Annotated in this window: 89 protein-coding genes, 3 tRNA genes, 1 pseudogene and 1 riboswitch; of the genes and pseudogenes, 13 read left to right on the plus strand and 80 right to left on the minus strand. The window is 43.3% G+C overall.

Going from position 1 to position 95,796, the window contains the following annotated elements:
* Positions 1-113 precede the first annotated feature (113 nt).
* Positions 114-917 carry a BUD32 family EKC/KEOPS complex subunit gene (locus AB840_RS02780; RefSeq protein ID WP_234984815.1) on the plus strand — a complete coding sequence of 268 codons (804 nt, stop codon included), beginning with the start codon at positions 114-116 and terminating at the stop codon, positions 915-917.
* Between the two features lie 91 nt (positions 918-1,008).
* On the opposite strand, the gene radC is transcribed toward AB840_RS02780, so the two are convergent.
* The 4 genes from radC to AB840_RS02800 all read right to left on the minus strand — a co-directional run bounded on the left by radC (position 1,009) and on the right by AB840_RS02800 (position 4,510).
* Entirely contained in the window at positions 1,009-1,698 is a 690-nt protein-coding gene (gene radC / locus AB840_RS02785; RefSeq protein WP_048513315.1) for a RadC family protein, read from the minus strand.
* Complete coding sequence (locus tag AB840_RS02790; protein ID WP_048513316.1) at positions 1,695-2,255, minus strand: Maf family protein; 561 nt, start codon at positions 2,253-2,255, stop codon at positions 1,695-1,697. Before AB840_RS02790 ends, radC begins: the two co-directional genes overlap by 4 nt.
* 12 nt (positions 2,256-2,267) lie before the next feature.
* Positions 2,268-2,540, minus strand: a complete 273-nt coding sequence (locus tag AB840_RS02795) for a DUF4321 domain-containing protein (protein WP_048513317.1) — start codon at positions 2,538-2,540, stop codon at positions 2,268-2,270.
* Positions 2,541-2,827: 287 nt separating this feature from the next.
* Entirely contained in the window at positions 2,828-4,510 is a 1,683-nt protein-coding gene (locus AB840_RS02800) for a glutamine--tRNA ligase/YqeY domain fusion protein (protein ID WP_048513318.1), read from the minus strand.
* A gap of 148 nt (positions 4,511-4,658) precedes the next feature.
* Here AB840_RS02800 and AB840_RS02805 point away from each other — a divergent pair, with 148 nt between their 5' ends.
* Positions 4,659-5,561 carry a fumarylacetoacetate hydrolase family protein gene (locus tag AB840_RS02805; protein ID WP_048513319.1) on the plus strand — a complete coding sequence of 301 codons (903 nt, stop codon included), beginning with the start codon at positions 4,659-4,661 and terminating at the stop codon, positions 5,559-5,561.
* A gap of 399 nt (positions 5,562-5,960) precedes the next feature.
* Here the strand turns inward: AB840_RS02805 and AB840_RS02810 are convergent, their stop codons facing one another.
* The 10 genes from AB840_RS02810 to AB840_RS02855 form a co-directional block, all read right to left on the minus strand.
* The gene (locus AB840_RS02810; RefSeq protein ID WP_048513320.1) at positions 5,961-7,352 is read right to left on the minus strand and encodes an amino acid permease; all 1,392 of its coding nucleotides are present in this window, start codon (positions 7,350-7,352) and stop codon (positions 5,961-5,963) included.
* A 113-nt stretch (positions 7,353-7,465) separates the two neighbouring features.
* On the minus strand, positions 7,466-8,803 hold the full coding sequence (gene brnQ, locus AB840_RS02815; protein WP_048513321.1) for a branched-chain amino acid transport system II carrier protein: 1,338 nt from the start codon (positions 8,801-8,803) through the stop codon (positions 7,466-7,468).
* A gap of 443 nt (positions 8,804-9,246) precedes the next feature.
* On the minus strand, positions 9,247-10,317 hold the full coding sequence (cobD, locus tag AB840_RS02820) for a threonine-phosphate decarboxylase CobD (RefSeq protein WP_048513322.1): 1,071 nt from the start codon (positions 10,315-10,317) through the stop codon (positions 9,247-9,249).
* Between the two features lie 2 nt (positions 10,318-10,319).
* Complete coding sequence (locus AB840_RS02825) at positions 10,320-11,180, minus strand: GHMP family kinase ATP-binding protein (RefSeq protein ID WP_053078127.1); 861 nt, start codon at positions 11,178-11,180, stop codon at positions 10,320-10,322.
* Entirely contained in the window at positions 11,171-12,130 is a 960-nt protein-coding gene (gene cbiB, locus AB840_RS02830) for an adenosylcobinamide-phosphate synthase CbiB (RefSeq protein ID WP_048513323.1), read from the minus strand. The genes AB840_RS02825 and cbiB overlap by 10 nt, the downstream gene beginning before the upstream one ends.
* Positions 12,127-13,659: a cobyric acid synthase gene (locus AB840_RS02835; RefSeq protein ID WP_048513324.1), complete on the minus strand. Its 1,533-nt coding sequence runs from the start codon at positions 13,657-13,659 to the stop codon at positions 12,127-12,129. The genes cbiB and AB840_RS02835 overlap by 4 nt, the downstream gene beginning before the upstream one ends.
* 234 nt (positions 13,660-13,893) lie before the next feature.
* A complete protein-coding gene (locus AB840_RS02840) occupies positions 13,894-15,636 on the minus strand; it encodes an L-lactate permease (RefSeq protein WP_048513325.1) in 1,743 nt (580 codons plus the stop codon).
* Positions 15,637-16,003: 367 nt separating this feature from the next.
* Positions 16,004-16,080, minus strand: a tRNA-Arg gene (locus tag AB840_RS02845).
* A 10-nt stretch (positions 16,081-16,090) separates the two neighbouring features.
* Positions 16,091-16,164: transfer RNA gene (locus AB840_RS02850), tRNA-Gly, on the minus strand.
* A 9-nt stretch (positions 16,165-16,173) separates the two neighbouring features.
* Positions 16,174-16,250, minus strand: a tRNA-Pro gene (locus AB840_RS02855).
* 287 nt (positions 16,251-16,537) lie between these two features.
* Here AB840_RS02855 and AB840_RS02860 point away from each other — a divergent pair.
* A complete protein-coding gene (locus AB840_RS02860; protein ID WP_048513326.1) occupies positions 16,538-17,794 on the plus strand; it encodes an Nramp family divalent metal transporter in 1,257 nt (418 codons plus the stop codon).
* 54 nt (positions 17,795-17,848) lie between these two features.
* Here AB840_RS02860 and htpX read toward each other — a convergent pair whose 3' ends face one another.
* From htpX to AB840_RS02900, 8 genes are all read right to left on the minus strand, one after another.
* Complete coding sequence (gene htpX / locus AB840_RS02865; RefSeq protein WP_048513327.1) at positions 17,849-18,703, minus strand: zinc metalloprotease HtpX; 855 nt, start codon at positions 18,701-18,703, stop codon at positions 17,849-17,851.
* 114 nt (positions 18,704-18,817) lie between these two features.
* Complete coding sequence (locus AB840_RS02870) at positions 18,818-19,381, minus strand: hypothetical protein (RefSeq protein WP_053078128.1); 564 nt, start codon at positions 19,379-19,381, stop codon at positions 18,818-18,820.
* A gap of 18 nt (positions 19,382-19,399) precedes the next feature.
* The gene (locus AB840_RS02875; RefSeq protein ID WP_048513328.1) at positions 19,400-20,026 is read right to left on the minus strand and encodes a site-2 protease family protein; all 627 of its coding nucleotides are present in this window, start codon (positions 20,024-20,026) and stop codon (positions 19,400-19,402) included.
* A 167-nt stretch (positions 20,027-20,193) separates the two neighbouring features.
* Positions 20,194-21,372 (minus strand): M20 metallopeptidase family protein, encoded by a 1,179-nt coding sequence (locus AB840_RS02880; protein WP_048513329.1) that lies wholly within the window; start codon positions 21,370-21,372, stop codon positions 20,194-20,196.
* A gap of 185 nt (positions 21,373-21,557) precedes the next feature.
* Positions 21,558-22,415 (minus strand): MurR/RpiR family transcriptional regulator, encoded by an 858-nt coding sequence (locus AB840_RS02885; RefSeq protein WP_048513330.1) that lies wholly within the window; start codon positions 22,413-22,415, stop codon positions 21,558-21,560.
* Positions 22,416-22,444: 29 nt separating this feature from the next.
* On the minus strand, positions 22,445-23,764 hold the full coding sequence (locus AB840_RS02890; protein WP_048513331.1) for a gluconate:H+ symporter: 1,320 nt from the start codon (positions 23,762-23,764) through the stop codon (positions 22,445-22,447).
* 19 nt (positions 23,765-23,783) lie between these two features.
* Positions 23,784-25,199: a decarboxylating NADP(+)-dependent phosphogluconate dehydrogenase gene (gene gnd / locus AB840_RS02895; protein WP_048513332.1), complete on the minus strand. Its 1,416-nt coding sequence runs from the start codon at positions 25,197-25,199 to the stop codon at positions 23,784-23,786.
* 54 nt (positions 25,200-25,253) lie between these two features.
* Positions 25,254-26,801 carry a gluconokinase gene (locus AB840_RS02900; RefSeq protein ID WP_048513333.1) on the minus strand — a complete coding sequence of 516 codons (1,548 nt, stop codon included), beginning with the start codon at positions 26,799-26,801 and terminating at the stop codon, positions 25,254-25,256.
* A gap of 232 nt (positions 26,802-27,033) precedes the next feature.
* On the opposite strand from AB840_RS02900, the gene AB840_RS02905 reads away from it, so the two are divergent.
* On the plus strand, positions 27,034-27,597 hold the full coding sequence (locus tag AB840_RS02905) for a flavodoxin family protein (RefSeq protein ID WP_048513334.1): 564 nt from the start codon (positions 27,034-27,036) through the stop codon (positions 27,595-27,597).
* Between the two features lie 114 nt (positions 27,598-27,711).
* Here the strand turns inward: AB840_RS02905 and AB840_RS02910 are convergent, their stop codons facing one another.
* The 13 genes from AB840_RS02910 to AB840_RS02970 form a co-directional block, all read right to left on the minus strand.
* Positions 27,712-28,431: an amino acid ABC transporter ATP-binding protein gene (locus tag AB840_RS02910; RefSeq protein ID WP_048513335.1), complete on the minus strand. Its 720-nt coding sequence runs from the start codon at positions 28,429-28,431 to the stop codon at positions 27,712-27,714.
* The gene (locus tag AB840_RS02915; protein ID WP_048513336.1) at positions 28,418-29,083 is read right to left on the minus strand and encodes an amino acid ABC transporter permease; all 666 of its coding nucleotides are present in this window, start codon (positions 29,081-29,083) and stop codon (positions 28,418-28,420) included. Before AB840_RS02915 ends, AB840_RS02910 begins: the two co-directional genes overlap by 14 nt.
* 133 nt (positions 29,084-29,216) lie before the next feature.
* A complete protein-coding gene (gene pfkA, locus AB840_RS02920; protein WP_048513337.1) occupies positions 29,217-30,179 on the minus strand; it encodes a 6-phosphofructokinase in 963 nt (320 codons plus the stop codon).
* The gene (locus AB840_RS02925) at positions 30,176-30,733 is read right to left on the minus strand and encodes a shikimate kinase (RefSeq protein WP_048513338.1); all 558 of its coding nucleotides are present in this window, start codon (positions 30,731-30,733) and stop codon (positions 30,176-30,178) included. Before AB840_RS02925 ends, pfkA begins: the two co-directional genes overlap by 4 nt.
* A 230-nt stretch (positions 30,734-30,963) precedes the next feature.
* Positions 30,964-31,401 (minus strand): flavodoxin family protein, encoded by a 438-nt coding sequence (locus AB840_RS02930; protein ID WP_048513339.1) that lies wholly within the window; start codon positions 31,399-31,401, stop codon positions 30,964-30,966.
* 253 nt (positions 31,402-31,654) lie between these two features.
* Entirely contained in the window at positions 31,655-32,149 is a 495-nt protein-coding gene (locus AB840_RS02935) for an HMA2 domain-containing protein (RefSeq protein ID WP_048513340.1), read from the minus strand.
* A gap of 187 nt (positions 32,150-32,336) precedes the next feature.
* On the minus strand, positions 32,337-32,750 hold the full coding sequence (locus AB840_RS16695) for an ATP-binding cassette domain-containing protein (protein ID WP_330218267.1): 414 nt from the start codon (positions 32,748-32,750) through the stop codon (positions 32,337-32,339).
* Positions 32,660-33,583, minus strand: a complete 924-nt coding sequence (locus tag AB840_RS17725) for an ABC transporter ATP-binding protein (RefSeq protein WP_048513342.1) — start codon at positions 33,581-33,583, stop codon at positions 32,660-32,662. Before AB840_RS17725 ends, AB840_RS16695 begins: the two co-directional genes overlap by 91 nt.
* 17 nt (positions 33,584-33,600) lie before the next feature.
* Positions 33,601-34,545, minus strand: a complete 945-nt coding sequence (locus AB840_RS02950; protein WP_048513343.1) for a ChaN family lipoprotein — start codon at positions 34,543-34,545, stop codon at positions 33,601-33,603.
* The gene (locus tag AB840_RS02955; protein WP_048513344.1) at positions 34,533-36,683 is read right to left on the minus strand and encodes a TonB-dependent receptor plug domain-containing protein; all 2,151 of its coding nucleotides are present in this window, start codon (positions 36,681-36,683) and stop codon (positions 34,533-34,535) included. Before AB840_RS02955 ends, AB840_RS02950 begins: the two co-directional genes overlap by 13 nt.
* 95 nt (positions 36,684-36,778) lie before the next feature.
* Positions 36,779-37,567, minus strand: a complete 789-nt coding sequence (locus AB840_RS02960; RefSeq protein WP_048513345.1) for an ABC transporter ATP-binding protein — start codon at positions 37,565-37,567, stop codon at positions 36,779-36,781.
* Positions 37,564-38,574: a FecCD family ABC transporter permease gene (locus AB840_RS02965; protein ID WP_048513346.1), complete on the minus strand. Its 1,011-nt coding sequence runs from the start codon at positions 38,572-38,574 to the stop codon at positions 37,564-37,566. Before AB840_RS02965 ends, AB840_RS02960 begins: the two co-directional genes overlap by 4 nt.
* The gene (locus AB840_RS02970) at positions 38,574-39,539 is read right to left on the minus strand and encodes an ABC transporter substrate-binding protein (protein WP_048513347.1); all 966 of its coding nucleotides are present in this window, start codon (positions 39,537-39,539) and stop codon (positions 38,574-38,576) included. The genes AB840_RS02965 and AB840_RS02970 overlap by 1 nt, the downstream gene beginning before the upstream one ends.
* 312 nt (positions 39,540-39,851) lie before the next feature.
* Between AB840_RS02970 and AB840_RS02975 the strand changes: the two genes are divergently transcribed.
* Positions 39,852-40,283, plus strand: coding sequence for a YbjN domain-containing protein (locus tag AB840_RS02975; protein WP_048513348.1), 432 nt, complete (start codon positions 39,852-39,854; stop codon positions 40,281-40,283).
* 247 nt (positions 40,284-40,530) lie between these two features.
* On the opposite strand, the gene AB840_RS02980 is transcribed toward AB840_RS02975, so the two are convergent.
* From AB840_RS02980 to AB840_RS03075, 20 genes are all read right to left on the minus strand, one after another.
* Positions 40,531-41,469 (minus strand): helix-turn-helix domain-containing protein, encoded by a 939-nt coding sequence (locus AB840_RS02980; RefSeq protein WP_053078129.1) that lies wholly within the window; start codon positions 41,467-41,469, stop codon positions 40,531-40,533.
* A gap of 27 nt (positions 41,470-41,496) precedes the next feature.
* Complete coding sequence (locus AB840_RS02985; protein ID WP_048513350.1) at positions 41,497-42,324, minus strand: pyridoxamine 5'-phosphate oxidase family protein; 828 nt, start codon at positions 42,322-42,324, stop codon at positions 41,497-41,499.
* Between the two features lie 814 nt (positions 42,325-43,138).
* Complete coding sequence (locus tag AB840_RS02990) at positions 43,139-45,148, minus strand: TonB-dependent receptor plug domain-containing protein (RefSeq protein ID WP_048513351.1); 2,010 nt, start codon at positions 45,146-45,148, stop codon at positions 43,139-43,141.
* A 335-nt stretch (positions 45,149-45,483) separates the two neighbouring features.
* The gene (gene hutW / locus AB840_RS02995; RefSeq protein WP_048513352.1) at positions 45,484-47,037 is read right to left on the minus strand and encodes a heme anaerobic degradation radical SAM methyltransferase ChuW/HutW; all 1,554 of its coding nucleotides are present in this window, start codon (positions 47,035-47,037) and stop codon (positions 45,484-45,486) included.
* 20 nt (positions 47,038-47,057) lie between these two features.
* A complete protein-coding gene (locus AB840_RS03000; protein ID WP_048513353.1) occupies positions 47,058-47,582 on the minus strand; it encodes a flavodoxin family protein in 525 nt (174 codons plus the stop codon).
* 181 nt (positions 47,583-47,763) lie between these two features.
* A complete protein-coding gene (locus AB840_RS03005) occupies positions 47,764-48,582 on the minus strand; it encodes a TonB family protein (RefSeq protein WP_048513395.1) in 819 nt (272 codons plus the stop codon).
* Between the two features lie 5 nt (positions 48,583-48,587).
* A complete protein-coding gene (locus AB840_RS03010) occupies positions 48,588-48,992 on the minus strand; it encodes an ExbD/TolR family protein (RefSeq protein ID WP_048513354.1) in 405 nt (134 codons plus the stop codon).
* 14 nt (positions 48,993-49,006) lie between these two features.
* Complete coding sequence (locus tag AB840_RS03015) at positions 49,007-49,618, minus strand: MotA/TolQ/ExbB proton channel family protein (protein ID WP_048513355.1); 612 nt, start codon at positions 49,616-49,618, stop codon at positions 49,007-49,009.
* A 362-nt stretch (positions 49,619-49,980) separates the two neighbouring features.
* On the minus strand, positions 49,981-50,451 hold the full coding sequence (locus AB840_RS03020) for a hypothetical protein (protein ID WP_143745033.1): 471 nt from the start codon (positions 50,449-50,451) through the stop codon (positions 49,981-49,983).
* Positions 50,423-50,956, minus strand: coding sequence for a hypothetical protein (locus AB840_RS03025; protein ID WP_048513357.1), 534 nt, complete (start codon positions 50,954-50,956; stop codon positions 50,423-50,425). The genes AB840_RS03020 and AB840_RS03025 overlap by 29 nt, the downstream gene beginning before the upstream one ends.
* 15 nt (positions 50,957-50,971) lie before the next feature.
* Positions 50,972-51,757 carry a hypothetical protein gene (locus AB840_RS03030; RefSeq protein ID WP_048513358.1) on the minus strand — a complete coding sequence of 262 codons (786 nt, stop codon included), beginning with the start codon at positions 51,755-51,757 and terminating at the stop codon, positions 50,972-50,974.
* A gap of 12 nt (positions 51,758-51,769) precedes the next feature.
* On the minus strand, positions 51,770-52,213 hold the full coding sequence (locus AB840_RS03035) for a hypothetical protein (protein ID WP_048513359.1): 444 nt from the start codon (positions 52,211-52,213) through the stop codon (positions 51,770-51,772).
* Positions 52,210-52,758: a hypothetical protein gene (locus AB840_RS03040; RefSeq protein WP_143742657.1), complete on the minus strand. Its 549-nt coding sequence runs from the start codon at positions 52,756-52,758 to the stop codon at positions 52,210-52,212. The genes AB840_RS03035 and AB840_RS03040 overlap by 4 nt, the downstream gene beginning before the upstream one ends.
* Positions 52,706-53,017 carry a hypothetical protein gene (locus tag AB840_RS03045; protein WP_048513361.1) on the minus strand — a complete coding sequence of 104 codons (312 nt, stop codon included), beginning with the start codon at positions 53,015-53,017 and terminating at the stop codon, positions 52,706-52,708. The genes AB840_RS03040 and AB840_RS03045 overlap by 53 nt, the downstream gene beginning before the upstream one ends.
* 31 nt (positions 53,018-53,048) lie before the next feature.
* On the minus strand, positions 53,049-53,483 hold the full coding sequence (locus AB840_RS03050; protein ID WP_048513362.1) for a pilus assembly FimT family protein: 435 nt from the start codon (positions 53,481-53,483) through the stop codon (positions 53,049-53,051).
* The gene (locus AB840_RS03055) at positions 53,480-53,959 is read right to left on the minus strand and encodes a prepilin peptidase (RefSeq protein ID WP_048513363.1); all 480 of its coding nucleotides are present in this window, start codon (positions 53,957-53,959) and stop codon (positions 53,480-53,482) included. Before AB840_RS03055 ends, AB840_RS03050 begins: the two co-directional genes overlap by 4 nt.
* Positions 53,960-53,971: 12 nt before the next feature.
* Positions 53,972-54,376 (minus strand): competence type IV pilus major pilin ComGC, encoded by a 405-nt coding sequence (locus tag AB840_RS03060; protein WP_234984814.1) that lies wholly within the window; start codon positions 54,374-54,376, stop codon positions 53,972-53,974.
* Positions 54,377-54,409: 33 nt separating this feature from the next.
* On the minus strand, positions 54,410-55,612 hold the full coding sequence (locus tag AB840_RS03065) for a type II secretion system F family protein (RefSeq protein ID WP_048513364.1): 1,203 nt from the start codon (positions 55,610-55,612) through the stop codon (positions 54,410-54,412).
* On the minus strand, positions 55,609-56,571 hold the full coding sequence (locus tag AB840_RS03070) for a type IV pilus twitching motility protein PilT (RefSeq protein ID WP_048513365.1): 963 nt from the start codon (positions 56,569-56,571) through the stop codon (positions 55,609-55,611). Before AB840_RS03070 ends, AB840_RS03065 begins: the two co-directional genes overlap by 4 nt.
* An 8-nt stretch (positions 56,572-56,579) precedes the next feature.
* Positions 56,580-57,728, minus strand: coding sequence for a GspE/PulE family protein (locus AB840_RS03075; RefSeq protein ID WP_234984813.1), 1,149 nt, complete (start codon positions 57,726-57,728; stop codon positions 56,580-56,582).
* A 246-nt stretch (positions 57,729-57,974) separates the two neighbouring features.
* Here AB840_RS03075 and AB840_RS03080 point away from each other — a divergent pair, with 246 nt between their 5' ends.
* Positions 57,975-60,602 carry a 3'-5' exonuclease gene (locus AB840_RS03080; protein WP_048513366.1) on the plus strand — a complete coding sequence of 876 codons (2,628 nt, stop codon included), beginning with the start codon at positions 57,975-57,977 and terminating at the stop codon, positions 60,600-60,602.
* 5 nt (positions 60,603-60,607) lie between these two features.
* Here the strand turns inward: AB840_RS03080 and AB840_RS03085 are convergent, their stop codons facing one another.
* The 5 genes from AB840_RS03085 to AB840_RS03105 all read right to left on the minus strand — a co-directional run bounded on the left by AB840_RS03085 (position 60,608) and on the right by AB840_RS03105 (position 64,346).
* Positions 60,608-61,180, minus strand: a complete 573-nt coding sequence (locus AB840_RS03085) for a chromate transporter (RefSeq protein ID WP_048513367.1) — start codon at positions 61,178-61,180, stop codon at positions 60,608-60,610.
* 11 nt (positions 61,181-61,191) lie between these two features.
* On the minus strand, positions 61,192-61,773 hold the full coding sequence (locus AB840_RS03090) for a chromate transporter (protein ID WP_048513368.1): 582 nt from the start codon (positions 61,771-61,773) through the stop codon (positions 61,192-61,194).
* A 65-nt stretch (positions 61,774-61,838) separates the two neighbouring features.
* The gene (locus AB840_RS03095) at positions 61,839-62,057 is read right to left on the minus strand and encodes a twin-arginine translocase TatA/TatE family subunit (protein ID WP_048513369.1); all 219 of its coding nucleotides are present in this window, start codon (positions 62,055-62,057) and stop codon (positions 61,839-61,841) included.
* A gap of 116 nt (positions 62,058-62,173) precedes the next feature.
* The gene (locus AB840_RS03100) at positions 62,174-62,866 is read right to left on the minus strand and encodes a response regulator transcription factor (RefSeq protein WP_048513370.1); all 693 of its coding nucleotides are present in this window, start codon (positions 62,864-62,866) and stop codon (positions 62,174-62,176) included.
* Positions 62,844-64,346 carry a sensor histidine kinase gene (locus AB840_RS03105; RefSeq protein ID WP_048513371.1) on the minus strand — a complete coding sequence of 501 codons (1,503 nt, stop codon included), beginning with the start codon at positions 64,344-64,346 and terminating at the stop codon, positions 62,844-62,846. Before AB840_RS03105 ends, AB840_RS03100 begins: the two co-directional genes overlap by 23 nt.
* A 394-nt stretch (positions 64,347-64,740) precedes the next feature.
* Positions 64,741-64,838, plus strand: a riboswitch (SAM riboswitch).
* Positions 64,839-64,942: 104 nt separating this feature from the next.
* Between AB840_RS03105 and AB840_RS03110 the strand changes: the two genes are divergently transcribed.
* The 4 genes from AB840_RS03110 (at position 64,943) to AB840_RS03125 (ending at position 69,182) form a co-directional block, all read left to right on the plus strand.
* Positions 64,943-65,986 (plus strand): methionine ABC transporter ATP-binding protein, encoded by a 1,044-nt coding sequence (locus AB840_RS03110; protein WP_048513398.1) that lies wholly within the window; start codon positions 64,943-64,945, stop codon positions 65,984-65,986.
* Complete coding sequence (locus AB840_RS03115) at positions 65,967-66,620, plus strand: methionine ABC transporter permease (RefSeq protein ID WP_048513372.1); 654 nt, start codon at positions 65,967-65,969, stop codon at positions 66,618-66,620. The genes AB840_RS03110 and AB840_RS03115 overlap by 20 nt, the downstream gene beginning before the upstream one ends.
* 20 nt (positions 66,621-66,640) lie before the next feature.
* Entirely contained in the window at positions 66,641-67,465 is an 825-nt protein-coding gene (locus AB840_RS03120) for a MetQ/NlpA family ABC transporter substrate-binding protein (RefSeq protein WP_048513373.1), read from the plus strand.
* A gap of 160 nt (positions 67,466-67,625) precedes the next feature.
* Complete coding sequence (locus AB840_RS03125) at positions 67,626-69,182, plus strand: nitrite/sulfite reductase (protein ID WP_048513374.1); 1,557 nt, start codon at positions 67,626-67,628, stop codon at positions 69,180-69,182.
* A 53-nt stretch (positions 69,183-69,235) separates the two neighbouring features.
* Here AB840_RS03125 and AB840_RS03130 read toward each other — a convergent pair whose 3' ends face one another.
* The 5 genes from AB840_RS03130 to AB840_RS03145 all read right to left on the minus strand — a co-directional run bounded on the left by AB840_RS03130 (position 69,236) and on the right by AB840_RS03145 (position 72,538).
* The gene (locus tag AB840_RS03130; RefSeq protein ID WP_048513375.1) at positions 69,236-69,658 is read right to left on the minus strand and encodes a DUF2000 domain-containing protein; all 423 of its coding nucleotides are present in this window, start codon (positions 69,656-69,658) and stop codon (positions 69,236-69,238) included.
* Between the two features lie 13 nt (positions 69,659-69,671).
* The gene (locus AB840_RS17510; RefSeq protein WP_200809876.1) at positions 69,672-69,980 is read right to left on the minus strand and encodes a helix-turn-helix domain-containing protein; all 309 of its coding nucleotides are present in this window, start codon (positions 69,978-69,980) and stop codon (positions 69,672-69,674) included.
* Positions 69,943-70,497 carry an AraC family ligand binding domain-containing protein gene (locus AB840_RS03135; protein ID WP_200809875.1) on the minus strand — a complete coding sequence of 185 codons (555 nt, stop codon included), beginning with the start codon at positions 70,495-70,497 and terminating at the stop codon, positions 69,943-69,945. The genes AB840_RS17510 and AB840_RS03135 overlap by 38 nt, the downstream gene beginning before the upstream one ends.
* 141 nt (positions 70,498-70,638) lie before the next feature.
* A complete protein-coding gene (locus AB840_RS03140) occupies positions 70,639-71,040 on the minus strand; it encodes a CGGC domain-containing protein (protein WP_048513376.1) in 402 nt (133 codons plus the stop codon).
* Between the two features lie 160 nt (positions 71,041-71,200).
* Entirely contained in the window at positions 71,201-72,538 is a 1,338-nt protein-coding gene (locus AB840_RS03145; protein ID WP_048513377.1) for an MATE family efflux transporter, read from the minus strand.
* Between the two features lie 283 nt (positions 72,539-72,821).
* Here AB840_RS03145 and AB840_RS03150 point away from each other — a divergent pair, with 283 nt between their 5' ends.
* Positions 72,822-73,322 carry a transposase gene (locus tag AB840_RS03150; protein ID WP_048513378.1) on the plus strand — a complete coding sequence of 167 codons (501 nt, stop codon included), beginning with the start codon at positions 72,822-72,824 and terminating at the stop codon, positions 73,320-73,322.
* A 231-nt stretch (positions 73,323-73,553) separates the two neighbouring features.
* Here AB840_RS03150 and recO read toward each other — a convergent pair whose 3' ends face one another.
* From recO to AB840_RS03190, 8 genes are all read right to left on the minus strand, one after another.
* Complete coding sequence (gene recO, locus AB840_RS03155; protein ID WP_048513379.1) at positions 73,554-74,306, minus strand: DNA repair protein RecO; 753 nt, start codon at positions 74,304-74,306, stop codon at positions 73,554-73,556.
* Complete coding sequence (locus tag AB840_RS03160; RefSeq protein ID WP_048513380.1) at positions 74,290-75,636, minus strand: hemolysin family protein; 1,347 nt, start codon at positions 75,634-75,636, stop codon at positions 74,290-74,292. Before AB840_RS03160 ends, recO begins: the two co-directional genes overlap by 17 nt.
* A gap of 12 nt (positions 75,637-75,648) precedes the next feature.
* Entirely contained in the window at positions 75,649-76,560 is a 912-nt protein-coding gene (era, locus tag AB840_RS03165) for a GTPase Era (RefSeq protein WP_048513381.1), read from the minus strand.
* Positions 76,561-76,601: 41 nt separating this feature from the next.
* Entirely contained in the window at positions 76,602-76,997 is a 396-nt protein-coding gene (locus AB840_RS03170) for a cytidine deaminase (protein ID WP_048513382.1), read from the minus strand.
* Positions 76,994-77,479: an rRNA maturation RNase YbeY gene (gene ybeY, locus AB840_RS03175; protein ID WP_048513383.1), complete on the minus strand. Its 486-nt coding sequence runs from the start codon at positions 77,477-77,479 to the stop codon at positions 76,994-76,996. The genes AB840_RS03170 and ybeY overlap by 4 nt, the downstream gene beginning before the upstream one ends.
* Positions 77,480-77,494: 15 nt before the next feature.
* On the minus strand, positions 77,495-78,451 hold the full coding sequence (locus tag AB840_RS03180; RefSeq protein ID WP_048513384.1) for a PhoH family protein: 957 nt from the start codon (positions 78,449-78,451) through the stop codon (positions 77,495-77,497).
* A 22-nt stretch (positions 78,452-78,473) separates the two neighbouring features.
* A complete protein-coding gene (gene mnmL / locus AB840_RS03185) occupies positions 78,474-79,427 on the minus strand; it encodes a tRNA modification radical SAM protein MnmL/YtqA (RefSeq protein WP_048513399.1) in 954 nt (317 codons plus the stop codon).
* Between the two features lie 77 nt (positions 79,428-79,504).
* Positions 79,505-81,319: a B12-binding domain-containing radical SAM protein gene (locus AB840_RS03190; RefSeq protein ID WP_072061738.1), complete on the minus strand. Its 1,815-nt coding sequence runs from the start codon at positions 81,317-81,319 to the stop codon at positions 79,505-79,507.
* Positions 81,320-81,482: 163 nt separating this feature from the next.
* On the opposite strand from AB840_RS03190, the gene nadE reads away from it, so the two are divergent.
* On the plus strand, positions 81,483-83,384 hold the full coding sequence (nadE, locus tag AB840_RS03195; protein WP_048513385.1) for an NAD(+) synthase: 1,902 nt from the start codon (positions 81,483-81,485) through the stop codon (positions 83,382-83,384).
* Positions 83,385-83,613: 229 nt separating this feature from the next.
* Here nadE and AB840_RS03200 read toward each other — a convergent pair whose 3' ends face one another.
* The 7 genes from AB840_RS03200 to AB840_RS03230 form a co-directional block, all read right to left on the minus strand.
* Positions 83,614-86,742 carry an efflux RND transporter permease subunit gene (locus tag AB840_RS03200; protein WP_048513386.1) on the minus strand — a complete coding sequence of 1,043 codons (3,129 nt, stop codon included), beginning with the start codon at positions 86,740-86,742 and terminating at the stop codon, positions 83,614-83,616.
* Positions 86,743-86,753: 11 nt separating this feature from the next.
* Complete coding sequence (locus AB840_RS03205) at positions 86,754-87,911, minus strand: efflux RND transporter periplasmic adaptor subunit (protein WP_048513387.1); 1,158 nt, start codon at positions 87,909-87,911, stop codon at positions 86,754-86,756.
* Complete coding sequence (locus AB840_RS03210) at positions 87,895-88,491, minus strand: TetR/AcrR family transcriptional regulator (RefSeq protein ID WP_048513388.1); 597 nt, start codon at positions 88,489-88,491, stop codon at positions 87,895-87,897. Before AB840_RS03210 ends, AB840_RS03205 begins: the two co-directional genes overlap by 17 nt.
* 276 nt (positions 88,492-88,767) lie before the next feature.
* Positions 88,768-89,229, minus strand: coding sequence for a NanQ anomerase/TabA/YiaL family protein (locus AB840_RS03215; protein ID WP_048513389.1), 462 nt, complete (start codon positions 89,227-89,229; stop codon positions 88,768-88,770).
* A 56-nt stretch (positions 89,230-89,285) separates the two neighbouring features.
* The gene (gene ftsY, locus AB840_RS03220) at positions 89,286-90,230 is read right to left on the minus strand and encodes a signal recognition particle-docking protein FtsY (protein WP_048513390.1); all 945 of its coding nucleotides are present in this window, start codon (positions 90,228-90,230) and stop codon (positions 89,286-89,288) included.
* A 2-nt stretch (positions 90,231-90,232) separates the two neighbouring features.
* Positions 90,233-93,787, minus strand: a complete 3,555-nt coding sequence (smc, locus tag AB840_RS03225) for a chromosome segregation protein SMC (protein WP_048513391.1) — start codon at positions 93,785-93,787, stop codon at positions 90,233-90,235.
* Positions 93,788-93,817: 30 nt separating this feature from the next.
* Positions 93,818-94,504 (minus strand): DUF554 domain-containing protein, encoded by a 687-nt coding sequence (locus tag AB840_RS03230; RefSeq protein ID WP_048513392.1) that lies wholly within the window; start codon positions 94,502-94,504, stop codon positions 93,818-93,820.
* Between the two features lie 294 nt (positions 94,505-94,798).
* Between AB840_RS03230 and AB840_RS03235 the strand changes: the two are divergent.
* Positions 94,799-95,548, plus strand: a pseudogene (locus AB840_RS03235) (magnesium transporter CorA family protein); the annotation flags it as partial.
* Positions 95,549-95,796 lie beyond the last annotated feature (248 nt).

The following is a 95,796-nucleotide window of genomic DNA, read 5'->3' on the forward strand; positions in this document are numbered from 1 at the left end:
TTTAAATATAATATCTCAAAATATTCGTTCTCTCACAAGTAAAAAAAGTAATGCTGCTTATCATTTGATATTTAATGATAATAATAGTATATATATATTAAAAATTATATATATTGATTTTTCTAGTTTTTTTTGTTATAACATATTTTATAATTAGATTTTACTGTTTTTTTACACTTTTAAAAGAGGTGTCATTCTTGATTGATACAGTCCTTCAAATATTAGCAGAAAAAAAAATAAATGCCTGTCCTAATCAGCGTATTATTCCCATAGAATATGACGAAAAAGCTTACTATATTAAGAGAAAAATTTCTAATGGCCGTAATGCACTGATCAAACAAAATACAGCCGCCTCCTTTTGGTGTGAAGCTTATAAAATAATGATGGTAAATCAATATTTTCCGCTGGCTCCGCATATTATTTTCATGAGTGATGATTATTTTATCATGGATGCTGCGGGAAAGACGCTTCAACATATTGCTAAGGAACCGGAATATACCTTCATTCGCAATAATGCATTTGCTAAAGCAGGGGAAGCGCTGGCCTTACTGCATTCGACAGGTCTTCATCATGGCAGGCCAGCCTTGCACGATATTGCATATAAAAGGGAAACAAATACAATTACTTTGCTGGATTGGGAAAATGAAAGGCATTTTTTTTCAGTGGACATGAAAGCTTTAGATATTTTCCTTTTTATTCATAGCTGCTTTCGCGAAGAATGGAGTACTACACAGTTAATTGATATTGCAGTCACCGCCTACCTTTCCGTAAAAGGAAGTGCTGAACAAATAATGAATGTCAAACAATTTGTCCGGCATCATGCAATTTTATTTCAGTTATGCAGAGAACTGGCATCTTTTGGATGGATAAATGTGACTGCGGTTAACTGGACAAGAAATTATATAGAAAAAATTTGATTTTATCTTATTTTGCTAAATAAAACAGTAGGCAGATCTTGAAGGGATCTGCCTACTGTTCACCACATGTATAAATTAAAGAAATCTTTTATTATAAATAACCTCGCTCACATAAACTGACAAAGGTGCCGTCACCAATAATAATATGATCTAAAACAGGAATGTCCATTACTCTTCCTGCTTCAGCAATATTCTGTGTCACCAAAATATCATCTTTGCTGGGCTCTGGATTCCCGCTGGGATGATTATGAATCAATACAATAGCCGCTGCATTATACCGAATCGCAAAACGAAACACATCCCGTGCCTTAGCCAAACTGGCATTCAAAGTGCCAATCGTCAATGTTTGATACGTAATCAGCTGATTTTTAGTTGATAAGTATACCGCAGCAAATCGCTCCTGCGGTAAAAAGCGCATATCCTCCATAACATATTCAGCAATGGCTTCCGGCGTACTAAAATCAGGTGCTCGCTGTTTGACACGCTGTCGTGCAATGCGCCGCCCCAGCTCAATAGCCGCACAAACAGTTACGGCTTTATCCCTTCCCACACCATGAATACAGCAAAGATCATTAACAGAGGATTCACTAAGATAGTAAATATTTTCTCCAGGAAGAGATCGAATCATACTTCTGGATATGTCCAACACCGAGTGTCCTTTGATTCCTGTCCGCAGCAAAATAGCCAATAAATCTTGGTCAGTAACGGACTGAGGGCCATGACAAAGAAATTTTTCTCTAGGTTTTTCACACATAGCCAGTCTGTGGATATCTATACTCATACATCCACCTTTGCTTTGCGCAGCATTTTGCACACCTGTGACAAGGGCAGGCCCACTACATTAGTATAGGAACCATTTATTTTATCAACAAAAGCAGCTGCACGGCCTTGTATGCCGTAAGCACCGGCTTTATCCAAAGGTTCTCCGCTGGCGACATACTGAGCGATTTCTGAATCCGTCAAATGTCGGAACCACACCTTTGTTTCGACGACTCTGGAATGAATTTCCCCATCTCGCACCAGTGCAACACCAGTATACACAACATGTTTACGATCAGACAAGGTATGAAGCATTACGGAGGCCTCTTTCGTATTACGAGGTTTGCCAAGTATAGCACCATCTACAGCTACAATCGTATCTGCACCCAATATCCACTGCCCAGGATATATTGAAGCCACATCACAAGCTTTACCAACAGCTTGAGCCTGGACAAATTTTACAGGATCTTTCTTTTTAGGAGAATCTTCCTTATAAGAACTCGGATTCACCATATACGCAATGCCAATCTGTGTCAGCAGTTCCCGCCGACGTGGTGAGCCGGAAGCTAAAATCAGCAAATATAAAACCTCCTATCCAATATGACGAAAAACAAATAATGCTATTAAAATGCCAATAATACTTAAAAGATTGGGGGCAAACCGAATGCCAAATTTTATTTCCATTATATATAGATTTAAATCTACGTTTTGAATATTAAAAATTTCATAGTGCTGTGAAAATACAGGCAGCAGATTGCCAAAACTTACACCTGACAATATATCTCCCAATATACCGCCTAATAAGCCTCCCACAACTAAAAACAATATAAACAGTAAGACTCCATGAGTCCCTACGGTTCTCATAAATAAAAATGCCTCCTCTTACTATACTATCTACAAAATTCATTATACCGTTTTCATAAAATAGCCGCAACCATAAAACCTATAGGAACAGATTTTTTCATCTAATTTTAAGAATATCTAAACCGCACGGTTAAATTTTAATCTAATTTTAATAAAAGTGCCCTCAGGCCATCGGTATCACATAAAACAAGGCTGCAGAAAAGATTGATCACCTATTTCCACAGCCCTCCGATGTATTCATCAGATTACAAAGCCTTACTCTTCTGTTAAAAGACAGCACTAGCAATCTATTTGTTTTTCTGCATTTTAGCCCATGTATCACGAAGACCAACAATACGATTAACTACCATATGAGTTGCGGATGTATCTGCATCCAGAACAAAGTAGCCTTGTCGCAGAAATTGAAACTTATCCCCAGGATGATACTGCAAAATATAAGCTTCTGCCTTGCTATGATATACATCCAAGCTATGCGGATTAATCTGTGCCAGAAAATCGCCGTTGTCGGTTTCTTCTTCCCCATTGGATTTAAGAAGATAATCATATATACGAGTTTCAACATCCACCGCATCTGCCGCGTTTACCCAATGCAGCGTTCCCTTGACTTTACGGTTCGCGTTAATGCCGCTGCCGCTTTTGCTTTCCGGATCATAGGTGCAGTGCAATTCAACAATCACGCCATCCGCATCTTTAATTACCTCTTCACACTTAATAATATATGCATATTTTAAGCGTACTTCCTTGCCTGGAGAGAGACGGAAAAATTTTTTTACAGGTATTTCCATAAAATCATTTCGTTCAATATAAATTGTCCTGCTGAACGTCATCTCCCGAGTACCCATAGCTTCGTTTTCCTGATTATTTTCTGCTGTCATTGTTTCGGTCTGTCCAACTGGATAATTCATAATAACAACTTTGATGGGGTCAATAACAGTCATAATACGCGGTGCCTTCATTTTTAAATCTTCACGAATACAGTATTCTAATAAAGAAATATCGACAGTGCTATCTGCCTTCGCCACTCCAATACGATCACAAAAATCACGAATTGCTTCAGGAGTATAGCCGCGGCGCCGAATACCTGCAATAGTAGGCATTCGCGGATCATCCCAGCCACTGACAATACCTTTTTCGACAAGTACTCGCAGTTTCCGTTTACTCATGACCATATTAGTTACATTCAGGCGGGCAAATTCAATCTGCCGTGGAATCTGACCGTCTGCATCCTCCCAGTTTTCAAGGCACCAATTATACAGCGGTCTGTGATCTTCAAATTCAAGAGTGCAAATAGAATGCGTAATCCGTTCTATCGCATCAGAAACAGGATGTGCAAAATCATACATAGGATAAATGCACCATTTTGTCCCTGTCCGATGATGGGGAGCGTGCACAATCCGATAAATCACGGGATCACGCATATTAATATTCGGACTTGCCATATCAATTTTGGCACGCAGAACCTTTTCACCATCTGCATACTTACCATCTTTCATTTCCTCAAACAATTTTAGATTCTCTTCGACACTGCGGTTCCGGCAGGGGCTTTCTTTGCCAGGTTTGCTGAAATTACCGCGGTATTCACGGATTTCATCGCTTGTTAAATCATCAACATATGCTTTCCCCAAACAAATCAATTTTATGGCATAGGTATAAATCTTATCAAAATAATCCGATGTGTAAAATAGCCGGTCATCCCATGTAAATCCCAACCATTGTACATCTTCCTTAATAGAATTAACATATTCCACATTTTCTTTTGAAGGATTGGTATCATCAAATCTGAGATTGGTCAGTCCCCCATATTTTTGGGCAATACCAAAATTGAGACAAATAGATTTTGCATGACCAATATGCAGGTATCCATTAGGTTCTGGCGGAAACCGGGTATGTACTCTTTTTTCGTATGTATTTGATTCATTGTCTTCATCGATGATATTTTCAATAAAATTTTTCGTGATTTCGTTATCCATCAAAGACTCTCCCCTTTGTATATGATATTTTATTTTAGCATAAAACAGCGCTATACACTAGCAATCCCTGTGATTTTACTGATATTTCTTCTATCCCGCCTTTTTAATATGCTATAATAAACACAATATATAAAAAGGAGACGATACAATGCTGATAAAAAAACTACTTACTTTTGAAGATGTGGGCCTTGCCCAGTGGGGCGTCCTTACGGAAGATGAAACAGGTGTATACAGTGCGATTGCGTTAGAAGAAGCTTTTTTCACACCACTTCCAGAAACACTGTTGGACTTTATTCGACAAGGCAATGATGGGCTTTTAGCCTTATCAGACGCACTGGAGCAAAATGAAAAAACAGCTGCCGTTGCGGCAAAACCGCTCAACACCATTCGTATTATGGCTCCGATTCCACAAGTTGAAAGAAATGTGTTCTGTATCGGTAAAAATTATGCCGAACATATTGCTGAATTTGACAAAACACAGAAACCAGACCTCCCAAAATATCCGCTTATTTTCACCAAGGCCACTACAGCTGTCATCGGTCCTGAAGATGCTATCAATTCTCACACTCATGTAACCAGCGAACTGGATTATGAAGGAGAACTGGCAGTTATAATCGGCAAAGAAGGTTCCGACATTCCTATCAGTGAAGCAATGGATTATGTATATGGCTTTACAATTCTCAACGACGTCACCGCTCGTGACCTGCAACGAAACCATGGGCAATGGTTTCATGGCAAAAGTCTTGATACCTTTTGCCCCATGGGACCGTACCTTTTGATGCGGGATGCTTCTCCCGACACCTTCGATGTAACTACTAAAGTCAACAATGAAGTACGCCAAGACGCATCGACAGGTGAATTTATTTTTACTATTCCGCAATTGATCCAATGTCTTTCTCAAGGAACAACACTATTGCCAGGTGATATTATTGCCACCGGCACACCGTCTGGAGTTGGCGTTGGCTTTAATCCTCCTCGGTACCTCCATAAGGGGGACACTATAGAAATCACAATTTCTGATATTGGTACACTAAAAAACATTGTAAAATAGTAGCGTCCTTACCATGTTATAACCTATGACTGCAGTCCCATCAGACATTTTGTCAACCGGTGCTGCAGTTTTTTATTTTTTCCTATAATTAACGCGATATATTTCCATTCCTGTTTATACTATACTAAAATTAAGAAAAAACTGATAGCTGCTTTTTAGGTATCGGTACTCCAACACATTCAATACTCTCAACGAGTATACTCCCTGTCATGATTTTTAAATGTTTCCATATTAAACTAAACATATGACTGACAAAGCTAATCACAAGGAATATTCTCAGATAAGACGAATAGATATTGGCTAAAACCAGATACGCATAAAATATGCAGCCTCCCGTCAGGGATACTGCATATCTCCCCTATATAATCATACATTCATTATGTTGCCAAAGCCATTCTATCACGACACATTATTATCATTATTCATAATGCTATGTTTATTTCCATATGCCAGATAGATAAATAAACCTAAAATAGACCAGCCTGAAAATAATGCCAGTGTATGCCACGAAAGCTGAAAAAATACAAAAGCACAGAAAATAAAACCTAAGGGTGCGATAATATGAACGGCAGGGCATCTGAATCCCCGCGGTTTATCCGGATACATGCGCCGCAATACCAAAATACCAACACAAGAACATAAAAAGGCAAAAATGGTTCCGGCGCTGCAGGTTTCAGCAACAATTTGTATTGGTGTAAAACCGGTAATGCAAGCCACAAGGCAACCCACCAAAATCTGAATGATATACGGTGTATGAAATTTAGGATGCACCTTGTAAAACCCCATAGGAATCAGTCCATCACGGCTCATAGAATATAGCGCCCGACTTTGTGCAAAAAGCATTCCCAGTACAACCGTCGATAATCCGCAAAGTGCCCCGGTACCGACCAGAGCCGATCCCAAATGAAGACCAATATATTCAAGCACATAAGCTGCCGGCGCCGCCGTATTCAACATAGTATACGGTACTACACCGGTCATGACAGCACAGACAGCAATATACAAAACGGTACAGATAAATAATGCCGAAATAATGCCAATAGGCATGTCCCGTTTAGGATTTTTTGTTTCCTCTGCCGCCGTTGACAACGCATCAAATCCCAGATAGGCAAAAAACAAAACAGCTGTCCCAGCAGCAACACCATGATATCCATACGGTAAAAAAGGAGTCCAGTTAATGGGATCAATATGCGGCGCTGCCAGAAATAAAAAGATAAAAATGGTCCCGATTTTAATATATACCAAAATATTATTAATACGGGCACTTTCACGTACACCAATCACTAACAACGCAGTAGCCAGCAATACGATAATAACAGCCGGTAAATTTACAATTCCGCCTTCGGCTGGCACGGAAGTCAGTGCCTTAGGCAAATCAATACCACAAGCATGCAGAATTCCAACAAAATAAGCAGACCAGCCGCCTGCGACAGCACTAGCACCGACAGAATATTCCAGAATAAGACTCCAGCCCACCCACCAGCCAAAAATCTCCCCCAGCGAAGCGTAGGCATACGTATAAGAACTGCCGGATACAGGTAAAAACGACGCCAGTTCAGAATAGGCCAAACAAACAAACGTACATGTTACAGCAGCTAGAACAAACGAAAGCATAAGTCCGGGACCTGCATATTTAGCAGCTCCGATACCCGTCAAAACAAAGATCCCTGTGCCGATAATAATGCCCAACCCCATAAGTGTGATATCAAAGGCCCCCAAGGCTTTTGTCAGTTTCTTTTCCTGTGTATGCCGCATCAAATCGTCAAAAGATTTACGACGCAAAATACTCATATGGCTCATCTCCTTTTAAAAGCCTCCTAAAAAAATATTATAGCTCTTCTTTATGCTCAAAATAATACGTATGAGAATACTCCAGGGAACATTCTCATACGCTTTTAACGTTGCTATGCGTCAGCGCCAGAAGAAGATGTTACAACAGATTTCCAAATCATTCCGATAATAAATCCGGCCAGAGCAAAACATATCCAACCCATTCCTAACGGATGGAGCGGTACCATCGTATTGAAAAAGGTATCAATGCCGCCGAGCGAAATTTTGGCAGTCTGCGTCCCGTTTACCAGCGCCGTAATCATTGTAAGTCCAATCGTCCAGGCATATACGCACTGCCGCCCGTCAAACACCTTATGCAAAAATGTCAAAATGACAAGGACAACAACAATGGGATAAATAAACATCAATACCGGAATAGCCGCAACAATAATCGTCTTTAATCCAAACATAGCTACACCAAATGAAAACACGGAGAATATAGCAACCCAAGCTTTATAGCCTACGCCGCCCACAAGACCATGAAAATAAGAAGCACAAGAGGTAATCAGCCCGATACTGGTGGACAAGCAGGCCAACAATACAATAATCGCCAATATAATAGCACCTACATTACCAAACAGGATCATAGCGCTTTTTGAAAGAACGGGAGCGCCGGTACTCTGAATACCAAAAGCCATGACACTGTCCGCGCCGATTTTGGCAATAAAAACATACACAAAAGCCAAACAGCCTACGGCAATAATCCCGGCTTTAAAAACTTCGTTTGTAATCTCTTTCGGCGTAGTGGCACCATCTTCAACAACAAATTCAATAACTAAAATGGCAAATACAAGCGATGCAATCGCATCCATTGTACCATATCCATCCAAAAATCCCTGCACCGCAGCCAAAGATGCAGTTGCATAAGCCGCCGTGGGAGCCTGTGGCACGCCAAGCGGTGTAATAAATGATTTGACAATCAGTACTAAAATAACAATCAGCAATGTTGGTGTCAAAATTTTACCGATTCTATCCACCAATTTTTGAGGGCTTGCAGATAACCAATACGAAATGACAAAAAATACAATCATAAAGCCTACCATGATCATCGTATTATCACCATCTCCCAAAAAAGGATGTACAGCAATTTCATAGGAAACGCTGCCTGTTCGGGGTGTAGCAAAACAGGGTCCAATAGTCAAATATGACACAACTGTAAAAAATAAGCCAAATTTAGGATGAACGCGGCTTGCCAACTCCTGTAGATTTTTACAGCCGGAATACCCGATAGCTAAAACCCCGGCCAAAGGAAGTCCTACACCTGTGAAAATAAAGCCAAATACAGCCCACCATACATTTTCTCCTGCGTTTTGTCCCATGGAAGCCGGAAAAATCAGATTCCCTGCCCCAAAGAACAGTGCAAACAACATTAATCCAATCGCAATCGTCCTATTACCTTTTTTCTCCTCCATATCATTTCCTCCCATCGTTTTGATTCTTTCCAAAAAATAATAATGAATATACGCTTCATAAATTAAATAATTTAATTTATGACTTTATTGTATCATAAAAAGTATTAAAAATCATTATATGTACTTAGATTTAATTTTATTCTAATAATGGTTTAATTTACTTTTAATAAATCTGTGAAATTAAGAACAATATAAAAGGTACTGTAACAAAAAAATGAAGATAATTTCCTTATTTTTGTTACAGTACCCTTTGTTGCCTTACTTCCTTCTGTTTTTTTTACGTATATTATTTTATATCTAACGAAGCGAATCTTCTCTTGACACAAATATAGGTATCCGTCTATTCATCATATAGCACAATGTTTCTGGCGCTCACTATATTGTTGAATGCAGCATAGCTGACTAGGTTATTACGCTCCGGTCCTCCCTGTCAACTATTACTATTACAGTATCTTTTTTAATGCCGCTATAAGTAATTCATTTTCCTGATGCAGCCGTACCGCAACTCGCATATAATATGAATTTAATCCTGGATAATTAGCGCATGTCCGAATCAGAATCCCTTCACACCGAAGCATTCCCTCAATATCATTCGAAGTATATCCGGATTTTTCTATATTCATCAGTAAAAAATTTGCTGATGATGGAAATATCTGCACTCCATGCAACGTTCTAAACGCATTATACAGCCACTTTTTTTCAGCAGCAATAAACAGACACGTATGTTCTTGATACGTCCTATCTGCCAACGCGGCCACCCCTGCATATTGTGCAAGTACATTTACATTCCAGACATCTTTATGCTTTTCCATCATCTGCACATTTTCTGTTGACGCAACAGCAAACCCCAATCGCAGACCAGGCAATGCATAAAACTTAGTCAGTGAAGAAAGAACAACTAAATTAGGATATTTTCCCGCCAATTTCTTGATAGAATATGCGTCTGCGTCACATTGAAAATCCAGAAAAGACTCATCAACAAGAATAATTGTTTTCTGAGACGCGGCCACACGAACTAATCGCTCTATTTCAGCGGCTGGCAGCAGCCGGCCAGTTGGATTGTTCGGATTACCGAGGATAATGCAATCTGTACGGCCACAAGCCGCAGCTAATTCATCCCAGGGAACCGCAAATGCGGCGGCAGCCTGCAAATATAAAAAATCTACACGAGCTCCAGCTGCTCTGGCAGCTCTTTCATATTCGCTGAAAGAAGGACTGGGAATCAAAACACGACCGGGCCGAAAACAATGAAAAAAGACATACAATAACTCTGTTGCGCCGTTTCCCAAGATAATATCATGATAAGGAACGGCGTAATAAAGAGCAAGTGCTTCCTTCAAATCCCGGCCTTGTGGATCTGGATAATGTACAATACACGATATATGGCTGATAATCGTATCGCGCACACAGGAAGACAAACCAAGTGGGTTTATATTAGCACTAAAATCTATCCACCCTCTTTTTCCTGACAGCGGTATATAAATATTCCCGCCATGTTCAAATTTTTGTTGCATCACTATCTCCTATATTCTACCGTCCAGCCACCGCTTATCAAAGAAACTGTTCTCATATACTGAATCGGCAATATATTGGCATTTATTAACCGTACGCGATCTTCTATACGCGCTGTATCCATATCTCCCGGAAATAAGACGCCCAGTACGGTCCCGCTGTGCGCCACATTTACTCCAAGTCCGCCCCATTCAGGAAGCTTCTGAATCAACGATTTTAATCCATCTTTAAAAAGAATACATTGATTGGCCTGGGCGCTCCACGTCGCAGCATATCCGACTGCTTCTGCAGTATACGTTTTATCCAGCAATCGCAGCGCCGCATCAATGCGACGGTCCTGCCGCGGTGCCAATCGATCTTTAGCAGCATGAAAAGCGACAGTATCAACATAGCCTCCGGTGTCAAAAACAGCAATTTTCAAAGGCGGCGGCGGGCCATATGCACGAAGAATCTGTCCCGTATGATAATTAATAGAAACAATACCCTGACAAAACACCCCATCCGTCGGGTCCTCCAGCGCAGCCAGTCTGCCAATTTCATCCTCACTGAGACATTTTCCAAAAACGGCGGCCGTCGCAATAATAACAGCCGCCGCATCTGCACTGCTGGAGGCCATACCTTTTCCCTGTGGAAGCTCTGATTGTATAGTCAGTCCAAAAGGAAATTCCGTTTCTCCTATATATGATAGTGTCCGCTGCAGCACACGACGGGCTTTACTGCCGACATTAAAAAATCCCCTCAATTTATCATTGACCACAGCAGCAGCATACAAATCAACAGGACAAGTAATGAGAAACGGCATTCCCTGCATATATCCCTGTACCAATTCGCCGCATGATCCTGGTACGCGAACGATCAGTTCCATAATCCAACCACTCCAAGACGGTAAAAAGCTGTCAAAATAACGGCCAAAACAGTTACGGTATACATAAGGTAAATACACTGCATAATATGATACGGTACTAATGAAAAAAAAGCCTCTCCCATATATGCTCGAAAGGTTTTGCGTCCAAAATAGGAATTATATCCACCCAGCCGGATTCCCAATGCCCCGGCGGCAGTTGCTTCAGCATAGCCGCCGTTTGGGCTGGGATGCTTTACGGCATCACGGCGCATAGTGTGCCATGCCAGACGCCAATCATACTGCAGCAAAAAGGCGGCTGCAATAAAAAGGAGAGCCCCCATACGGGCGGGAATATAATTAAATATATCGTCAACACGGGCTGCAAAGCGCCCAAAATAGATATATCGATCATTTTTATATGCAATCATTGAATCCAACGTATTCACCGCTCGATAAACAACTGCCAGCGGGAGTCCGCCTATCGCAAAAAAGAAAAGCGGAGATAAAATGCCATCTACTGTGTTTTCTGCAATGGTTTCTACAGTTGCCCGTGTAATTTCTGCTTCGTTAAGTTGTTCCGTATCGCGGCCCACAATTTGTCCCACCTTGCTGCGAGCAGTTTCCACCTGATGTTGCCGCAAACATTTATAAATTTCCCAGCCGGCTTGAGCCAAACTGCGCGGACATATCATCAATGATAATATCAAAGCCTGCACGAACCAGGATAAATATGAATTCTGAAGATAACCCAGGCCAACTAAAGCAACACAAATAAGGTCATAGGTTAGAACCAAAACCACCATAACAAGAATAGCCCCCAACGTAAATTGAATGCCCTTCGATGCTTCTGGACTATAAAAAAAAACTTCCAATCGAGCTATGAGCTTTCCTATCAGAGCCACTGGATGAAATGAAACATGCGGATCTCCTATCAGCATATCCAATAAAAATGCCAGTAATGGTGTAATCATACAATTCCTCGTTCCATAATCTGCCGCAATGCCTTCATATCCAAGTGAGTCCGCACTACATCAGCCAAACGATCATAGTTTTTCTGTTTCTCTGCAGAAAAATCACGGGATAGAGAGCGCGGTTCCATTCCCTTTTTTAACCGCAGGCAATTCAAAATAGCGCGACGAAAATTGTTGTTATCAAAAATCCCATGAATATAGGTTCCCCATACCAATCCATCGGCACGCGCCGTACTACTGATGTCGCGGCAGATATTGCCAACGTGTTTTGTAACGGCAATCGGATGACGCTCTTCTGCATTGTTGCAAACAGTATGCCCCATATGAATTTCATAACCCTGTAATGTATTATCTGTAATAATCTGACCTAAAAAGGGGAGTTCGGTACAAATTGCCATGACCTGAGAAGTCATTTTTTCTTTTGCAAAAGTCGTGGTAAGGCTCAACAAACCCAATCCATTAACACGGCTTAAAGAAGACTCTGTATGGTCCGGATCGCATATTTCTCCACCCAGCATCTGATAACCGCCGCAAATTCCCACTACGGGACGTCCCATGGTAACATGCTCTGCAATAGCCTTTCCCAAGCCACTTTTATTTAACCAAATCATATCTTCCATCGTATTTTTACTGCCTGGCAGCAAAATTAAATCTGGTTGTCCCAATTCATCGATCTGATTTACATAATAAAGAGACACATCAGGTTCCTGAGCCAGACTATCAAAATCAGTAAAATTAGAAATTTTGGGAACCTGAATTACCGCCAACTTTAATGCGGCACTCCGCACATCACCTTTTTTTTCTTCCAATGATACCGAATCTTCATCATCAATTCCCAAATGATCGATAAACGGAATAATACCTAAAACAGGTTTTCCCGTCTTTTGTTCCAAAAAACGGACAGCCGGTGCCAAAAGAGTCTCATCACCACGAAATTTATTAATAACCAATCCCTTGACCAGCGCCCGTTCTGTTTCATCCAAAAGGTCCAGCGTCCCTACCAATGCGGCCAGCGATCCACCACGATCAATATCAGCAATAAGCAATACCGGAGACTTGGCATATTTAGCAACCCGCATATTTACAATATCATGCTCTTTTAAATTAATTTCTGCCGGACTGCCCGCTCCCTCAATAACAATAACCTCAAACTCTTTATCCAAGCGGGCTAACGCACTTTTCGCTGCTGAAAACGCGGTCAAAGAATATCCTTTATGATAGTCTTTGGCCGACATATTTCCTACCGACCGGCCATCAATGATGACTTGAGAACAGCAATCTCCTGTCGGCTTTAATAAAACCGGGTTCATATCAGCCTGAGGATCCATTCCTGCTGCTTCTGCCTGGGCAACCTGAGCCCTGCCCATTTCTTTACCGTCTTTTGTAACATATGAATTGAGCGCCATATTCTGTGCCTTAAACGGTACAACCCGCCGCCTCTCCTGAAAAAAAATACGACATAAAGCCGTTGCAATAATGCTTTTTCCCACATGAGAACTCGTCCCCTGCAGCATAATATATTTTGCCACGCAGTACCCTCTCCCTTTCGCGTGTATACATTTAATTTATTATTCATTATAAGCATATCTTCTTTATTTCGTCAAATAAAAAACGTCTCATCCTATCATAACAACGTATACACAGATTTACTTCGAAAAAAACAGCCCTTATATAAACTTCTCCACGCTTAACAGAAAAGCTTAAATATGAGCTGTCCTTTATCTACAAATGTTGTCAAATTCACCCAATGACAATGCCATAGATCAGTTTGCCTGTTTCACCGGCTTAAATATAATCGAAAAAATGATGCATATAATAGCTGTCCCAATCAAAAATACCGCACCGGTACTGTATAATGCAGACGAATTCACCTGCGTCGCCGTCCCTGTATTACTGATACTCGGAATCAGGAAATAAAGCGGCCCTGAAATCATATATACATAAACACTGACAATGCTTAGCAAAATAATCGAATGCTTCATCGAAAACTTATACAGTTCTCCCTCCTGTCCAACAATATTAGTAACCGCAGCCGCAATGGCAATTGATTGTGGTGAAATCATTTTCCCCAGTCCGCCACCAGCCAGGTTAGCTCCTAATCCCAATAAGCCTGATGAACCAATCGCTTCAAATGCGGTGGTCTGTAATTTCCCAAACAAAGCATTAGCGGACGTATCCGAGCCCGTTACAAAGGTACCTATCCAACCGATAATAGATGCAAACAGAGGGAACAATGCCCCACTCGTTGCTACAAAGTATCCCATAGTTGTGATCATACCAGAATTATTGCCTACATATGCATATCCTAACACGGAACCAATAACTACAAAAGTCCATTTCAATTGCTTGCAGGAATTTAAAAAAACCGTCCATGCCGTGTTTCGTGATACGCGTAACACAAAGCAGGAAATAATTGCGGACAATAGAATCGCAGTTCCTGCTGCCGATAACCAATTAAAATTAAACAGCATCGGTATGGCTTGATGTGTCGTTCCACTGATAACCGCATTATGAATAATCGGGACCGGAAATGCCACAGACACAGTATTTAACAAAGCCAATACACTTTTTATACCCCAATCAGCAATCATGATAATTAAGATAATAAAAGGACTCCAAGCACGGATAACATCCTTTGTTTTTAACTTTTCTTTATGCTCCTCAATAGGCACATCATTGTCAAAGCGGAAAATGTGTGCCGGTTTCCAGACTTTTAAAAATAAAGTCATGCAGACCAAGCAGGCAATGGATGCTGTAATATCCGGCAGCACCGGTCCTAAATAATAGCACGTAACACCTAATACAATAGCAAAGGAGGCAGAACAAATGCAAATAGCCGGAAGTATCTCAAAAACACCTTTAATGCCTGACATAACAATAACAATATAAAATGGAATAATAATTCCAATCAATGGCAATACCCAAGCCAGCATCTTAGCAATCGTATTCCCATCCAACCCTGTAACCTGTGCCGCCACCAATACGGGAATCCCCAGTCCGCCAAAAGCAACAGGCGCCGTATTGGCCAATAAAGCAAGACAAGCCGCATACCGAGCCCGAAAGCCCAGACCAACCAGCATCGCTGCGGTAATAGCCACCGGCGTCCCAAAACCGGCAGCGCCTTCAAGAAAAGCACCAAAACAAAAACAAATCAGCAATACTTGAAGCCTGCGGTCATCTGTAATAGAAGAAATCGATTTTTTTATCACTTCAAATTGCCCGGTTTCTACCGTCAAATTATACAAAAACGTAGCCGCAAGAACAATCCAGCCGATAGGGAAAAATCCGTACACAAATCCATGAATTGCTGATACAACAGCTAAATCAACCGGCATATGATACACCAGTACTGCCAGAATAATGGCCAGTACCGCGGTCATCAATCCTGCCCAATATCCCTTTACTTTGAGTACAACCAGTACTACGAAGAAAAAAACAATAGGAATAAACGCAATGAATGCAGATAATGTCAAACTCCCCATTGGATCAAATACCTGAGTATACATAACACACACCTCCTAATATAAAGTTATCTGAGATGAAAATATTCCAGCACACATATCGTTCCATTCGTAAAGCATTTTGCACTATCCGCACGTATTAAAAAAAAATATCAGGCGATAGAATGCATTTCATTTATATGCTAAAAAATATACAGTAATTTGTCAATTAAAATTTATAATGAATAATATAGGCCGATTATAATGAATATACCTTGCACCTTCTATAAGGATTGGACAGTATACAAAAAAACAGGATATCTCAAATCAGACATCCTGTTTATTCTAAACATTTTTTACTATTTTTTTGTATCTTACACAGCAGTGTTTAAAAAAACGGATTCTCACCATGTGCAGAATCCGCATAATTCCTTGGTGACCCAGTAGGGATTCGAACCCTAGACCCACAGCTTAGAAGGCTGTTGCTCTATCCAACTGAGCTACTGAGTCATAAAACAAATGGAGCGGGTGATGGGAATCGAACCCACGTAACCAGCTTGGAAGGCTGGCGCTCTACCATTGAGCTACACCCGCATGTCGTAGTGGTCGGAGCAGCAGGATTCGAACCTGCGACCCCCTGGTCCCAAGCCAGGTGCGCTACCAAACTGCGCTATGCCCCGCCAACAAAGAATATTATACCGTGAATAGAAGTGTCTGTCAAATGTTTTTTTACAAATAATATATATACGTGTATTATTTCGCAAATAAAAACGGTCCTTTCTATTTCCAAAAGTAATCTTATCATACGCTGCATCGCAACACTATATCAGCTCCTCCTTCTATATTCGTTTTCCGCCATAAAAATAATACGTAAATTACCTATTCCTTACAAATGATTGTTGTGTATCATAACCATACGTGCTACCATATAAATTAAGATTTTAATATCAGAATACGAGGTGTCTTTATGGATTTTAAAGAATATAGTCAACAGCATACCACAAGCAGTCGTGCCCGCGAGTTTCTTCGCTATATCGGTCCGGGAATTTTAATTACAGTTGGCTTTATTGATCCGGGAAACTGGGCATCCAATCTGGCTGCCGGAGCCGAATTTGGATATTTGCTCCTTTGGATGGTGACCTTATCAACAATTATGCTTATTCTTTTGCAGCACAACGCGGCTCATCTGGGCATTGTTACCGGCTTATGTCTCTCCGAAGCAGCCACAAAACATTTACCCGCATGGCTTTCTAAACCCGTTCTAGCTTCTGCCATGCTGGCCTCAATTGCAACAGCTTTAGCTGAAATTTTAGGCGGAGCCATCGCCTTAAATATTTTATTCCAGCTTCCTCTGCTAGCAGGTTCTTTTATAACCGCCGGCTTATGTGCATTTTTGCTGCGCACCAATTCATACCACAAAACAGAAAAAATTATTATCGGCTTTGTTTCCATTATTGGCTTTTCTTTTTTGTTTGAACTGAGTATTGTTCCCGTCGAATGGGGAAAAGCAATGGCCGGATGGGTAACGCCTTCTTTTCCTGATGGATCAATGGTTATTATCATGAGCGTTCTCGGTGCTGTCGTCATGCCGCATAACCTTTTCCTTCACTCGGAAATTATCCAGTCCCGGCAATGGAATTTAGAAAATGAATCCGTCATAAAAAGACAACTGAATTTTGAATTTTTAGATACACTTTTCTCCATGATCATTGGATGGGCCATTAACAGTTCTATGATTATCATTGCTGCCGCCGTATTCTTCACTCACCAGGTTGAAGTAACGGACTTATCACAAGCTACAGAATTATTGCGTCCTCTTCTGGGCAGCGGCGCCGCAATTCTTTTTGCCATCGCACTGTTGGTCTCTGGCATCTCATCTACGGCTACTTGCGGCATTGCCAGCGGCAGTATTTTTTCCGGTATGTTCGGTGAGGATTATAATATTAAAGATTATCATTCCTGGCACGGTGTTCTTATTTCATATATTATTGCGCTTATTTTAATTGCTTTCATCAGTGATCCTTTTATGGGGTTGGTATATTCTCAAATGCTTCTTAGTGTGCAGCTGCCAATTACTATCGCATTATTGGTTTATCTGACTTCCTCCAGGCGTGTAATGGGAAAATTTGTGAATACGCTGCCCATGAAGGTCGTTTTGATCCTGATTGGGGTCATCGTAGGGGTACTGAACCTTGCGCTCCTCTGGCAGGCCTTAACAACATAATATCGGTGTTAAAAAAAACGATCCGGCCTGCTATCCAGGTCAGATCGTTTTTTTTTAACCATGTAATTCTTGATCCAGCGCCTGTAATCGCTGAATACGTTTTTCTGTCGGTGGGTGGGTGCTGAATAAATTCATCAGCCCTCCCTTAATACCTGCGAAAGGATTAATAATACACATATGTGCCGTCGATTTCGTAGCCCCAGGCATCACTTCATGATGGGCATAATTATCAATCTTAGCAAGTGCTCGGGCCAACGCCAATGGATCATCAATCATACGTCCGCCCTCATCATCAGCCATGTATTCACGTGTCCGCGAAATAGCAAACTGAATCAAGGCCGCCGCAATAGGAGCAATAATAATGGTCGCAATAAGAGCAATGGGATTACTCCCTTCATTGTCATCATTGCTATGTCCAAAAATAGCTGCCCACTGGGCAATATTTGCAATCATGGAAATTACACTGGCAAAACAAGCTACAATAGTGCTGATAAGAATATCCCGATGCATAATATGAGACATTTCATGTGCCAAAACACCACGAATCTCATCATCATCCAACAAGTCTAAAATTCCTTCTGTTGCAGCTACAGCTGCATGCGATGGGCTCCGTCCCGTGGCAAAAGCATTCGGTACCTCGGTGGGAATGATATATACTTTTGGCATGGGTAATTCTGCACGTTCTGCTAAATCAGCTACAATTCGATACAGCCGACTGGAAGAATCCACTTCCTGAGCGCGATACATACGTAAGACAATCGAATCGCTGAACCAATAAGAGAAGAAATTCATTCCCAACGCAATGACGAGCATGACCACAACACCGGTTCGACCGCCAAAAGATCCACCTATAGCCATCATGATGACTGCAAGGAGCGTCATCAAAAATACGGTTTTTATACTATTCATGTTACTCTCCTCAACTTTCAAGTCATAATACAAAGGTCAAAAGGTTTAACCTTTTATATTATAATTATATATGAGAACGAGGATTATGTCAACGGGACATACATATATATAAGTTTAACCTAACACATGATTATTATACCGCCGGATAAGTACGACGTACTGTCCGTCTTCATCTTTTTGCTCTGTATAAGATACAGCAATAGTCACATCATTCTGAACCCATGTAACCGAAGAACTGCTCTGCCGCTGAGGGAAATTTTCCATATTTGAATAAATGGTTGCCATAAGACGGGTATAAATATCCTTAGCCGTTTTTTTATCTGCTGTTTTAAAATAACTATCAAAAGCCAGTACTTTTCCGGATGCCGAAGGATTAGCCGTGAAAATTTGAATGCCTTCTGTTACAGGTATTGAATTTTTTACAGTCGAACGTTCCGCTCTTTCCTGATAGGATATTGAACTGCCATAAAATTTCCAATCTGGCAGTAATGCGAAATTAGCGCCAAAATCGGCTCTGGGCATTCCTAAATAAACGGTATTATATGCGGTCAGCGGACTGGCAGCAATTTCATCCACAGATTTATTGTAGTCAAATGAAGCAAAAGCAGCCATGCCCATCTCCAGCGTCATCACTATAGCCGTCAATGCTGTTAATATATATCCGTATGTACGTTTCATACTGTTTGCCCCCTTTGCCTATAAAAAAGGCAGTAATATCATACTAAAAAAGCCAAAAACCAATCGTTGAAGCGGAATCAAAATATATGTAAAAAACGGAGTCGCCATAAGAACAATCAAAATAAGAAAACTGTATCGTTCCAGGCTCGCTAATTTATAATTCCATTCAGTCGGCAGGAAACACATTAATACCCTCGATCCATCCAGCGGCGGCAGCGGAATCATATTAAAAATAGCAAAATTGACATTGTACAGCACTATCAAATTAAGAACCTCAGGCAAAGCGGTCGTGCCAAACAAATGCAGCTTCATCAAACAAATTTGAATAACCAGAGCAATAAAAGCCGCAATCAAATTAGCCGCCGGTCCTGCCAAAGAAACACAAATTTCCCCCTTGCGCCAATTCCTGAAATTATTAGGATTAACCATCACCGGTTTGGCCCAGCCAAATTGTGCTACCAGCAGCATCAGCATGCCAATAGGATCAATATGTGAAATAGGGTTAAATGTAAGCCGGCCGGAAAGCCGGGGAGTGTCATCTCCCATATAGTCCGCAATAAGAGCATGCGCGTATTCGTGAATGACCAGGGCAATGAGTAATCCCGGAATACCGGCTACTATATTTAGAAAATTTAAGTTAAACATATATATCCTCCATTAAATGTATATGATAAGAATATAATATAGGAACCACCAAAAGTCAACGTGCATTCTGAAAGGCATTAACAATTTACATAATTTTTTCGTAACTCAGCCTGTCAGTCATAAAAAAATTGAGTCTGCCCGCGCAGACTCAATAAAATAACTTGTATCTAACGGTTTGCTTTCAGCCAATCAATGGCGGTCTGCGCATATACGCCGGAACCTCCGGATAAAACAGCCTCATCAATAGTAAAATGATTGCTGTGATTAGGATATACTGCATCGACAGCCGGATTATACGTCCCTACAAACATAAAACTGCCCGGCTTTTTTTCTTGATAAAAGGAAAAATCTTCACTGCCCATGACCCGTTCATACTCATATACAGCAGCAGACCCTAAAACCTTGGCGGCGGCTTCCCTGACAATCCGAGTGCAGGCAGAATCATTGACAGTAGGTGGTACAACATGGACATATTCCATTTCCGCAGCCGCTCCATACGCCTGTGCGGTAGACTGTATAATTTGATTCATTTTATCTTCCAGCTTCTTCCCCACTTTTTTGTCGAAATATCTTGTCGTTCCTTCCAGTACAGCCTCACCACCCACGATATTCCAACGATCGCCGCCTTTAAAGGTACCAATAGTCAAAACAGCTGTATCAATCGCATTCAGCTGCCGCGAAACAATAGTCTGCAGATTCATGACCATAGCAGAGCCGACAACAACTGCATCAACACCGGCCTGCGGCTGTGAACCGTGAGACTGTTTGCCATGAATTTTAATGGTAAATTGATCGGTAGCCGCCATAGATGCGCCTTCTCTTGCGCTAATTGTCCCAGCCGGGGTGCCCGCCCAGATATGTCCACCAAAAATTGCACCGATTTTCTTATACCATTCACCAAACCGCATCATATAGTATGCACCCTTGCCAATTTCCTCTGCCGGCTGAAAGTCAAGATACACAGTACCGTAAATTTCATTTTTCATATCCAAAAGCATCCTAGCCGCCCCTAAAAGCATAGCAATATGGCTGTCATGACCGCAGGCATGCATAACACCCGCATTTTTTGATTTGAAAGAGACATCATTGGCCTCTGCAACCGGCAATGCATCAATATCTGCACGAAGCGCCACCGCCCTGCCCGTATGTGTTCCCTGAATAAAGGCAATCAGTCCCGTATTTTTTTCCTCATTAATTTTATAAGAAATACCCAATTCATCTAATTTCCCGGCAATACGTTTAGTCGTATTCACTTCTTTAAAACTAAGTTCCGGATATTGATGAAATTCCCGGCGCATATCACAAACATACTGCTGATACTTTTGAACTAATTTTTTCATTTCCATATGTAAGTCACTCCTAATAAAAGACATCTCTATAACCTACATACATTATACTCTATCTAACAATGATGGGAAGAATAACTTTCAATTTCATCATAATTTTCTATTTATAATATCATAAGATTTCAGCAAATTTATATGCAAAAAAAAATAGTGCCGGAATATTTTCACCCATAACGCGCTTATTTTCAGGGAATTCGTTTTTTCAGAATTTCTCCACGCATTTTTTTCATATTTTGATTAAATTGATTCGTATCCGCCATAGCAATGCGAGTGTATAAAATATCACCGATCGCCATGTGGATAAGGCGGGACGCACCGGCTTCCGATGAATACTTTACCTCTCGGCCCATGCCGCACAAACAAATATGAGAAAGTCTGGCCAGCGGTGACTGTCCATGACTGGTAATAGCAATGATTCGAGCCCCTTCCCGGCGAGCGGCCCGGACTGATTGGAGAAGCTCCTGTGATGCGCCGCTATGAGAAATGGCAATCACCGCATCTTCAGGAGAAAGAAGTGCCGCTGACGTGACCTGCATATGTGAATCGGCATAGGCCTGCACAGCAAGACCCAAGCGCAAAAATCTCGTTTCAATATCCTTGCATACGGTAGCCGAATTTCCAAATCCATAAACAGCAATACGGCGAGCTGCTCTTAACACCTCTGCGGCTTTGTCTATACCGTCATAATCAAGAAGACTCAATGTATCCTGAAGTCCTTCGGCAATATTTTCAAAAATTTTCATGCCCACGGTCTGACACGTATCCGCTTGATGAATATCATGATATTCCTTGGTATCCGCAACAGATAATTCAGCCGTAAGATTCAATTTAAGTTCCTGAAGTCCACTGAAACCCAATTTTTTACAAAAACGAGATACAGTAATTTCAGAACTCTGTGTCTTCTGCGCAATTTCAGAAATCGTCTGTTCCATAACCTGCGCAGTATGAACCGCAATATAATCGGCAATACGGCGTTCTGACTTTGTCAGACCGCCGTATACACTTCGCAGTATGGGAAATTTCTGAATTGATTCAGTATCCATATCTTTCCTCACCCCACTTTATATTTATTTTATCCAATAAAAAGATTAATTGTCAAGACACCGGCCAATCCCATAATAGCAATAATCGTTTCCAACGCGCACCAAGTCCGTACGGTTTCTTTTACTGTAAGACCAAAAAATTCCTTAAAAAGCCAGAACCCAGGATCGTTGGGAGGACTAAAAATAAGGGAGCCGGCGCCCGTCGCCAATACCATAAGTTCCGGACTTGCACCAGTAGCAGCACAGATCGGCGCCGCAATTCCTCCCGCGGTCAAGGCCGCAACAGTGGCCGAGCCGCAGGCTGTGCGAATAACCGCCGCAACCAACCACGCAAGCAGCAACGGAGATAAATCAGAACCAGCCACAAGAGTGCCGATATAGGCACCTACGCCACTGTCAATAAGCACCTGCTTCAACGCACCGCCGGCACCGACGATAAGAAGAATCATAGCGATAGCCAGGACTGCGTCCTGAACCGTCTTCATGACACTTTCCATTGATTTTCCCCGGCTCAAACCAAACGTATATATAGCAATCGCCACTGAAATGGTCAATGCCATATCCGGCTGACCTAAAAATGTCAGGACATGACGGATAAACAGATCTTCACCCATTGTCAGTTTCGCAACAGCAGATGCTGCCATGAGCACGACGGGAACCAAAGCGGTAAACACAGATATGCCAAAGCCCGGCATTTCATTATCCTTAAAAATTTTCGGATTATACAAACTTTCAGGAATTTCAGGGTTAATATCTTTCGCAAACCTGCAATATAACGGCCCGGCTACAATGGCTGTCGGAATGGCAATAATAATACCGTATAAAAGAGTCGTGCCAATGTCAGCATTGTAAATAATAGAAATAGCCGTTGGTCCTGGATGCGGCGGCAAAAAACCATGTGTAACGGACAAAGCCGCCGCCATAGGAATTCCTACTTCCAAAAGGGGTATTTTAGCCTCGGCCGCAATAGTGAATACAAGCGGAATAAGCAAAACAAACCCTATTTCATAAAATAATGCAATCCCCACAATAAATCCAGTCAAGCAAACTGCCCATTTAACATTTTCTCTGCCAAATACATTGATAAGCGTTGTCGCAATACGCTGCGCACCACCACTTTCGGCCATGAGCTTTCCCAGCATGGCCCCAAAAGATACGACAATAGCAAGTCCGCCGAGTGTTCCTCCTAACCCCTTTTCAATCGTCGGAATCAATGCGTCAATGGACATTCCCTCTGCCAGTCCAACAAGACCGGCCACCAGAAGCAGCGCAAGAAAGCTGTTCAATTTCACTCTTACAATCAAAAAAAATAAAGCAAGAATACCAATCGCGAGTATAATAAGCGGCATAATTTATTCCTCCTTTTTCTTATTTTTTATAATGCTCCTGCCACTGATGATGAAAAGTTCCTTTTTCATCAATTCGTTGAAACGTATGAGCACCAAAATAATCTCGTAATGCCTGAATCAAATTAGCTCCCACACAAGGACTGCGGTATGCGTCAATATAAGACAATGCACTCGCATATGCTGGTATCGCAATCCCCTCTGCCATCGCTAAGCAGACAATATTACGCAGACTTTTCTGATTTTCATTAATGGCATCCAGAAAAAATTCATCAAATAGAAGATTGTTCAATTCTGAATTTTTTTCATATGCTTCTGTAATTTTAGTAAGAAAATCAGCTTGAATAATACATCCAGCCCGAAAAATAGACGCAATATTGCCATAGTTTAAATTCCAGCCGTAAGTTTCAGAAGCACTCCGATACAGAGAAAAGCCCTGCGCATATGCCACAACTTTTGCAACATACAAACTTTTTCTGACAGACTCTATAAATTCGTCATTCTGGACGATTGTCATCTTGGGTTTGGTAATAAGATCCTGCGCTTTTTTTCGTTCAGCTAGATTTGACATGACCCGAGCATTGCAGGCAGCCGTAATCATAGAAGTATCTACGCCTTGTTTCATAGACTCAATACTTGTCCATCTCCCCGTCCCCTTTTGTCCGGCCGCATCCTTAATCTTATCAATGACCTGCCCGCCGGATTCATCATTTTCAGCAAAAATATCAGCTGCAATCCCTATAAGAAAGCTATGCAGCTCGCCTTGGTTCCATTGATCAAAGATTCGAGAAATTTTAGTATTATCACAGCCTCCTAAATACTTAAGAAGTAAATACGCCTCTGAAATTAGCTGCATATCCGCATATTCAATACCGTTATGTACCATTTTGACATAATGTCCCGCGCCATCTTCACCTATATACGCACAGCAAGGGCTGCCATCAGCCGCTTTAGCCGCAATTGCTTCATATATGGGCTGAATTTCGGAATATGTTTTCTTGCTGCCGCCGGGCATGATAGCTGGGCCGCGACGAGCACCGGTCTCTCCGCCGGAAATTCCCATACCATAAAAATGAATTCCCTTATTTTTACAATATACATATCTGCGCCTTGTATCACCAAAAAATGAATTACCGCCATCAATAATAATATCTTCCGCATCTAACAAGGGAATAAGCTGTTCAATCATGCTATCAACGGGTGCTCCGGCCATAATCATCAGCATTATTTTCCGAGGTTTTTTCAAGGAAGCTACAAACGTTTCTAATGTATAATATCCGGTAACATTATGATGAGGCCGTTCTTTAAGAAACTGTTTTGTCAAATCGGGCGTATAATTGTACACAGCAACGTGAAAATGATGGTCGGCCATATTAAGTGCCAAATTACTGCCCATGACTGCCATGCCAATGAGACCAATATCCTGTAATTCTTTCATGCCAATACTCCCCTCTGCCTGTATCACATATTAATTAATAGTACATACCGCTTCCTATATATGTTTTTGATACGCCGTAATATCAACAAATTCTTTCTGCAAATTTTGATACAATCGTACAAAAATATCATACAATTCATGATATACGGCTACATTTTCCTGCTGCGGCATGTACATTTTCTTGGGGTGCACAAGGTGTGCCGTATCACTGATTCCCTTCAGATGCCCACTGGAAATAAAACCTAAAACGGCTGCACCAAAAGCCGCGCCTTCACTATTATCTGGCAACGTAATAGGCGAATCAAGTACGTCCGCAAGAATTTGGAGCCACAGCTTGGATTTTGTAAAGCTGCCGCTGACACGAATATCCTGCACTTCATCAAATTCCTTTAAAGCCAGCATAACACTGTTCAAGCTATAGCAAATCCCCTCCATAACGGCACGTATCATATGAGAGCGGCTGTGATTGAGCGAAAAGCCAAAAAACATTCCCCGCAGCTCCGAATTCCAATAGGGAGCCCGTTCGCCTGTAAAATAAGGAAGGCAAATCAATCCATTCGCACCAGCATCGATATGCTCTGCTTTCATCGTCATCAAGTCATATGGGTCAATATCAAGATTTTCCAATGCACTGCCGCCATAATGACATATTTTGTCACGAACCCAACGTAAAATCATACCGCCATTATTAATAGCACCGCCTGCCACCCACATATCATCGGTCAAATTATAGCACCATGTCCTCATTTCAATATCGGTTTTCGGTTGTTTTGTCAGCATCCTTAGCGCACCGCTCGTACCAATCGTCCCGCTGAGTTGTCCCGGCTCAACAGCACCGATGCCAACGTTGACAAGAACACCATCTGTCGCTCCAATTACGACAGGCATACCCTTAGGTAGATGCATTGCCTCCGCAGCCGCATCTGCAATTGCATGACTGTATGTCGTCGATACAACCGGTGGCATATATGATTCGTCAATTCCCGCATAGGACAAAATTTCAGTATCCCATTCCAGCCCTTTTTCATTGTACATACCGCTTGTACTGGCCGTAGATTTATCAATAACCCATTCTCCCGTCATATGATAAAAAATATAATCTTTCAATGATCCTACGTATTTCATTTGACTGAATAATTCATTTTGATGACGGCGCAGCCAGATAATTTTAGCCAATGGATAACACGCATGAATAGGGCACCCCGTCCGTTCATAGAAAGACCGGCATAAAGCAGGGTCCTTTTTCATCTCGCGAACCACATCAGAACTACGGCTGTCAGCCCAGGTCTGCATATCCATCAATGGCTTCTTATGTACATCCAAGCCGGCAAAACTATGCATAACGGTGCTCAGCGCCACGCCAGCCAGTTTTTTGTTTTTATATCGAAGCTGCGAGGAGGTATTACGAATAACCGTTTCAACGGCTTCGTAAATCTGCAGCGGGCTTTCTTCTGCCCAATCCGGATGTGGCGTCAAAAGAGGGTAAAAAGCTTCAGATGCACAAACATTTGTACCATCTTCCGTATACGCAATAGCTCGTACCCCTGTTGTGCCAACATCAACGCCAATCCACACTTCCTGATTTGCAGAATCCATTGTCATGCTGATCCCAACCTTTCTTATATTGCAATATGATTATGATTCCCTTTTCTTTGATATTTTTATTATACTATTCTCATTTTTTAAATGCAATACATATATCATTTATGATAACTTATTTTGATATTTTTATATCATAATAAACGGTTTCCTATGTCATGTCATCATTACTATTTGATTTTTCGTTTTTTCTGTGATATAGTGCAGGCAGAATAATATGAAGGAGGTTTCTATTATGAAGGTAATTTTATTGAACGGCAGCCGGCGCGAAAAAGGCTGCACATATACGGCATTGTCGGTTATTTCAAATACACTGAAAGAAAACGGCGTGGAGGCGGAAATTATTCATGCCGTTCCTACGAACGATATTGTCTCATCGGTAGCTGAAAAAATGCAGGAAGCAGATGGACTGATTATCGGATCCCCCGTATATTGGGCATCTCCATCTGGTGAAATTGTCACTTTTATGGATAAGCTATCTGCTGCGGCCGGTTCTTATTTAGCTCATAAACCAGGTGCCGCTATTGCTTCGGCCCGTCGTGCTGGCACAACAGCAACGATTGACGTATTAAACAAATATTTAACCTATCATCAAATGATTGTCGTTTCTTCAAACTACTGGAATATGGTCCATGGAAATACACCGGATGAAGTCCGTCAGGATAAGGAAGGACTTCAAATCATGCAGGTGTTAGGCTGCAACATGGCCTGGATTCTAAAATGCATCGAAGCGGGGAAAAAATCCGGAATCACTGCTCCCAAAACAGCCCCCAAGGTCATGACAAATTTTATTCGTTAAGGAACGGCACTAACCATTCTGCCGCTTATACGAGTACCGGCCTTCGGACTCTGAAAAGCAGAGTATACAAAAAAGCTGTCACTACTATGCGACAGCTTTTTGTATACTCTGCTTTTATAAAATTTTAGATAGAAAAAGCTTTGTCCGTTCTTCCTTAGGATGAAAGAAAATGTCATCCGGCTTACCTTCTTCACGAATAACGCCTTCATCAATAAATAATACCCGATCAGCCACTTCCCTAGCAAAACCCATTTCATGAGTAACAATAGCCATTGCCATACCCTCTTTTGCAAGATTTTGGATAACATCCAAAACTTCTCGGACCATTTCTGGATCCAGCGCTGACGTCGGTTCATCGAAAAGCATAAATTTAGGCTTCATAGCTAATGCGCGCGCAATAGCAACACGCTGCTGCTGACCGCCTGACAACGTTTCCGGATAGGCCGTTTTCTTGTCCTCCAAGCCCACCTTTTCCAAAAGCTGAATGGCAATTCCCTCTGCCTCTTTACGGCTTTCATTTCTTGTTTTCATAGGCGATAAAACAATATTTTCCAACACTGTCATGTGCGGAAACAGATTAAAGCGTTGAAAGACCATGCCCACTTCCTTGCGAATATTATTAATACTTTTAGCATCGCCCATACTGATCCCATCCACAATAATTTCACCGGCCGTAGGCTGCTCGAGGTAATTAATGCACCGAAGAATCGTACTTTTCCCGGACCCGGAAGGCCCAATAATAACAACAACCTCTTTATCATGAATAGTTAAATCGATTCCATTCAGGACATCATGTTTTCCAAAGCTTTTTTTCAGCCCTTTAATTTCTATCATCTGTCGCAAACCTCCGTTCCAAGAAGCTGACCAGCTGAGCAATACTCAATGTCATTACCAAATAAATAGCAGCAACAGTCAGCCAGATTTCAAAAGAACCATATGTCTTGGCTATGATCAGCTGTCCACGGCGTGTCAGCTCTTCAAAACCAATAACTGAAACAAGAGAGGTTTCCTTCGTCATAGCAATAAATTCATTTCCAAGAGGCGGAATCACATGCTTAAAAGCCTGCGGTAAAATGACATAGCGCATAGTCTGCATCCAGGACAAACCCAATGAACGACCTGCTTCCATTTGCCCTTTATCGACAGACTGTATACCCGCGCGAAAAATTTCCGAGACATAAGCCCCGCTATTGATGGAGCACGCGGCTACAGCCGCAACAAAAGGATTGATTCGTTCACCAATAATCATAGGCAATGCAAAATAGATCAAAAATATTTGAACTAACATAGGTGTACCACGAATAATATTGATATAGCAGACAGCCAGGATTTTTAAAATTTTGACGCTTGATAGGCGGCATATACTTATAATAAGTCCTAAAATAAACCCAAAGCCGACAGCAATAATTGTAATCTCAATAGTAACCCCTGCGCCAGCCAATAATAAGGGCAGAGAATCCCAAATCAGACTGAAATCAAAAGACATGAATAACACTCCTCCAGCTACATTAAACAAAGATAATAAATGACCACATAATACCATATCATTATAATTGTATTTTTATGCGATGTCAATTTATATTCTGCCTCTGCCCTATTTTACCTGTATATCTGCGGATCTATCGTCCCAGCCAATGGACAAGCTGATACATATTTTCATCAATAGGAAAGCGAAGGTTTTCCGCTTCTGTGTATGGCGTTGCCACAACAAGATTATTGATCAATCCGATAACGCAATTATATGTGCCGGCCACCAGACTATCCACCGCCTTCTGCGAAAACATGCCAGCAATAATCGCATCATACGCAGAGGGGGACCCACCGCGCTGCACATATCCCAAAACAGTCAGGTTAGGCTCCAAATACGTATGGTTGCGAATATAGTCAACCACATCGGATCCCTTAGCGGCGCCTTCCGCTACAACAACAATACTGCTCATTTTTTTCATGCGATGAGACTCTGCTAAATGCTCACACAACGATTGCAAATCCACCGGATGTTCTGGAACAAGAACAGCTTCCGCGCCTGATGCCATACCAGCATGCAACGCAATAAAACCGGCATGCCGGCCCATTACTTCAATGACAGCTACCCGGTCATGAGAAAAAGCGGTATCACGTATTTTATTGACCGATTCCAGAACCGTATTAACCGAGGTATCAAACCCTACCGTATACTGTGTTCCCATCATGTCGTTATCGATTGTCCCGGGAATAGTCACTGTCGGCATGCCTAACCGGCTCAAGGCTTGAGCTCCGCGCATGGACCCGTCTCCGCCTATAACAACAAGCGCATCAATTTCCAGTTTATGCAAATAATCCAGTGCCTTCTTTTGCGTGTCTGTTTCTAAAAATTCCAAACAGCGCGCCGTACGAAGCATCGTTCCTCCGCGATGAATGATTTCCCCAACATCACGCCGGTTCAGCGGCATCGTTTCATGGCTGAGCAGACCCTCATAACCGCGCACAATGCCTTCTACAGCCAGCCCTTTCTGAATCGCATACCGAGTCACGCCACGAATGGCAGCATTCATACCTGGAGCATCGCCGCCGCTTGTTAATACGCCGATTTTAGTAATCATTTTGCATCAGTCTCCTTTTTTACTCTAGTAATGAACTGAACATGCTGTTCTTCTATTTTTTCTACAATTGTTTCCACTATCTGCGAAGCTCCGCCGCGCGTCGTATCGACAACACAATCACAATACGGATAGACGCTCTCCCATTGCTTCATCATCGTGTGGACAAATTCATGAAGATTATCGTAATCAACAGTCGGCCGCTTCCCAATATGACGGCTTACCCTCTCTTCCACACGAAAGGGTTCCGATAAAAGGGCGATAATGAAACCATGACGATGTAAAATACGATAGGTCGCCGCAGTCATAGGAAAATTACCGCCAAAAGAAATGACCGCCTCATGATACCGGCTTACTTGCTGGAGTATATTGATTTCCCGTTCGCGAAAGACCTTTTCGCCGGCTTGAGCATAAAAGTCAGCAATGGTTGTGCCCATAGCCCGTTCAATACGCCTATCTGTATCAACGAACTGCCATCCCAGCCTTTGAGCCAATTTACGGCCAATATGGCTTTTGCCGCTTCCCATCATACCGACGAGAACGATATTTCGTTTCATCGTCGCACCTCCTTACTTTTCAAGTAGTATATACTGCAATTATACGTTATTTATTATAGCAAAAAATATCTATAATTACACAAAAAAAGCATCACTTTTTTTAACATCTTATTATTTTTTAAGAAAATATAGATCATTTAGTCATTTGTAGTAATATAAAAAGTATCCTGCCGCAAAGACAGGATACTTTTTATTACCTTACTGACCCAGACAACCCCCAGCATTACGCATTAACTTCGCAATGAAAAATACATTTCTCTGGCAAATATTTTGGCACCCCAGATATCTCCCTTATCAGGTCGTTCTATTTCCCTTGCATCCTTTTTCGCCTGGCAAATAAATCCCCCCAGAAACAGATTGCTTTTATGCAGCAGCTCCCGGTTACGACGCAGACTCTCCCGGGCCAGAGAGGTAGCGGGAGGTTCAGCCATTGCGCCAAACAAAGCAACATTAGCATCGGCCAGCTTCTTCAAAAACCACTCGCCATCTGCAGTCGGCTTGCCTTTTTCCATCCAAAAGCCTGCAAAAACAATATCATATTCTCTTAAATCCGCCGGAGCTTCATCTACTGTTTTAATTTCCTTATCAATAAGCAATTCATCAAAAATAGCCTGCGCTATCTGTTTGGTAACAGATCTTTTAGTTGAATAAATCACAATTCCCTTCATGGCAACTCCTCCGTCTAATATTTTTAGGCATTCTAAATAGTATGCCTAAAAAGCAATCCGAAAACACACTTCAAGAACACGTTGCTTTTACCAGCAGATTTATGCATTCGTTTTCTTCCTTTATTTTAATGAATATGATTTTCAATGTCAATACGTAAAATAAAAAAAAGCACCGTATAGGTGCCAAATAGTTCAAGCAATATATAGCGCTTTATGTATTAACCTGTTTATTATTACGAGTTAGTATCTATTTCTATACTAAAATGGGCGCTGTACAGATTCGTGCCTTGCCCTTTATGTATCGCTCCACTCTGGCAAGATCTGCATTTTTCCGAAGTTGCTTTGCATTATAAGTAATCAAAATAGAACCGCTGAGATGATTCATTTCTATATGACCCATCTGAGAAATAGGTTGAAGATATTTTGAAATCCGTTCTTTATATTTCTCATTTCCCTGCAGCGTCCGGCAGTATAAGCGTATCCGTCCCGGCATGTAAAAGGCAACATCGACGCCTCGCAAAAAAAAGTCCGGACGCGTATGTGGAATCCGTGCATAATCAGCAGTAAAGCCAATACTATTTTTCATCTGCTGCAGCATCACTTTTTTATGTTGAAAACCATGCAGCAGCGCTATCCCGGTCATAACGGCACCGAAAACAATATGTGCCTTCTTTGAGTCAACAGCCAAGGAACCTACGGTCCCTGCCAAGGAAATAGCCAAAGGTATACCATATGAAACAGACATCATATCAGATGCTCCCTTCTGAACACAATACTACATTAAAACGTATCATATCAAACGGCACTCTTTCTGTCAAATGCACAAATGGATTGATTGGTTTCAAAAAAGCATCCGCAGTGTATCCTCTGACACTTTTTCTCTAAAAAAAATATACTTCCCGCACTTCAAGAAAGTATATTTCTAGTATCGGCAGCTATACAATCATACCGGTTTTGAACTGAGATGTATATACTTCATAATAAGACCCCTTTTGAGCCATTAGCTCCTCATGCGTCCCCGTTTCCGTAATTCCCTCCTTAGTCAGTACGATAATGCGGTCTGCATATCTAATGGTAGCCAACCGATGAGCAATAATAAGTGTCGTCCTGTTTTGGGATAAATGCTGCAAAGCCTCCTGTACTTTTTGTTCCGTTTCATTATCTAAAGATGAGGTCGCCTCGTCAAGAATCAGCACCGGTGGGTTTTTGAGAAATACTCTGGCAATCGAGATCCGCTGCTTTTGTCCCCCTGACAATTTTACGCCCCGTTCTCCGATAAAACTGTCATACCCATCGGGAAGCGCCCGTATAAAATCATCCGCATCTGCCTGACGCGCCGCTTCAATAATTTTCTCCCGATCCGTACCGGGGCGGCCAATGCCATTTCGCCCTTCATAATAAAATACGCTCCAAATGCGATAATAACAAGATTAGTCGCATTGGAAAAAAAGATAATACTACTTGTCAAATACGCTTCATATCGAAAGGTGCGGCGCTGCGATTTCATGAAACGGCAGCTTGCCGCAAAAAATTTGTCATACTCCAGCTTTTCATTGCCAAAAGATTGAATAAGGCGAATCGCATTGAGACTTTCCATCGCCTGGGCACTGAGATTCCCCATCATTTCCCGGGCAGCAATAAACGTTTTTTTCATACGTTTATTGAGAAAAATGGTTCCTATCGTCTTCATTGCAATGAGAAAAAGAACCAGCGCACCCAGTTTCCAATTAATATAAAAAAGAAAAAATGCACTCCCACACATGGTAATAAGGCACACCATGATCAGGTTCGGAAGCTGAAATACAAGATCGCCAATTTCCGATATATCACTGATAATCCGAGCCAGAAGCTGTCCTGTCTTTACATCATCAAAAAACGAAAAGCTCATCGATTCGATATGACGAAACAAGCGGCACCGCAAATCATTTTCAATGCCCACACCCATGCCACGTCCTCGTGAATAGACAAAATACGTCAAAACCAGGCATACTGCGTACATGCCCAAAAGCAATGCCGCTGCCGCTCCCAGTCGAACCACATCCCGAGCCGGTAAAATAACTTCCAATATATGACGTACAATCATGGGGAATGTAATCTCCAATCCTGCTGTCACAACAGATGCCATAATAACAAATATCAAACTTTTATAATATGGTGCGTAACACATCCCAAACCGCTTCATGAAACACTCCTGTATAATTAGTTTTTATGCTGTGTATCCAGTACCAAATAATCACCATCATTCTGATGATCCCGAATGATATCTTTCATGGATTGCATGTCCGGACTATACTGCACGGTATCAATAACGGCTATTTTCAACCGGGGATTGAGCCAATGCAGCTTTTCAACAACACCCAGCCGACCTTCACTATGAAACACACCCTGCACATGATATACCACCGCAGCCGGATGCCCGGCTTTATACTGAGCAATGCTCTCAGCCATCGTATCATCCTTGAGGCACTGGGCCATAAACATTTGCTGACGCCGCGCTGCCTGGATCTTCATACCGCCGGCTTCCATGCCGCTCATTGCTGTGAAAAACTTAGACTGATAGGCAGCTGAACCCGCCAAATGTACCTTTGGAAGATAGCTTGTATCACTATCCGTAAGACTTCCCAGCGTACCGCTTTTCGCATACGATGCCGCAATGCGTCGAGGAATGTTGCCTGCCAAAACCGGTATATGCTGCTTTTTAGCATACATGATCAAAGGTCTGTAAGCTGTCATATATTGCGGCCATGGCCGCGAAGCCGCCAAAAATTCTGTTTCAGTAATCTTTCCCGCCAGAAAATCGTTGAGCACCGGCTGGACATCTCGCTCAAACATTTCCAGAGATAAGACCAAATTGCCGTCATGAATATCGCAGAGCCGTTTTAGAATAGCCAGTTCAACATCATGCACAGGCTGACTATCATGGAATTCCCCAAAGAAAATAACATCATAAGGCGCAACTCCCCCGGCTACATCGTCCAGAGACACTTCGGTTCCCGTCTTCGCGCTACCAAACCATACGGCAGGTGCTTCTGCCGCCGTTGCCCTGGCAGCAGAGAGAAGGGAGAATGCAATAAGAACGGCAACGATAATCATCAATTTGATCAAAATAGGTTTTACCATAACTTCTCTCTCTACAATTTCCATTCTGCACCTACCCGCCACATACGGCCATCAATAAATAAATCATCTACCTTTTTATCAAAGATATTGTCAAGTCCGGCATATGTAGAAAACTCAGCGCTCCATTTCTTATTGATTGAAAAGTTTACTGTATTATACGTATAGTCCTTGTCATTGTACCGGTAATCCCTGGCAAATTCATCCCACAACACAGCGCTGATGCCCGTCGGCTTATGATCATCATAAATCAACTGCAGTGTCGATGTGCTCTTAGCACGGTTGTTTAAGCGTTTATCCGTAATGGAATTCTTCGCATCCAGGAAATTATGCGTCATTTTAACAGTCCAGCGGGTACCGAGATGACGGCCGAGTTCCGCTTCAACGCCGTTAATCTGCGCTTTTCCGATATTGATGTAACGGTTTTTCAATCCATCCTCATCCAATGCTTCTGTCGTAATCAGATTGGTTACTTTATTATTGAAATAAGTCAATTTACCAAAATTGCTGCCTTTATCGGCTTCGATACTGAAATCATAACTGATTGCTTCTTCAGGCTGCAGATCAGGATTACCATACACATCAACCGTCATTTCGCCCATAGCGCGATGCATGCGCATGTAAAGCTCACTGATAGACGGAGCCTTGTAGCCCTTACCATAATTGGCCTTGAAACGCCAGCTGTTATTGATAGCATACGTCATACCGATCTTTGGTGTCGCTTCGGAACCAAATTGATTATTGTGCTCCAGCCGGACGGACGGAACCAGCAGCAGTTTATCATTGACCTGCCACAGATCTTCCACATACCCCGCATAAGAACGTACATCACGGGAAGCCACATTTTTAACATCACTTTCTGAAGGTTCTCCCAGACGCGTCCCTTCATATTCCAAAGAACGATATTCACCGCCAAAAGTCAGATTGTGATGGTCCCCGATGTACATCGTGTTCTTCGCTTCCGTAACCCAAGTATTATATTTGGCATAATCGTAGTCGGTCTTGGGATACATGCCATCATAGTTAAACCCCATTATCGGAATTTTTATCCCATACATGGGCGAAACTTGATTCACCATATATACTGACACATTTCCATTGGGCAGCACCCGATCATTGATGAGATTGGAATGTTTAGTCAGCGTATTGTAGTATGACCGGATTTGATATTCATTTCGTTTTGTCTTGCCCGTATATTCAATGCTGAAACCTTTTTGCTCATTATGAAAAAACTCTCGTTTGTTTTTGTTAGTTAATGCTTTTTCACTTTCAGCAAATGGGCCCTGATACATCTCTTTATACTGGCCTATAACAGCCATTGCCCCACTTTTAGTAAAAACAGTAGACATAGTATCAGCATAATCAGAGCGTAAATCTTCATTCATATAATCGATGTCAAAACGTAATTTATTCTTATTCTGATTTTCGAAATCATAGGTTGATACCAAGTGAAAATTCCGGCGCATACCATACATAGACCGGTTATATCCATCAGTAGTCCCACCCATAGAACTAACCTCATACTGGTATCGGTTAATAGCGCGCTGTTTATCAATACGTCCGTCAATGGACGTTGTCCAGCGGCCATGCTTGCCAAAATTGAAGTTGAAGTATTCCGCCGTATTCTGCGTTCCAGTCACAGCGCCAATTTTTCCACCTGCCTGTTCGGGAACTTTAGTAATAATATTAATGACGCCACCCATCGCATCGGAACCATACAACGAGCTGGACGGCCCCCGCACGATTTCAATCCGTTCAATGTCGCTGACATTGAGCCGTTCCAGCGAATAGACATTAGTCGTAACATCGGTATCTTCACCGGCATAGCGCTTGCCGTCAACCAGAATCAAGGTATGATTGGTGCTCATGCCGCGAAGGGACACGGCATTGCCGGTCATACCTGCTTTAGATATATTTAAATTATCCGCCAAAGACAGCGCCGTAAGAACATCATTAGCTCCCAGTCTCGCCATATCCTCTGACGTAATAACTTCTACGGCCTGCGGCACCGCTTTGACCTCCGCTTCCGTTTTAGTCGCTGTAACAATGATATCTTTAGTTCTCACCGTACTATCATCTGTATCCGCCGCAAAAGCGGACGCCGTCAACGCCGAAAATATCGCCAGCGATAAGACACTTATTTTTGTTGCATTACCACATTTCATAAAGCTAAAACCTCCCCTTCATCGTTGAACACAATCTACCTCTGTCCGGAAATAATAAGTTTCCTGTTAACAGTGACTGCCCTTTATAGCAACCACTACACAGCAGCATAAGGAAAACAAGCTAAATATTCATAGTTTCCCTCTTTAACCGTTGTAACAACAGCGCGTATCTCATAAAGCGGCTCCAATACGTCCTGGCGAAATACCTCAGCCACAGAACCGTCAGCAACGACGGTGCCGTTTTTCACAGCCACTAACCGATGGCTGTAACGAGCCGCATGATTCAAATCATGCATAACCATAATGACGATAATATGCATTGTTTTATATAAATGAACAACAAGCTCCATTAAATCCAACTGATGATGGATATCGAGATACGTAGTCGGCTCATCAAGCAGTAAAATCTGCGGTTCTTTGGCAAGCGCCATCGACAGCCATGCCCGCTGCCGTTCACCGCCAGACAAATTACCCATACGGTTATTTTGCAGTTTAACCATATCCGTCGATTTCAGAGCCATATCAATCGCCTTTATATCCTCATCGTTCAGCTTGGAAAACATTTTTTGATATGGCATCCGTCCATATGTAACCAGATCCCGCACAGTCATATCCCCCGGGGCCTGTGCCGATTGGGGCAATACAGAAATGATGCGGGCCACGTTATCCATCGATATATTCTGCAGGTCTTTTCCATCTAAATAAACTGCCCCGCCAGTAGGGACAAGCAACTTCGCTAATGATTTCAATAACGTTGATTTACCTGACCCGTTGGGACCAATAATAGAAACAATTTCGGATTTATCAAAAATTAAATTTAAATTTTCAGCAATAATCCGTTCACCATATTGGAGACGTAAATTTTGGGTCGCAATACTGCTCATGAATGCCGCATCCTCCGTTTCAATAAATACAAAAAAAACGGTGCCCCAATAAAAGACATAAAAATCCCTACCGGAACCTCAACCGGACTGAACAAGGTTCTGGCCGCTACATCGGCGATGACAACAAGAATGGCCCCAAACAACGCCGAGCATGGTAAAAGCGCCTCAAAGTCCGACCCTACCACCAACCTCATCACATGAGGTATAATCAATCCCACAAATCCCAAAAGACCGGCAACACTCACAGCTGACGCAGCCAGCAAAGCCGCTAATGCAACCAGCAGCCCTCTTGTCCGCTCAGTATGCACCCCCAGAGTTTTAGCCACATCGTCTCCCAGTTGCAGCGCATTAAGCTTACGGTAATAGCAAAGCGTACCAACAATACCTAACACACTGTACGGAAGAATCATACGTACATGCTGCCAGCTGCTGCCGGCAAAACCACCCGCCATCCATGAAACCGTGCCCTGAATCTTATCAGAAAAAAACACAGACAGCGCCGTCATCCCCCCGCCAAAAAACGCCGCGACGGCAACGCCAGCCAAGACCAGCCGCAGCGGATTGACACCTCGTTCCCAGGCGAGGAAAAAGACGACAGCGGCGGCAAATATCGCCCCCACAAAAGCCGCAAACGGCACCAAGGCAGTCAGTGACGGTGCAATAAGCATGAGCGCCATAGCTGCCAATCCGGCACCGGCAGATATGCCGATGATACCCGGATCAGCCAGTGGATTACGAAGAATTCCTTGAAGAATACAGCCCGATAACGCCAAATTGGCACCGGTTAATCCCGCGCAAATAGCGCGGGGCATGCGTAATGTATAAATAATACGATAGTTTTCTGTTTTTCCAGGTGCCGTTACCGCCTGATACAAATCACTGATGGAGATATGAACCGCCCCTGCAGCCACTGCCAGTGCCAGTGAGGCAATAAGCAGCACCAAACCCAGACAAAGAGTTCCCAGTCTTACGGTGCTGCGATTATCTTTTTCCATACGGGGCTCCATCATTTGTCCTCCTGAGGATATAACGAATGAGCCATATACACCATTGCCTCTCCAATTCGGCTGCCGGGATTTACCGTAAATAAATCCATGGGCAAGTCGTACACACGCCCGTTTTTAACAGCTGCGGTCTGATTCCACGCATCACTCTGTTCCATTTGTTCTTTGAAACGTGCTAAATTTTCCGGCGTATTGCCCATAGAAATAATAAAAACAACCTGCGGATCCTGCTTAATAACATATTCCATACTTAAAGGGATAAACTGTCCTGTCATCGATGTATCTAAATCCGCAATATTAATACCTCCCAGCCGCTTTAGCAAATCTCCGGAAAAGGTAGAACTGCTTGCCATGCTGTTACTGCTGGGATTACTGAATAAAATCAACGTCTTCAGCGACTGCTTTCCCTGCGTCAAAGCCAGTGCGGCATCACATTGAGATTTTATTTCGGCAATCTTCTTATCTGCTATATCAGGCTGACCTGTCAGAGCACCATAAAACTTCATTGTTTTCAAGGTATCCTCATAGGAATCAAGAGTATTGATATATAGAGGGATGTGATTTTGCTGCAAGGTATCACGAATTTGATTATGAAATGGTACATTGACTCCAATAACTAAATCAGGATGAAGCGACAAAATTTTTTCAATATTAGGGGAATGTATAATGCCGATTTCCTGTGCATTACTGACGTACTGTGCCAGTTCCGGAGACATGGATTGTGATGTCGGCTTGCCCACAACCGTATCTGCCCCTCCGGCAGCGACATACATATCCATATTGGAAACATTTAGGAAGACAACTCGTTTCGGATGGACAGGAATTTCCATTGCTGTACCCGTACTATCCGTCACCTGGCGCATTGCTGCAGTCGATTGTTCCGTATTGCCATACAGCATCATATATGCAACACCGCCAAACAAGCATAAAATAACCGCCGTAACTGCATATAAAATTACTTTACGCAAAAAAATCCCTCCTCGATTAGATCACAATAGTTTGATTCCCATCATGATGATATTTTTACATGAAATCAATATTCATTCTCTAATATGATATCAGAAAAAGTATATATATTCTACTCCATTCGGACATAAAAATGATCCATTCCGACATTTAATTTACTATATAGTGTTTAAAAAAATATTTTTTATCACCGCAAGGCTTGCTTTTAATCAAATGCTGGTAAAATATATAACTTTGATACTGATTACTACTTTTATTGAATTACATAAATATGATATACTATTATCATCAAATATAAAGGAGACTAGACTGTAATGAATAAAAAAGCTGAAAATTTTAAAAAATTTCTTGATGAAAGAACTATAACGGATTTCTCATTGGATGTCCCGGAAGAAGACCAGCTCCATACTGCCATTTTTCGTTCCAATATTACGGTAAATGGAACAAATATTCCAACGATTTTCATTCTTGATGATAGTATTTACGGTATGATACGTACTTTTATCGCCCCGAAGGCTCAAAACGAAAAAAACATGGAGACCCTGTTTCAACTTGTTAACGAATACAATATGACATACAAATCCTTCAAGTATTTCATAGATAATGATGGGTCTCTTCTCCTTGACACCTGTGTCATTCTTCCTAACGATGACGTGGACGGCGATATTATTTATGCTCTGTACCGCACCATTTCACAACATCTGGAAGAAACCTATAAAGATATCATGAAGGTCATCTGGGCCTGAGAAATTCATATCGCCAGACATAAAAAATAAAAAAACAGGCAGACTGAGTTGTTCAAGTTCAGTCTGCCTGTTTATATTTTGACTATCGGCTTTGCGAAGGAGAGGTAATTTCCAAAGGGGGTGGTAAGTCCCAAGCCTTCAAGTCAAAATAGCGCTGCCATTACTATATATTAACTACAAATACAGTATACTAAATGATGACACAAGCGTCTACTCCATTCGGACAAAAAATGATCCATTCCGACATTTATTTGCAATACATTCGTCGATAATCCTTGGGAAGCATCCCGGTCTTCTTCTGAAACGCTACAGCAAACTTGCTGCAGTTTTCATAGCCTACCCGATTGGCAATCGCTAAAATGGTGTCATCCGTCATCATAAGCTGCCGCTTTGCCTCACTGATACGAAAGTCCTTCAAATATTGATAAATAGACTTACCATAAACACCCTTAAAGCATTTTTTCAATGTCGTCGGCGCAATTTGATATCGGTCAGACAGTTCTTCAATGGTAATCCTTCCCTTTAAAGTTTGCGTTATCTCAAGCTGGATCGACTTAACCGTTTCCACTTGACTTTTAGAAAAAAAAGTTTGATTACTGACAGGTATGTTTTCAATTACACTAAGAAATAACAGTGTTTCCAATATTTTTAATCGATAATACCGTTTTTGAATTTTTTCCGGCACATGATACAATTCATAAAATAAATGTTTCATATCTCGATTTTCTTCCATAATAATTCCAAAATCTGAATCACAGCAAAATCGATTGCATAGCGCGGTCAAATCGATTCTATCTTCAGCCAGTAAGTTATCCAACAACGGCTGCGCTTCCGGAACATTAAAAATAAGAGAAATCCCATGATAATGAGAGGACGGAAAAAACACAGTATGACAATACTCAGCCTTCCCTCTCCATCCAAGACACATATCGCCCTGCCCCATATAAAGATATTCTCCGTTACGAAAATTACATTCAATACGCCCTTCTTCACAATGATTAATTGCAAATACGCCGGGCAGCGGATGCGCATAACAGGAAAATTCTTGAATATGAGCATCCATATACAAAATATCAATACCAGGATACACTGACAATCTCGTCATACGAGCAGTTCCCGTTTCATTCCGGACTTCAAATACAGATTTACCCTGCCCTACATCAACAAATTTCATCGCATGTGCCATATGATTGTTCCCCCGTATCCGAAATCATTACCAGCAATATATCTGCCGAACCGCTTTTTTTATTTTTCCAAATCCAGCCCAAAGAAAAACCCCTTGGACCGGCGTAATTTCGATAATATGAAGAATGACCGGCATCTTTTTCAGTCTGTTTCCGGCAATGCCTTTAGCCGCAGCAAGCAACGCATATTCTTCATCATCCGGCTCAATCATGCGTGCTTTACCATCTATCTGCAGTCCTGCTAAATGTGAAAAATCAATAAACGGATCAAAAACAGAAAAGCTGACTTGATTATTACGATACAAGTTGGAAAACTTTTTTCCACCTTCACTGAACATATATATTTTTCCCTCATAATACATATATTCGATAGGCGTCGACCGAACCTGCCCTTCCCAGCCAGTAGCCAGCACTCCGGTATTATGCTTTAGCAAAAAGGCTTCTATCGCTTGAAAAACGGCTGTATCATGTACATCTTGCAGAGAAACTTTCTGAACTATTTTTTCGGCGGCCGCAACTGCTTCGTTTACATAATGTTCCTGAGAAACAAAGGCCGTAAAATCAAGTCCTTGATTCAACTTTTGCTGAACAAGGTCAGATACTTCATCCATATACACCTTCTCAACACCGACTGCAATCAAACCAACCGGTTGACCCGCAATTTGTTTCTGCAGCCGCGTCATCTGCAAAAGCATATTTTTTTTCGTACTAATGACAAAAATAATACGGCGGTACTGTTCAAAAGAGATATCATCACCATATGCTGCGTATCTGCTTATACTGACAATACTTGCCATTATGCAGGCAACCCGCCGTGTCACTTGATCTCCATCATAAATAAATAAAGTATTGGTCACTATATTTCCCTCTTTCGTCCAATAAATACATATCTCGTTTTCATTTTACTCTTTCATTATGAATAATATAGAAATGATTGTCAATATCATATGTTTGAATCTAAAAAATAATTCGCTGAATTGTTCTTTTTGTTTTTTTTTAATTAAAGTAACAACAAAACATTTTGCAGCAAAAGACGCGCTACCCCTTACTGACTCGGGAAAATAATACTACAAATCTCATAAAATTGCTACTAATATATATGACAGGCCTCAGATCCAATAGAGGAAGCACAAAAAAAAGCTCCTTCATATACTAACACCAAAAAGTTCTTGCATTTTTTTCGGAATGAGAAATTTAAACTTTTTTCCTGAACCGCCTTACTTTGGGCTTATGTTAGGAATATCTATTTGTATGAATCAACTGCAGATACTGATAAAATTGACTAAAAAAAATAATCAAAAAACTTTTTCAAAATAAATTTCTTGTATACGGAATTGATAAAGAAAAAATGCTAATACTAGTTTACAACTAAAAACATATTGATAAGCTAGTGTCAAAAAATTATCATCAATAAATCTTTGTTGTTACATAAAAACAAGTCAACGGCATAGCCGTTGACTTGCACACTGTCAGTATTTCACATGTCATATTGATTCTCAATCGATGTTACCAATCTCAGTAAGCCTTATCATATGTATGTAAGTTTTCTATTAGTTGTTTCAAAATCTTACTCACTTAATTTTTTTAGACTCCAGCGCACCATAAAAGTAGTACTGACACCTGGCAAAAAAGATTCAAATGGCAATGCTATCACATAAAAAAAACACAACATTAAAAAGTATATTTCATACCAACGCGCCAAACACGTCCATCATCAAAAAGATGCACATCTTGCTTATTAAGAATATTGTCAACACCCATGTAAGCACTGAAATTATCATTAAATTTTTTGTTAATCACAAAATTTAATGTATTCAAATGTGTCGTACCTACATCCTCACCTAATTCATATCTATAACCAAGCAGCCAATCTTGCCAAAGAGTAGCCGTGATACCATATTTAGCCATATCGTCAAATTCTAACATTAATTTGACACTATGACTAGCCCGATTAGCCAGTCGTTCATTTGTATCACTATTAACAGCATCCAGATAGGTATATGTACTACGTAACGAAAACTTATTACTTAATTTTTGCTTGGCTTCCGCTTCTACGCCCTGTATTACTGCATGATCGACATTATAATATTTATATGTATAAAGTCCCGATGTAACGCCCTGATATTCATAATCAATCATGTCCTTAACTTTATTGTGAAAATAGGTCAGCTTCCCAGAAGTATTTCTATGCTCTCCTTCTATGCCGATATCAAAGTTCACGGCTGTCTCTGGACGCAAGTCTTTATTCCCCAGAATCAAGGCATAACTGCTGTGAGTCCAGTCCATATAAAGTTCGCTGGCCGTTGGCGCCCGGTAAGCACTACCGATATTCATTTTCAAACGAAGATTTTTGCTTAAATGATATGTGTTACCTAGTTTGGCAGTCACTTTACTTCCAAACGCATCAACATAATCCCACCGCACAGAAGGAATCAGCTGCCATTTGTGACTAATTAGCCATTCATCTTGTGCATAGAACGCTGCATATTTCATGTCTGAATCGGAGGTTAGCCGAGTAGAATCGTATTTTTCAATGCGATACTCTCCTCCCAATGTCAGCAAGTGATTATCACCCACCTGTAAGGAACGTCTGCCATCAATAGTAGTTGAATTAAAAGTCATATCATCAGTACTGGAAAGATCTCCCACCGAATGAAGACTTCCTGAATAGTTAGAATAGTAAACACTCTGTTTTTTATTAAATTTTGTATTGTATATACGAAACTCGTAATCACCTAAACGATCTTTTCCTTTATATCCAATACCGGTAGTCCATCGTTCATGATCAAAGAGATTTCTATATCCCGCTGTCAAAACAGTCCCGCTGTAAGTGGGCATACTAATAATATGCTTTGTCAAGGATTGAGACTCTAAATTTTCTTTCATGTAATCAAAGAAAAAATCCAATTCTCTGTTTTCCGCCAAAGCATAGCGACCATCAAAATTAAAGAAATATCGTTTTCCATATTGATTGGTAACATTAGTCAGCATCGAATAGGTCCCCGTACCAAGATTGATAACCTCATCCGTACTCCCTAAATAGCCCCAATTTCTAGTATCACTATACCTGCTGTCAATATCAAATGACCATTTTCCCTTCTGTCCGGTACCCACATGAAGATAGCCATCCTTTTCATGTGTAGTCCAGTCGCTCCCTACGGTTACCTCCGGCGCAATTGTCTTTTTCGTAATAATATTAATAACACCGCCCATAGCATCAGAACCATACAAGGAACTAGCCGCACCACGTACTATCTCAATATGGTCAACATTAGACATATTCACGCGGTTTAGCTCATATTTATTTGCTGAATCATTTGTATCTTCTGTGCGGACACGCCGTCCATTAATTAATATCAGCGTCTGGTTATTATTCATGCCACGCAAGCTGACATTATTTCCCATTGCACTCTGTGTGATATTGAGATCCGTAGCCATTTTTAAAGCTTCAGTCAACGTATTCGCACCGGTACGTTCGAGTTGCTCATGAGTAATAACCTCAACAGCAGAGGGAGTTTCCTTCACTTTCTGCTCTGTACGCGAAGCCGTAACAACCACATCATGGGTATTCACTGCAGTAGTATTATCTGTACTTCCCACATAGGCATTAACCGGCAGAACGGTACCGCACAAAACGGTAACAATTAATGCGGATTTTTTTTTGCTGATCATCTTAGTCATAATCTAATAAGTCCCCTTTTTTGTTTAAACGACAAATTTAACTTTGATTCATAAAATTTTTTTCTATCTTTAGATCACCTCATTTACCAGGAAAAGGGCATATTTCCCTATCCTTAAATCTATAAATTTTCTCTAAATTTAAAAGAGTTTACTCTGAAATTTCTCATATCTGCACTCATAAGCATGAATCTCACTCCAATTATCCAAATTCACACTATTATTGCAAATTTTTATCTTTAAAAATCAGCATGCATATCTACATCAAACGGTAATGCAAAAGAGTTTGATTTTACTTTCATTGGCACATGGCCTACATGCAAACATCCGTTTAGACATTATACAAATCCTTGCATCCGTTTCATCACGGCTTGCAATTCTTCCGGGCTCATATTTTGCATGGCTTCTGCCATTTGTTTCATGGCTTCTACTCCATGCGCCCCTTTCATGTCTTTCATTTTCTTCATAGCTTGTATCATAGTATCCGTCTTAGCCGAGTCCTGAGCCGCGACTCGTTCCACCGCAATTCCAGTTTTTCCTGTCATCAAATACTGAACACATTCCAGTGTCGTCTGTGTTAGATTGACCTGCCAAAACTGCCCGGCATCAGTAAGCACATACATAACCCCATTATTTTTGACTAGACCTCGTTTTTCCCATAAATCATACAGCCAAGTCAGATCACAAAGTTTATCATTAAAAGCAACCACCTTTGCCACATCTAAATATCCTTGTTCAAGTTGATCTTGAATACAGTCCACAATGGGCTGAAGAGGTGATTGCCTCATAAGTGCCATAAAAGGTTTTTTCCCCGCCTGTACAAACATTTCATACGGCTGAAGTGCCCGATGCAGCATGGTAGAATAACCGTCCACATTGCCGCCGGCGCCGCTGCCAAAGGGAAACATAACGGCTCCTGACCGCGCTAATGTATTATATAAGCTTCGTTCCCTGTTGCTGCAGCTCCAATGGCAAATATTAAGCCGTCTGTACGCACGTTTATCCAAAAAATCTTTAGCGAAAGAGAACATGCGCGCCTGATATTCCGACTCTGCCGCAGGTGGCAGTTTACCGCTCTGAATCTGTTTATTCAATTCGCTGCCATCAAATACATTGAGCTGATACAGGTCAGCACCATCAACGCCTGATTGAACAAGCAGTTCCAGGTCTTCCTTCCAAATATTCATATTCTGACCCGGAAGTCCGTAAATAAGATCGATAACAACGGCACATTGCTCATATGCCTTGAGTGCGGTTAAATTACGGAGCACGGTTTCCTGATCATCCAACCGGCCCACCTGCTGGCGAATTTGCGTATGAAAGGACTGTACGCCCAGCGACATACGATTCACACCGTTAGCAAGCCATACATCCATTTTTTCCGGTACTAAATCATGGATGCGGCCTTCTAATGTCAATTCATAATCGTTTGCTAACGGAAGACATCTTTGAATCGTTTGCAGAAGGCGTTCCGCATTATGGGCAGAAAGAGAGGTCGGCGTTCCGCCACCAATAAACAGGGCGTGGATGAGGCCGTCTTTTAAACGTGGTTTTTGAGCGGATGCTTCAAGTTCCTTAATCAAGCAATCGATATAATGATCTTCCACATCCTGATTCGTCCCGTTTTGGAAAAATCCGCAATACAGACACTTTGTTTTACAAAATGGAATATGGATATACGCCATTTGTATTTTCTTAGAAACTGGCGATACCGCCATAATCTCTTCCCATATTTTCTGCGATTCATCCGGCCCTATCACTTCTCCGTTAAGACCAGCATGTACCACTCGCTTGCGTGGAAAAGCTTTGGCTAACGGGTCTCCCGTTTCCGTTCCAAATTGAAAAATCTGTTCTTCCTTCGACAGACTATGATATAACTGTTCTAAGCTCATATGATCCTCCGATCCATTATTCAGACTTCTGCCTCAATGCGTTTCATCATATCTTCAGCAAAAGCTTTGGCATCGGCTAAATCCGCTGCATCCGGATGTTTTGCGGCTTCAGCATGAAGCGCTTCCCGTTCTGGCGTTCTGCCATGCGGATGACCTGCCGGGAATTTTTGATACATCATTTCAATCAGCTTAGGATCAACCGCGCCTTGGCAAATAAACAGACCATCTGCCTTCTTGCCTTCAGGAAGAAGCGCTTCCCCATTTTTCAAGCATTCCGCAGCATGCTCTGATTTTGGATCGGCTCCCAATGTAGCAAAAATTGCGACATGCTTATTGCTTAGCACTTTGATAATATCTTGCGCGGCCTTATCAGCTGTCCCGCGGTCAACCCAATAGCCGATAAAAACACAATCATAACCTGCCAAGTCTTCCGGCGTTTCCGTGACAGATACGCAGGGCGTTCCTGCCGGAAGTCCGCCAGCAATAGCTTCTGCTACTTTTTTAGTGTTACCTGTGCGAGTTGAATACAAAACGATAGTACGCATACGATGCACCCCTTCTTTTAATTAATATAAATACACAATAGATGGACTAAAATAAGTCAGCTCTCCCCTGTAAGAAGGCCTAATGGCTGCCTGAATACCTTTGTAAAATAAATATGGTTTGAATTATTAAAATACCGGCAGTACTGGGCCCTCTTGCAGAAGAGAGCTGTTCATACATCTTTTAATTGAGAGCAAATGTAACCGTCGTATTCGCTGTAACGGTCTGCCCTGTCGGATTGGGATAGCTTCCCACAGCATATGCCGCATTTACGGCAGCCTGATCCAATGAGTTATTGCCCGACGAAGATACAACGGACACACTCGTTATATTGCCTCCGACATCCAAGGTAGTTTGAATGGTGACTGAACCGGTAATATTACATTTCAGTGCCATAAGCGGATACTGTTTGTTGCTATTGATAGCAGACCATAAGCCATCTGCATCAAAGGGTTGAGATCCTGTTCCTTCCACACCGCTGTTGCCGCTGCCCTGTCCGGAACCAGATCCTTCACCATATCCCTGTCCATCACCTGCACCGTCACCGGAACCGGTTCCCACACCGGTTCCATAGCCGCCGCCTGAACCACTGCCGGAGCCAGCTCCGGCAGCATTGCCGCCAGACGAAGTACCGCCTGAAGCAGCGGGAGCGCCACTGCTGACAGGGGTTGTGGTTGTTTCAGTCGGAATCGCATTCGAAGAAGGATCCGGTACGGCAGCCGGAGTCGGTTCCTGCTGCGTAGTGCTTTCTGTTGCCTGCTCTACTTTTTGCTGCACCTCTGATTCGGATAGCTTATCTGGAAAAAGAGCGCCGCTGCCACCGCCGCCGCCAGCATGACCGCTGCCCTGTCCCGAAGTATCACTGATATCCAGATTGACGACATAAAGTTCCTGTTCCTGATGCAGGGCCACACTACCTAACAATAACGTCGCAATGCCTATGACAGCAAGATGTGTGACAGCAGAATAAGCATATGCGCGTTTCCATGAAATTCCCTGCATAGCTGTCATCCCTTCTGCTGTGCTGCAATTGCCAGTCGTTTGACACCGGCGCTTTTAAGCATATCCATAACCGCCACGACCTGCCCATGGGCGGTCTGTTTATCAGCCTGTAAAATGACTGCTGCGTTGGCATTTTCTGACATATGCTTTTTCATCATGCCGGACGCTTCATCAATCGTGACAGGTTTATTATCTAACGTTATATGCCCTTCTGCATCGACCGTCAGAATAATGGGCATTTGTACAGGCGCCGAAGCACTTTGTGCCTGGGGAAGCTGCATCGACAGTGCTTTCTGTGCAATAGTCTGCAGGCTGTTCATCATAAAGAAAACGAGAAGAAAGAAAATAATATCAATCATAGGGATGATCATGAAAACAGGTTTCTTTTTCATTCTAGCATTTGTAAACATCAAGTCTTACCTCCCTATTTGATTTTTCTGGCATTTGTGACAGTAACACATAATTTTTCTGTATCCGTAACAATCGTATCAAGCTGATGATCAAAATACGTATATACACAAAATGCAATAATAGCAACACACAAGCCAGAGGCTGTAGCTACCAGCGCTTCGCCAACGCCGCCAGTAATAGCAGATGCGCCGGCACCGTTGTCCAAAACGCTGAATGTATTGATCATCCCAGTAACGGTCCCGAGAAGTCCAAGAAGCGGAGCAATCGTTACTGTTGCGCTGAGATAATCAAGATAGCGACGGAAGCCAACAGATTCCACCGTCATTTGTTCTTCAAAAGCATCCTTCATATTCTTTTCGTTGTCCCCATGCTGAAGTCCGCTGGAAATAATGCGGCTGATCGCCGTAGGGAATTTTTGACAAAACTGTTCAGCAACCTCCCATTGCTGACTTTTTACAGCATGGTCAATGCCGACAAAGAATTTTTTAGAATTCTTACGGTTGGCTTTGAAATAACAAAACCGTTCAATGGCAATCGCCACTGTAAACAAAGACAATGCCAGCAACGGATACATAACAATGCCGCCACTGTGAAATAAATGCAAAAAATAGGAAAATCCTTCCATCTCTTAACACTCCTTATCCCAAAACAACATGATAAAATCTATGTACACCTGCAATACAGGTATTCATCTACATATACATAGCGACAATAGAAACAAAAACCGTCCATAGCCCGATTGTATAAGCTATATTTTCCCACACACTGTCTTTTATATGAGAATTATCTTTTCGTGCCACCTCTATCTGCCTCCTATGTTCTTCAGTATCACCCATGAAAGTGATTATCATGCTCATATGATATCAACGAAATTTGATTCTGTCTACTCCATTCGGACGCAAAATGATCCATTCGGACATTTACTTTAAAAAAAGCGACCGAATTTTGAATTCCGCCGCCTTTCTTTTCCAACTTTTATTCATTTTTTTATAATGAAACAATAATATGAAAAATCAACGGTCCTTTTTCCTTTGTAATTCGGACCACTTCCGCATGGACAGGTGCCTCTTCATTTTCCAAATCCGTCAAAAACAGAATAAATGCTCCATAATATCCCTGCGCTTCTACTTCATAGGTATACTCACTGCGTGAAGCAGCCTGAAAAGACACGATCTGTACCCCCTGACGCACGGCTTTACGCTGTACAGTTTCCATTACCTCCTGTGCCGCATATTTAAGTGATTGCTGCAGCCATATTTTGCTATATCTGTCTTCTTTACGGACATAAGCTGCATAGGAACGTACCTTTTCGTTTGTTTTTTTCCATGTTTGCCATGATTGATATAACAGAACGCAGCAGACCAGCAATAGCCCCTGCAAACTGATCAAGATAGCACAAATGATGCCTTTTTGCTTTCGACTAATTCGGCTAAGGAGTATCATTTCTTTTTTCATCATACCCAAGCTCCACTTCCAATTGAAATTTGGTCATTCCGTCAGCCAGTTTTTGCAGCTTATTTGCAGTTACTGATTGTATGTCCGACTGCCGCCGCAGTATTTCCTGCCATTGCCTGACCGCTCCTGGTATTGCTTCATATCCATGCACCGACATATGGTTTCCTTGTACTTCAAGAACTTGAACAATCGCGCCGGCAGGCTTAGTATCGGCTAAACAAACAAGTACAGGAGGCCAATGGATACGCTTTTTTTCTTTTTCATTAACCGCCTCGCTCATATCACGCATTTTTTTCTCAGTCTTATTTTGCCGTATAACTTGCTGCTGAATGGGTGCTGACTGTTCTATGTAATATTGATATTCTTTTTCTTTCCATTGCTGAATAAGCATGCCGGTAATCAAAAGCCCCACAACCATGCATACCAATACGGATACCAAGGGAACAAATATACGGTCATACCTTTTTTTATTTTCTGTTTCCTGATAAGAAAACGGGATCAAATTCATTTTCACGCTGTCCACCTAAAACCCGGCTAAAAGAGCCGCCGGATATGCCAAATCCCATTTTTCAATCTGCTGTTCTACTAATTCCGCCAGACGGCACACGGACCACTTTTGGGTTTGTTCATCGAGCCATACCATGCGGCAGCAACTATTTTGTGCCGCTTGTCCTTCTATCAAATGCATACACTCCTCTGGAATCGTTGTGCCGCATCCATAGGATAGGGGAATCCCTTTTTTCAGAAAAACAACGTGTACTTTTTCCCTTGCAAGCAGATACAACGTTCCGATGCCGTCAGGACGCAACCGGCCCAGCAGCGCGGGCAGTGCATCAATGTTTCTGACTCTATTTCCAGTTCGTTGAATACCCTTTATAAAAGCCATAAGCGATGCCTCAGGATACGCTCCCAATATCCAATCATACGTTCCATCAGTATGTGACGTGCCTGCCAAACCTAAGTCGAAGGTGTATGCCGCTTCACTGTCGTTGATTCGTTCATCCCAAGCAGCCAGACTCCGTGCTTCCTGTATGTTACGAGTCGGCATAGCCTCTTTTTTCCATAGGAGACGCCGTCCGCCTATGACCAAGCATACACCATAGTCCCATAATCCATATGTACTCATAACATCAGCTATAACTTGTTCTATTTTTTGCGGTCTTTCCAGCCACAGCTGATCCTGCATATGAGTATACGTACAGCCTTGACAAAAAGATATGGCACCATACCATGTTGTCTGTTTTTTCAATACATATACGGCTGTATCCGAAGGCCAGATGATGACTGTTTTCCGAGAAAAAAGTGCCATTCCTTCTCCTCCTCAATATATTATTTTTTTGATAATAAATTTTGTTTTGTCCCCAGTCGAGGCTTGCCGCACTTCAAAACGCAGTGCGCAGGATCTTTCTGTCAGCGTCGTTTCGCCGCGTCCCACAGCGCGTACATATCCTTGAAAAGGTATCTGATGTATACCCGATTTGCAATAGATCTTTATTTTTTGTCTCGGTTCAGCCAGACCGTACGTATCAACAAAATCCCAGCTATCATTTGTTGGCACGTCCTGCCAACGGCGTTCCTGAAGCTCAGACCAGCTGATATGCAGCGCACTTTCAGACAGATATGTCAGCTGGATTGCCTCCATATATTGTCGGGAAGATTTCAAAAAACAAGCCGCCAGAGAAGCTGCGGCCAAAGCCATACAGATACAGACAGTCCCTATCCAAAGTATATAAAAAGTTATGAAACCATTTTTTTTTGTATTCAAAGACCTTCTTCCCCCCACTCTGCCGAAAGCGGTACGACCTTCATAATACATGGCCATTCCTGCCGGCTGCTTCGATCATACAATATAATGGCTACCTGAATCGTCTGTCCATTTACGGAAAAATAGGGTCGGTTTTCATACGGTCTCACAGAAATCCGGTCTTCTATGCTAATCGTATTCTGTGAACCTGTCAGAGGCTGCTCGCTGCCGTTACTCAAAATACGATATACCCGGCTGTTTTTAATTCTAAACCCAGTCTTCATATTCTGCTCATCCCGGCAGGTTATCATTGTCTCTAATACGACAGTGTTACTGGAAAAACGCAAAACACCGTACACTGTCTCATCCATAATCATGCCCTGCCGCGACAATTCTTCCCAGGCTTCGCCAGATCGAAAACGTTGAGCACTTTGAACCAGTACAGGCAAAAATGCGGCTAAAAGAATAACTGCGATGCACAGCACCGCCAATACTTCAGTCATGACAAAACCGTTACTGCCTTCCTCCGATGGGCGCAAGGCGCTTAAACCGATAAATTCTTCCATGCGGATCCGTCACCTCAACTTGGTATATTTTATAATATATATCCACCGGGCTAATGCGGATTCTTGCCGTGTAAGCGCGTCCGTCTGTATAAAAAGCATATGTATTCTCCATAGATTCCTGCCGGCGCGCCTCTTCCATGACGAGCCGGCCCACCATGGCCGCAGTTTGCATATCTCTGGCATATTGATATAGCATCAGCGTCTGCTGTGTCAGCATCAGGGATGACAGTATCATAATGCTGCCCACAGCGACTGCCATAACGGCATCTGCCAAAATGAATCCATTGGCTTTATTCGATCCGTATGCGTCCAGTCTGAACGGCCACGATAATACGGTGCTGATACGTTCCTTCCCGCTCTGCCACGGTAATCTGCATATTATTCTGCGGCCTTCCTTTACCATCAAATTTAATATCCTTTCGTGTGCCTCCCAGCGGAACGACCACACCGTCCGGATAGGCCCGCCGTTTGTGAACAATATACCGCTCCATAATGACGTACTCATTTTTCTGCAGAGAAAGTGTCCACGAATTCCCCTGCGCCATTCCGCTCGTCAGGGAATACTGTCGCATACGCTGCAAATCTATCGCAATTTCACGAGTCAGCACGTCTACTTCATGCCGGTTCTTGTTCCATGTCATCTGCGGCAACATAATGGCTGTCAATATCCCCAAAATACACAATGCCATCATTCCCTCTGTTAAAAAAAATCCATTAGTCTTCATGGCTGCCATCCCAGCCATGCGGCACAGGTCTGTCCGAAAAACAGGGCCAGCCACCACCCCGCAAGCAGGCAGGGACCAAAAGGCAGCATGGTCTGCCTTGCTCTGAACCAAATTACTCCGGCAGTAATCAAAGCAAAGAAAACCGCAAGGAGGATCATGACATAGGCCCCCTGTCCCGGGCAGCCCAGACACAGCGCCAGGGCCAGCTTGACATCACCAGACCCGAGACCGCGGGGATACAGGATATATATCCCTATAAACGCCAAGGCTATGGTCAGAACCGTCACGCCATCCGGGTGGACCAGGCCGGCTGCCCAAGCCGTGACATTGCTAACCGCAAACACCACTACAGCCCGATCCGGAATCCAAAACCAGCGAATATCCGTATATATAATGCCGGCAGTACACCCAGCTGCCAAAACAAGCCAGCTGCTCACCGCCCATGACCATATAATCGTATTTGTCCCATCTACCATTTACAGATATTCCTAACCAGCATTTTTTCTATTGGTTGCCGAATCATACATAACGTTTTCAAATGTTCCTGAAACAATTCCATTCTCATCAATGCCGTAAGCGGTTCCATCAGGGAGCGTCGGTTCAAACTGGAGATAGGATTTGCCGTTTGCATCTTTCGTCACTAAAGCAGAAATATTCGCAGGATATGTGCCGTTGTCGATTTCATAAAGAGCCGCCGCATTGCTGATTGTACGCAGGTCCGCTTCAATTTTGGCTATTTTGGCAGTTTTGCTGGCTGATGTAAATTTAGGTACAGCTACTGTTGCCAAAATCAATATAATACTGACCACGATAAGCATTTCCAGAAGGGAAAAACCGTTTCGTACCGGTTTCATTGTCTTAATCATTTTTTTTGTTTGAATAGAAAGCAACATGATGGAAAACTCCTTTCACGCACATGTATTATTTTAAGATATAATCCCTGCTGCCATATCCAACAAGGGAAGCAGCAGACAAAGAACCAATAATCCAATCATTGCGCCAACAAACAGCAGCATGACCGGGGCAAAAAGCTTTTGAACCGTTGCCGACCAGGACGCAATTCGCCAGCCGTAATAATCAGCAACTGACTGCAATGTTTCTTCATATTTCCCCGTCATTTCCCCTACAGACAGCATCGTTTCAATGTATGTTGTCCCAAATCGGCCTTGTTGAACGGCTTTACTGAAGGATACTCCATTTTCCAACCGGCGTGCAGCCTGCGCAGCCTGGCTGCGAAACCAATAGCTCGGCACGGCAGCGCCAGCTTCCTGAAGTGCCTGCAAAAGAGGAATACCGCTGGCGATTTGCATACTCAGCAGCTGACTGAAGCGCTGCCAGCATACTATAATACAGGCTCGGCGCAGATACGCTACCGAAAAAATTTGCTGTTCCAAAAATTCCCGTCTGACCGGCTTTTGCAAAAAAAATCCCACTCCGACTGTCAAGCCGGCAATACCCATCAAAAAAAAGATACCATAGGAACGAGTCAAGTGAACGAACTTCAGAATATATTGTGTAGGTACTGGCAGGGGAACCGCCATTTGCACAAACATCTCTTCAAAAACCGGCAGTATAAAAAATACGGCACCCGTAAACATCCCTATTGTACATATAATAAGAAAAACAGGATAAGCTAACGCGTTTATCAGTAAACGGCGCTGCTTTCCGATGTATTCATAATAATCACCCAAAATTTCAAATATTCTTTCCAAATTACCTGTATTTTCTCCGGCCTTTACCATATGACAGGCCATGATGGGAAACAGTCCGGACTGCGCCATGGCCTGAGATAGGATCATACCGCTTTCCATACGCTTTATGATTTCTTCCATACGCTGCCGCTGTTTTTTATGAGCTATATCCTGCATAAGCAGATGCCATGCCTGAACCAGCGTAACACCGGACTGTATCATAATACTAAGCTGATGAAACAGATACGCTGAGGTCAAATAAGTGAAGGAACTGACCTTTGGCCTAAAGCAAAGCAAAGGCTCCTTCTTCTCAACAGACACAATAGTCCAGCCTCGCTTTTCTGCTAACGCATATACCGCAGACGCTGCCGCCGCAGATATGCGGCAGGTAACGGTGCGTCCTTTTTTATCAGAAGCAACCACATCAAAGCGGGTCATGACCGCCTCCTGAACTGTTGTATGGCCTGTTCCATCGTGCGCATCCCCAATGCCGTGCCAGTTTGCATCACCGTAGGCAGCTGATGTTCACGGCCACTGCGAATAAGCTGCGCTACGGCCGGACTATGCAGAAGAATTTCTCTGATAATATACAATTCTTCGCCATCATACCCGCGCTGCTGTGCGACAATCGCCTGCAGCACCAACGCCAGCCGGCAGCGCAGTTCATCCTGCTCATCTCCGGGGTATGCGCCGGCAAGACGGCTTACTGCTTGCGCCGCCGACCGCGTATGGAGTGTAGAGAGTACCAGGTGCCCGGTCTCTGCCGCCGTAATCGCAGCATTCATAGTCTCTTTATCACGCATTTCTCCGACAAACAAAATATCCGGATCCTGCCGCAGCGCCTCTTGGACGCCTTCTCCAAATCCCTGAAAATGCCGCAGCCGTTCCCGCTGTGTAATAAGCGCTTTTTCTCCTGACAGGACATATTCGACGGGATCTTCAAGTGTAATAATATGACAAGGCTTCCTTTGGTTTACATATTGGAGTATTTGCCAAATAGTAGTTGTCTTACCGCTGCCCGTGGCTCCGCAAACTAAGACTAAGCCATCCTCCAAATCGCCTAATTGCCTAAAAAGAGCCTCGTCTCTGTCAGGCGGCAACGTATCCAGCGGGTACAGAATACGAATGACAACATGAAGTCCGGCATACTCGCGGCATACCTGCACGCGACAGCGCACGCTTTTATTCCAGGAAAATGCCAGACTCCCTGCTGCCGTCAATTCACAGCTCCCTCCCACGGATTGCAGCCATACATCGATATCATGACGGGTAACTGCAATATTGCCATCATGAAAAAGTCCCCGCACCAGTCGAAAAAACGGTGGCCGTCCTTCCTGCAAATGGATATCTGCCGCTTTTTTTTCGATTGCCCGGGATAGTACTTCACACACATTCATACGGCACCTCACATATCATAAATTCGTTCAATCTCCGCCCGGTCCGTTTTATTTTCCTGCAACGCTCGTTTAATCACAGCCTCCATGAAAACAGCGCCGTCTGCGGCAGCGGCTTTTCGTATATTGTGTATGCCGCCATTTTGCCGTATCGTCGCCCTAACATGCGTTTTGACAGGAATGATTTCACACAAGCAAAACCGCCCGGCATAGCCGCTGTTAAAGCAGTACGAACAACGCAGATCCGCGGCTGCTGCTTTATCTTCGTTCTGCCGCTTTCGTCCCAGGCATTGCGGGCAAAATCGCCGAGCCAGCCGCTGCGATGCAATTCCAATCAAAGCATCTGCTACCAGATACGGCTCTATCCCCATATCAATCAGCCGTACCGGCGCTTCAGCGGCGCTGGCCGCGTGAAGCGTCGTAAATACGAGATGCCCGGTCAAGGCCGCCCGAATAGCAATACGCGCAGTTTCCGCATCCCGGATTTCACCGATAACCAGAACATCCGGATCTTGTCGCAGCAAGGCGCGCAGACCGTTTTGAAACTCCAGTCCGCTTTTAGAATTAATCTGACTTTGAGAAATCCCCTGCAGCCGGTACTCTACCGGATCTTCCAATGTCGCGATACTGATTTCCGAGCTATGCAGTTCCTGTAACGCCGCGTAAAGAGTCGTTGACTTTCCGCTTCCTGTAGGGCCGCTTAGAATAAACAAACCGCTGTGACTGTGTATTAGCTGACGGAGAAGCCGCACCGTCTCCGGTTCCATTCCCAAACGATCCAGGTGAAGCGCTACGCTGCCGGCATCCAGCAGGCGGATAACCGTTTTTTCTCCCCGTATGGTCGGCATCGTACTGACTCGCATGTCAATCACCCGACCGTCCTTACGCCAGACCAGCCGTCCATCCTGCGGCAGCCGTTTATTTGCAATATCCAGCGCCGCCATAATTTTTATCCTGGCCGTTATCGTCTCCAGCGCTGTCTTTGGCAGTTCGCCTGCAGGAAACAGCACACCGTCCCGGCGAAAACGAATGCCAACGGTCTCCTGCAACGGTTCAATATGAATATCGCTGACTCCCAAACAGGCCGCATGCTGAAGAAGTGAATCAACAATTGTCTGTGCGGATCCTTCTAAAGAGATACGTTCCATTTCCCATGTCATACGTGCACATCCTTTATGATAAATGATACTAGCCATACTGTCATCCTAACACAGTTTGAAACCGGCTTTCGAAAACTTAATCTAATTTTAATGTTTTTTTTTCCTATTTTAATGTTTTTTTAATCATTTTTTAATCAGTCTCTCATTTTCGGGGGGAAAGCCTGTGTATTCCAGGCAGGTAATACTGGGAAGTTTTCAAATGACATGCTATGATAATAGAAAGATAAAACGAGAGGAGCCTTTATTATGGATGTATTAGAAGGTCTCAACGAGGCACAGCGTGAAGCGGTGCTTGACTTAGATCACAATATACTGCTCAGCGCACCTGCCGGGACGGGAAAGACAAGAATTTTAGCCTGCCGTACGGCTCAAATTCTTGCAGCGAAACGCGCCGAAGGAGCGCAAATTCTCTGCCTTACGTTTACCAACAGGGCCTGCAAGGAACTGCAGCGCCGTATCTTGACAATTGTAAAAGAAAAAGGCCTTGACGTCATTGTCAAGACCATACATAGTTTTTGTTACAGCATATTGAAAGAAGAAACCAAACATACCGCCGCTATATTTAGTGACTTTCTTGTATATGATGATCCGGACTGCAAAACCATCATCAGCACCCTTACGGCATCCGCCCCAGTCCCTCTCTATGAATCCAAAAAATTGCAAAAGCTGCAGAACTTTATCGAACAAATAAAAAAATTCCGTGTCCTTAACGGCCCCTGCACTCGTAATAGGCAGGAAGACTACGCCAGTGCCGTTCATACGCTGCTTTGCGACAGCTGCCAGGTACAGAAACTGTGCCGTAACTATGACGGTTCCTACGACACGGCCATGGAGCAATGGCTGGCAACAAACGGGCTGACGCTTCTCTGCCAGTATGATGCGGCCCTGTCCGCCAATCATGCCGTCGATTTTGCCGATCTCATCACCGGCGTATGCGAGCTTTTTCATGACCCAGAAATTTGCCGGCGCTGGCGTGAACGTTTTGCATATATATCTGTTGATGAAATGCAGGATACCAGTGAAATTGAGTACGCACTGATATCCCAGCTCTTCCCGGGACGCAACATTCTTTTATGCGGCGATTACTTCCAGACAATATATGAATGGCGCGGTTCCTATCCTGACCTGATTCTACGTCGTTTTACGGAAAGCTATAAGCCGCGCCGCATTACCTTTACCGTTAATTATCGCTCTACACAACTGTTACTTCACGCAACGGCTGCTTGTCTTGTCAATCTTTTTGGACCGCCAGCGGCATCTGTACGGTCTGTAGCAGCTGCTTCAGACCCAGGCCTGCCTATCATCGTTCATGAAGCGGCCCAGTTCATGGATGAAGCACGTTGGATTTTTCAGGAAATCCTCAAGCTGCCACCAACGGATTGGCCCCATATCTGTATCATGACACGCACGAATCCCCAAAACAAGCAGATTTGGAACGGTGTCCGTTCTCACAACGAAACCCTCCCGCCTGATCGCCGCCTCCCCTTTACTATGATTGATCAATTTCAGCTTTTCAAGCGGCAGGAAAGCAAAGACGTGATTGCCTTTCTGCGTCTTCTGATCCATAAAAATGATACGATAAGCTTAACAAGAATCTTGAAACGTTTCTCAAGTCGTATCGGATCCCGAACTATCATGGCAATTGAAAGCCCTTCATACCATCAGCTGGGAATTCGTCTTACTGACTTTATTGATCCATCCGCACATACCTTTCATGATCCGTTCGGTCTTCTCTTACACGCGCTGGAGCAGGAACGGATTGTGGTTTTTGATGTAGAAAGCACCGGCACGGATATTATTCATGACGAAATTATCCAAATTGCCGCTATCAGACTGAATACACAGGGCAGAACAGCAGAGAAATTCACTGCCTATGTCCGCCCCAGCCGCAATGTCGGCACCTCCTTTTACGTCCATCATATCAGCGACGAACAACTGGCCCGCGACGGCAAAGATCCCCGCATTATTTTACCAGCCCTCCTCGATTTCATCAAAGATGGGGTTATCGTAGGTCATAATGTAACATATGACCTGTCCATTTTGCATAGCGAGCTGCGCCGTCTGCATATTCCTGCTCCTGCAGGCTTGCCCTATTACGATACGCTTGACCTATTCCGGCGATTTTATCCTAATCTTCCTAATCATACATTAAGCTTTCTAAGTACTTATTTTGCTCTTGACGACAAACCTAGCCATGACGCCTTAGACGACATTCTGGCCACGGCTGCCCTGCTTCGCTATGCAATCCGTCAGCACATACGCCCGCAAACCGGACAGCGCTGCGCCGCTATGGCAATATATTTACCGCTGTTCCGTCCCGTGAGCCAAGAAATGCAGCAGCTTTACAGGCAATCCTATGTTAAACGCCCTTACGAAATGATCAGTGCCGTGATGAATGACTGCCGCATAAAAGAATATTATGAAAAGCACGCAGATAGAACTGACGGGGAAAATCATATTGACCGCATTGAAAATATCCGCAGGCTGTACCGCGTTGCCCAGGAAACAGACTCACCTGATAAAGACCCGCGTGATTGTCTGAATGAATTTATTCAAATGACAGCACTGTCCAACAGCGAACTCGACAGTCTGCTTGAAAAAAAGCCCCAAATCCCGATTATTACAATTCATCAGGCCAAGGGACTCGAATTTACATATGTATTTTTAGCCGGACTTCAGGAAGGAACATTTCCTTTGTCCCGTTCACAGTCCGGCCGCGAATTGGAAGAAGAGAAGCGGCTTTTTTACGTAGCTGTTACACGGGCCAAAAAGCGTCTGTACCTATCCTGGCACCGGCAGGATGGTAGCCATCGCCGCCAACCCAGCCGTTTTATTGCGGCCATTCCAGACTCATACAAAGAAATACAACCATAAGCCGCCTATACCGTAATCATTCCAGTCAATCCCAAAATCAGTCCCAGCACCCCGGACCCAAGAAGTATCTGAATAACACTCTTCTTTTTACGGACGGCGATAAGTGCCAATATAAGAATACCCAGACATCCGGCACTAAAATTGCTGAAATCGTGAGGCATCGTTTCCGTATTCCAAAGCGCCAGAAAAATAAAGCCTATGCTGGCTGAACAAATGAGTGCCACAACAGCGGGGCGCAACCCATTCAGTACCCCGCGGATCGGCCCGATATCACCATATTTTAAAACTAATTTTGATAACAGAATCCCGATAAACAGCGAAGGCGTAACAAACCCGGCAGTAGCGCAGACCGCACCGCCTAATCCGGCAATTTTTGTACCGGCAAAGGTAGCCGCATTAATTCCGATTGGTCCCGGCGTCATCTGTGAAATCGTAAAAATATCGACAAATTCACTCATGCTGAGCCAATGATAGGTGTCAACTACACTGGCCCGAATCAGCGGCATCGATGCGTACCCGCCGCCGACACAAAAAATACCGATTTTGCAAAATTCAAAAAAAAGCAGTCCGTATATCATGGTCATCCTCCTCAATTATATTTTGCCGCCCGCAGAACCAAAAGACCGATAAGGCCATCGATAATAACCAGCAGCATCACGTTAAAATTAAAGAAAGCACTGCCAATAAACGTCGTCAAAATAATAAGCAGAGGCAGGAGAAGTTGTTTTTTGATCTGTTTGACCAATAAATCAATACCAACATTGACAATTAACGCCGTTGCACCGCACTGCATCCCCCGGAGAATCAGCCTGATCACATGACTTTGAACAAAATAATCATAGCAATACGAAATCACCGTCAGCGTAATAAGCGGCGGCAGCACCGTCGCTACCAACGCAATCAGCGTCCCGGCAATACCTGCCATGCGGTATCCTAAAATAACGGCGCTGTTGACAGCAACAACTCCCGGCATGGACTGGGCAATTGCCACCATGTCGAGCGCATCTTTATCCGTAATCCATTGGTATTCGTCAACATATTTTGCCCTCAGCAGCGGAATAATGATAAATCCGCCCCCGATGGTAAAAGCACTGATCATAAAGGTTGACTTAAAAAGCGTCCAGAAGAAACGGAGATTTTTATCAGGACGTTCATGGCGTTGTTCTTTCATAAATATACTCCAGTATCCGCCGGTACGGATGCGCAATCATTGTATTGCGTGTACCCCGGCATCCTTTATTTATTTTCCTTTATTTCAGTTTTCTGATCCGTTGCTTCTTTAGTTTCGCTCTTTACGACATCCGCCTTTTCAGCATTGTCTGTTTTATTGATCTCTTCTTTAAATTCACGCAGGCTTGTGCCCAGTGCCCTCCCCAATCCGGAAACTTTTTTGCCGCCAAATAAAAGCAGGACAAGCAGCAGGATAATAATAATTTCTTGCGCACCTAAATGCATAATCATACCTTCCTTCACAAAAAAACTTTGATTAGCTCTATTGTATCATTGTCACGCAAAATAAAAAAGAGCATAAAAATAATTGGGCGTTCTATATACCAGCGACCAAACCGCGCTTATGTATCGCCATGAAATCGATAGCCAGCACCCCAAACTGTTTCAATATACCGGGGATGAGACGAACTTGTCTCAATTTTTTCACGAATCCGATTCACATGGACAGATACGGTAGCCGTCTCTCCCATCGCTTCTGTGCCCCATACCCGGTTAAAAAGCAATTCCTTACTAAACACGATGCCGGGATTTTTAGCCAAAAAAAGTAACAACTCAAATTCTTTATTCGGAAGCAAAATTTCCTTATCTCGTAAAAATACACGATGAGCCCCTTCATCAATTGCCAGTTCGCCGCAATGTAAAATATCACTGCGGCTTTCTTTGGACGTCAGTTGTTCATACCGCGACAAGTGTGCCTTAACGCGGGCAACCAATTCGTTGGGGCTAAACGGCTTGGCAATATAATCATCGGCGCCCAACCCCAGTCCCCGTATTTTGTCAATATCCTCCTGACGCGCCGATACCAATAAAATAGGAATGTTTTTATGCTCTCTGATATGCCGGCAAATTTGAAATCCATCCTGTCCCGGCAGCATAATATCAAGCAAAATCAAATCAAAGGAATGCTCTAACGCTGTTTTTTCACCTGCCATTCCATCTGTAGAAATATCAACAGTAAACCCGTTAGCTTCCAGATAATCCCGCTCTAATTCAGCGATTCCCCTATCATCCTCAATAATCAACACTTTTTTCATGCTGTGCTCCTTTCACCTCGGGCAAATCAATACATATTGTGAGACCATGGGGAATCGTTCTCTCCGCCCATATACGTCCCTTCATTTCCCTGACAATTTGATTTACTACTGCCAATCCCAACCCGCTCCCTTTGGCAACATCTGTTCTGGCCTTATCTGTTCGGTAAAAGCTTTCAAAAATTTGCGACAGCTCTTCTGTACGCACCCCCGGGCCGTCATCCATAAATATCAGCCGTATCCGCTTATCTTCTACTCTTTGTACATGAATCTGTAAATGCCCATATACCTCTTTTTTATATTTTATGCTGTTCGCGATAATATTTTCGACAACGCGCTGAAATTGAGTCCGATCAATGGAAACCATCGCCCGAGACGTGTCGCGTTGGAAGGAAAGTATCATTCCGCAGCCGCGAAAATGCTCATCCTGTTCACTGATATAATCATCGAGATAGGTGCATATATCGACAGTTTCCCAGTGAAACGGAATTTGTCCCAAGTCGAGCTTAGAAAACAAAAACAGTGTCTGTACTAATCGTCCCATATTCTTGGATGTATCCAAAATCATCTGTAAATAATGCTTCCTCTTTTCCGGTGTATTGGCAATTCCATCAATAAGCCCACAGGTATACCCTTCTATCTTCGTCAGCGGTGTCGATAAGTCATGGGAAATACCGGCAATCAATTCTTTCCGATTATGGTCATATTTATTGCGGGTCTCCTCTGCTGCTTTCAACTGCAGACGCATTTTCTCAAAAGCCCGGCAGGTATCGCCAATTTCATCATAATTTCCGGCAACAACAGGATGATCTAAATTACCCTGACTGATATCATCAGCAATATTGCGTAAATTTTCCAGCGGCCTGATAATTTGTATCGCCAGCCATCGCGACAAATATAACCCAATAAATACGGTTAACAGCAGGGCAATCAAAAAAACTGCATAAAAAGCTATTTTTAAAACATCTTTAGATTCAAGGTTAAAAAACTCATCAGAATGCCGGATAGGAACATCTCCGACTACGGCAAAACGTACATTTGTTTTATCTGACAGATAGTGAAATACCAAGCCTGTATCTGACCAGGAAATAGCCGCATTTTCAGATGGCCGTTCCTGGTATGCCCGTTCCATTACTGCGTCAGCATCACTGCTGCGGGTATGATACAGCAGCATATCTCCTTGATAAATGGCTACCTTCAGCCCTTGCTCCTCTAAATGATTGCTGGATTGTTTCAGCCGGTTCAGGCTTCCCGCATACTGATCCGCCCGTACCCGAAGACGACTTAGTTCAAACTGAATGGAAAGTGTCGATCCACTTTCCGGCCATATAAAGGAAATAATACTAGCTCTGTTGATGTTGCCAAACTGCAAGGATAAAAATATAGCAATACTCAAGGTCAATAAAAACATAACCGGAATAAAAATCATAATGAAATTAGAAAGAAGAAGCCTTTTTCGTATAGGCAAATCCCGTATTTTCATATATACTCCTGCCTCACTCTATTTAAAATACCATAAAAGTTTTCTGCCGATTCACAAAGAATATACTCACACGTACATGAGTATAGTATATAAAACGAAGTTAAATATTCTATAAACAAAGCAAAAAAAATATACAAAGCACGATGGAATCATGCCACCCACCCATGTTCCGAAAAACAAGCAGATCTGCTTCCTATTTCTTTGGTTTAAACTTTTTTTACAATTAAAACATTATAGAACATAATTATAGCAGATTTCATATCTGTATAGTAAACTTATTTTTTCAAAAGAGAAAAAAGCAATATGGCCCTGTTTTTTAATACAAAAAGCATTAATTTTTAATTTGACAACACGTATTATTAGTGTTACTATTAAATGCAACAACAAGATAAAGAATTCATCCAGAGCAGCTGAGGGAATGGCCCTATGAAGCTGCGGCAACCCCCTAGCGGGAAGGTGCTAATTCCAGCGGAGTGTTCCGGCAGATGAAAGGAATGTATACAATGTTTGGCCGCCATCTGTTGACGGCTTTTTTTGTTGCTGTAAATTTATGTGTTTTATTATACATAACAAATCTTCACATAGGAGTTGATACTGTGATTAAACTGGAAAATATTACCAAGACATACGGCGGTAAAGCGCAGGTCCACGCACTGAAGGGAATAAATCTGACAATTCAGGACGGTGAGATCTTTGGTATTATAGGAAAAAGCGGTGCCGGAAAATCAACACTGGTACGCTGCATCAACATGCTGGAAAAACCAACCAGCGGCAATGTTATGATTGATGACAAAATGATGACCCACATGACCGATTCACAGCTGCGGGCAGAACGAAAAAACATAGGCATGATATTTCAGCACTTTAATCTTCTTTCATCTCGTACGGTTTTTGACAACATTGCGTTTCCGTTGGAACTGATCGGTGCGTCCAAAGACGGTATCAAGAAAAAAGTAGCCGACCTGCTTGAATTAGTCGGTCTGACAGACCGGCAGTTTAATTACCCTTCCCAACTTTCAGGCGGCCAAAAACAGCGTGTCGGTATTGCTCGGGCTCTGGCCAGTGATCCAAACATTCTTTTATGTGATGAAGCGACGTCGGCATTAGACCCGCAAACGACAAAATCTATTTTATCACTATTAAAGGATATAAATAAACGCCTGAATATCACAATTGTTATTATTACTCATGAAATGGCTGTTATCAAAGAAATATGCAATCGTGTTGCGGTTATCGAAGGCGGCATTATTAAAGAAGAAGGACGGGTTGTTGACGTCTTCACCAATCCGCAATCCCAGACGATGAAGGACTTTGTCAAATCGGTCATCAATATAGAACTTCCCAAAGGCATCACCATGCTCGGTGTCACCGATCAGCCGGCACCGGATAGAAATATGCTGGTCCGCCTCCGCTTTAAAGGTGCCGCTACCAACGACCCTGTCGTCGCCGCCGTTGTCCGCAAGTTCAATACCAACGTCAGTGTTCTCTACGGCAATATTGACTATATTCAGGATGAACCATTTGGATATCTCATTATCGTCATTATGGGTGATATGGAAACCCAGGCAAAGGCATTTGCTTATATCAAAGAATTACCAATCGGAAGTGAGGTTTTAGGCTATGTCCCAAGAAATCATTAAATTAATGCTCCAAGGTATTGAAGAAACGCTTTTTATGGTATCTGTTTCTACCATCATCGCAGCAATTATCGGCATTCCTCTCGGCATTACCTTAGTTATAACCGGCAAGGGACATATTCTGGAAAATCGCGTTATGAATCAGATTTTAGGAACTATTGTCAATATTATTCGTTCGGTTCCTTTTATTATCCTGATGGTAGCTATCATTCCGCTGACCCGTCTTATTGCCGGCACCTCCATCGGTACAACGGCAGCCTGCGTTCCCTTGACAATCGTGGCTATCCCTTTTCTCAGCCGCCTTGTTGAAACATCCATCCGCGATGTGGACTTTGGTCTTGTCGAAGCGGCGGAATCTATGGGGGCTTCCCCTTTCCAAATTATTCACAAGGTTCTGATCCCTGAAGCTTTGCCTACTATTATCAACAACATTACCGTCCTCATCGTCAATCTGATCGGCGCGTCAGCTATGGCCGGTGCTATCGGCGGCGGCGGTTTGGGTGATATTGCTATCCGCTACGGGTATCAGAGATTCCGTGCAGATGTCATGCTTGCCACAATCATTATTCTCATTGTCGGAGTTAATTTGATCCAGGCGATCGGCGACTTCGCAGCCCGCAAGAAAAACAAAAAATAAGAAAGGAAAACCTATTATTTATGAATACCTATATCAAACGGGCGTTTGCCTTCGCTGCCCTTGCCTCTGTATGCCTTTTTGCCGCAGGTTGCGGCAATACAGACAGTACAGGAAGCACACCAAAAGAAAAAAAAGAAATTACCATCGGTGTTACGCCGGGACCACACGCTGACATTATGGAACAAGTAAAAAAAGAAGCAGCGAAACAGGGAATTATGATCAAAATCATGGAGTTTTCTGATTATGTTACACCGGACGTAGCCTTGTCCAATAAAGAAATTGACATGAACTCCTACCAGCACAAGCCCTACATGGATAATCTGGTAAAAGATAAGGGCTTGAAAATCACCGCTATCGGCCAGACAATTATTGCACCAATCGGTCTATATTCACATAAAATCAAAAGTCTGGATGAAGTAAAAGAAAGCGACACAGTAGCCGTCCCAAATGATCCGACAAACGGTGCCCGCGGGCTCCTGCTCTTGCAAAAAGCCGGTTTTATTAAAATACAAGACGGCGTTACATATCCGACGGTAACAGATATTACAGAGAATAAAAAGAATTTAAAAATCAAGGAATTGGACGCTGCCCAGATTCCCCGTTCTCTTGATGATGTAACCTTTGCTGCCGTCAACACCAATTATGCGTTGGATGCCGGACTGAATCCGGTCACGGATGCCTTACTCCGTGAAGATAAAGACTCACCGTATACCAATATCTTAGCCGTACACGAAGATGATAAAGATAATCCCACATTAAAAAAGATTGTGGAAATATATCATTCCGACGTGATCAAAAATTACATTACAGACCATTATAAGGGCGCATTCATTCCAGCTTTCTAATTGGATATACTAAAAAACGAACTATTTCACCACAGAAAGCAGTTCGTTTTTTAGTATCATTCCACTCGTATATTAACGGTAACGCTCTTTATTCTCTATATAATTTTTGCTATAATATAAAAGATAAGCATTTAAGGATTTCAATGAACAGAGGTGCATTATGACAGCTATTTCTGAAAAGACAAAAGAATCTTTTATTGACAGTTATCCTGAATTTGAAAAAGCATGTCACGCTTTTTTCCGTCAGGAATTGGCCCCCAATATATACAAGGGGATTTCCGGAAAATTTGGCAGCTATGCGGAACGAGGCGCAAAAAGCGGCATGATTCGTCTTCGCTTTCCCGGCGGGCGTATTACCAGAGACCAGATACACTATCTTTCGACGGCAATGCAGCAGCATGATCTGCAATATGTCCACTTTACAACCGGCCAGACAATCCAGTTCCACCATCTTTCTGGTGAAACGATTCTGACCATGTACAAAGAATGTTTTGATCACGGCATCTATTGTATCGGCGGCGGCGGTGATAATCCGCGAAATGTTACGGCCAGCCCGCTTCGCGGTATTGATCCGAAAGAATATTTTGATATTTCGCCCTATGTCAATGCCGCATCAGATTATGCATTGACGCTGATTCCTCAGCTGCATTTACCACGAAAATATAAAATTGGTTTTTCCAACGGCACGGACAATGAAGGACATGCCACATTTAAAGACCTGGGGTTCTTAGCCAAGGAAAATGGGCTCTTTGATGTGTATGCTGCAGGCGGTCTGGGAGCGGGAAATCCCCGTCTCGGCCTGAAGGTAGGCGAAAATGTAGAACCTAAGGATATATTATATTATGTAGATGCCTTTGGGCAGATATTTATGGCCTATGGCGATTATGAACATCGTGCCAAGGCACGTTCCCGCTTTATGCCTACCCATCTTGGCGATAAAGAATTTCACACGATTTTCCAAACGTATTTAGCTGAATCCAGAAAAAAAGATTTGGATATCACACCGGAATATACAAAAATCACAAAAGAAGGTTCTGCGGCTGCAGCATCTCCTGAAAATCCACGTATTCATCCACAGCGTCAATCCGGGTTATATTATGCGGAATACCATCCCATTGCCGGTACGCCAGACCGAACGGTATTTTTCAAGGTACTGCAGTTTCTAACACATACAGAAGGTACCGAAATCCGGCTTAATACAGATGAAACGATGTACATCATCAATCTGACGATACAGGAAGCTGAAGAAATCGCGCGTCTGACACAGTCTGACGCGGCCGCTAATGCTTTTGAAAAGTCGGTTTGCTGCATTGGTGCTTCCATTTGCCAACAGGGGCTGCGTGACTCCCATGGTATGCTGACCCGCCTCGTCCATCAGCTTCGCAAAGACGGCGTACTGACAGATGTGCTGCCTCAAATTCACATATCCGGCTGTCCTTCTTCATGCGGTACACATCAGATTGGCTCCCTTGGCTTTCGCGGTGCCGCAAAAAAAACGGCTGCGGGAATGAAACCGGCCTTTGCTGTTTTTACTGGCGGTGCCTATAAAGCAACACAGGAAAGTCTGGGAGAACAGGCAGGAGTCATAACAGAGGATGCTATTCCTGCGTTCCTCACGGCACTTTGCCACGTTCTGGAAGACAGCGGTCAATCTTTTACTGACTGGCATGCCGGCCATGCGGAAGAATTTACAGTACTTCTCAGTCAATTCGAATAAGATAAATAATGCCCTTGCCGCACAGAGCGGCAAGGGCATTATTTATCTATGAATCAACGCAGAAGAGACATTCTTCCCGTCAGTGCGTTGACCTTTTTCTTCTCACCGCACAGAGCCAATCCTATGTACCGCAACTGTGTTTCGCAGGTTTTTTCCATTTTTTTTACAAATTCATAATAGGTTTTGCAATGCTGGGCCAAATCGGAGAAATCAACAGTCAAGATATCCTGAAAATCCTCAGTATACAGCGTTTTCCGTATCTCCCGAATTTCTTTTACAGAGCTTTGCAAAACAGGAACGGGAAATTCAATAATACCGAGATGAGCCTGCCCGCTTCCATCCCATACATCCTGTCCGACAACTTCGGGAAGTTTCTTTCCCAACGTAATTCCCAAAATAGCGGCTGTATTGGCAATAATCCCCAACGGGAGATTTTCGTCAATTATCATAACGCATTTTTGATTTTGTATATTCATTCGTACCCTCTTTTCATTTTTTATATTTTTCCAGAAAGATATCATGATACATCCGCGGAGATAACCCCATAAAACGGCTAAAGCAATTTGTAAAATGACTTTGATCGGAAAATCCAGTCTGCAGTGCTGCTTCCATAGGACCGACACCTTTTTCTAACAATTTTTTAGCCTTATTAATACGAACATTCAGTAAATACCCATATGGCGTAATTCCTTTTTCCCGGGTAAAGGCTCGCAGTAATGTAGATTTGCTCAGACCGGCATAATCACATATTTCGGTTAAGCTAAGCGGTGCCGCGAAATGTTGCTCTATAAAAAACACATGTTTTCTCGATTTCATCCTGACACACTGGAATACACACGGTAAACGGGCAGCTATATTTTTGCAGCACTTGCGACAACAAAAACAGCAGTTGTTCATCTTTGCCAAATTCACAAATTCTCGTCATCACCATATCATGCAGCGTTTCCATATAATGTGCAATTTCACCATCTCTGGCGACATGCCGGGAAAAAACAGGAAGCTGGCTGATTCCGGTAGTTTCTCTGGATAAATCCAGCATCATCTCCTGTGAAATATTAAATCCCCGGTAGACTAATTTTTGTGTTCCTTCTTGCACGCAAATATGATTATCACCCGGATTAAGCAGCACAATATCACTTTTGTGCAAAACATACTCTTCTTGCCGGCACGTAAGACGCCGGTTTCCTTCTTCCATCAGTCCCAAAACATAATATTCATGAAAATGATTAGGAAACGACTGTATAATGCCATCAAATCGATACGCTTCTATATGCAGCGTATCATCATATACAGCACTTCTTGTTTTCTGCGCCACATTCTTTCATCCTCCCTTCCCTTCCTGTCCCGTTATTATACTATATACTGACAGATTTCGCCTTGTAAAATATCTCCATACTATAACAGCCGTCATTCCATAGAAAATTTTTTCTGCAGAATGACGGCTGTATTCCATTTTTTAAAAGGATTCATATTCACCCGTTTGACGTTTTCCCGACGTTTTTTTAGAAATATAGGATCCCAAAACAACCGGATATCCTTTACGTACCATTATATCCTTTAAATATTGTAAATGAGGACAGGGAGGCCGATGATAGTTATCTGAACAAACACAAGACGCAAAATGTACGACCACATCGTCTTTGTTCTCACCGCTGCGACGCAAATGGTGTGTCACATCTTCAAACTTAGCGGCTAATTGAGCACCGCAGCAGCCGCCGCAGGTAATAAGCATATAACGCGTATCTGAACCATAAGCGGAAAATGTTCCTTCCCGCTTATAAAAGGCATTCATACAATTATAGCCGCTGCACCGATTCATGACCAAATGACACTGTACAACAATAATAAGCTTACTCATACTGACCCCTCCCAAAAACACCCTGCTGTCTGATTTTTATATTTCATTATACCTGCCCGTCTTTTCTCCGTCAATATAGACCCAACAGACTCTCCGAAAAACCAAACGTACAACACAGCCCCAACTATCCTCCCCAAGATACCGGGGTTGTCTTTACGTATCATCGCCCCGCTTTTTTCATTGTATGCTGCACATAAAAATAGCATCCCGAAGTAAATAAACAGGCCGCAATCCAACAAATAGGACTGGCATAGCAAATTCCTAAAAAGCCCCACATACCGGCAAGAATAAATGCTGACACAGCTCGCAAAACTAATTCTAAAATACTGCTGATAAGGGGAACACTCGATATCCCCATCCCCTGAAGGGCATTGCGATATACAAAAATCTGACCAAGAAAAAAATAAAAAGGAACTGACAGAGATAAGTACAGTGTAGCCTGTTCCATAAGCAGCTCATCATAGTCAGTCGTAAAAACACTGATAAGTTCATGACTGTAAAAAAACATCCCGGCAACAGCAAACGCACAAAAAACAAAAGATACCAGGGAACATTGGCGCACGCCCTTGCGAATACGGTCATATTTCCCAGCTCCGTAATTTTGAGCCGCATATACAGCCATCGCAATACCAAACGAAATCATAGGTTGCAAGGCCAGCTGTTCGATCCGTGTTGCCGATACAAAACCGGCAATCGTTTCTGGCCCGAAGGTATTGCACACGGATTGGATTGCCAAAATTCCCAGTGATATAATCGTAAACTGTGCCGCCATGGGAAGTCCCAGCCGCAGGTGCTGCCATGCAAAGGATGCATCAAAATGCCAATCACTTCGCTTAAAGTGCAGCATGGGAAATCGCTTGGCCATATAAGCAAAACAAAGAACAGCTGATACGCCCTGCGCAATAACGAGCGCAATAGCCGACCCCGCTACTCCCCAGCCAAACTGTGTAATAAACAGCAAGGCTAAAAAAACGTTCAAAATAGATGATAAAATCAAAAAATACAAGGGCGTCCGGCTGTCTCCCAGGGCCCGGCAGATACAAGACAAGAGATTGTACATCATCATCGCAATAATGCCATAGGCAATAATGCTTATATAATGGTATGAATCATTATAAAGTTCATCAGATATATTCATAATCGCCAGCAAAAAAGGCAGACACAAGGAAGAAAGAATTGTTAAAATAATCGTGATGATAACAGACAGCATAGCCGCCATAGCCGCCGAGCGGCGAACTCCGGCTTCATCTCCGGCTCCAAACCGCTGTCCTGTGACTACGGAAAAGCCAGAAGCCAAGCCAATAGTCAAGCCCAGCAAGGCCATAAACAACGGAGCCGACGCTCCGACAGACGCCAAAGCATGAACACCAATAGTACGTCCCACAATAATAATATCTGCAATATTATAAAACTGTTGAAATATATTACCAATTAAAAGAGGAATCATAAACGTTACAATCAGCCTGATAGGATTTCCCTCTGTCATATTGCGAACCATGTACACACTCCTTTAACCTAAAAAAAAATAGAATAATTCGAATCATACCATAATGCCATTATTTTTTTCAGGCAGTGCTATTATTATAACATAGCCCTATTAAAAAACAAGAAGAGATAAAATGTATATTTTTAAGATAGTAATCCAACGTAAAATTTCATCAAATTCTAATAAAACCGCTGTTTTTTATACTTTTTCTAATTGAATTTTAATGCTGGATATCTAATTTTTAATTCATTTATCATGTTTATACGTTACTCTATACAAAGAGGTGATACATATTATGCATATTAAAACTAAAAGCAGTTTCTTATTTCAAAATACACTTCCCGTCTCTATTATTCGCGTGCAGTTCCTGACTATTTTTACATATAACCGGCAAACCACAATGGGGGCTATCCATCGCACCAAAAACGGAAATATTTGGACTCCATCCAAATGGGGGCATGCCGCCACAACCGCCATGGAAGAACTGCAGCGTTTTAACAAAGCGATCCTTATCGAAGAATATGCCATTATGCCAAATCATATTCACATGTTGATTCTTTACAAAAGCTATAAACCCAAAATGACAAATTGGTTTGTTTCATACTGCAAGCAATATTTATCTCATAAAATGCTGGAAACCTATAAGACAAGCGATCCTATTTGGGAAAAATCATTTGAGGCGCAATATATACGAAGTGAATACACACAATACATTTTGAGTCAGAATTTAAGAGAACATCAGGCCCATTGGCAATATGATCCGCTTTACAGACCTAACCAAAAAAATCGTTTCTAGAAATTATACATCCGGGATTGGATAGGCTGCAATAAACGGACCCGATTGCATACCGTCATATAAAACGGGAAACCTTGCCAAAAAATATACGAAAAGAGTACTATCCCCTTGAATCTTCCTCTCATACATAGATTCTCTATTGTATCACCTCAACCTTTGATATAGAACCTAAAAAAATATATACAAAAACAGAGCTGCCTGGATAGAATTTGCCACAGCTCTGTTTTTATCTTACAGATCATTTTTTATTTCCAGCAAGGAGACTCCTTTGAGGGGTTTATCACTGCATTGCTCCACATAGCTATACAGCAGATATTCCAACAGTTGGAGTCCACGAACGTTCATATGCAGCGTTTCTTCCTGCCCCCAGCGATATGTCAGAATTTGCTTCCACAAACGACGAACAGGCAGCGGGATGCTCTCTTTTCTCGCCGCCTCCTGCGGCTCATCTCCCAGGTAATACAACGGTATACCGCCTCTCATGCCATAGCGAAACAAGCAGACAGAATCCACGTCAGGTTCAAAACCTGAATATACGATAAGCTGCCACCCGGCGATAATAGTAACTATACGTATATCCTTTATTTCAATGGCCCGGCCATAGATCTGCAAAAGCCGATATACCTCCCAATCGGTTTGATGTACCGGCATTAAATACATCACCATTTCAGCAAAAATCTGCGAGTATACATATCCCTCCCAGGTCAGTGAAGTCATCGCGCTATTACTGCGGCATTCATATTCTCTTAATGTAAAAAATTCCTGTTGCTCCACAGCATCAAAGGTGATCTCGCCCCATGCCATAAGGAGTCCGAAGCCCTGGCTGCTTTGACGCCTTTTTTGCACCAGCACGCGTATGCATCCCTCTTGTTTCGTGAACACGGTCATGATCTGCTGCAGCGCTCCGGCCTTCCGTATCTGCAGAATAACACCATCATACCGTTTAGAAGGCCGTTGAGCAAACGAGCTATTCCTTCGTCTCATTTTCTGATTCGCTTTCTTCACCCTGGCTCGATGCAGTCTCTGGAATAGGTACCGCCTTCAAACGAGCAATACGGAATCGCTGCATCTCCAGTACAATAAACCGGTAGGCGCCTATTTTCACTTCTTCATGAACAACAGGAGAATGTCCCAGCAGATTGAACACATATCCTCCAATCGTATCTGTATCGACATCTTCTTCTACAGGAATATGGAGGATTTCTTCTACATCTTCCAATAGTACGGTTCCATCAAACTCATACGCCCCATCAGCCAGAGGCTGTATTTCTTCTTTTTCCGCAGTATGTTCGTTTTGGATTGTTCCAACTAATTCTTCCAGAATATCCTCCAACCCAATTAATCCCACCGTGCTGCCGTATTCATCGACAACCATCGCAAGATAGGTTCGCTTTGCCCGCATAAGCTGAAGCAGCTTCGAAGCCGGCATAATTTCTGGAATCATGAGAATAGAACGCTTTATCAAGTTGAGATTGCTGCGCTTATGAATATATAAATCCATCAGATCCTTGATATGAATAAGGCCCAGAACATGATCCTTATCTTCTTCACACAAAGGATACCGCGTATGACGGGACTGGCGGATCGTGTTTAATATTTGGTGCATACTTTCCGCCGTATATAGGCAAACAATATCCTGGCGGGGCACCATGATTTCTTTTGCCAGCCTGTCGGCAAAATCAAATACATTTCCAATAAGTTCACTTTCCACCTGATCAATTTTTCCTTCTTTATGGCTCGCAGTGACAAGCATGCGAATCTCATCCTCTGAATGAGCCATATCAATTTCATTAGTGACCTCCATATCACGTCCCTGAAGGATTTTTTTGCCAATCCAGTGTCCTGCTATGATGAACGGATAAAAAACCCGACTCCACCACAAGATAAAGCGCCCCACTGCTTTCAAACTTTTTTCTGCGCACTGGAGACCGATAGATTTTGGTATCAATTCGCCGAATACCCATAAACTTAGACACAAGAGAAAACATATGCCCAAATACAAAACGCCTACGAACCACGTATTTCCTATGTAATCTGAAACATACGGATAGCCGTCATACAAAGCATAAAAAACAGTTGCACCGGAAATAAGACCGGACAAAGCCATCCCCAATTGCGCGGTTCCCAAAAACAGGACAGGTCGGTCATATAGCGTTAAGAGAAAAGCAGCTTTCTCATCACCGGCCCGTACCAGCTCCTCAATATATTCACGCCGCAGCTGAGCAAAAGCAAATTTACCAATCACACATACAGCACTGAAAGCAATACAGACAAAATATATGATGATGCATAGCAATAGTATCTGCGATTCGATAAGTCATCTCTCCTATTCATTCTTATATCCCAATTCACTAAGATCCGAAGATCGGTTACGCCAATCCGGCTTAACTTTTACCCAAATATCCAAAAACACAGATGAACCCAGTAAGTTTTCTATTTCCTGACGGGCCCGATGGCCTACTTCCTTCAAAACGGCGCCTTGCTTGCCGATAACAATACGCTTTTGCGAGGCTCGTTCAACATACACCGTCGTGCGTATATATACCTTTCCTTTGCCACGTTCTTTCATCTCTTCTACAAACACGGCAATCGCATGGGGCACTTCATCGTGCATGCATAATAACAGCTTTTCCCGCACGATTTCAGCAACCAAGAGGCGTTCTGGCTGATCTGTAATCATATCATCCGGGAAATATTTTGGGCCCTCCTGCAGCACAGTCTTCAATTCCCGGAGAACCGCCTCCACATTATCTCCTGTCAGAGCTGAAATCGGGATGATTTGATCAAAGTCGTACAGCGCCGCATACTCTGTGATCTTATGAAGAATTTCCTCCTTCGTCATCAGATCCACTTTATTGATCAGCAGAAAAACAGGAACCCCTGTTTCTTTTATTTTATCCAGGACAAACAGGTCACCTGGTCCTTTTTTTTCATTTCCTGATACCAGAAAAAGGACTGCATCGATATCTTTCAAAGACTGATAGGCCGCTTCATCCATAAATCTTCCCAGTTTATGCTTTGGCTTATGAATACCTGGCGTATCCAGAAAAACAATCTGACATTCGTCATCTGTATGAATACAAAGAATGCGATTCCGCGTCGTTTGGGCTTTATCCGACACAATAGACACTTTCTGTTTGATAATATGATTGATCAATGTCGATTTTCCAACATTAGGCCGCCCTACAACAGCAACAAAACCAGATTTAAAGTTAGTTTCCAAATAAATTCTCCTCATTTCAACAGATACTTACTACATATATTCCGAATAGGTTCATTTCAGTGTTCCAATACAAATGCATCCGGAAACAGTTCTTCCAATGTGACGATTTTATACGTATCGTCATGTTTCACCATAATAATGTACGGAATACGGAATTCCGCCATTACCTGCCTGCAGGCCCCGCAAGGCACCGTGTAGTCAGCTCCGTCACCGGCCACTGCCAACGCCTGGAACTGCAAACATCCCATGACCACAGCATGGGTCAGGGCATTCCGCTCAGCACACAGCGTGAGTCCATAAGAAGCGTTTTCTACATTGCACCCCGTATATATATCATCGTTTACTCCCAAAACCGCCGCCCCGACAGTAAAATGTGAATACGGAGCATAGGCATGGTGCTGTGCATTTCTGGCTGCTGCCAGCAGACGCAGGCAGGCCTCCCTGCCAATCATAATTCCTCTCCTTTACGGACATATCCCATACGTTGAAGAATAAATTCTTCTTCCTTTCTCATTTCGGCTTTGTCTTCTGGGACCATATGATCATACCCCAGAATATGAAGCATTCCATGAATAGTCAGATAGGCTAATTCCCGTTCAAAGGAATGTCCATATTCTTCAGCCTGCTCCCGCACCTTTTCCAATGAAATAATAATATCACCCAGCAACGCCGTATCAGGACCGTCATAGCCATCTTCCTCTCCCTCATTAAGGGCAAATGACAAGACATCTGTTGGCCGGTCTATATTCCGATACTGCTTATTCAGCTTATGTATATAATCGTTGTGGCACAAAAGAATGCTGATTTCCGCATTGGGTCCCAAGCCATATACTAACGCGGCCTCCTGGCAAACCTTTTCAATGACCTGTTCAATGACCTGTTCATAAAGGTCCTGTTGAAATGACGGATCTTCATAGTTCACATTAATGTTCATATGCCCTCCCCCTTCTTACTCGTGCTTGTAAAAGCTGTCGTATGCCCGTATGATGCGGCCCACCATATCATGCCGCACAACGTCCTCATCGGTGAAATTGATCATGCCGATACCGCGTACATGCTGCAGCACCCGTTGTGCCTCTGTCAGTCCTGACATCTTACGATCCATTAAATCTATTTGCGTGATGTCACCGTTAACGACGACAACGGAGTGATTGCCCATACGGGTCAGAAACATTTTCATCTGCTCCCGTGTCGTATTCTGTGCTTCATCAAGAATAATAAAAGACTCCTCCAGCGTACGGCCACGCATATATGCCAGCGGAGCAACTTCTATAATATTACGCGCAACCAGCTTCTGAAACTGTTCGTAGCCAAACATATCCGCCAAGGCATCATACAAGGGGCGCAGATACGGATCAATTTTTTCCTGCAGATCCCCAGGAAGAAAGCCCAGTTTTTCACCGGCTTCTACAGCCGGGCGTGTCAATATGATCCGCTCCACTTCCCGATTTTTAAGGTAATAAGATGCCAGAGCCACCGCCAAATATGTCTTGCCGGTACCAGCCGGCCCAATCCCAAACGTAACCAGATTTTTACGGATCGAATCAACATACATTTTCTGTCCCAGCGTTTTCGGTTTAATAAGACGTCCCCGGGCAGAAATGCTGATCGTATCGCTGTAAATTTTCCGCAATACGTCTGCTCTTCCCTGGCGGATGAGCGAAGCCGAATAACGGACATGCTGCGTCGTCAAATATGTATTCTCCCGATATAAATATCGCAGCATATTAAGCACGCCTTCTGCATAGCTGATATCCGGGTCCTCCCCCGCCATAATGATTTCATTACCGCGTGCCGCTATACGGCAGGCAGGAAATTCCCGCTGCAGCGTTTTTAAAAATTCATCCTTCATTCCCAATATTGCTTTGGCTTCTGATATATCCGAAAAAATAAGTCGTTTTTCCATTGGCAATGTTCATTTCCCCTTTTTATTGATCCGTAAATTTTCGTACGGCCTTGCCTTGCAGATAATCACACTTTTTCCCCTGAAAGGTATCGCGCCGTTGCAATTCAGCATCAATCATATCCCGTATTTTCCACCATCCCATGCCCCAATTGGCAAATTCTGTCGCTTCTTTAGGCGCTCTGCCGATCAGTCTCTGAAATACGATATCGCTGCGTGTATACTCAAGAAACGTAACGACGCGGTTCACATATTCTTCAACCGGTATTAATGATATATCTCCTGCATGATACCACTTGGCCATGACCGTATTTTTAATGATATACAAGGCATGCAGCTTAATTTCATGCGTCGGCAGTGCTGAAATAACTTTAGCCGTTTCTACAACGTCCTCCATAGTATCCCAAGGAAGGTCCAATATGACGTGGGTACAATTTCGAAAGAGATATGCACGAAGCATCATCATGGCATCAATATATTCCGCCAGTGTATGTCCCCTGTTTATTTTCTGCAAGGTTTTATAATTCACAGTTTGGAGTCCCAATTCCACCAGAATATCCACTCCGTATTCTTCTCTGATTTCAGCCATAATATCCAAATAAACCGGATGAATACAGTCTGGCCGGGTAGCAATAGCAATCCCGACAATATCCGGCTGGCAGGCAGTTTTTAAATACTGTCGGAATACATCCGGCCGGATATAGGTATTGGTAAAATTTTGAAAATACGCAATAAATTTACGCGCTTTGTATTTAGGTCCTATATGCGCAATATTGGCCTCGATCTGCTGATCGACAGTCAAAGAGGCAGGCAGGTTTTCATAGCCGGCCCCAATCGTACCGCAAAAGGCGCAGCCGTAAGTCCCTAATGTGCCATCTCTGTTTGGGCATGTATCAGGAATGCTGATTGGCAATTTATACACCTTTTCACCATATGTTTGTTTCAAATAGGAAGAATATACATTATATCGTTCGTCCATACTATCCCCTTCCCGAACGCTTGTCATAGTATTTAATTTCAAGATATCATCATGGTTTTCTGCATATGGCCTGCCGCTTACACACAACGCCCTGCCTCACTATCCCCAGCGCCTCCAGCCGCTGCAGGCAGAAAAGCGGGGCCCACCGGCCCGGCTGGTATCAGCTGCCATGCTGCACGGTTGCGCCGTTTTTCGGCAAGAACATATACGGCCCGTGCCGGCACGGAAACATAACGCTGCAGTTCTGTCGCTGCCTGCTTGCTGACCGGCCATATACGACAGCGCATTTTTATATCCCGCCAGTTCGTAAAACGGTAATTGGGAATATACTGCCGGAGCCATTCTTCATTTTTGAATATTTCATCAGTAACAGCACGGTCGGCTTCCTGCCAGTAAAGAAAATCCGGATTGAGACGAAATCCGAAAAAAGTCAATATATCCAAGCACAGCAATTCCCGTGCCGTCGCTATTTCTTTTTCACGCAGCCCCAAGTTTTGACAGATGCACCGCCACAAAAAGCGGCATAGGTTTTCATCTGAAATAGCATTTAAATCCCAATGCTCTGCTATCCATGCCTGCGTCACAATATCATACAAGCGAAAAAAATCCGCTGTGAAAAACCGTTCCAGAAAAGACAAGGTATAGCGGAATTTCCCGGCATTATACGTCCGTTCAAAAACATCTTCAAACACTTTTAAATACTGTATTCGTTCATACGGCAGCCACGCAGTTTCCAAAACCTCATAGGGGCCGCATGGGTCATACCGATATTGTCCGGGATAATCGCGGCGTATGCCTGAACCCTTCAGCAGTTTCAAAAAACCGATTTGCAGCTTGTGTGGATGCAATGCGTAAATATCGTTAAAAGATTGCCTCAGATGCGAAAATGTTTCATACGGAAGGCCTACAATTAAATCTAAGTGAAGATGTATTGTCCCGTAGGATACTAGTTTTTCCATAATATATTCAATATGAGGCCAATCATTATGCCGGTGAATGGCTTCCAACGTCGGTCCATATGTGGATTGGATTCCCAATTCCATCTGAATACGTCCCCGGGGAGCCTTTGCCAGCAACGCTAAATCAACCTCTGTCAATACTCCCGGTTCAATTTCTAAATGAAAATTAATTTCTTTTTTCACGTGTATCATATACTCGATCAACGGACGGTAATGCCGGGGATTGCAATTAAAAGTCCGGTCCACAAATTTGATTTGTCTGACGCCGGCCTGAACAAACAGCTCCAGCTCATGAATCACGCGGGAAACAGAACGGAACCGCACGGCATCACTCATGCCCGAAAGACAATACTGACAATGAAAAGGACACCCTCTGGAACTTTCGTAATACATAATCTTGTGAGACAACGCGGACAGGTCTTCCCCTTCATAAGGAAACGGAAGCGTATCCAAATCGTCTACCTCCTGAAAGGTTTCATCCCCGCATATGTGCCCCGCAGCATCCCGTCCCAGCACGCCGGGAATCACCAGGCCCTTTCTGCCGCTTTGCAGTGCACGGATCAAGGCCGGCACCACAACCTCTCCTTCTCCCTGGAGTACATAGTCGATGTCTTCGTGCTGCTCCAATATGCTTCGCGCCGTATAAGAAACCTCCGGGCCACCTGCAAATACCGTCACCTGCGGCATCACTTTTTTAATCAGGCAAATAAGATGGCATGTCATTTCTATATTCCATATGTAACAGGAAAAACCGATAATATCCGCATGAAACTGATATATATGCCGTAAAATATCACTCGCATTTTGATTGATCGTATATTCTGCCGTAAAAACAGGTACCGCGCCTTTTTGAAGACAGGCAGTGCGGAGACAGCGCAGTGCCAATGAAGAATGAATGAATTTAGCGTTTAAGGTTGTCAGCAGTATGGTCATGAAAACTCTCTTTTCGTGTATGAATAGAAAAAATGCTTCTACGTTTAATTATACTACAGGAACGAGCGACTATCCAGCGTTTTCTTCGGCTCTCCTTCTCTATGATTTTACTGCAATATATGATAGTATAGTAACATATATTGGATAATAGGGAGGCATATATATGCTGAAAATTGGTCTTGCCCAAATCAATGTGCATGCCGGCGATCCGCGTTATAATACGGCCGTTATAAAAGATAACATTATACAAGCCAAAGATGCCGGCTGTGATATCATCATTTTTCCCGAGCTTTCTATTCCCGGATATTTTATCGGTGATATATGGGATCAGCCTGACTATATTGATGACTGTGTCCGCTTTGGAGAGGAAATTCAGGCCGCATCGGACGGCATTACCGTTATTTACGGTAATGTTGCCAAGGAAGCCGGACGGGTCAATTTGGACGGCAGAACAAGAAAATACAACGCCATGTTCGTCGCTCACAATGGCAGACTGATTTCCCCGGCCCGTTCCCCTTATCCGTTCTATATTAAAACCTTGCTTCCAAACTATCGGGAATTCAGTGATATTCGTTATTTTACATCTCTTATGGAAGTTGCTCAGGAACGGCATGCCTTTCCTGAAGACTTTCTGTCCCCGGTGCAAATCACCTTTGATGACGGACGTACCCTTTGTATGGGACCCCTTATCTGCGAAGATAGCTGGGATGAAAATTACCCCTTTAAACCTATGTCGTATCTGGGTCAAACCTATGACATTGATCTCTTTATCAATATTTCCTGTTCTCCATTTACACTGGGAAAGACAGGACGCCGTCATCGGCTTTTCGGCCAAGCCATCGATAAAATCTCCAGACCCGCTCTCTATGTCAACAGTACGGGAATCCAAAACAACGGCAAGAACATTTATACCTTCGACGGCGCCAGCGGTGCCTATGACCGCGACGGCACCCTGCATTACGAATGCCAGCCTTTTAAAGAAGAACTGGCTTTTGTCCAATATGATGAAACCCTGCGTAAATTCGTATCGCCCGCTCATATCAACGCGCGGCAGAACGATACCGCCGATATTTACACCAGCCTTCATTTCGGAATGCAATCTTTTTTAGAAAATATTGGTGTCGATAAAGTCGTTATCGGCGTATCCGGCGGTATTGACTCGGCTGTCAACGCAGCTCTTTATGCGTCCATACTTCCGCCGGAGCATATTCTGCTCGTCAATATGCCCAGCTGTTACAATTCCGAACTGACCAAGGGCCTGGCCAGGGATTTGGCAGATAATATCGGCTGCCTCTATACCGTCGTACCGGTACAAGACAGCCTGGAACTGACACGCCGGCAATTTGACGAAACTCCCCTGTACCGTCAGGATACCGCGGCAGGACATTTAAAACTGACCTCCTTTATCGAAGAAAATATCCAGGCTCGTGACCGTTCAAGCCGTATTCTGGCCGCTGCCGCAGCAGCTTTCGGCGGCGTATTTACATGCAATGCCAACAAAGCGGAATCAGCCGTCGGCTATGCGACTCTGTACGGCGACAGTGCCGGATTTTTAGCAGCCACGGCAGATTTATGGAAGCATCAGATATACGATCTGGCCAGTTACCTCAATGAGCACGTCTTTCAGCGTGAAGTTATCCCGCAGGGCAGTATCGACATCGTCCCCAGCGCGGAACTATCGGCCAGCCAGGATGTCACCCAGGGACAGGGCGACCCTCTTATATATCCGTATCATGATTATCTCTTCGCTGCTTTTATCGAACGCTGGCAGCGAGCTACTCCGGAGTCTATTTTGGACTGGTACCTGCAGGGAACGCTGGAAAAGCATATTGGCTGCCCCGTAAATGTCCGCACGCTTTTTCCTCATCCGGCTGATTTTATTGCCGATCTGGAAAAATGGTGGCGTCTTATTGCCGGCTTTGCCGTCGCCAAACGAATTCAAAGCCCGCCGCTTATCTCCATCAGCCGCCGCTCCTTCGGCAACGATCTGCGTGAATCCCAGCTTGGACCCTACCTCACAACACGTTATCTGGAATTAAAAAAGGAATGCCTCCGCCATGCATAGCTGATTATAAAAGGATCCCGTCAAACAGAATTCAAGCTGTTTGACGGGATCCTTTTATCGTATTGAATGTTCCCCTTCATACATAGGTCTGCTATTTGAGCCATCCCAACATTTAACATAAAACCCCTATTTTTTAATTTTTTAATTTCAAATAAAAAAAGCGGTAACAACGTCAAGTGATATCACCTGACGTTGTTACCGCTTAACGCAGTCATGCCGGTTATGCGAATTATATTTTTTTGCGAATTGGCTTATGCCCTATATTTTCAACAAGGATAAATAACATAGGAATAAGCAACACTCCCAAAACAGTCGCCATCGTCGTACCAAATACAACGGTAATCCCCATGGTAACACGAGATGCTGCACCAGCCCCGGTAGCTAGTGCCAGCGGCACAGACCCTACGACAAAGGCCAGGGATGTCATGATAATAGGACGAAGACGAATCTTGGCAGCTTCAATGGCCGCCGACACGGGATCCATGCCCCACTTGTCCACACGAACCTTAGCGTATTCAATAATCAGAATAGCATTTTTAGCAGCCAAACCAATAACTGCTAGAATACCGATTTGAAAGTAAATATTGTTTGTTTGATCAAATAAATAGGTAAACAGCGTGGCCCCAAACAAACCAGTCGGGACGCTGAATAATACGGCAAACGGTACCTTCCAGCTTTCGTATAATGCCGCCAATACCAAGAATACGAAGAGAATCGCCAGTCCAAAGACATAAATCGTCTTGTTGCCCGCTTCCACTTCTTCACGGCTCATGCCGGCCCATTCATAAGTATAGCCTTCACCAAGTGTATCCTTTGCAACCTCTTCCAAAGCCTTCAGGGCATCACCGGAGCTACGTCCTGCAGACGGCGCCCCCATGACCTTGATCGAAGGATAATCATTAAAACGGTTCAGAATCGAAGCAGAACCAATCAGTCTGGGCCGCACGAAGTTTGCCACAGATACAAGATCATCATTGGAATTCCGGACATATAAATGATTATTATCTTCAATGGTCTTTCGGAAATCAGGTGCAGCTTGAATGATAACCTTAAAGTTACGGCCAAAAATAGTAAAATCATTGATTTGATAGGAACCATAAAAAGCTTGAAGCGTAGTATATAAAGAGCTCAAGGATACGCCCTCTTTTGCTACCTTATCTCTGTCAATATCCAAATGATACCCTGGGGTGTCATTAGAAAATGCCGTATACACAGAACCAATTTCCGGACGTTTTCGAGCTTCCCCAATAAACTTCTGTACAGTTGCATTCAATTCATCCGTCGTGTGGCCGCCCCGGTCTTCAATCTGCATCGTAAACCCTGAGGATACACCCATGCCGTCGATCGGCGGCGGATTGATAGCTACGATGGAGGCCTGTGGAATCTGCATTCCGTGTGCCATTATTTTACCGACCAGCGTATCAACTGATAAATCCTTCGTTTCACGCTTGCTCCAGTCTTCCATAGATACGAAAGCAACAGCACCATTCGATTTAGCGCCGCCGGCCAGAATATTAAAACCGACAACATTCATGGCCTGTGTGACACCTGGCTGCGATTCGATCCATTTGCCCAAGTCAACGGCAATCTGTTTGGTCTCCGTCTGTGAGGTTCCTTCAGGAAGAGTGGTATTAACCATGACAAACCCATTATCTTCAGCAGGGACAAATCCGGTAGGGATAATCATGAAAAATCCCACGGCTATGCCGGAAATGAGAATGAGGAACGCAACGCACCATTTCAAGCGCATCTGCAAATATGCCAATCGGATGCCATACCAATTGATCAGCCGATCAAATTCCGTATTAAATTTCTGGAAGAACTTGAAGAGCCCTCCGGCATTTTCTGTCGGTTTATGTACCTTTAAAATAGTAGCGCACATCGCCGGAGTCAGTGTCAGGGCAACAAAAGCCGAAATAGCAACAGATACCGCAATCGTCAACGCAAACTGCCGATACAGTACGCCGCTCATACCGCTTAAAAATCCAACAGGTACAAACACCGATGCCAATACGCAGGCGACCCCGATAACCGGATTCTGCACATTCTGCATCGCAATAATCGTAGCCTCTCGCGGCGACTTACTATTATATTTTATTTCATATTCCACCGCTTCAATAACAACAATGGCATCATCGACCAGCAGGCCAATAGCTAATACCATAGCAAACAGTGTCAATGTGTTAATGGAGAATCCCAATACCTTGAAGCAGGCAAATGTACCAAGAAGCGATACCGGAACAGCAATCAATGGAATCAGCGTAGAGCGTCCGCTCTGCAGAAACAGATACACAATCGCTGCTACAAGCAGCAGGGCTTCAATGAATGTTTTGATAACTTCTTCAATAGAAGCTGTTACAAATTTTGTACTATCGTAAATAATTCTATAATTCAAATCAGAAGGAAAAGACTGACTTGCCTTTTCCAATACACTCATAACCCCTTTTACACTTTGCATCGCATTGGCATCAGAGGTCAGACTGACCATAAATGCCGCATTCGGCTGTCCGTCGAAATTCCCGGCTACGGAATAATCCTTAGAACCGAGATCTACGGTCGCAACATCACCGACACGGACCATCGTACCGTCAGAATTAGTACGAATAATAACCTTTTTAAACTCGTCAGCAGTCTGCAAACGTCCGTCTGCACGCAGACTATACTGGAAAGCCTGGGTGCTCGCCGCCGGCTGAGAACCGAGCGTGCCGACAGCTGCCTGTGTATTCTGCGCGGTAATAGCCGAAATAACATCGGTCGGTGTCACCTTGAGGATATTCATCTTCATGGGATCCAGCCAAATCCGCATAGCATAATCAGAGCCAAATTCCTGCACATTCCCAATACCCGGTACCGATTTCAACGCATCCATAAAAAACTGCGTAGCATAGTTTTTCATGAAGGTAGCATCATACGAGCCATTCGGCGAATACAACGCAAATACCATAGCCGTTGAACTTGTAGATTTTTTAACAGTAACGCCGGTAGTCGTGACTTCTTCCGGCAACGTAGATGATATCTGACTGACACGGTTTTGTGTATTGACCATATCCATATCATCGTTGCTGCCCGTTTCAAACTGAGCCGTCAGCGAATACGTCCCGTTATCGTTACTGGAGCTTTCCATATTGACTAAATCATCGACACCAATCATCTGACGTTCGATAACACCAGCAACGGTATCTCCAATAACCTGTGAATTCGCACCTGTATAGGTTGCGGATACGCTGATCTGCGGCGGCGTAACATTCGGATATTTAGCGATAGGCAGGGTTGCCATTGACAATAACCCCAGAATAGAAATAATCAGGGATATGACAACTGCAAAGATGGGCCTGTCAATAAAAAATTTTGATATCACTGTCTCGCCCCCTATTTAGACTTAGTGTCTGCCGTCGAGTCATTTTCAATATCTGCTTTCGTAAGCAAATGCTGATCCAGAGTTGCCCCGGTTGCTTTCTGATACCCGTCAACAATGATCACATCCCCATCGGCAAGACCTTCATTAATAATCCAGAATTTACCGACTTTTTGACCTGGCTTGACTTCTTTTGTCTGTGCTTCACCGTTTTCATTGACAACGGAAACAAAATATTTACCCAACGTCTGCTGCACCGCACGCTGCGGAACAAGAAGAGCATGCTGCTGAATCTGTGTATCCGAAACAACAGTAGCATACAATCCCGGAATTAAAAGATTATCCGGATTATCAAATACGGCTTTTACTGTAATCGAACCGGAATTACTATCCATTCCATGATTGATTTGTGTAACGTGCCCTTCATAGGGATACATAGAACCATCACTCAAGCGCAGCTGCAGGTGATCACCCCAGCTGCCCGGAGAATTCGGCGTTTTTTTCGTCATCTGCAGATATTCTGCCTCACTGACAGAAAATTCTACAAAAACCGGATTCGTTGATGAAATGGTAACCAATGCTGTCGAGCCGGCTGTAGCATACGTTCCAATAGGAACATCATCCACATTTAGCTTGCCGCTGAACGGAGCATAGACAATCGTATCATCCACATTATCCTGCGCCGACTGTACTTGTGCAGCATTAGCGTCTAAAACGGCCTGCTGCTGCTGTGTAGCCGATTCTTGATTGGTGACTGTTTGTTCGGCAATCGCGTCCTGACCTGCCAAAATCTGATACCGCCTTAAATTGAGCTGCTGATTCGCCAAATTGGCAGCTGCCTCCGCCTTATTAGCTTGGGCAGACTGCAACGCCGCATCATATTCACGGCTGTCCAGCCGGAATAACGGCTGACCGGCAGTCACTTCCTGACCACCCTGTACATATTTCTCAATCACGCGTCCGGAAATTTTAGGCCGTACCGGCACCTTATCCGTCGCCGTAACACTGCCGCTGTATTCTGCTGTAACAGGAGTATCTTCAGCCGTTACTTTATACGTGTTAACAGATACAGCCGCTTTGGTCGCACCCTTCTGTGCACCGCAGCCCGCCAGCAATGCCGCAATAGTCAACACCGTAATTCCCATCGTAAAAAACTTATGCTTTTGTATCATTCGTTGATTGCCCCCTGTCTTTTTTTATTCCGTACAATATGATGCGGATACATTTTTCCATGTATTCAGAAAATGAGTAATCATGGTCTATTTCATTAAAGTATTCAATGATATCATCAGCTGCGCTGCGAAGCATATGCATGAGCAGAAATCTGTCAAATTGCTTAAATTCCTTACTTTGCAACGCCTTATTGAGCAGCTGTTCCAATAATTCCCAGTCTTTCTTTGAGCGTTCTTCAAGTTCGCTGCACAAATCCGGCATTTTCACAAGAAGATCATTCATATTGCGTACGGAAAGTACTTTGATGTTCGGCGATTTTACATTAAAAAAACCTATGATTTTTTCTTCCGTCGTCATCTGAGTGTCTGCCAGTAATTTCATGTGCTGTTCGTGTATTTCGGCCATAAGACTGTAAATAGCTTCTCGGACAATTTCCTGCTTGGATGAAAAATGTTCATATAACGTCCGTTTGCTGATTCGCAGATCCCGAGCCAAATCATCCATATGAAAATCTGAACCGCGACAGTTAATTTCACTTAAGGCTTCTATGAGTATTCTTTCACGAATATCCTTTGCCATGTAAACACATCCTAATACAAAAAATAAATACAAGTTCAGTAAAAAAACTAAAAGATAAAACTCAGTACCAATGTATAGTTTAATATACTGTTCATTATAAGTCAATAGAAATTATGTATCAAGACAGTACAGCAAATGTAAATATTCCCTTCTATCCGTTCTGGTTCTCCCGCCTCCTTTAGGAATACTACACGGCATCATTGGGAAACCGGCAATATATGTCATGCCGCTTCTCTTTTCCGTATCCAGTTGTCAGATATAACCGCACCGGTCGCTTTAAATATGTATTTTCATGATCACTTTACGTATGGCTCCGCCCGTACCATCAGGGGCACAAAGGCATCGATGACCATCAGCCGGTGTAAATATAGCAAACGTGCCCGGGGTCATACGGATTATTGTATCCAAGGATGCACGGGGATTATAAAACCAGGCGTCATTCTGCGGACAGCTGGTGATAACAGCGCCGGCCTCGAAAACCGGCTGATATCCAATACATTCCTCTCCTCTTATTACCATTTGAATATCAATATACTGACGGTGTGCTTCCATATTACGCTGAGCCGCCGGGGCGGTCTCCGTCACATCGACATTCATAAAATGCGGCCCGCCCAGTTCATGCCTTCCCGGGGGTAGTTCTTCCAACTTAAAAGACGCTAATTTACGAATCCATTCTGCCGTTATGGGCGGTACAAAGGGCAATTCCAATTTCCACTGCTTTATATTTCCGACATACATATGATCGCTCCCTCTTTCTGATTTGCGCTATTCAATACGTCCCGCATCCATAGATATTACTCGTTTTCCTGTTCCCGCGTTTCTACATTTCTATCAAACAATGCATCTGCAAACTGTGCCGCATCAAAAGGCCTCAAATCGTCTGCACCTTCACCTACACCTACCCAGCGAACGGGTACTCCCAGCTCGCGTTTCACAGAAATAATAACGCCGCCCTTTGCTGTTCCGTCAAGTTTTGTCAAAACTGCGCCAGTAAGCGGCACCACTTCGCCAAATAATTTTGCCTGGCTCACCGCATTTTGTCCCGTCGTCGCATCAAGAACCAATAGGGTTTCATGTGGTGCCCCGGCAATATTTTTTCCGGCGATGCGAGCCATTTTCCGCAGTTCCTCCATCAAATTGGATTTGGTCTGCAGGCGGCCTGCCGTATCCACAAGAAGAACATCAATATGATGCGCGTTCGCAGAAGCTGTCGCATCATACACAACCGCCGCCGCATCCGCTCCCTCCTGATGCTTGACAATAGGTACCCCGGTTCGTTCTGCCCAAATAGTCAACTGCTCCGCTGCGGCAGCCCGAAAGGTATCGCCGGCTGCCATCATAACAGACTTGCCATGCTCTTTATAATATTTGGCCAGCTTGCCGATTGTCGTCGTCTTTCCTACTCCATTGACACCTACGATAAAAATGACCTCGGTAGTACCGGTGCGTTCTGCCATAGGCGTATTATTTTCCTGTAAAAGCGCAACAATACATTTTTCTAAATACGGTACAACATCATTACCTTCTTTAATTTCTTTCTTTTTTACGCCTTCGTGAATTTTATCCAGCAAATATTCTGTCGTTTCCACACCAATATCTCCAGTAAGCATAACAGCTTCCAGGTCTTCATACATTTCATCATCAATTTGCGCATACCCGCGAACGACCGTTTCAATATTCTGGATCAGCGAGCTTTTGGTCTTTTCCAGACCTTTTCGTAATCTTGAAAAAAATCCCATTATTACGTTCCTTTCTCTAAGAGTTCATCTATTTTAACAGTCAACAGTCGGGAAACACCTTTTTCTTCCATAGTTACGCCCTGCAGCGTATTGGCCGCTTCCATGGTTTTGCGGCGATGTGTAATAACAATAAACTGCGTATTGCCGCTGTAATTTTTTAAATACCGTGCCATACGCTCCACATTCGCTTCATCCAGTGCTGCGTCCACTTCATCAACCAAACAAAACGGTGCCGGATGATATGCCAAAAAGGCTAACAGCAATGCAATAACCGTCAAAGCTCGTTCGCCGCCGGAAAGTAAGGTCAAAGGCTGCTGTTTTTTACCGGGAGGCTGAATGAGGATTTCTACACCAGCATGCAATATGTCTTGTTGGTTTGTCAAATTGATATGGGCACTGCCGCCGCCAAAAAGCCTGTCAAAAATACGTTGGAAATGGACGCTGATTGCTTTAAAGGCTTGTTCAAATTGCTCCGACATGGCATCATCAATTTCAGCAACGATTTCTTCTAATTTAGTACGCGATTCCTGCAGATCCTCACATTGCCGCTTGTAAAACTTTTCTTTTTCCATAGCGGCATAATATTCTTCCTCCGCACTTGGATTAATTTGCCCCAATCCGGCAATACGCAGTTTAAGATCTGCTACTTTTTCATGCAGCTCTTTTAAAGAGCCTTCCCGCCGCCGGTCCATTGCTTCCTGGCGGCTCAACCCCTGCAACGCAAGGAGTTCTTCGTTATGCCGTATTTCATTACGGTATTTTTCAAGCTGTATATCCGCAGCGCTGATACGTTGGCTCCACTGCTGCACCCGTTCCCGCAGTTCCTTTAAAGAGGAATCTAATTGTTGGCTATGCCGAAAATTAGATTCCTTAGCCTTGTAAAAAGCCTCTCGATCTCCATCTTTGCTCTTTACCTCTGCCGTTTTAGAAACAATATGCACCGCTAGTTTTTCCAGCATGGCTGCGGCTTCTCGTTTCCGTTCCAGCAGCTCTGTATACCGCTGTCCCAGCCGGTTTTCATCCTGGTCCGCCTGTGTCAGCCACTCTCTGTTCTGCCGAATTTGTTCTTCCATATGCCGCACCTGTTCATTTAAAGTAGCTTCGGCAACCTGTCGTTCTGTCATTGTCTTGCGGCATTGTTCGGCCTCTGCTATTGCTGCGGCGCGTGCTGATTCCAATTTCTGCGTGCTTTGAGATGGTATTTCCTCCCATGCGGCAATGGCTTCTTCTTTTTGCACAAGAGTCGCTTGAATATCTGCCCGCACATGCTGAAGTGCCTCCAACTGTGTATCCGCTTCGGTAAATAACCGTTGTTCCTGACTCCGCTCTTTTTCAATGGACTGATATTGCCATATCATTTTCTCCAGATCCATAGCCGTCTGCTGGCTTAGCGCTTCCTTTTCCTGCACCGCACTACGAAGGCTGATCACTCCCTGCCGCAGACGCGTTCCCGCAGATGCCGCCGCTTCCATTTCTTTGCGGCATGCAGATTCTTTTTCCTGCATTTCTGCCAGCAAAGCCCTGCGGCTGATCAATGAAGCTTCTTTGTTTTTTACACTGCCGCCGGTCAAAGCCCCCCCGGCATTGAACTGGGTTCCGTCAAGACAAACGATCCGCAGACGATGTCCATATTTTTTCGCTGCATAGGATCCGGCCTCCATCGATTCAGCAACCAGCGTTTTCCCCAGTAAAAAAGAGAATACCGGGGCATATACCGCATCATACTGAATAATATCATTAGCAAAACCAATAATGCCGTTTTCGTGAGATGCGCTTTCCTCTTCACGAGTACGCTTTCTTTCTTTTACTGTATCCAAGGGTAAAAAAGTGGTTCTGCCGGCCCGGCGTTCCTTCAAATATACAATAGCCCTTTTAGCCGTTTTTTCGTTTGCCGCAACAACAAACTGTGAGGCACCTCCTAATGCGGCATCGATAGCTACTGCATATTGTCCGGAAATGGAACATAATTCACCGACAAGCCCACAAATATGTGTACGCCAATCCTGAGCCGCGTCCAGCACCGTTTTAACCGCTCTGGCAATCCCTTCATGCTCTTGTTCCATGCTCACCAGAACCCGAATACGCTGTTCCAGTGACTCAACGGTATTGCGCAGCTTATGATATGTTTGTTCAGCTGCCGCCAGATCTGTTTCAGCTGCCTGCAGTGCTTTTTTTGCCTTTTCTGCCCCAGCGGCTGCCAGGCCCGCCTGCTGACGGCTTTTTTCCACGCGAGCAGCCAATATATGATATTGTTCTTCGACAGCCGCAAGCGCGTCTTGCTTTTGAGAGACACGCTGCTGCACAGCCTCACACGTATCTGTATTTTCTTCCAAACGGCGCCGCAAATCATCAGTATCTCGCTGCAGCATAAAAAGCTGCTGCTGCCGGTCTGTATTGGAAGCCGTCACCTGTTCTAATTCCGCAGCCGCCTGACGGGCTTTTACTTCTGCCCGGCCAAACAAAGCCTGCGTCAGTTTCAGCCCCTTCCTGGCGGCATCCAGTTCTCTGCGTTTGGCTTCCAGGCTCTGCGTCAAGGTCGCTCCCTGTGCCGCTATCGTTTTTTTCTTTTCCTGCAGCGCTTCTTTTTCTTCCGCAAGCTGCTTTTCCGATTCAGATAATTCAGACTGCCGCTGTGTAAATGCATCCGCACGGTTCTTCATCCCATCAAGCTCATGATGCGCATTTAATGAGTCTTCCTCCAAACGGCGCAGCGTTTCCCCTTCCGTTTCCATCGTTTGCAGCAAGGTGTTTCGTTCCTGTTCCATCTCAGACAATCGTGCGGCAGCCGCTTCCTGCTCAGTAACAGCTGCTCCACGGCCGTTTTCTGCTTTTTCCAGGAGCCGCTCTCCATTGCGAAGTTCCTGCAGTGTCAAGGTGCCTTCATAGGAAATACGCTCACCGTCCAGGTGTCGAAAGGTTTTCAATTTTTCCGCCTGCTCTTGCATCGGTACCAGACGTTCCTCCAAAAATCCCATCATATCACGGATTCGTTCCAGATTTCGCTCTGTTTCAGCAATCTTCCGCAGCCCTTCTTCCTTGCGCCCTTTATAACGGCTGATACCGGCTACTTCTTCAAAAATAATACGCCGTTCTTCCGGGCGGCTGTTCAGTATGCGATCTACACGATTCTGCCCGATGACCGCCATGGAATCCTGCCCGATGCCGGTATCCGCAAAAAGCATGTGAATATCCTTCAAACGGCAATTTCGTTTATTAATATAAAATTCGCTTTCACCGGAACGAAATAATCGTCTGGTAACGACGACTTCCGAAAAATCAATTTCCAATGAATGATCAGAATTGTCGAAATATAATGATACTTCTGCTGCTCCCTGCGGCCGTCTTTTTTCCGTACCGGCAAAAATAATATCTTCCGATTTCTGCCCTCGGAGCTGGCGGACATTCTGCTCGCCCATGACCCAGCGGACGGCATCAGAAATATTGCTTTTTCCGCTTCCGTTTGGACCGACAATAGCGGTGATTCCCTTATCAAATATGAGTGTCGTTTTATCTGCAAAAGATTTAAATCCCCGCAGTTCCATTTTTAATAATTGCAACGAAATGTTCCTCTTTCATCTAATACTATATTACAGCAAGACAATAATATGATAATATATAATAGGTATAAACAATCCGGGAAGATAATCGGCTACCTTGATTTTCGTCAAATTCAGCATGTTCAGTGAAATAGCCAAAATCATAACGCTGCCCACCGCATTAAGCTCCCGGATAACATCGGGTGTCATAAACGGCGATACGATCGAGGCCAATGCATAAAAGAAAAGCTGATAAACGATAATAACAATACCAATAGGTATCGTACCAATACCATATATAGCTCCGAATATAAAAGATGAAATAAAATCCAAAACAGCCTTAAAATATAAAAGCGATGGATCATCCAATAACGCTGCCTGAATGGGACCTAAAATAGCCATGGCACCGGCAATCTGCATAATGGACAAGGTAACAAACCCATTAATAAATTTTGAATCATTATCCGCATGCAGTTTTTCTTTCAACAAGGCGCCGAATAGCTGCAGCCGTTCTTCAATCTGCAGCACCGTGCCAATGAGCACTCCCGCTGCCACAGAAATCAAAAGCAGCAGTAAATTTTCCGTTTTAATCGCTCCCTGCACTGCCATCACGGCAACACATAAGGCAATCGCTGAAAACAGACTGTTTGTCAGTTTTTCCGGTATTCCCTTTTTCAGCATCAGTCCGAGCAGCGCGCCGGCAGACGATGCCAGGCCATTGATAAGTACAGCAATCAAACCAAGATCCCCTCCTCCACCCATACCTGTACGATAATCGTTCCGTCAGGCACATGGTATCATCTAGATAGATAATACTATCGGATATACTTATTTATTATATCAAATTATGCCTTATTATAAAAGATTATCCTAAAATGCCGGGAAATCTTCCAGAGAGCATCCAGATTTACCTTGATTTTACACAGCCTTCTCAAAACCTTGCAGATATATCTTGACTTGAGTGCTATTTATGATTATATTATAATTTGGGTTTAAAAGATCCGCAATTACAAGAGGAAACGGAGAAACGGTATGCTTCAAGTTTATAAACATAACAATGGACATTTAGAAGATAATATTTCATTAGCCGCTGCCGAAAAAGGCTCATGGATCAATGTTGTAAATCCGGATTCAGAAGATTTGCAGCTCGTATCCATGGTGACAGAAATCCCTACGGATGTACTGAAAACCGCGCTGGATACAGAAGAACGTTCCCATGTTGAATTGGAAGATAATTACATATTTGTTGTCATAAATATACCGATTATTTTAGAAACAGACAGCTATGACACACTGCCTCTGGGTATTTTTATCACTCCTGATTTTATTATCACGCTGTGCATAGAAGATACAGAAGTCATGAGAGCCTTTACACACAACAAATATCCTCTATTTTATACCTTTAAAAAGACCCGTTTCTTATTTCAGATCTTATATCGTTCTGCAACGCTCTTTCTGCGTTATTTGATGCAGATCAACCACAGGACAGATGATATCGAAAACATTCTTCGTCATTCCATGCAAAATAAGGAATTTTTCCTTTTACTGGAATTGCAGAAATCTCTGACCTACTTCACATCGGCACTGCGCAGCAACGGCATTGTTATGGAAAAGCTGATGCGTCTGCGCCGCAGTACTACACCTCACCCATTGCTCAAAATGTATGAAGAGGATGAAGATCTGCTGGAAGATGTTATTATTGAAAACAAACAGGCTATTGAAATGGTTGAAATGTATTCCAATATCCTGATGAGCATGTCCGATACCTTCGCTTCCATCATTTGGGAGTGTAAAATGAAGTGTGTAAGTTACCGGTAACCAATTTACTAACTTACGCACTTCATTTTTTTGTCGAGGTGCGGTACACTATCAGAAAGCAGGTTGAAAGGAATTGAGTACAGCACTGATGAAGAAACGTAGAAACCCGAGTGAGAAAGGCCAGGCAATCGCCAAGCTCATCATGGAACAATACCAGCCGAAGACGCAGGAAGACATGCAGATAGCGCTGAAGGACGTGTTCGGTCCTATCT

It is taken from the genome of Megasphaera cerevisiae DSM 20462 (genome assembly GCF_001045675.1).
Lineage (GTDB): Bacteria > Bacillota > Negativicutes > Veillonellales > Megasphaeraceae > Megasphaera > Megasphaera cerevisiae.

Bases quoted from the DNA above. Each gene is read 5' to 3' on its own strand.
- AB840_RS02950 (WP_048513343.1), bottom strand. From the start codon at position 34,545: ATGGAAATTGTAGAGAGAGAAGTTATGGTAAAACCTATTTTGATCAAA.
- AB840_RS03210 (WP_048513388.1), bottom strand. From the start codon at position 88,491: ATGGCAAAGGATATTCGTGAAAGAATACTCATAGAAGCCTTAAGTGAA.
- AB840_RS03050 (WP_048513362.1), bottom strand. From the start codon at position 53,483: ATGAAGACTAATGGATTTTTTTTAACAGAGGGAATGATGGCATTGTGT.
- AB840_RS03085 (WP_048513367.1), bottom strand. From the start codon at position 61,180: ATGATATACGGACTGCTTTTTTTTGAATTTTGCAAAATCGGTATTTTT.
- AB840_RS03215 (WP_048513389.1), bottom strand. From the start codon at position 89,229: ATGTATGTCGGAAATATAAAGCAGTGGAAATTGGAATTGCCCTTTGTA.
- AB840_RS03010 (WP_048513354.1), bottom strand. From the start codon at position 48,992: ATGTTTACAAATGCTAGAATGAAAAAGAAACCTGTTTTCATGATCATC.
- AB840_RS03145 (WP_048513377.1), bottom strand. From the start codon at position 72,538: ATGGTTCGCAATATGACAGAGGGAAATCCTATCAGGCTGATTGTAACG.
- AB840_RS03180 (WP_048513384.1), bottom strand. From the start codon at position 78,451: ATGGAAAAACGACTTATTTTTTCGGATATATCAGAAGCCAAAGCAATA.
- radC (WP_048513315.1), bottom strand. From the start codon at position 1,698: ATGAGTATAGATATCCACAGACTGGCTATGTGTGAAAAACCTAGAGAA.
- ftsY (WP_048513390.1), bottom strand. From the start codon at position 90,230: ATGGGATTTTTTTCAAGATTACGAAAAGGTCTGGAAAAGACCAAAAGC.
- AB840_RS03130 (WP_048513375.1), bottom strand. From the start codon at position 69,658: ATGAATATACAAAATCAAAAATGCGTTATGATAATTGACGAAAATCTC.
- AB840_RS02870 (WP_053078128.1), bottom strand. From the start codon at position 19,381: ATGAAACGTACATACGGATATATATTAACAGCATTGACGGCTATAGTG.
- AB840_RS03070 (WP_048513365.1), bottom strand. From the start codon at position 56,571: ATGAATGTGTGTGAAGTACTATCCCGGGCAATCGAAAAAAAAGCGGCA.
- AB840_RS03075 (WP_234984813.1), bottom strand. From the start codon at position 57,728: ATGACATGGGAAATGGAACGTATCTCTTTAGAAGGATCCGCACAGACA.
- AB840_RS03080 (WP_048513366.1), top strand. From the start codon at position 57,975: ATGGATGTATTAGAAGGTCTCAACGAGGCACAGCGTGAAGCGGTGCTT.
- AB840_RS03170 (WP_048513382.1), bottom strand. From the start codon at position 76,997: ATGATTGGCAGGGAGGCCTGCCTGCGTCTGCTGGCAGCAGCCAGAAAT.
- AB840_RS03205 (WP_048513387.1), bottom strand. From the start codon at position 87,911: ATGATACAAAAGCATAAGTTTTTTACGATGGGAATTACGGTGTTGACT.
- AB840_RS02965 (WP_048513346.1), bottom strand. From the start codon at position 38,574: ATGGAGCCCCGTATGGAAAAAGATAATCGCAGCACCGTAAGACTGGGA.
- gnd (WP_048513332.1), bottom strand. From the start codon at position 25,199: ATGAAAGAATTACAGGATATTGGTCTCATTGGCATGGCAGTCATGGGC.
- AB840_RS03120 (WP_048513373.1), top strand. From the start codon at position 66,641: ATGAATACCTATATCAAACGGGCGTTTGCCTTCGCTGCCCTTGCCTCT.
- AB840_RS02810 (WP_048513320.1), bottom strand. From the start codon at position 7,352: ATGAGTATTTTGCGTCGTAAATCTTTTGACGATTTGATGCGGCATACA.
- AB840_RS02975 (WP_048513348.1), top strand. From the start codon at position 39,852: ATGAATAAAAAAGCTGAAAATTTTAAAAAATTTCTTGATGAAAGAACT.
- AB840_RS02915 (WP_048513336.1), bottom strand. From the start codon at position 29,083: ATGTCTTTTGATTTCAGTCTGATTTGGGATTCTCTGCCCTTATTATTG.
- AB840_RS02905 (WP_048513334.1), top strand. From the start codon at position 27,034: ATGAAGGTAATTTTATTGAACGGCAGCCGGCGCGAAAAAGGCTGCACA.
- cobD (WP_048513322.1), bottom strand. From the start codon at position 10,317: ATGCAACAAAAATTTGAACATGGCGGGAATATTTATATACCGCTGTCA.
- AB840_RS03005 (WP_048513395.1), bottom strand. From the start codon at position 48,582: ATGCAGGGAATTTCATGGAAACGCGCATATGCTTATTCTGCTGTCACA.
- AB840_RS02875 (WP_048513328.1), bottom strand. From the start codon at position 20,026: ATGTTTAACTTAAATTTTCTAAATATAGTAGCCGGTATTCCGGGATTA.
- AB840_RS02960 (WP_048513345.1), bottom strand. From the start codon at position 37,567: ATGAGCAGTATTGCGACCCAAAATTTACGTCTCCAATATGGTGAACGG.
- AB840_RS02925 (WP_048513338.1), bottom strand. From the start codon at position 30,733: ATGAAACGAAATATCGTTCTCGTCGGTATGATGGGAAGCGGCAAAAGC.
- AB840_RS03140 (WP_048513376.1), bottom strand. From the start codon at position 71,040: ATGAGTAAGCTTATTATTGTTGTACAGTGTCATTTGGTCATGAATCGG.
- AB840_RS03055 (WP_048513363.1), bottom strand. From the start codon at position 53,959: ATGGTAGATGGGACAAATACGATTATATGGTCATGGGCGGTGAGCAGC.
- AB840_RS03040 (WP_143742657.1), bottom strand. From the start codon at position 52,758: ATGGAAGAATTTATCGGTTTAAGCGCCTTGCGCCCATCGGAGGAAGGC.
- AB840_RS02795 (WP_048513317.1), bottom strand. From the start codon at position 2,540: ATGAGAACCGTAGGGACTCATGGAGTCTTACTGTTTATATTGTTTTTA.
- AB840_RS03090 (WP_048513368.1), bottom strand. From the start codon at position 61,773: ATGAAAGAACAACGCCATGAACGTCCTGATAAAAATCTCCGTTTCTTC.
- AB840_RS03100 (WP_048513370.1), bottom strand. From the start codon at position 62,866: ATGAAAAAAGTGTTGATTATTGAGGATGATAGGGGAATCGCTGAATTA.
- AB840_RS02860 (WP_048513326.1), top strand. From the start codon at position 16,538: ATGGATTTTAAAGAATATAGTCAACAGCATACCACAAGCAGTCGTGCC.
- mnmL (WP_048513399.1), bottom strand. From the start codon at position 79,427: ATGGACGAACGATATAATGTATATTCTTCCTATTTGAAACAAACATAT.
- AB840_RS02840 (WP_048513325.1), bottom strand. From the start codon at position 15,636: ATGTATACTCAGGTATTTGATCCAATGGGGAGTTTGACATTATCTGCA.
- AB840_RS02900 (WP_048513333.1), bottom strand. From the start codon at position 26,801: ATGACAATGGATTCTGCAAATCAGGAAGTGTGGATTGGCGTTGATGTT.
- AB840_RS03150 (WP_048513378.1), top strand. From the start codon at position 72,822: ATGCATATTAAAACTAAAAGCAGTTTCTTATTTCAAAATACACTTCCC.
- AB840_RS03190 (WP_072061738.1), bottom strand. From the start codon at position 81,319: ATGACCATACTGCTGACAACCTTAAACGCTAAATTCATTCATTCTTCA.
- cbiB (WP_048513323.1), bottom strand. From the start codon at position 12,130: ATGATTACACCATTACTGGCATTTTTATTGGATATGCTGATAGGAGAT.
- AB840_RS03000 (WP_048513353.1), bottom strand. From the start codon at position 47,582: ATGCGTACTATCGTTTTGTATTCAACTCGCACAGGTAACACTAAAAAA.
- AB840_RS02990 (WP_048513351.1), bottom strand. From the start codon at position 45,148: ATGACTAAGATGATCAGCAAAAAAAAATCCGCATTAATTGTTACCGTT.
- recO (WP_048513379.1), bottom strand. From the start codon at position 74,306: ATGAGACGAAGGAATAGCTCGTTTGCTCAACGGCCTTCTAAACGGTAT.
- AB840_RS03025 (WP_048513357.1), bottom strand. From the start codon at position 50,956: ATGAATTTGATCCCGTTTTCTTATCAGGAAACAGAAAATAAAAAAAGG.
- AB840_RS17725 (WP_048513342.1), bottom strand. From the start codon at position 33,583: ATGAAGCGGTTTGGGATGTGTTACGCACCATATTATAAAAGTTTGATA.
- htpX (WP_048513327.1), bottom strand. From the start codon at position 18,703: ATGAATAGTATAAAAACCGTATTTTTGATGACGCTCCTTGCAGTCATC.
- hutW (WP_048513352.1), bottom strand. From the start codon at position 47,037: ATGAGCTTAGAACAGTTATATCATAGTCTGTCGAAGGAAGAACAGATT.
- AB840_RS02805 (WP_048513319.1), top strand. From the start codon at position 4,659: ATGCTGATAAAAAAACTACTTACTTTTGAAGATGTGGGCCTTGCCCAG.
- AB840_RS02935 (WP_048513340.1), bottom strand. From the start codon at position 32,149: ATGATGTCTGTTTCATATGGTATACCTTTGGCTATTTCCTTGGCAGGG.
- AB840_RS03105 (WP_048513371.1), bottom strand. From the start codon at position 64,346: ATGAAAATACGGGATTTGCCTATACGAAAAAGGCTTCTTCTTTCTAAT.
- AB840_RS03095 (WP_048513369.1), bottom strand. From the start codon at position 62,057: ATGCATTTAGGTGCGCAAGAAATTATTATTATCCTGCTGCTTGTCCTG.
- AB840_RS03060 (WP_234984814.1), bottom strand. From the start codon at position 54,376: ATGTTGCTTTCTATTCAAACAAAAAAAATGATTAAGACAATGAAACCG.
- AB840_RS02910 (WP_048513335.1), bottom strand. From the start codon at position 28,431: ATGATAGAAATTAAAGGGCTGAAAAAAAGCTTTGGAAAACATGATGTC.
- AB840_RS02880 (WP_048513329.1), bottom strand. From the start codon at position 21,372: ATGGAAATGAAAAAATTAGTTCAAAAGTATCAGCAGTATGTTTGTGAT.
- AB840_RS02800 (WP_048513318.1), bottom strand. From the start codon at position 4,510: ATGGATAACGAAATCACGAAAAATTTTATTGAAAATATCATCGATGAA.
- ybeY (WP_048513383.1), bottom strand. From the start codon at position 77,479: ATGAACATTAATGTGAACTATGAAGATCCGTCATTTCAACAGGACCTT.
- AB840_RS03115 (WP_048513372.1), top strand. From the start codon at position 65,967: ATGTCCCAAGAAATCATTAAATTAATGCTCCAAGGTATTGAAGAAACG.
- era (WP_048513381.1), bottom strand. From the start codon at position 76,560: ATGAGGAGAATTTATTTGGAAACTAACTTTAAATCTGGTTTTGTTGCT.
- AB840_RS02890 (WP_048513331.1), bottom strand. From the start codon at position 23,764: ATGCCGCTTATTATACTCGCGATTGGTATTCTTGCTTTATTTTTTTTG.
- brnQ (WP_048513321.1), bottom strand. From the start codon at position 8,803: ATGGAGGAGAAAAAAGGTAATAGGACGATTGCGATTGGATTAATGTTG.
- AB840_RS02885 (WP_048513330.1), bottom strand. From the start codon at position 22,415: ATGGATACTGAATCAATTCAGAAATTTCCCATACTGCGAAGTGTATAC.
- AB840_RS02980 (WP_053078129.1), bottom strand. From the start codon at position 41,469: ATGGCACATGCGATGAAATTTGTTGATGTAGGGCAGGGTAAATCTGTA.
- AB840_RS03030 (WP_048513358.1), bottom strand. From the start codon at position 51,757: ATGGCACTTTTTTCTCGGAAAACAGTCATCATCTGGCCTTCGGATACA.
- AB840_RS03015 (WP_048513355.1), bottom strand. From the start codon at position 49,618: ATGGAAGGATTTTCCTATTTTTTGCATTTATTTCACAGTGGCGGCATT.
- AB840_RS03045 (WP_048513361.1), bottom strand. From the start codon at position 53,017: ATGGCAGTCGCTGTGGGCAGCATTATGATACTGTCATCCCTGATGCTG.
- AB840_RS02930 (WP_048513339.1), bottom strand. From the start codon at position 31,401: ATGAAGGGAATTGTGATTTATTCAACTAAAAGATCTGTTACCAAACAG.
- AB840_RS03020 (WP_143745033.1), bottom strand. From the start codon at position 50,451: ATGATGAAAAAAGAAATGATACTCCTTAGCCGAATTAGTCGAAAGCAA.
- pfkA (WP_048513337.1), bottom strand. From the start codon at position 30,179: ATGATTACTAAAATCGGCGTATTAACAAGCGGCGGCGATGCTCCAGGT.
- nadE (WP_048513385.1), top strand. From the start codon at position 81,483: ATGCTGAAAATTGGTCTTGCCCAAATCAATGTGCATGCCGGCGATCCG.
- AB840_RS03125 (WP_048513374.1), top strand. From the start codon at position 67,626: ATGACAGCTATTTCTGAAAAGACAAAAGAATCTTTTATTGACAGTTAT.
- AB840_RS02825 (WP_053078127.1), bottom strand. From the start codon at position 11,180: ATGGAACTGATCGTTCGCGTACCAGGATCATGCGGCGAATTGGTACAG.
- AB840_RS03065 (WP_048513364.1), bottom strand. From the start codon at position 55,612: ATGACCCGCTTTGATGTGGTTGCTTCTGATAAAAAAGGACGCACCGTT.
- AB840_RS02955 (WP_048513344.1), bottom strand. From the start codon at position 36,683: ATGAAATGTGGTAATGCAACAAAAATAAGTGTCTTATCGCTGGCGATA.